This window comes from Variovorax sp. MSC1_012, assembly GCF_023667525.1.
GTDB lineage: Bacteria > Pseudomonadota > Gammaproteobacteria > Burkholderiales > Burkholderiaceae_C > Variovorax > Variovorax beijingensis_B.
The window spans coordinates 5,252,512-5,362,562 of sequence record NZ_CM174443.1 but is presented as its reverse complement, the minus strand read 5'-3'; the positions used below and the strand labels follow the sequence as shown (position 1 = coordinate 5,362,562).

Sequence of the window (110,051 nt, the reverse complement as noted above, 5' to 3'; positions counted from 1 at the left end):
ATCGCCGGCGACATGGTCGAAGTCGACCGTGTGATCGCGCAGCGCCTCGACACGGGCGTGCCCCTGGTCAGCCAGGTGTCGAAATACATCATCTCCGCGGGCGGCAAACGCCTGCGCCCGGCACTGCTGCTGCTCATGTCGGGCGCGCTCGGCTACACGGGCGAGCAGCGCTTCAACCTGGCGGCGGTGGTGGAGTTCATCCACACGGCCACCCTGCTGCACGACGACGTCGTGGACGAATCGACCCTGCGGCGCGGGCGCCCGACCGCCAACGAATCGTTCGGCAACCCGGCCAGCGTGCTGGTCGGCGACTTCCTCTATTCGCGCGCCTTCCAGATGATGTTGGATGCAAACAACATGCGCATCATGCAGATTCTGGCCGAGGCGACCAACGTGATCGCGGAAGGCGAAGTGCTCCAGCTGATGAACATGCACGACGCGACGCTGGACGAATCCGCCTACCTGCGCGTGATCCGCTCCAAGACCGCCAAGCTTTTCGAGGCCAGCACGCGGCTCGCCGCCGTGCTGGCGGGCGCCACGCCCGAAGTCGAGGAAGCCTGCGCCACCTACGGCCAGGCCCTGGGCACGGCCTTCCAGGTGATCGACGACGTGCTCGACTACGCCGGGGATGCGCACGAAACGGGAAAGAACGTGGGCGACGACCTGCGCGAAGGCAAGACCACGCTGCCGCTGATCTTCGCCATGCGGCGCGGCAGCCCTGCGCAGGCGACGCTGGTGCGTGCAGCCATCGAGGCCGGCGACACTGCCCAGTTGGGCAAGATCGTCGAAATCGTCCACGCCACCGGCGCCCTGGAGGCCTCGCGCGCGGCCGCGGCCGACGAGGCAAAACGCGCGATTCACGCATTGCGCGACTTTCCCTCCAATTTGCATGCCGACGGTTTGCTACAATTGGCGGCTCAGTTGCTTGAGCGACGTGCCTGAACACCTCACAAGAGTTGGCAAGGACGAATTCTCTTTTTTTGCAACCAATCGGGGTGTAGCTTAGCCTGGTAGAGCGCTACGTTCGGGACGTAGAGGCCGGAGGTTCGAATCCTCTCACCCCGACCAGCCTTTGGCTGGCACAAATAATGCCCGTGCCTGTTGCTGCGTAGCGATTTACAGGGACGGGTCGTTCAGCGATGATCGTGAAGCACTTTTTCACATCTCTTGCAATTCGCTGAATGGCTGCTGCCGAACTTCCTGTTAAAGAAAACACGCAAATCGCCCTGCCGGGCCTTGCGCGTGCCTTGGTGTCGGCCGGCAAGCTCCCTGCGAAGACCGCGGAAGACATCTACCAAAAGTCGCTGAGCGGCCGCACCAGCTTCATTGCCGAGCTGACCGGCAGCGGCGCCGTCTCGGCCGCCGACCTCGCCCACACGCTTTCCAGCGCCTTCGGTGCGCCGCTGCTGGACCTGGACGCCATCGACCACCAGCGCCTGCCCAAGGACCTGCTCGACCCGAAGCTGTGCCACGCCTACCGGATCGTGGTTCTCAGCAAGCGCAACAACCGTCTCATTGTTGCAACGGCCGATCCGTCAGACCAGCAGGCGGTGGAAAAGATCAAGTTCGCCTCCCAGATGGGCGTGGACTGGGTCATCGCCGAATACGACAAGCTGTCGCGCATGATCGAAGCCGCCGCGGTCACCGCGGCGGAAACCATCAACAGCATCGTCGGCGCCGAGTTCGAGTTCGACGACGTCACCGCGGACACCTCGGGCGATGCCAGCGAACAGGCCATCGCCGAGGTCGAGGACGCGCCGGTCGTGCGCTTCCTGCACAAGATGCTGCTCGACGGCGTCAGCATGCGGGCCTCGGACATCCACTTCGAGCCGTACGAGCACAACTACCGCGTGCGCTTTCGCATCGACGGCGAACTGCGCGAGATCGCGAGCCCGCCCACGCTCATCAAGGACAAGCTGGCCTCGCGCATCAAGGTCATCTCGCGGCTCGACATTTCCGAGAAGCGCGTGCCGCAGGACGGCCGCATGAAGCTCAAGATCGGGCCCGACCGCGTCATCGACTTCCGTGTCAGCACGCTGCCCACGCTGTTCGGCGAGAAGATCGTGATCCGTATCCTGGACCCGAGCAGCGCGCGCCTGGGCATCGACGCCCTGGGCTACGACGCCGACGAAAAGGAGCGGCTGCTGCATGCGATCGGTCGTCCCTACGGCATGGTGCTGGTGACGGGCCCCACCGGTTCGGGCAAGACGGTGTCGCTCTACACCTGCCTGAACCTGCTGAACCAGCCCGGCGTCAACATCGCAACGGCGGAAGACCCTTCCGAAATCAACCTGCCGGGCGTGAACCAGGTGAACGTCAACGAGCGCGCGGGACTCACCTTCGCGGCGGCGCTGCGCGCCTTCCTGCGGCAGGATCCCGACATCATCATGGTCGGCGAAATCCGCGACCTCGAAACCGCCGACATCTCGATCAAGGCCGCGCAAACCGGCCACCTGGTGCTCTCGACGCTGCACACCAACGACGCGCCGACCACGCTCACGCGCATGCGGAACATGGGCATTGCACCGTTCAACATCGCCTCCAGCGTGATCCTCATCACGGCGCAGCGGCTCGCGCGGCGCCTGTGCCACATGTGCCGTGCGCCGGCCGACGTGCCGCGCCAGGCGCTGCTCGATGCGGGCTTCAGGGAAGAAGACCTCGACGGTTCCTGGAAGCCCTATCGGCCGGTCGGCTGCGCGGCGTGCAGCAACGGCTACAAGGGCCGGGTCGGCATCTACCAGGTGATGCCGATCTCGGATGCCATCCAGGCCATCATCCTGCGCGACGGCAGTGCGCAGGACATTGCGCGCCAGTCCGAGGCCGAGGGCGTGCGCTCGCTGCGCCAGTCGGGATTGCGAAAAGTCATGCAAGGGCTCACCTCACTCGAAGAAGTGGTGGCGGTCACCAACGAATAACGAACACACTGCAAGAAATCGGAGATCGAATGGCAACAGTGGCATCCACCCGCACCTCGAACACGCTCAAGGAATCTGTCTACGAGTGGGAGGGCAAGGACCGCAATGGCAAGCTGGTGCGCGGCGAGCTTCGGGCCGCCGGCGAGAACCAGGTGCAGGCCGCCCTGCGGCGCCAGGGGGTTCTGGCGTCCAAGATCAAGAAGCGCCGCATGCGCTCGGGCAAGTCCATCAAGCCCAAGGACATCGCGATCTTCACGCGCCAGCTGGCAACCATGATGAAGGCCGGCGTGCCGCTGCTGCAGTCGTTCGACATCGTGGGCCGCGGCAATGCCAACCCGAGCGTGGCCAAGCTGCTCAACGACATCCGCAGCGACGTGGAGACCGGCACCTCGCTGTCGTCCGCCTTCCGCAAGTTTCCGAAGTATTTCGACAACCTCTACTGCAACCTGGTGGAGGCCGGCGAAGCGGCCGGTATTCTGGAAGACCTGCTGGACCGCCTGGCCACCTACATGGAGAAGACCGAGGCCATCAAGTCGAAGATCAAGTCGGCGCTGATGTATCCCACCTCGGTGGTCGTGGTCGCGTTCGTGGTGGTGGCCATCATCATGATCTTCGTGATCCCGGCCTTCAAGCAGGTGTTCACCTCGTTCGGCGCCGACCTGCCCGCGCCCACGCTGTTCGTGATGGCCATGAGCGAATTCTTCGTCTCCTACTGGTGGCTGATCTTCGGCGTGATCGGCGGCGGCACCTACTTCTTCCTGCAGGCCTGGAAGCGCAACGAGCGCGTGCAGCGGGTCATGGACCGCGCGCTGCTGCGCGTGCCGATCTTCGGTGCCCTGATCGAGAAGTCGTGCGTGGCCCGCTGGACCCGCACCCTTGCCACCATGTTTGCAGCCGGCGTTCCGCTGGTCGAGGCACTCGACTCGGTGGGCGGCGCCTCGGGCAACACCGTCTACGGCGACGCCACGGCCAAGATCCAGCAGGAGGTCTCGACCGGCACCAGCCTCACGACGGCCATGACCAACGTCAACCTGTTCCCCTCGATGGTGATCCAGATGACGGCCATCGGCGAGGAATCCGGCTCCATCGACCACATGCTCGGCAAGGCCGCCGACTTCTACGAGTCCGAGGTGGACGACATGGTGGCCGGCCTCTCGAGCCTGATGGAACCCATCATCATCGTGTTCCTGGGCGTGATCATCGGCGGCATCGTGGTGTCGATGTACCTGCCCATCTTCAAGTTGGGCCAGGTCGTTTGATGCTGGTGTCGCAGGAGTTCGACGCCGCTTTCGCCGGCGTCCTGGGGTTGCTGGTCGGCAGTTTTCTCAACGTGGTGATCTACCGCACCCCGGTCATGATGTACCGGGGCTGGCTGGCCGATGCCGTGGCCAACCTGATGTCGTCCAAGGACGTTCCCTCGCTCTGGACGCTGGTGTTCGGGCCGAAGGCGCAGCCGCCGGCCGGCCTGGAGGCCGCGGCGGACAAGGCGGCCGTGGCCATCGAGGCGCTGCCGCCGTTCGATCTGACCCGGCCTGCCTCGCGCTGCGGCGCCTGCGGCCACAAGATCCGCTGGTACCAGAACATCCCGGTGCTGAGCTACCTGGCGCTGCGGGGCCGCTGCGCCGCCTGCGGCACGCCGATCAGCCCGCGCTATCCGCTGGTCGAGCTGGTGACCGGCGCGCTCTTCGCACTGTGCGCCTACCGCTTCGGACTCACGCCCACCGGCGCGCTCTGGGCGGCGTTCGCGGCCTTCCTGATCTGCCAGTTCCTGATCGACTTCGACACCCAGTTCCTGCCCGACGCGCTCAACTATCCGCTGCTCTGGCTGGGGCTCGTCGGCGCGGCCATGGGGTGGACCGGCGTTGCGCTGAGTTCGGCGGTCTGGGGCGCCGTGTTCGGCTACCTGAGCCTGTGGCTTGTGTACCATGGCTATCGCCTGGTCACGGGCAAGGAAGGCATGGGGCATGGCGACTTCAAACTGCTGGCGGCGCTCGGCGCATGGCTCGGGGCCGACTACCTCATTGCCATCATCCTCGTCTCATCGCTGGTGGGCGCCGTGATCGGCCTCACGCTGCGCCTGGTCGGGAAGCTGGCGCACAAGGACATTCCCATGGCCTTCGGTCCCTTTCTTGCCGGTGCCGGCCTGGTCTGCCTGGTGGCGGGCCCGGAGCTCGTGAGGCAATGGATTCCCTTCGCCTTCCCGCTCGGCGCATTCGCCCGCTGAGGAGCGCGTGATGCGGCGCATCGGCCTCACGGGCGGCATCGGGAGCGGCAAGAGCACCGTTGCCGCCATGCTGGTCGCCGAAGGCGCCGTGCTGGTCGACACCGACGCCATCGCGCGCCGCATTGCGCAGCCCGCGGGCATCGCGATGCCGGCCCTCGAGGCCGCGTTCGGCAGCGGAGTCATCGCGGCGGACGGCGGACTCGACCGTGCGGCGATGCGGCAGCTCGTGTTCGCTGACAGCAGCGCCAAAAAGCGCCTCGAATCGATCCTGCACCCGCTGATCGGTGCCGAGACGGAACGCATGGCCTCGGACGCAGGCCCGGACGCGGTGGTGGTCTTCGACGTGCCGCTGCTGGTCGAATCCGGCCGCTGGCGGGCCCTGGTCGACCGGGTGCTGGTGGTCGATGCCACCGAGGAAACGCAGCTGCGGCGCGTCGTGGCGCGCTCCGGCTGGACGCCCGACGCCGTGCGCGCGGTGATCGCCCAGCAGGCGCCGCGCAGGCTGCGCAGGGCGGCCGCGGACGCGGTCATTTTCAACGAGTCGCTCTCGCTGGAGGAACTCGCTGCAGAGGTCCGGAGTCTCTGGAAGCGGTGGGTTCCGCCCGGCACGCGATAATCCGAGACTGGCCGCCAGAGCGGCCGCACAACGACCAAGACAAAAAAGGCGCTCGCCGGAGTGCCCTCACCTCCTGCGATGCTTTTCAATTCGTATCCCTTCATTTTTGTCTACTTCCCGCTGGTACTGATCGGGTTCTTCCTGATCGGCAAGCGCAACGCCCGGTCCGCCGCGGGCTTTCTCGCCCTGGCCTCGCTGTTCTTCTACGGCTGGTGGAGCGTCAAGGCGCTGCCGCTGCTGGTGGCGTCGATCTGCATCAACTACTGGTTCGGCCTGCGCCTGTCGCCCGCGCCGGGCCGGGACGACCGCAAGCGCAAGTCGCTGCTGGTGCTGGCGCTGGTGGTCAACCTGGGCGTGCTCGCGGTCTTCAAGTACGCCAACTTCTTCGTCTCGAACGTGAACGACGGGCTGGCCGCGGCGGGCCTGTCGCAGATCCCGATGCTGCACATCGTGCTGCCGATCGGCATCTCGTTCTATACCTTCACGCAGATCGCCTTCCTGGTCGACTGCTGGCAGGGCAAGGTGCATGAGCGCAGCTTCATCCACTACGTGCTGTTCGTCACCTACTTTCCGCACCTGATCGCGGGCCCGGTGCTGCACCACGCGCAGATGATGCCGCAGTTCGCCAATGCGGCCACCTACCGGCTCGATCCCAACAAGGTGGCGCTCGGCATTGCGATCTTCACCTTCGGGCTGGCAAAGAAGCTGCTGATCGCGGACCCGATGGGCCAGTACGCCGACATGATGTTCAACGGCGTGCACAAGGGTATCGATCCCACGCTCTACACCTCGTGGTTCGGCGCGCTTGCCTACACGCTGCAGATCTATTTCGACTTCTCGGGCTATTCGGACATGGCGGTCGGCCTGTCGCTGTGCCTGGGCGTGCAGCTTCCGCTCAATTTCCGTTCGCCCTACAAGTCGACCAACATCATCGAGTTCTGGCGGCGCTGGCACATCTCGCTGTCGAACTTCCTGCGCGACTATCTCTACGTGCCGCTGGGCGGCAACCGCAAGGGCCCGGCGCGGCGCTACCTGAACCTGTTCCTCACGATGCTGCTGGGCGGCCTCTGGCATGGTGCCGCCTGGACCTTCGTGATCTGGGGCGCGCTGCACGGCGTGTTCCTGATGATCAACCACCTCTGGAACGCCAAGGTGCGGCGCAACATTCCGGCAGGGCCGGTCGCGCACGTGCTGGGCTGGTTCCTGACCTTCCTGTGCGTGGTGCTGGCCTGGATCGTGTTCCGCGCCGATGGCGTCCACACGGCCATGGCCATCTACAAAGGCATGCTCGGCCTGCACGGCGCACCGCCTTCCGCGTTCAGCGAGCTCGGGCCGGTTCCGTTCCGCAAGCCCGAGTTCTTCCAGACCATGCTCGTGGGCATCGTCATCTGCCTCGCACTGCCGCCGACGATCACGCTCGAGCGCTGGATTCCCCACCCGAAGGCGGTGGCCGGCCAACGCGTCATGGCCTGGTGCTCCTCGGCCGTACTGGCGATCGGCACCTTCGCGCTCTTTGCCTGGTGCGTCTCGAAGCTGGGCAACTACAGCCCGTTCCTCTACTTCCAATTCTGATTCGACATGACGACGCCCGCGAAAGTCTGGCTGCGGTTCTTCCTGATCGGCTACATCGTCCTGATGGCGCTGTGGATCGTTTCGCTCACCAGCCCCGTGCCTTACGGCGACCTCACGCGGATCGGCCGCCTGTCCGAGCGCGAATTCGGCTGGACCGCACCGCCGCCCAAGGTGGACCCCGCCTACCTGAAGGGCACACCCGTCGACCAGGCCGACATCATGGTGATCGGCGACAGCTTCTCCATGACCTTCCGCTGGCAGTCGGTGCTTGCCAAGGCCGGCTACCGCGTCACGACCACCTACTGGGGCCAGTACGAGAACGCGCTGTGCAGCGACTTCGACCAATGGATCGAGCGCACGGGCTTCAAGGGCAAGCTGATCATCATCGAGAGCGTGGAACGCCTGCTCGGCGACCGCACCAAGGACAGCATGAAGTGCCAGAAGATGATCCGGCCCTACGACGCCATGGACCATCCGCTGATCACGCCCGACGAAACCGTGCCGAGCCCCGCGCCCAACTGGAATGTGCAGTTCCTGACCGGCATCACGACCTACTACAACACCTGGAAAGCGAAAAAGTCTGCAACAGACGTCTACTTCGACTGGAACACCTGGGTGCGCCCGGTGCCCGATGGTTGCAAGCTCTTCTCCCACCGCCTGTGCGACAAGATGCCCTTTTTCGCTGAAGATGACGACAATGGGCCGCTGACCCCTGCGCATCTGGAATGGATGAAGAATTTCACAAAGGCGCACAGCAAGCTTCCTATCATGTGGATGGTGATTCCCAACAAGACCACCGTGTACCTGAAGCCCGATTACTCGAAGGATTTCGAAACCGGGTTCCGCACGTCCGGGCTGCCAGGACCGGATCTCTACGCGTTCACGCGCGAGAAGCACACGCAGATCCACGACTTCTATTTTTCGAACGACACCCACATGTCCATGCATGGCCAGCTCGCGCTGGGAGAACGCATGCTCGCGGCCGTGCGCGAGGTGGTGCCGACGCCTCCCTCGAAATCGCCCTGAAGCTATGATGGCTCGACAGGAAAGCTATAGAACCGCGTGATCCTCTACGAGTACCCCTTCAACGAGCGCATCCGCACCTATCTGCGGCTGGAGCACCTGTTTCGCCGCCTCGGCGAACTGGTGCCCTCGGAGTCCGCGCTCTCGCACCACTACGCACTGGTCACGATTTTCGAGATCATGGATGTCGCCGCGCGCGCCGACCTCAAGGCCGACGTGATGCGCGATCTGGACAAGCACAAGAACGTCTTCAACAGCTACCGCGGCAATCCAGCCATTGCCGAGGCCGTGCTCGACCAGGTGGTCGGCCAGCTCGAGCGCAATTTCGCCACGCTCAATGCCGTTGCCGGCAAGGCCGGCCAGTCGCTGACGGAGAACGAATGGCTCATGAGCATTCGCAGCCGCGCGGGCATTCCGGGCGGCACCTGCGAATTCGACCTGCCTGCCTACTACGCATGGCAGCATCGCAGCACGGCCAGCCGCCGCGCCGACCTCGAGCGCTGGTCGGCCACGCTCTCGCCGCTGGCCGAATCCATCTACCTGCTGCTCAAGCTGCTGCGCGATGCCGATGTGCCCTACAAGGTCATCGCCACCGGCGGACAGTTCCAGCAGAACCTGCCGCAAGGGCGCAGCTTCCAGCTGCTGCGCCTGCGCATCGATCCGCAGCTGGGGCTGATTCCCGAAATCAGCGGCAACCGGCTCATGGTGTCGGTGCGGATGATGCGGCATGAAGCCGACGACCGCCTGCACCCGAGCAGCGACGACGTCGCATTCGAACTCACGCTCTGCGCCTGAGCCGCCGGCTCGTCTCCAGGGCGCGCACCGCAGGCAAGCACGAAGGTTATCCATCCCATGAGCGACGTGAACAAGATCGGCGAGCGGATCGTCCGCTGCCCCTCGTGTGGCGGCGACAGTGTCTACGCCGAACGCAATCCTTTTCGCCCGTTCTGCAGCGCCCGCTGCAAGGGCATCGATTTCGGCGCCTGGGCCAGCGAGGAGTTCCGGATGCCGGCGGAAACGCCGGCCGACGACGAGCCCTTCGGCGATCCGAAGAAGGTCCAGTAGGCGCGCTACGGCTGGGGCGCGAGCAGGACGCCGTCCAGGTAGTCCGCGTATTGGCGCACGTAGGCCGGGCGCAGATGCTCCCGGTCCTTGTAGACCGGTGCATCGTCCGGCGTTGCCCTCAGGCACTGCCCACCGGTGCAAAGCCTCGCCATCACATCGATGGGCTCCGCGCCGCTCGCCCGCGCCAGCGCCTTCAGCTGCTCGTTGAGCCGCGCCTGGTCCGGCGGCAGGGGCGCCGTGGGCGTGCTGTGGAGGGCCACCATCCGGCCCATGCGGCTGCCTTCGATGAGGCGCCGCGGCTCGAACTCGGGGCCGCTGGCGTTGTCCAGCAGCAGGTAGACCTTCTTCTTTTGCCGCACCAGCTCGGCCAGCAGCTTCTCGAGCGAGGCCAGCGAACGGCCGAGGCCTTCGCCGCCGTTGTTCACGAGGTAGGCCGCATCGCCTTCGCGAAAGTAGAACGGCAGCGGAAAGTTGCCCGTGAAATAGCAGTTCCAGCAGGCCCCGACCACCACCGTGTCGATCCGCGGATCGAGCGCCAGCGCCAGCATCTCGCTGCGCGCCTGCTCGCAGCCCGGGTTGCCTTCGGCGACCATGCCGGGCACCGGCGGGCAGGCGCCATAGGTCGAGAAATACGTCGTCGCCATGCGCGCGGGCGCGCTGCCCGCGAGCGCCAGGGCGCGGGGCGCGTACTGCAGGATGTGGCTGTCGCCGATCAGCAGGACCGGGCGCGGCCCGCTGCCTACGCGCTTGACCGGATAGGGCCCGATCTTCTGCTGCTCGAAGCCGGCGTAGTAGTTGTCGTCCACGGTGGCATCGGTCACCTTGCGCAGCAGGTCACTGCCGTTGCGCGGCGGCATGCCGCCCAGCGCCAGCAGGCCGGCGACCGCAATCGCCATGCTGCCGGCCACCAGCGAACGCAGCATGCCGACCTGGGTTCGCGCCCGGGTGAAGCGCTCGACGAAGCGATAGGTGAGCCAGGCCAGCGCCACGCTCGCCAGCACCAGGCACGCACGGATCCACGCGGCCGGCTCGCCCTCTTCCACGATGCGCGCATACACCAGCAGGGGCCAGTGCCACAGGTAGAGCGGATAGCTGATGAGCCCGATCCACACCATCGGCCGGCTCGCGAGCACATGCCTGTTGAGCACGCCCGAAGGCCCGGCCGCGATGCAGCTTGCCGCGCCCAGCGTGGGCAGGAGCGCCCACCAGCCCGGAAACGCCTTGTCGCTGCGGGTCATCACGAGCCCGAGCACGATCAGCCCCACGCCCAGGCAGGACTGCAGGTGGCTGCGCCAGGCCGGTGCCGGCGCCTTGCCCGTGGCCTTGAGGCGCATGCAGGCCAGGATGCCGCCGACCATCAGTTCCCAGAAGCGCGAAGCGGGCGAAAAGAAGGCCGCCGTGCGAAACGGATGGATCGTCAGCACGTTGACCAGGAACGACGCCACCGCGAGCACCCACAGCAGCCGAAGGACCGGCCAGCGCCGGCGCCAGGCCAGCGCGAGCAGCATGGGCCAGAAGATGTAGAACTGCTCCTCGATGCCCAGCGACCACAGGTGCAGCAGCGGCTTGGTGTCGGCGGCTGTGTCGAAGTATCCGGCCTCGCTCCAGAAGACGAAGTTGGCAATGAAGGCCGCACCGCCCGCCGCCTGCTTGCCAAGCTCGGTGAACTCCCTGGGCAGCAGCGCATACCAGCCGAAGGCGAGCGTGGCCAACAGCACCAGCGTGAGCGCCGGAAAGATCCGCCGGATGCGCCGCGCGTAGAAATCGCGGTAGCTGAAGTCGCCTGCCGCGTGGCTCTGCAGGATGATGGTCGTGATCAGGAAGCCCGAGATCACGAAGAAGATGTCGACCCCGATGAAGCCACCAGGCAGCGCATCGGGAAACGCATGGAAGGCAAGCACCGAGGCCACCGCCACGGCGCGCAGGCCGTCGATGTCGGGGCGGTACTTGGGGTGCATCATGTGGTGCTTCAGGCCCGCGGCGCCGGCTGCACGCGCCCGCCCGCCCGCGCGGCCCCGTCCATCAGGCCAGCGTCGAGACCGCCAGCGCCGCCGAGGCCGGCAGGCCGCGCTCCTGGGTCAGCCACTCGAGCACCGGCAGGGCGCCCGGCAGCACCGGCGCCACGTCCAGCGGCAGCTGCTGCCAGCGCATGGCCTGGCCTTCGCGCATTTCGAACTCTCCGCTCCAGGCCGTGACCTTGCACCAGTGCAGCCGCACCAGCGCATGCGGATAGTCGTGCTCGGTGATCTTCCAGACCTCGGCCCCCGCGATGGTGATGCCGAGTTCTTCGTGCAGCTCGCGGCGCAGGGCCTGCTCCACCGTTTCGCCGGCCTCGATCTTGCCGCCCGGAAATTCCCAGAAGCCCGCGTAGGCCTTGCCCTCGGGGCGGGTGGACAGCAGCAGCGCGTCGTCGGCCGGCCGGATCAGCACGCCGACGGCCACCTCGGTGTGCTTGCGGCCCTGGCCTTGGCGTTGCGGCTGTCCGCTCATGCCGTCGCCCGCCCGGCGTAGTCCCGCGCGAACTGGTAGGCCACGCGACCGCTGCGCGAACCGCGCTCCAGCGCCCAGACCAGCGCCTCCGGCCGCGCCGCCTCGATGGCGGCCTTGTCGACGCCGAACGACGACAGCCACTGCGCGACGATCGCCAGGTATTCGTTCTGGCTGAACGGATAGAAGCTGACCCACAGGCCGAAGCGCTCGGACAGCGAGATCTTTTCCTCGATCACCTCGCCGGGATGGACTTCTCCGTCCTCGGTGTGGGTGTAGCTGAGGTTGTCCTTCATGTACTCGGGCAGCAGGTGGCGCCGGTTGCTGGTCGCGTAGATCAGCACATTGGGCGTGGCCGCGGCAATCGAGCCGTCGAGGATCGACTTGAGCGCCTTGTAGCCCGGCTCGCCCTCGTCGAAGCTCAGGTCGTCGCTGAACACGATGAACTTCTCGGGCCGCTGCGACACCACCTCGACGATGTCGGGCAGGTCGGTGAGTTCGGCCTTGTCGACCTCGATCAGCCGCAGGCCCTGCGGCGCATAGGCCTGCAGGCAGGCGCGGATGAGCGACGACTTGCCCGTGCCGCGCGCGCCGGTCAGCAGCACGTTGTTGGCCGGCTTGCCTTCGACGAACTGGCGCGTGTTGCGCTCGATCTTTTCCTTTTGGACGTCGATTTCCTTCAGGCTGTCGAGTGCCATGGCGGCCACGTGCTTGACGGGCTCGAGCACGCCGTGGCCCGAGCTGCGGCGGCGGTAGCGCCAGGCGATCGACGCGTTCCAGTCGGCGGGTGCCGCCAGCGGCTGCGGCAGGATCGATTCGATGCGGCCGATCAGCTGTTCGGCGCGCTCGATCAGCTTCTGGAACTGTTCATTCATGACCTGTAGTCGGCGTTGATCGTGACGTATTCGTGGCTGAAGTCGCAGGTCCACACGGTTTCGCTGGCGTTGCCGCGGCCGAGGCCGATGCGCACCGTGATCTCGCTCTGCTTCATCACGCGCTGGCCGTCTTCCTCGCGGTACGACGGGTTGCGCCCGCCCTTGACGGCCACGTGCACGTCGTCGAGGAACAGGTCGATGCCGGTCTGGTCGAGGTCCTCGATGCCCGCGTAGCCCACGGCCGCGAGGATGCGGCCGAGGTTCGGGTCGCTCGCATAGAAGGCCGTCTTGACCAGCGGCGAATGTGCCACCGCGTAGGCCACCTGCCTGCACTCGGCGGCATTGCGGCCGCCTTCGACCTGGATGGTGATGAATTTGGTGGCGCCCTCGCCGTCGCGCACGATCGCCTGCGCGAGCAGGCGCGCGACGTTCTGCATGGCGTCGACCAGGGCCTTGCCTTCGGGCGAATCGAGCGAGGTGATGGCGGCGTGCGTGGCCTTCTGGGTGGCGATGACCACGAAGGAATCGTTGGTCGAGGTGTCGCCGTCGATGGTCACGCGGTTGAACGAGGCGTCGGCCAGCCGCCTGGCCAGCGGCTGGATCAGGGCCGGATCGATCTTCGCGTCGGTCGCCATGAAGCCCAGCATGGTCGCCATGTTCGGGCGGATCATGCCGGCGCCCTTGCTGATGCCGGTAATGGTGACGGCGGCGCCGCCGATCTGGACCCGCTGGCTGAACGCCTTGGGGATCGTGTCGGTGGTCATGATGCCTTCGGCGGCACGCGCCCAGTGGTTCTCCGAAGCGTCGGCCAGCGCGGCGGGGAGGCCGGCCTCGATGCGGTCCACCGGCAGCGGCTCCATGATCACGCCGGTGGAGAACGGCAGGATCTGCTCGGGCGCGATCTCCAGCTGGCGCGCGAGCGCAATGCAGGTGGAGCGGGTGCGCATCAGGCCGTCTTCGCCGGTGCCGGCGTTGGCGTTGCCGGTATTGATGACCATGGCGCGGATGCCGTAGTTGGCTGCCAGGTGGTCGCGGCAGACCTGCACCGGCGCCGCGCAGAAACGGTTCTGGGTGAACACCCCGCCGACCGCGGAGCCTTCGTCGATCAGCACGACGGTCAGGTCCTTGCGGTTGGCCTTGCGCACACCCGCTTCGGCCACGCCGATGCGGACGCCGGGCACCGCGAACAAGGCGGCAGGATCAGGAGCGGACAGGTTCACGGGCATGGCGGTTTCTCTTCTCGGGAGTTTCTGGTCAGCTGAGCTTGCCGTGGCAGTGCTTGAATTTCTTGCCGCTGCCGCAGGGGCAGGGGTCATTGCGGCCGACGCGCGCAAACGCCGCGGCCTCGGCGCCGAGCGTGCCCAGGCCCAGCCCCGCGGCCGCGATGCGGCGCTGGTTTTCCTCGTCCAGGCGCACCTCGACCTCGCCGGTTTCGGTGGGCGCGCTGTAGGTGATGTTCGACACGTTCTCGCCGCGGCTCTCCAGCGCATCGGCAGCCTGCTCGAGCTGCTCGCTCGACTGCACGCGCACCGTCATGAGCTGGCGCGTGACTTCGTTCTTGACCGAGTCGAGCAGCTGGCCGAAGAGCTCGAAGGCCTCGCGCTTGTATTCCTGCTTGGGCTGCTTCTGCGCATAGCCGCGCAGGTGAATGCCCTGGCGCAGGTAGTCGAGCGAGGCGAGGTGCTCGCGCCAGTGCGTGTCGATGCTCTGCAGCAGCACCATGCGTTCGAACTGGGTGAAGTTTTCCTGGCCGATCAATGCCACCTTGGCATCGAAGCTGTCGTTGGCGGCCTTGACCACCTTCTCGACGATGTCCTCGTCGCCCACGGCCTCGGCCGCCTCGATGTCCTTCTTCAGGGGCATGTCGATGCCCCATTCGCTGGAGAGCGTCTTCTCGAGGCCGTCCAGGTCCCACTGCTCCTCGACCGATTCGGCCGGCACGTACTGCCGCACGAGATCGGTGAAGCAGCCCTCGCGCAACGCCTCGATCTGCGCCGTGAGGTCGCCCGCGTCGAGGATGTCGTTGCGCTGCTGGTAGATCACCTTGCGCTGGTCGTTCGACACGTCGTCGTACTCGAGCAGCTGCTTGCGGATGTCGAAGTTGCGCGCCTCGACCTTGCGCTGCGCGCTCTCGATGCTGCGCGTGACGATGCCCGCTTCGATGGCTTCGCCGTCCGGCATCTTGAGGCGGTCCATGATCGCCTTGACGCGGTCGCCCGCGAAGATGCGCATCAGCGGGTCGTCCAGGCTCAGGTAGAAGCGCGAGGAGCCCGGGTCGCCCTGGCGGCCCGAACGCCCGCGCAGCTGGTTGTCGATGCGGCGCGACTCATGGCGCTCGGTCGCGATGATGCGCAGGCCGCCCAGCGACTTGACGAACTCGTGGTCCTTGGTCCATTCGGCGCGCACGTGCGCGATGTCGGCCTCTTTGGTCGCGTCGTCGCGGCCTTCGTCGTTCTCGATGGCCTCGATCATCTTCTCGATGTTGCCGCCCAGCACGATGTCGGTACCGCGGCCGGCCATGTTGGTCGCGATGGTGATCATCTTCGTGCGGCCGGCCTGCGCCACGATGTCGGCTTCGCGCGCATGCTGCTTGGCATTGAGCACCTGGTGCGGCAGGTCCGCCTGGGTGAGCAGGCCGTCGATGATCTCGGAGTTCTCGATCGACGAGGTGCCCACCAGCACGGGCTGGCCGCGCTCGTAGCATTCGCGGATGTCCTGGATGGCCGCCTCGTACTTCTCGCGCGTGGTCTTGTAGACGCGGTCGAGCTGGTCGTCGCGCTTGCTGATGCGGTTCGGCGGAATGATGACCGTCTCGAGGCCGTAGATTTCCTGGAACTCGTAGGCTTCGGTGTCGGCCGTGCCGGTCATGCCGGCCAGCTTGCCGTACAGGCGGAAGTAGTTCTGGAAGGTGATGGAGGCCAGCGTCTGGTTCTCGGCCTGGATCTGCACGCCCTCCTTGGCTTCCACGGCCTGGTGCAGGCCGTCGCTCCAGCGGCGGCCCGTCATCAGGCGGCCGGTGAATTCGTCGACGATGACGACTTCGCCCTGCTGCACCACGTAATGCTGGTCGCGGTGGTACAGGTGCCGTGCACGCAGCGCGGCGTTCAGGTGGTGCATCAGCGTGATGTTGGCCGGGTCGTAGAGCGACGCGCCTTCGGGCAGCAGCTTGAATTCGCCCAGCAGCTGCTCGGCCTTCTCGTGGCCGTCCTCGGTCAGGAACACCTGGTGGGTCTTCTCATCGACCGTGAAGTCGCCCGGCACCGTGACGCCCTCGCCCGTGCGCGGATCGGCCTCGCCTTCCTGCTTGGTCAAGAGGGGCACCACCTTGTTGATGGCCAGGTAGAGGTCGGTGTGGTCTTCGGCCTGGCCGCTGATGATCAGCGGCGTGCGGGCCTCGTCGATCAGGATGGAGTCCACCTCGTCGACGATGGCGTAGTTCAACACGCGCTGCACCCGGTCGCCGGGCTCGTACACCATGTTGTCGCGCAGGTAGTCGAAGCCGTACTCGTTGTTGGTGCCGTAGGTGATGTCGCTGGCGTAGGCCTGCTGCTTTTCCTCGCGCGGCATCTGCGGCAGGTTGATGCCCACCGTGAGGCCCAGGAAGTTGTACAGGCGGCCCATCCACTGGGCGTCGCGGTTGGCGAGGTAGTCGTTCACCGTGACCACGTGCACGCCCTTGCCCGACAGCGCGTTCAGGTACACCGGCAGCGTGGCGGTGAGGGTCTTGCCCTCGCCGGTGCGCATTTCGGCGATCTTGCCGTTGTGAAGGGCCATGCCGCCGAGCAGCTGCACGTCGAAGTGGCGCATCTTCATGACGCGCTTGGAGCCTTCGCGCACGGTGGCGAATGCTTCGGGCAGCAGGGCGTCGAGGGTTTCGCCCTTGGCGATGCGGTCCTTGAACTCCTGGGTCTTGGCGCGCAGCCCATCGTCGCTGAGCTTCTCGAATTCGGGTTCGAGCGCATTGATGCGCTCCACCGTCTTGCGATACTGCTTGAGGAGCCGGTCGTTGCGACTGCCGAAAATCTGGGTCAGGAAGTTGGTTGCCATTGGCGTGGAGATGGGCGTGCACCTGACCAGGCAGGCACTGCGACCGGATTCCCTAAGATATGGTGAAAGCAGTTGGGCGCATCTTCTTCGAATGCAAGCTCCGAAGAAGGCAAGCGGCTCCAGACCGGATCTGCCGGCGCAAGCGTCGGCAAACCGGGCATTTTAGCTGCCCTTGTCCCACCCTCCGGATTACCCATGAATCGCCGCTCCGTCCCCCCCTTCACGCTGCAGCAGGCCGCCGAAGGTTCGCCCACCCTGGCGAGCCTGATCGCCCGTGCGCGCGACGCGAACGAGCGGCTGCGGGCGGTCGAGGGGCTGATCCCGCCGGCCATGCGCCCGGCCGTGCAGGCCGGCCCGGCCGAGGGCGATGTGTGGTGTCTGCTGGTCAACGGCAGCGCGGCCGCCGCCAAGCTGCGCCAGCTGTCGCCGATGCTGGTCAGCCGGCTGCGCAGCAAGGGCTGGGACGTGAACACGATCCGGATCAAGGTGCAGTCCGGGCGCTGAGCGAAAAAGCGGCCGCCTGCGCGAACGGCCGGGCGGCCCCGCCTATTGCGGCTGAAGCCCGATGCCGTGCGCCACCTTCTGCCAGCGCTCGGCCTCCGATCGCATGAAGGCTCGCAGCTCGCCCGTGGTGGACCCCTTCAGCTGCACGCCGAGCACCGCCATGCGCTCCTTCACCGACGGATGGTCCAGCGCCGCGATCGCCTCGCGCCGCAGCCGCTCGATCACCTCCAGCGGCGTGGTGGCAGGTGCCACCAGCGCCCACCACTGGTCGATTTCCATGCCCTTGAGCCCGCTCTCCGCCAGCGCGGGCACTTCCTTGAGCCCCGGAATGTTCACACGCTGCGCGCTCGTCACCAGCAGCGGGCGGATCCGGTTGGCGCCCATCAGGCTGGAGCCGCTGGCCAGCGTCGCGAAGTGCCCGGCCACCGTGCCCGCCGCCACGTCGGTGAGCGCCGGCGCCGAACCGCGATAGGGAACCATGTTGAACCTGATGCCGGTGCGGCTCGCCAGCAGTTCGGCCGCCAGGTGGCTCACCGTGCCGGCGCCGCTGTGCGCGATGGCCGGCGGCATCGGCCGCGCGGCCGCGGTCTTGACGAAGGTCCTGAAATCGCGGCTGTCGCCGTCCATGCCCGCGAAGAACACGAGCGGCGAGGTGCCGATCATCGTCACCGGCGTGAAGTCGCGCAGCAGGTCGTAGGGCAGCCGCGCCGTCACCGCGGGCGCAATGGCGTGCGGCAGCTCGACGATGGCCAGCGTGTAGCCGTCGGGCGCGGCCTTGGCCGCTGCCTCGGTGCCGATCTGGCCGGCGGCGCCCGGCCGGTTGTCCACGATCACCGAGCTGCCGATCGTCTGGCTCATGCGCTGCGCCATGGCGCGCGCAATGGCGTCGGTGCTGCCGCCGGCAGCCCACGGCACGATCAGCTTGATGGGCTTGTCGGGAAAGGCCGCCCAGGCGCGCTGCGCCGTGGCGGCGAAGAGGGCGGCCGAACCGGCAGCCAGGAAGGCGCGGCGTTGCATTGCTTGCATGGTTTCGATTCCTTCTGGGTGATTCGGACGTTCAGGCGGCCTGGTCGGGCCAGCTCGGGTCGCGCGAGGCGTTGGCGGTGAGCATCAGCACCACGTGGGCATCGCCGGCAATGGCGTTGCCCTCGCGCAGTTGGCGCAGCGCGTCCAGCCCGGCCGCCGCGCACAGTTCGGCGCTCACGCCGGCCGCCGTGAGCTTTCGCCGGGCCGCGCGGGCCTGGTCGTCGCTCACCACCACCGCCCCGCCGCCCGTGGCGACGGCGGCCTGCCACTGCAGGAAGGTCACGGTCGCGCCGGCGGTGGAGAACTGCGCGGTGTGGCCGGGATACGCGCCGTCGAGCGCCTCGCCGGCCAGCACGCGCGAGAGGCGCGCAAAAGGCTCCACCAGCCAGAGCCTCGGCAGGCGCGAAATGCGCCCCGCGGCCAGCAGGTCGCGAAAGCCCGCGTAGATGCCCCAGGCCAGGTCGCCGCGCGCCGTGGGAATCACGACGTGATCGGGAAGGCCGCCCTCGTTCAGGCACTCCAGCGCAATGGGCTTGTAGCCCTCGATCGCGAGCGGTGCGCTGCCCAATGCGGGCAAGCGGTAGTTCGTCAGCGCGAAATAGCCCGGATGCTGCGAGCGCTCGCGCACGAAGGCCCAGCGGCCGGCGTTGTCGGCAAAGGTGTAGCGCCGCGCCCCCAGCGCATCGAGCTGCCGCGCGTAGGCGGCGGGCAGGCCCTCGTAAGTGGCCACTTCGCAGCCCAGGCCCGCGGCCCACGTATAGTGCGCCGCCGAAACCGCGGCATTGCCCGACGAGGCCAGCACCAGCGTGTGGGCGCCGAAGTCCAGCGCCTGGGCCACGCCCACCGCAGTCATGCGGTCCTTGTGCGAGCCAGTGGGGTTGCCCGATTCGTCCTTGAGCGCGAGGCGTGCCACGCCGAACTCGCGAGCGAGCTCCGGCATGTCAAGCAGCGGCGTGCCGCCCTCGCCCAGCGTGAAGCCCGGTTCGTAGGGCATCGGCAGGGGGCTGCCGCTCTCAGGCAGATAGCTGGCGCGCAGCCCGACATGGATGCCCACGCCGCGGCAGGCCGGACAGCCGTCGTTCGCCAGCGTGAGCGGATAGGGAGCATCGCAGCGCAGGCACCGCAAGCCCTGCAGCCGGGGGTTTCTCATCGGGCGCGGCGGACGGGCCCGCGCGGTGCCTCGCGGATCGGCGGACGGCTCGGAAGGCGAAGCGAGCTTGAAGTGGAGTAGGGGCGCAGGCATGTTCAGGCGGTCCTGGGTGGGGAAGTCGTGCCGAAATCTTAGGCATCTGCAAATAAAATCATCTAGCTTGAAATACTCAAGCGATAAGAAAACTTATCGATGCGCTTCACCGAGATAGAGACGTTCCGGGCCCTGATGCGCGCCGGCTCCACCCGCAAGGCCGCGGCGCTGCTGCATGTGACGCAGCCCGCCATCAGCCAGTCGCTCAAGCGGCTCGAGACGCAGGCCGGCATGCTGCTGTTCCAGCGCACCGGCGGGCGGCTGGTGCCCACGCCCGAGGCGCACGCGCTGTGGACCGAGGTCGAGCGCGTCTTCATCGGCATGGAGGCGATCGAGCACCGCATGCGCAGCCTGCGCGACTTCGGCACCAACCAGCTCGAGCTCAGCTGCTATCCGGCCTTCGGCCTGGGCTTCATGCCGCGCGCACTGGAACGCCTGAAGGCGCAGCGTGGCGACAGCCCCTGGCCGCAGGTGTCGCTGCAGGTGCTCAGTTCCAAGGACGTGCGCGATCGCGTGGCAAAGGGCGTCTCCGACTTCGGCCTGATGGCCGACGAACTGCCGCTCGAAGGCATCGATCATTCGACCTTCGCGCGCTTTCCCGGCGTGGTCGTGATGCCGCAAGGCCATGCGCTGGCGCGCTTCAGGCGCGTCGAGCCGGAACAGCTCGCGCAGGTGCCCTTCCTGGCGCTGAACCCCGAGGATCCCTCGCACCGCGGACTCGAGACCGCACTGGCCGCGCGCGGCACTGCGCTCCAGGTGATGGTGCAGACGCCCTACGCCGCCAGCGTGTGCGAGATGGCTGTGCGCGGCCTGGGCGTGGGGCTGGTCAACCCGATCACCGCGCTCGACTACGCGGAGCGCGGGCTCGTGGTGCGCCGGCTCTCGGTCGACGTGTTCTTTTCGTGCGTGCTGGCGCTGCCCGCGGGCAAGGTGCTTTCCACCACCGCGCGCGACTTTCTTTCGCTCATGCGCCGGCAACTGGCGGAAGACGAAAAACGCATCCTGCGCTACCTGCGCTGAGGCCGCGCGCGCCTCTCTCTGCTACTTCCAGCCGAACTCGTGGTTCAGCCCCACGACGAAGCCGCACACGCCACGGGGCCCCGTCCTGGAGGCGCTCACATCCACGCTGACCTGCGGCGTGAGGCTGAAGCGCCCGCCGACGCGCGAGGTCCACACACCCGATGCGCGGCTGCGCTCGACGATCAGCGAGACCTTGCCGTCGAGCGCCCACTCCGCCGCCAGCCCGCCGCGCGGCGTGCGCGTGCCGGTTCCGGTGGCCCAGTCGGCGCCGAGGTTGGCGTGGACCTGCAGGCTGTCCGCCGGGCGCCATGTGAACGGGAGCACCAGCTGCCCGCCGGCGCGGCCGCCGCGCCTGAGGTCGAACACGGCGCCGAGCGACAGCGCCGCGCTCAGCGGCGCATCGGCGGCGGATCCGAAGAAATTCCATTTGAGCTGCGGACCCGCAGTGACCGAGTGCACGCCCTGCGCCGACAGCCTGTCGGCGTTGAGTCCGAGCTCGACTGGCCCGACACGGCAGGACGGCCCGATGTGCAGCCCGTTCACCGGTTCTGTGCCGGTGCGGCCCCACCAGGCTTCGTACTGGCATTGGCCCGCGTCGAGGGTGCCGGCATCGTCGACGTCGAAATGGCCTGCCGCGCGCGCACCCGCGCCTGCCAGCAGGCAGGCAGCCACCAGCGGCCAGGCGGCTTGCGGCCGTCGAATCGTTGTTGTTCTGCGTCTGTTCTTTTTCATCGCCAGCATCCCGAGGACCCGGCATTCTAGGGATGGCAAAAGTCACCGCGGCGGCGGCGCCCGCAGGGCCGATTGTCAGATCTCGAACTGCGGCTGCAGCTCGCGGATGCGCTTGATGGCCACGCCGGCGGCGGCCGTTCGGGTCTCGACGCCGAGCTTCACGTACACCCGCTCCAGGTGCTTCTTGGCGGTGGCGGGGCTGCTGCCGAGGATCTCGCCGATGTCCTTGTTGGTCTTGCCCTTCACCACCCAGTAGAGCACTTCGGCCTCGCGCGCCGTGAGCTTCAGGCTCAGGCTCATGGCCTCGATCACCGCGGTGTCGGAAACCTCGCGCATGACGATCATCCACTCGTCGCCGTCGTCGTCCTGCCCGGTCTGCCGATGCAGGCGCAGGCTGAGGCTGCTTGCGCTCGGCGTTCCAGCCCCGCTCGGCACCTGGGGCTGCCCGGCGGCGCCCTGCACGATCGAAAGCGCCGGCGGCTCGATGCCCTGCTGCCTGGCCTCGGGCGCATGGCGACGCAGCCATTCGAGCACCACGGGCGGCGTTTCGGGCGCGCGGGTGTCGCAGTAGCGCTGCAGCAGCTCGCGCGCGAGCGCCGTCTGCCAGATCAGCTTGCCTTCGGGCAGGCGCACCGTGATGCTCGCGTAGCCGAAGGCGTCGAGCGCATTGCGCGCCTGGCCGGCCTGGCGCGCGTCCTGCCGCGCGCGGCGGGCGCCCTGCAGGTGCACATTCATGCGGGCCAGCACTTCCTTGGGCTTGATCGGCTTGGTGACGTAGTCGACGCCGCCGGCCTCGAGCGCGGCCACGAGGTGCTCGGTCTCGGTGAGGCCGGTCATGAAGACGATCGGGATGTGCGCCGTCGCGGCATCGGCCTTGAGCCGGCGCGCCACCTCGAAGCCGTCGATGCCCGGCATCATCGCGTCGAGCAGCACGATGTCGGGGCGCGCCTGCGCGGCGCGCTGCAGCGCCTGTTCGCCGTTGGTGGCAATGAGCACGGTGTAGCCCGACTCGTCGAGCGCATCGTGCAGCACCGCAAGGTTGTCGGGCACGTCGTCGACGATCAGCACGAGGTCGCTGTTGGCGCCCTGTTCCCGCAGCGTTCTTGCAAGTGGTGTGGTTTCCATGGGACTTGTTCTTCTTCAGGCCGCGCTGACTGCGGCTGCCAGCGCCCGGCTCATGGCCTCGAACTGGAACTGGCGCGCTAGCACGCGCTGCGCCTCGGTCCAGGCCAGGCATTCGGGCTGTTCGGCGTCGATTTCGTCGAGCTGGTTCATGATGCCGCGAAAGTAGCCCAGGCTCACCGCTTCGTCGAGCGCGCGCAGTCTCGAAAGCGATGGCGCCTGCATGGTGCGCGCCGCGGCGGCGGGCGCCGGTTTTGCGGCGGTGTCGGTCCATCGCAGGCCGAGCCGGCGCTCGAGCCAGTCGAGCAGTTCCGTGTGGCGCACCGGCTTGACGAAGAAATCTTCGGGCGCAATGCCCACGTCGTTCTCCAGGCCCTTGTCGAAGGCATTGGCCGAGACGATGGCCACGCAGGCATCGGCCAGGCCGAGCCTGCGCGCGCGGCGGATCGTCTCCCATCCGTCGATGCCGGGCATCGCGAGGTCGACGAACATCGCGTCGGGCCGCAAGCCGGCCGCAATGAGGTCGAGCGCATCATGGCCGCTGGCGGCGCTGCGCAGCTCGAAGCCGAGCGGCGCCAGCACATGGCCGAGCAGCTCGCGGTCGGCCTCCTCGTTGTCGACCACCAGCAGCCGCCGGCGCGGGCCTTCGTAGCCGCGCCGCGCAGGCTGCACCGGCGCCGGCCGGCCCGAGGCGCCGGCCGCGTCGTGCACGCGTGGCAGGAAGAGCCGCACGCAGAAGAGCGAGCCTTCGCCGGGTGTGCTGCGCACCTTCATCTCGCCGCCCATCAGGTCGGTCAGCATCTTGGCGATGGTGAGGCCCAGCCCCGCGCCGGGCGTCGCAGCCGCGGCCGCATCGCCGCGCGTGAAGGGCTCGAAGATGCGCTCGATGTCCTCGGCCGTCATGCCGGGGCCGGTGTCCTCGATCTCGACCGAGGCGAATTCGCGCGCATACGACAGCCGCAGCGTCACCTCGCCCGCGGCCGTGAACTTGATGGCATTGCCCAGCAGGTTGATGAGGATCTGGCACACGCGCTTCTCGTCGGCGCGCACCACCTCGGGCAAGCTGCCGGTGGTCTCGAAGCGGAACCGCAGGCCCTTATCGGCCGCCTGCAGCTCGAACATGTCGGCCAGCTCGCGCAGCGTGTCGGCAAAGCGCATGGGCCTGGCATGCAGCGTGAGCTTGCCGGCCTCGATGTGCGCAATGGCCAGCGTGCCCTCGATGAGCGACAGCAGATGCTCGCCGCCGCGCTTGATCACCGCCACCGCCTGCTGGCGGTGCGGCGGCACGGACGGGTCCTCACCCATCAGCTGCGCGTAGCCCAGGATGCTGTTGAGCGGGGTGCGCAGCTCGTGGCTGATGGCGCTGATGTAGCGGCTCTTGGCCTGGTTGGCCTGGTCGGCGGCGCGCCGCGCCTCGTCGGCCGCGAGCTTGGCCTGCTCGGCGACTTCGCGCGCTTCCTCCGCCGTCTGCTTGGCCGACTGCAATGCCCGGTCGGTCGCGCGGTGCAGTTCGATCTCGCGCATCAGCAGATGGGTCTGGCGGTTCGATTCTTCCTGCGCGACTCTCCGGCTCTGGTGCGCCAGCACCAGCCACCAGGCCACCACGCCCGCAATCACCAGCAGCGCCATGTACGCCTTCAGAAAGCCCGAGCGCAACGCCGACTGCTGCACGCCGGCCAGCGCCTCGGCCACCTCGGACTGCGACTGCGAGGCCAGCTGCAGCGCGCTTTCGCCCAATGCACGAAGCTCCTGCTGATAGAGCACGCCGAACACCACCGCCAGCACCGGCACGATGATCAGCATCAGCAGCAGGAAGTGTCCGAGACCGGTGTCGAGATAGCGCCAGCTGAAGCGCGGCAGCAGCCAGCGCAGCACCGAGGACCATTGCGCCGACAGGCTCGCATGCGGCTTGCACAGGTCGCCGCAGCGCGCGTCGAGCGTGCAGCACAGCGAGCAGATCGCGCCCTGGTAGGCCGGGCAGTGAGCCATGTCGGGGCCTTCGTACTCGCGTTCGCAGATCACGCAGTGCTGCACCTTGAGGCGCTGGTAGCTGCCATCGGCGTCGCGCTCATCCACGTCGTTCTCCACACGCGCCCAGCGAACCGCGCGCGGGCCCGAGGCCGGCGCAAAGGCGACCGCACCATGGCCCACCGAACCCCGCGCCAGGTAGTACTTGCCACCAGTCGCCCAGGCGATTAGCGGCGAAACCACCAGCGCCGTGCCCAGCGCGATGAGCGCCGAGAAGGCCTGCGCGAGCGGCCCGAAAACGCCCAGGTGCGCGGTGATCGACAGCACCGAGGCCAGCGCCATCGCGCCGACGCCCACCGGATTGATGTCCCACAGGTGGGCCCGCTTGAACTCGATGCCTGGCGGCGACAGGCCCAGCGGCTTGTTGATGACCAGGTCGGCCACCACCGCCATCATCCAGGCGATGGCGATGTTGGCGAACAGGCCGAGCACGTCGCCCAGCGCCTCGAACACGTTCATCTCCATCAGCATGAAGGCGATGAGCGCGTTGAACACCACCCACACTACGCGCCCCGGATGGCTGTGCGCCACGCGCGAGAAGAAATTGCTCCACGCCAGCGAGCCGGCATAGGCGTTGGTCACGTTGATCTTGAGCTGCGAGATCACCACGAAGAGCGCGGTCGCGGCCACGGCCCAGCCGTAGTTCGGAAACACGTACTCGTAGGCCGCCAGGTACATCTGGTTGGGATCGACCGCGCGCTCGACCGGCACCATGTGCGTGATCGCCAGGTAGGCCAGCAGCGCGCCGCCCAGCATCTTGAACACGCCCAGCACCACCCACCCCGGCCCGCCGGCCAGCACGCCGGCCCACCAGCGCCGGGCGCCCGCGGCGGTGCGCGCGGGCATGAAGCGCAGGTAGTCGGCCTGCTCCCCCATCTGGGTGATCAAGGCAATGCCGACGGTCAGCGCCGCGCCAAACAGGTGCAGGTCGAAGCCCTTGGCGCCCGCCTTCACCCCGTTGTAGTGCACGATGCCCGCGAACGCACCGGGATCGCGCACCAGCACGAAGACAAAAGGCACCACCAGCATCACCAGCCAGAGCGGCTGCGTCCACAGCTGCAGCCGGCTGATGACCGACACGCCGTGGGTCACCAGCGGAATCACCACCAGCGCGCACACCAGGTAGCCCCAGACCGGCGGCACGCCCAGCGCGAGCTCGAGCGCATAGGCCATCACCGCCGCCTCGAGCGCGAAGAAGATGAAGGTGAACGAGGCATAGATCAGCGAGGTGAGCGTGGAGCCGATGTAGCCGAAGCCCGCGCCGCGCGTGAGCAAGTCCATGTCGACGCCGTAGCGCGCGGCATACACGCTGATCGGCAGGCCCGCCAGGAAGATGATGAGCCCCGTCGCCACGATGGCCCAGAACGCGTTGGCAAAGCCGTACTGCACCAGCAGCGTCGCGCCCACCGCCTCCAATATCAGGAAAGACGCGGCCCCGAAGGCCGTGTTCGCCACGCGCCATTCGGACCACTTGCGAAAGCGCTGCGGCGTGTAGCGCAGCGCGTAGTCCTCGAGCGTCTCGCTCGCCACCCAGCTGTTGTAGTCGCGCCGCACCTTGACGATGCGCTGGGGCGCGTCGTCGGGGCTGGGGGTGGCGGCGTCCGGGTTCACACCGTTTCGGTGCATCTTTCGTGCCATCCATACGTCTTTTGGCGAACACCGGCACGACTGTTGCAAAGACGAAGCCTGCCCAATAATGGCCGACCTCCCCGCCACCCGAAGCCGCCTCCCATGGAACTGACCCCGCGCGAAAAAGACAAGCTGCTGATCTTCACCGCAGCGCTGCTGGCCGAACGCCGCAAGGCGCGCGGGCTGAAGCTCAACTATCCCGAAGCCGTCGCGCTGATCTCCGCCGCCGTGATGGAAGGCGCGCGCGACGGCAAGAGCGTGGCGGCGCTGATGAGCGAGGGCCGCACCGTGCTCACCCGCGCCGACGTGATGGACGGCATCGCCGAGATGATCCCGGACATCCAGGTGGAAGCCACCTTTCCCGACGGCACCAAGCTGGTCACCGTCCACCAACCCATCGTCTGATTCGCCCTCCGGAACAAGAAAGCCTGCCATGCGCCACAACGCTTCCAAGACCCTTGCCCTCATTGCCATGCTGCTGCCGCTCGCGGCCGGCGCCCACACCGGCGCCGACGGCGGCGTGCACCACGGCTTCGCCACCGGCTTCCTGCACCCGCTGACCGGTGCCGACCATCTGGCGGCCATGGTCGCGGTCGGCCTCTGGAGCGCGCTGGCCGCGCGCCGCGCCTGGCCCGACCTGCTATGGGCGCCGCTGGCCTTCGCGGGCATGCTGCTCGTGGGCGCGCTGATGGGGCTGGCGGGCGTGCAGCTGCCGGCGGTCGAGCCGATGATCGCGGCTTCGCTGCTGGTGCTGGGCCTGCTGGTGGTCACGCGCATCCATCTGCCGGCCGCAGCGGCCGCGGCGCTGGTGGGCGTGTTCGCCGTCTTCCACGGCGTGGCGCACGGCCACGAACTCGCGGGCGGGCAGGGCGCGGCGTTGACACTGGCAGGCATGGTCGGCGCCACCGTGCTGCTGCACCTGGCAGGCATCGCGCTCGGCTGGTCGCTGCGCCATGCCAATGCCTGGCTGCCGCGCGCGGCGGGCGCGGCCGTGGTGGCGCTGGGCGCCACGCTGCTTTCCCAGGCCCTCGCCTGAAAGGCGCCGCCACCATGATTCCCGGCGAACTCATCACCGACGACGCGGGCGAGCATACGCTCAACCCGGGCCGCCGCACGCTCACGCTGGTGGTGCAGAACACCGCCGACCGGCCGATCCAGGTCGGCTCTCACTACCACTTCGCCGAAACCAACGGCGCGCTCGGCTTCGACCGCGCGGCCGCGCGCGGCATGCGGCTGAACATCGCCTCGGGCGCCGCAGTGCGCTTCGAGCCGGGCCAGCAGCGCACGGTCGAGCTCGTCGATTTTTCGGGCGACCGCATCGTCTACGGCTTTCGCGGCCTCGTTCAAGGGAAGCTCTAAAAAATGGCCACCATCGGGCGACGCGCCTATGCAGAAATTTTCGGTCCCACCGTGGGCGACCGGGTGCGGCTCGCCGACACCGACCTGCTGATCGAGGTCGAGGCCGACTACACGCTGCGCGCCGGCGGCTATGGCGAGGAAGTGAAGTTCGGCGGCGGAAAGACCATCCGCGACGGCATGGCGCAGTCGCAGCGCACCAGGGCCCAAGGTGCGGTCGACACCGTGCTGACCAACGCGTTGATCCTCGACCACTGGGGCATCGTGAAGGCCGACATCGGCCTGAAGGACGGGCGCATCGCCGCCATCGGCAAGGCCGGCAACCCCGACGTGCAGCCGGGCGTGGACATCGTCATCGGCCCCGGCACCGAGATCATCAGCTGCGAGGGCAACATCGTCACGGCCGGCGGCATCGACAGCCACATCCACTTCATCTGCCCGCAGCAGATCGAGGAAGCGCTCGCCTCCGGCATCACCACCATGCTGGGCGGCGGCACCGGCCCCGCCACCGGCACCTTCGCCACCACCGCCACCCCCGGCCCCTGGCACATCGAGCGCATGCTGCAGGCGGCCGACGCGTTCCCGATGAACCTGGGCTTCCTCGGCAAGGGCAATGCGAGCCTTCCCGATGCGTTGCACGAGCAGATCGAAGCCGGCGTCATCGGGCTCAAGCTGCATGAAGACTGGGGCACCACGCCTTCGGCCATCAGCAATTGCCTGGACGTGGCCGACGCCACCGACACGCAGGTGGCGATCCACAGCGACACGCTCAACGAATCGGGCTTTGTCGAGAACACCATTGCCGCTGTGGGCGGCCGCTCGATTTGCGCCTTCCACACCGAAGGCGCGGGCGGCGGCCATGCGCCGGACATCCTGCGCGTGGTGGGCGAGGAGAACTTCCTGCCCTCCTCCACCAACCCCACCATGCCCTACACCGTGAACACGCTCGACGAGCACGTCGACATGCTCATGGTGTGCCACCACCTGGACGCCGGCATTGCCGAGGACCTGGCCTTTGCCGAATCGCGCATCCGCAAGGAAACCATTGCCGCCGAGGACGTGCTGCACGACCTGGGCGCGATCAGCATGTTCAGCTCCGACAGCCAGGCCATGGGCCGCGTCGGCGAAGTGGTGCTGCGCTGCTGGCAGACCGCGCACAAGATGAAGCTGCAGCGCGGCAAGCTTCCCGAAGACAACGAGCGCAACGACAACTTCCGTGCCATGCGCTACGTGGCCAAGTACACGATCAACCCCGCCATCTCGCACGGCATTGCGCACGAGGTGGGCTCGATCGAGGTCGGCAAATGGGCCGACATCGTGATCTGGAAACCCGCCTTCTTCGGCGTGAAGCCCTTCACGCTCATCAAGGGCGGCACCATCGCCATGGCCGCCATGGGCGATCCCAACGCGTCGATCCCCACGCCGCAGCCGGTGCACTACCGCCCGATGTTCGGCAGCTACGGCGGCTCGCTCGCCAGGAGCTCGCTGACCTTCGTCTCGCAGGCCGGGCTGGCCGCGGGCATCAAGGAACGCTACGGCCTGGCAAAGCACCTGAGCGCAGTGAAGAACATCCGCAACGTGCGCAAGAAGGACCTGGTCCACAACGGCTACACGCCCAAGATGGAGATCGATGCGCAGACCTACGCGGTGCGCGCCGACGGGCATCTGCTGACCTGCGATCCGGCGGTGCAGCTACCGCTGACGCAGCGGTATTTCCTGTTCTAGATGCCGCAGGCCTCAGGCCGAACGGGGCGCCATGTGGCCACGGATCCAGCTGGCAAAGCTGCTTTCGTCCATGGCGCTGGCGGCCAGGTCGAGCATCACCAGCGTGGCCTCGGCCTGCGTCGCCACCAGGCGCTGGCCGTTCAGCGCAAGGAACAGACCGACGGACAGGAAGGCCGCGCGCTTGTTGCCGTCGACGAACGGATGGTTCTTGGCCAGTCCCACGCCGTAGGCCGCCGCGAGGTCGGCCACGTCGGGCGATCCATAACTCACGAGGTGGAGCGGGCGTGCCAGTGCGGACTGCAACATCGTTTCGTCGCGCAGGCCCGAGGCCCCGCCGTGCTCGGCGAGGCTTTCATCATGCAACAGTATCAGGGTGCGCCCGTCGATCCAGCGCCAGGCGCTCATTTGGCGAGCTGGTGGAAGGTGTCGCGGAATTCGCGCATGAATTCGCGGCCCAGCTTCAGCTGTTCTTCGACATCGGGGTCGTACGGCGTCAGGGTGACGCCATTGGCGGCCTCGGTCAGGAACAGCGTATCGCCCTTTTCCACCTTGAGCCGCGCCAGCACTTCCTTGGGAAGAATCACCCCCACGGAGTTGCCGATCTGGGTCAATTTGAGTGCCGACATGAAGGGCTCCAAAGTTATAACAGACGTTATATTATCGGCGTCTTCCCGTTGAAAGCAAGTCCCCATGCTCACCGCCAACAAACTCATGCCTCAAGGCCGCGGCCTTGCGCCCGTGCTGCTCAAGCGTGCCGCCACCATCGAACTCGACTGGGACGTGCGCCAGAAGAGCCGCTTCGACGCCACCGATTCGCAGGGCCGGCAGATCGGCGTGTTCCTGCCGCGCGGCACCGCCGTGCGCGGCGGCGACGTGCTGGTGGCCGAGGACGGCTCGCTGGTCCGCGTGATCGCGGCGCCGCAGCCGGTGCTGCGCATCACGCATTGCACGGCCCACGGCACGCCGTTCGACCTGACGCGCGCGGCCTATCACCTGGGCAACCGGCACGTGCCGATCGAGCTCAAGCCCGACCACCTGAAGATCGAGCCCGACCATGTGCTGGCCGACATGCTGCGCTCGATGCACCTGATCGTCGTCGCGGTCGAGGAAGCCTTCGAGCCCGAGGGCGGCGCCTATGGCTCGCAAGAGCATTCGCACGGCGCCGGCCACGACCACGCGCACGACCATGGCCACGCGCACGGCAGCAGCAAAGGCCCGAAGCCGCTCGTGCTCGCACCGGAACTGCTCGATGAGCATGACCATTCGCACGATCACGGCCACGGCCATGACGAGCACTCTCACTGAAATGAGATCGACTCGGTGCGTTGTGCGTCATTCGGGGCGCGATCACGCCGACGGTGTGCGCGGCGAAGCGAATGTCCCCCGGCCTGCGGCCTCCTCCTTGATTTCGCTGCGCAGAGCACACCATCGACGCGATCGTTATCCAGAGCAGTCGTTGATCGTCCGCGAACCGACAGCGTGCCCAGGTGCACAGGGCATCGGGTGCTCCCCGCAGCGAAATAAAGGGGGAGGCCGAAGGCCGGAGGACATTCGCGGAGGGGAGTACCCGGTGGCCTGTGCACACGCCCTGAACAAGAGCGTTCACCACACGCACGCCCGAACACAACGCCCGGCAAAGAGCTGACATGCCCGACCCCCATAGCCTCCTGCAGCTCATCTGGCTCGCCTCCCCCGCCCTGCCCGTCGGCGGCTTTTCCTATTCGGAAGGCGTCGAGGCGGCCGTCGAATGGGCCGGCATCGATTCCGAAGCCAAGGCCATCGAGTGGCTCTCCGACCAGTTGCACCTGAGCTTCGCGCGCGGCGACCTCGCGCTCGTGGCGCAGGCCATCCCGGCCTGGCGCGCGGGGGACGCAGCGCGCATCCGCGAACTCAACACATGGGTGATGACCACCCGCGAATCGGCCGAGTTCTTCCTGCAGACCGAGCAGATGGGCCGCTCCTTCGTCGAATGGCTCAAGCTGCACCACGACGACACAGCTGCCGTTTTTGCCGGCCTGCCCGCAAGCTATCCCGTCGCCTTTGCCTTCGCCGCGAGCCGCACTGGCGCCTCCGCGCACGACGGCTGCCTGGCCTTTGCGTTCGGCTGGGCCGAGAACATGGTGGCCGCGGCGGTCAAGGCCGTGCCGCTGGGCCAGAGCGCGGGCCAGCGCATCCTGGCGCGGATGGCCAACGAGATTCCCGCCGCTGTCGAGCGCGCAATGCAGCTTGGCGACGACGAGCGCCAGGCCTTTGCGCCCCTCCTGGCCGTGCTGTCGGCACGGCATGAAACACAATACTCGCGCCTCTTTCGAAGCTGACCGAACCGGACACCCCTCATGACCTCCGCCCTGCACCACATTCCCCACCGCACCAAGAAACTGCCGCCGCTGCGCGTGGGCATTGGCGGCCCGGTCGGCTCGGGCAAGACCACGCTGCTCGAGATGCTCTGCAAGGCCATGCGCGACAAGTACGACCTCGTCGCCATCACCAACGACATCTACACCAAGGAAGACCAGCGCCTGCTGACCGTGGCCGGCGCCCTGCCCGCCGAACGCATCATGGGCGTGGAGACCGGTGGCTGCCCGCACACCGCCATCCGCGAAGACGCCTCCATCAACCTCGAGGCCATCGACCGCATGCTGGAGGACTTTCCCGATGCCGATGTGGTGTTCGTCGAATCGGGCGGCGACAACCTCGCGGCCACCTTCAGCCCCGAGCTGTCGGACCTGACGATCTACGTGATCGACGTGGCGGCCGGCGAGAAGATTCCGCGCAAGGGCGGCCCCGGCATCACAAAGAGCGACCTGTTCGTCATCAACAAGACCGACCTCGCCCCCTACGTCGGCGCGAACCTCGACGTGATGGAGCAGGACACGCAGCGCATGCGCCGCCAGCGGCCCTACGTGATGACCAACCTCAAGACCCACACCGGCGTGGCCGAGGTGGTGGCGTTCATCGAGAAGCGCGGCATGCTCGACGCGGCCTGAGCGAGCCGTTTACATCAAGAACCTGCGGCGCAAGCTCGGCGCCGTCACGCCGTCGCACGACTGGATCCGCTCCGTCTACGGCGTGGGGGTTGCGTGGGAGGCGCCGGGGCCGGGCTGAGCGTTTCCCGCCAGCGAATCGATCAGCGCGCGCGAAGCGGACGAGAGCCGCCGGTGCGGCGCATAGATCACTGAAAACGGCCGCGTGCGCCCGCGCGCCTGCGCCAGCACCTCGACGGCCCGGCCCTGCGCAACAAGGTCGCGTGCGATGAAGTCGTAGGTCTGGCAGATGCCCATGCCGCTCAGCGCCAGCGAAACCACGCCGAGCACGTCGTCCGACACCTGCAGGGCGCCATGCGGCAGCCAGTCCACGTCGCGCCCCTGCTCGCGCAGCAGCCAGGGCGACACGCGGCCGGTGCTCGGCATCACGAAGGGCAGGCAGCTGTGGCGCGCGAGTTCGGCGACGCTGCCCGGCGCGCCCGCGCGTTCGATGTAGCCCGGTGCCGCGAGCAGGCACATTGGCGCGTCCTCGAGCTTGCGCGCGACAAGGCCGCTGTCGGGCAGCTGGCCCAGCCGGATCGCGAGGTCGTAGCCCTCGGCCACGAGGTCCACGTTGCGGTTGGTGATGCTCAATTCGACGCGCACCTGCGGATGCTGCGCGGAAAACCGCTGCAGCAGCGCCGGCAGCCGGTGGTGGCCGTAGGTGGTGGGCACGCTCAGGCGCACGCTGCCCGCCAGCGCGTCGCCCTGGCCCTGCATCGCCCGCTCGGCATCGTCGATCAGCGCAAAAGCCGCGCGCGACTGCTCCAGGTAGGCGCGCCCCTCTTCGGTGAGGCCCAGGCGCCGCGTCGTGCGGCGCAGCAGCTGCACGCCAAGCCGCGTTTCCAGCCGGGTGATGGCGCGGCTGAGCACCGACGGCGTGGTGGCCAGCGCCACGGCAGCGGCCGTCATGGAGCCCTTCTCGACCACTGTGACGAAGGTTTCCACATCTCCCAGGTGATCGAATCTTCGCCCCATATTGTCTCCTGAAGAACTAATGTTTTCCTTGGGCGCCAGTTTATCGCCTTGGCAACCATCAATACAGTCGACTCATGACTTCCACCACCGCATCCCCCTCCGTTCTACGTCCCCTCGCCGCCGCTGCGCTGCTCGGCCTTTGCGCACTCGGCGCCCAGGCCGCCAACGTGCTGGTCGTCCTGTCGGACTCCGATCACCTCGACCTGAAGGACGGCAAGGTCTTCGCCACCGGCTTCTACCTGAACGAGTTGATGCAGCCGGTGAAGCTGCTGCTGGAGGCCGGCCATCAAGTGACTTTCGCGACGCCGCGCGGCGATGCGCCCACGGTGGATGCGTCATCGGTCGACAAGATGTACTTCGACGGCGACGTGTCCGCCATGGAACTGCACAAGGCGCTGCTCGACAAGCTGAAGCTCACCTCGCGCACGGACTCGCCGGTGATGAGCCTCTCGCGCGTCGCACAGATCGGCTACGCGCATTTCGATGCGGTCTATGTTCCGGGCGGCCACGCGCCCATGCAGGATCTGCTCACCAGCCCCGAACTGGGCCGGCTGCTCGCGGACTTCCATGCACGCAACAAGACCACGGCGCTCGTGTGCCACGGTCCGATCGCCCTGCTCTCGACCTTGTCCGATGCGCAAGGCTTCACGACCCGGTTGGCGGTCCGCGGCACCGTCGAGCAGCGCCCCAAATGGATCTATGCCGGCTATCGCATGACCGTGATCAGCAACCAGGAGGAAGAACTGGCCAAGGGACTGCTCCAAGGTGGCGTGATGAAGTTCTACCCGCAGACCGCGCTGCAGCAGGCCGGCGGCGCCTACAGCAGCAACAAGGTCCCGTTCACTTCGAACGTCGTGATCGACCGTGAGCTCATTACCGGCCAGAACCCCGCCTCGGCGGTTGGCGTGGCCAACGAAATGCTCAAGCGCCTCGCGAAATAACCCGCACCCACAGGAATACCCATCATGGACATGCAGCTCAAGGGCAAGACGGCCATCGTCACAGGCGCCACGGCTGGCATCGGACTGGCCATCGCCCGTACGCTGGCTCGTGAGGGCGTATCGGTCACCCTCACCGGTCGCAGCCGCGGCAAGCTCGACGCAGCAGCGGCCGAAATCCTCGTCGCCGCACCCGGCAGCGAAGTGAGAACGGTGGTCGCCGACCAGAGCACTGCCGAAGGCGTGGCGGCGCTGATCGAAGCGCAGCCGGACACGGACATCCTCGTGAACAACCTCGGCTTCTACGAGGCCAAGCCCTTCGCCGAAATCACCGACGAAGACTGGCGTCGCATGATCGAGGTCAACCTGATGTCGGGCGTGCGCCTGTCGCGCCACTATTTCCCGCGCATGCTGCAGAAGAACTGGGGCCGGGTGATCTTCATGTCGAGCGAGGTCGGCGCATTCACGCCGCCGGACATGGTGCACTACGGCGTCAGCAAGTCGGCGCAGCTCGCGGTGTCGCGCGGCATGGCCGAACTGACCAAGGGCACGGGCGTCACGGTCAACAGCGTGCTGCCCGCGGCCACCCGCTCCGAAGGCATCGTGGACTACCTGCGGCAGACGGCACCGCGCGCCGGCATGACCGATGAGCAGATCGAAGCCCATTTCTTCCAGACCTACCGGCCCAATTCGCTGATCGCCCGCATGATCGAAGCCGACGAAATCGCGGCCATGGTGGCGCTGCTCGCCAGCCCGCTGGGCGCGGCATCCAACGGCGCCGCGGTGCGTGTCGAGGGCGGCTCCTTCCGCTCGATTCTCTGAATCGGGTGCCGGCCGCGCTGCCAGGGCGCCGCGGCGCGGGCTCCTGCCCCTGGCTCGCGATTAGGGGCGGCAGCCCAGCTTCCTTGCTTGTAGCGCCCACACCCGCGAACTAGACTGAAATGCGAAGGCACCCGCAGTGCCGGGGGCCAAGGAGTCGGCCATGTACAAGCGTATTCTCGTCGCCACCGATGGCTCTTCGCTCTCCGAACAGGCGGTCGCCACCGCCATCGACCTGGCCCTGCTGGCGGGTGCCGAGCTGGTCAGCGTCACCGTCACGCACCTCCAGCCCTATGGCTATTTCGAAGGCTCGATGGTGCTGAACCAGCGCGAAATCGAAGCCTCGCAAGAACAGGTGGAGCAGTCCGCCCAGCGTCTGGTCGATGCGGTCAGGAGCGCCGCCATCGCCAAAGGCGTGCGCAGCGCGCAGGCCATCGTCATGAAGTCCAACCAGGTGGCCGAAGCCATCATCGCGACAGCCAAGAACCAGCAGTGCGACCTGATCGTGATGGCCTCGCACGGCCGGCGCAGCCTGGCGCGGCTGCTGATGGGCAGCGAGACGCTGCACGTGCTGACCCACTCGCACATTCCGGTGCTGGTGCTGCGATAGAAGCCTGATCGAAGCGCGCTCGAAGTGAAATTTTTCACGATCGGGCGCCGGCATCGGCCGCCCCTCGTGAACGCGCCGCCCCCGGGGCGACTCACTCCCTGGCTGCCATCCGCAGCTCGCGCAGGGCTGCGGAAGGTACAGTGCCCTGCAATGGCTGCATTGCGCAAGGGCCGTCTCAAGGGAGTGAAAATGAAATCATCGATGTTTCCCCGCGCCGTGGGCTGGGGCTTGCTTCTCCTGTCGGCCCTGGTGGCGCTGTGCATCGCGGTCGCCTTGAGCTTCGACTGGAACCGCGCCAGGCCGTGGATCAACCAGCGCGTGAGCGAAGCGACAGGCCGCCCGTTCGCGATCCGCGGCGACCTGGTCCTGCAGTGGAATCGCCCCGAAGCCGAAACGGGTTGGCGCCGCTGGGTGCCCTGGCCCAGGCTGAGCGCACAGGACATCACCCTGGGCAATGCCGACTGGGGCAAGACCGGCCCGCACCTGGCCGAGATCAGGCAGCTGACTTTCTCGCTGAACCCGCTGCCCCTGCTGAACCGCACGATCCGCATTCCCACGCTCGAACTCGCCGGTCCGGTTCTTTCTCTCGAACGCACCGCGGACGGCAAGAACAACTGGACGCTGGCAGCTGGCAACGCGGAGCCCTCGAGCTGGAAGCTCGACCTGCAGCGGCTGGTGCTGAGCCATGGCACGGTGAAGCTCGCCGATGCGACGGAAAAGCTCAACCTCAAGGTCGACATCGACAGCCTGCCCAAGGAAAGCGCCGAAGGCTATGGCGTCGGATGGAAGCTCAGCGGCACCTTCCGCCAGACGCCCGTGCAGGGAAGCGGCAAGGCCGGCGCCGTGCTCTCGCTACAGCAGGACACGAAGCCCTACCCGCTGCAGGCCGGCGTGCAGATCGGCGCCACGCGCATCGACATCGCCGGCACGCTGACCAAGCCCGATGCGCTGGCGGCGCTGGACCTGCGGCTCAAGCTTTCGGGCGCGAGCATGGCGCACCTGTACCCGATCACCGGCATCACGCTGCCCAACACGCCTCCGTTCAGCACCGAAGGCCATCTGGTCGGCAAGCTCGACAAGGCCGGCGGACGCTGGCTGTACGAGAACTTCAAGGGCCGCGTGGGCGCCAGCGACATTGCGGGCACGCTGGAATACATCTCGCAGCAGCCGCGGCCGCTGCTGCGCGGCCAGGTGCAATCCAACCAGCTGCGGCTGGAAGACCTGGCGCCGCTGATCGGCGCCGATTCGAACGCGAGCAAGGCCAAGCGGGGAGCCGCGGCCGTCCAGCCGGCGGGCAAGGTGCTGCCGGTGGAGAAGTTCGACACCGCAAGCTGGGGCAGCATCGATGCGGACGTCAAGTTTGCCGGTCGCAAGATCTTCCATGCAAAGGACCTGCCCATCGACAGCCTGGTGGCGGATCTTCACCTGAAGGACAGCGTGCTCTCGCTCACGCCATTGAGCTTTGGCGTGGCGGGCGGCACCCTGGCGGCCACGGTCAAGCTCGATGGCAGCCAGAACCCGATCCGCGCCAACCTGCAGCTCTCGGCGCGCCGGCTCCGGATCAAGGAACTCTTTCCGACGCTGGACACCATGCAGGCCAGCCTGGGCGAAGTCGGCGGCGACGCTGCGCTGTCCGCCTCCGGCAACTCCGTCGCGGCCTTGCTGGGCACTTCGAACGGCGAGGTGAAGGCGCTGGTGAGCAAGGGCACGATGAGCAAGTTCCTGCTCGAGGCCATGGGGTTGAACATCGGCAGCGTGGTGGCGACCCAGCTGTTTGGCGACAGGCAGGTCCAGCTGAACTGCCTGGCGAGCGACTTCAAGGTGACGCAGGGCGTCATGCAGACGCGCTCCTTCGTGCTGGACACGGACGAATCGGTCATCAACGTGAGCGGGCTCATCGATCTTTCCAGGGAACAGCTCGCGCTGGAAATCCAGCCGCGGAACAAGGCGCTGCGCGTTCTTTCGCTGCGCTCGCCGCTGTACGTCAAGGGCACCTTCAAGAACCCCGACGTCGGCGTCGACAAGGGCGCCGTGGCGCTCAAGCTGGGTTCGGCGATTGCGCTGGGCGCGGTGGCGCCCGCTGCCGCGCTGCTGCCGCTCTTGAACATGGGCTCGCAGGAGTTCGCGGAGTGCGCGCCGCTGGAGGCTGCCGCGCGCCAGAAGCCGAAGGCTGGCAGGCAGCCCAGGGCACGCTAGCGGCGCCGCGGGCCTGCTGCCCGCAAGGGGCTTTCTATTTTGCGAGGTTGGCCTGGACCGCTCGCTGCGCCAGGCAGGCCTGCGTTGCGCGATGCGTTGCGAGTCCGAAGCACTGCGCCTCGGCCCGGCGGGCAAGCGCCTCGAGCGATCGGCGTTCCTGCGCCGCCGAAACCTGGAATTCGACCAGCCACTTCATGACGATTGCCATCACGATCAGGAAGCCGACCAGGGCGGCAATCAGTGTTGCGCGCCAGTCCTGGATGCGGAAGATCGACGGTTGGGGCTTGTTCATCGTTGTCGTTGCGAATCGGCAGAAGAACACTAGCGCGGAAGCTCCGGAAAGAGCCACAGGCTCAAGCCGAGAATGAGGCCCGCTCCGAGCGACACGATGGCTGCGGTCACGAACAGGGCCGCGGCAACGATGTTCGGCACACGCATGGCCATGGCCAGGAAGGAAATGGTCGCCAGAACGTACAGGAGCACAGGCAGCAAGGCCAGCCAGGCCGGCCGCGCGGGCGGTGGAGCCGGCTCGTCCGGACTCAGGTCTCCGAGGAACGGGCTAAGCATGGAATTCCTTTCCATGAAAGACCGCACGCAATTCGGCATCGCTCGCGGGGGAAAGAATCACCTGCGAACGCCATCCGCTGACAGCCGACCGCGAAAGCGCCTCCCGCGCGTGGGGCAGTTCGGTCGGATGCGCCATGAAGAACACGTGAACGCGCTGGCCGAGCGCACTCCACACGTCGGCAATGAGCGCCACGACCTGCGCTGCATCCGCGTGCAGTCCAAGAAGAATGGCATCGAAGCGCCGTCCTTCGCGGGCGGCGTTGATCAGGCCATGAAGATGCTCGAAGGAGGCGTGGTCGATGCCGATGGCTTTCAGCGAACTGCCGGTGCACATGCGTTGCAGGGCGTCGGAGTCCACGAGCGCGATCCGGTTCTGGCGGAGCGTGTGTGCAGATGTCATTGAGGTGGCGGCTTCGTGTTCCCGGCCGGAATCGGGCTTGCGGTCCGGGAACACCGGGTCAGCAGTTGCCCTTCTTGGCTTGTCCAGGAGGGCAGAAGCCGCCCTTGCCGGGCCCTGGCCCCGGGTCCACCACGACGCAGGCGCTCAGGAGCAAGGTCATTGCAAACGAGAAGATCACGGTGGCGGCGGTTTTTTTCATGCGGACTCCTTGGTTGAAATTGTCAGGCGCTGCTTCGGATGGGCGCCTTGGCCGTCAGCGAGGCCACAAGATATGTGAACTACTAACATTTAGACAGGAAATGCTTCACGATCGACTTTGGTTTACGTGAGAAACAGTAACCAACCCCCCGTTCTGCCTAGTACTTCACGAATGCGGGAAGCGGACATCCGTCACAGGTCCGCAGATTTAGAAGCACATCTGCAGGCCCGGGCGGGAATCTGGCCGCCGCATTCGGTCAAACTCGGGTACGACCATCCGTGGTTTTCACAAATGTTCTATCGAAAGGAATTCCTGTTTTGAACAAGACCGAACTCATCGCCGCCATCGCAGAAGACACCAACCTCAGCAAGGCCGACGCCGGCCGCGCCTTCGACTCGGCGCTCGAACAACTCTCGCGCGCCCTGGTGCGTGGGGAGACGGTGCAACTGATCGGCTTCGGCACCTTCAGCGTGGCCGACCGTGCCGAGCGCACCGGCCGCAATCCGTCGACCGGCGAGCAGATCACGATCAAGGCGAGCAAGAGCGCGAAATTCGCGGCAGGCAAGGCGCTGAAGGACGCCATCAACCAGGGGACCTGACCCCGGGGCGCTCATCAAGCCTGAGCGCCCTGCCACCCTCCGCCCACCGCCTTGTAGAGGTTGACCATGTTCACGGCCTCCTTGAGCTGCAGCTCGATCAGCTGCTGCTGCTCGGCATAGAGCTCGCGCTGGGCGTCCTGGCTCGCGAAGTAGTCTTCCAGGCCGCTGCGAAAGCGCGTGCGCGCAATGTTCGCCACCTTCTCCAGCGCCTGCACGCGGGCCTGCTGCGCCTCCAGTTGCGGGCGCAGGTGGTCATCGGCGATCAGGGCATTGGCGGTCTCGCGGAATGCCATTTGCGCCGCATGCTCGTAGGAGGCCATGGCCGCTGCCAGCCGCTCCTCGTTGGCCGTGATGTTGGCCGAACGGCGGCCCCAGTCGAACAGCGGCAGCGACACCCCCAGCACCCCGGCCCAGCTGCTGTTGCCGCTGCTCAGCAGCGTCGACAGCTCCCGGCTCACGCCGCCCGCGAGCGCGGTGAGCGAGATGGTCGGCAGCATCGCGGCCTTGGCCGCGCCCACGCCCGAATTGGCGGCCTCGACACGCGAATAGGCCGCCAGCAGGTCGGGCCGGCGCTGCAGCAGGCTGGACGGCAGGCCCGCCGCCACCTGTGCCGTGGAGCGCTGCGGCCAGGGCCGGGCGCTGCCCGTTTCGGGCGACACCGGCTGGCCGACGAGCACGTTCAGCCACTGCAGATCCTGCGCGACGCGCATGCGGAATTCTTCCTGCTTCACGCGGGCGTTCTGCAGCAGCGACTGCGCGCGGTAGACGTCCAGCTGCGCCGCGCCGCCCACCGCCTTGGCGCGCCCGATCATGTCGGCATTGGCGGCCAGGCCTGACTCGTTGGCATTGGCCAGCGCGAGCAGGGCGCGGTCGGCGCGCAGCGTGAGGTAGGCATTCGACACCTCTCCCACCAGGTTCATGTGCGCAGCCGCAAAGTCCTTGTTGCCCGCCTCGGCCAGCGAGCCGGTCTGCTGGGTCGCGCTCTGCTGGCGGCCGAAGAAGTCGAGCTCGTACGACGTGACACCGGCCTGGATGTCGAAGCTGCTGGACACCCGGCCATCGGTCGGCACGTTGCCCAGCGGGCTGAGCGAGCCCTGCGGGGTGGTCTGCGCCCGCTGGGCATGGCCCGACAGGCCGATCTGCGGAAACAGCGAGGCGCGGCTGCCGGCATACACGGCCCGGGCTTCGCGGGCACGCGCGGCATAGGCGCGCAGGTCGCGGTTCTGCGCGAGGGCGGTGGTGATGAGCCCGCGCAGTTCGTCGTCCTGCACGAAGCTGCGCCAGTCGACGGGTTCCGCGTTCGGCGCCGTGGTGCCGGCCGGCCATTGCGAAGGCACCGTGAGGTCGGGCTGCTTGAGCGGCGGCGTGAGATTGCATCCGCTCACCACCAGCACCACGCAGGTCGCCAGCACCAGCAGCAGCAGCCGCAGGGCCAGGCGCACGAAACCCGCGCCGGGAGAGCCGAAGCCCGCGCTCGCCAGCAAGGCCGAGGCGGCCTTCCATGGCCGCACCTGGACCGCGACGTGGCTCGGCGGCACGTTGAACACGTGGCTCACCAATTGCTCGCGCTGGGCCTCGGTGCCGGCGAAGCGCAGCTCGGCGCCCGCGGAGCTCCTGGCGGCCAGGCGGGCCGGGAGCCATCCCACCGGTTCGACGTAGACCTCCAGCGGCTGTCCCACGCGCAGGCGTTTCAGCGGGGCCTTGGCTTCCAGCAGCGCGCCGTCGGCCGCGATGTTGACGAAGCGCGATTCGCCCTCGCCCGCCGCGGTGCGCACCCGGGTGCGCGCGCGCCAGGGAAAGCGCTCTTCCTGCTCCGGCCGCGGCAGGTCGACGCAGGCCATGAGCGCAGCCAGGCAGAGCAGCAGTGCGATGCCGGTCCACACCAGGTTGAGCTCGTCGCCCGGCGTGAGCGCCTCGCCGCTCAAGGCGACCGACGCGCCGCCGAGCTGCAGCGCCAGCAGAAGCCCGCCGAACATCGCGACCAGCTTCCAGTGCACGACGGTCTTGGTGCGGTCCAGCCCCTTGTTCGTGACCTTGAAGGGCCGCCCGAAGGGCCGCAGCATGGCGCTGGCCAGCGTGCTGGTGACGGCCATGGCCGCCACCAGCTGGCTCACCTCGCTGAACACGGGCAGGCAGCGCCGCCCGCTGATCCAGTAGCTGTAGGCCCAGAACATCATGAGCGGCGGCAGCCCGTAGGCCGCGAAGGCCTGCGGCGTGGCATGGAACACCGAGACCCCGGCATACCAGTAGAGCGCGGGCGCCAGCATGACCATCGCCATGAACGGCTTGCCGAGCCAGTGCAGCAGCCCGTGCAGGAAGTGCATCCGCGCCGGGAAGCTGAAGCCCCGGCCGCGCAGCGGGCCGTCGGGCAGCAGCGCGAGCTGCACCGTTCCCAGGCACCAGCGGCTGCGCTGGTTGATGTAGTCGATGATGCTCTCGGCCGACAGGCCGTTCGACAGCCGCTCGCCGAGCCAGCGCGTGATGTGGCCGTGCCGCAGCAGCAGGTAGGTGGTGTGGATGTCTTCGCACACGCTGCCCACCGGAAAGCCGCCCGCGGCGGTGATCAGGTCGCGCCGCACGATGAAGGAGGTGCCCACGCAGAAGGCCGAATCGGCGGCATCCTTGGCGGGCTGCAGCACATCGAAGAACACGCGCTGCTCGTCCACCCAGCTGTCGGTGGCGCGCAGGTTGTGCTGGATGGGGTCGGCGTTGTAATAGAACTGCGGCGTCTGCACCAGCCCGACCTTGCGGTCCGCGAACAGGCCCAGCATGCGGTAGACGATCTGGCGCTGCGGCGCGAAGTCGGCATCGAGCACCAGGATGTAGGGCGCATTGGTCACGCCCGCCGACAGCCGCAGGCCGTTGTTGAGGTTGCCGGCCTTGGCATGGCTGTTGTCGGGCCGGCGCGCGTAATGCACGCCCTTGCGTTCGCAATACTCGCGCAGCCAGTCGCGCCGGGTGTCGTCAAGTATCCACACGTTCAGGTTCGGGTAGTCGATGGCCTGCGCGGCGATGATGGTCTTCTCCAGCACGGCCAGCTCTTCGTTGTACGTGCAGATGAAGACGTCCACCGCCGGTACCTGCGCGCCGCGGCCGCGCAGCAGCGCTTCGCCGCGGTCGGCCAGCTGGTGGTTGTCGCGCCGCCGGACCAGCATGTGGATGGACATCAGCGTGTAGACGATGGCCGTCAGCTCGAAGCACAGGAACACCCAGGCGAACAGGGTCTCGAAGCCGAGGTCCGAAGGCGGCATGGTCGCAACCACGCGCCAGACGGCATAGCGCATCAGCAGCAGCGCGGTCAGCGCGCCGAACAGCACGCGGTGGGAGGTGCGGTCGATCCGCCCCCACGTCATCAGGAGGAGGGCCAGGCCCGCAACGAGTGCGTTGAGCTGGAACTCCGGTGTGGCGATCAGGTGGGACATGGTGGCGTAGCTCCTGTTGCGGCGGTCTTGCCGGTGAAGGGGTTGAACCCCGTGGCGGCCAGCGCGATCCAGGCAGTCGCGCCCAAGTGTGGCCAGCGGTAGTAGAAGAAGTCGGCCCCGGTCGAGTCGGGGCCGATGGCCAGCCCGGTCGATATGCGGGCACTGGGAGTGGCGTAGTACAGGCCGTTGCCGGCACGCTGCGACGCCAGCAGCTGCCACAGGGCCTCGGGCGCCGCGCCCTTGCGCGCCACCAGCGTGGCGGCCGCCTGGGCGGTGCCCTCGGTCCAGATGCCATCGGGGCTGCGCGAAAAGCCGTAGCCTTCGCCGAAGCGATGGTGCTTCTCCACCCAGTCGAGCCCCCGCATCCAGGGGCAGGAACCTTCGGGCGCCGCCAGCAGCGGCCACAGCTGGGCATCCAGGCCGGAGCCGTCGGTGGCGATGGTGGCGCCGTCTTCCTTGGTGCCGATGTTGAAGCGCTGCTCCGATGCGTTCCACATGCGGTTGACGAAGTCGAGCGCGGTGCGCGCCTGCTGGCGCTCGGCTTCGGCCTGCCCGCCGGCGCGCCTGGCCGCCCAGGCGGCCGCCATTGCGATGTCGATGTTGTGCTCGGTGGATTTCCAGGTCTGGGCGCGCTGCGCGTTGTCCCAGCCGTACCAGCCGCCGCTGTAGCCGTCGGGCGCGTTGCGCGCGCGGGTGCGCTGCTCGATCCAGCCGAGCAGCCGGCGTGCGCCCGCCAGGTAGGCGGGCGAGGGCTCGGCCTCGTTCAGGTTCAGCAGCAGCAAGGCGGCCCAGGCCACGTTGCCGGTGGCCGTGCTCACCTGGTAGGCATCGGCGATCCACTGGTTCTTGGCCGTATCCCAGCGCCCCGGCAGCGCGGCCTTTTCCTCGGTCATCGGGCCGGCGCGGTAGGCGTTGCGCACGCGCCCGTCGGCTGTGTTCGGGTCGCGCTCCATCGCGCGCACCACCGCATCGCCGATGCGCCGGGCCGAGGCCGCGTCGTTGCAGGCCAAGAGCGCGATGCCGGCCAGCGCGTTGTCATAGGTGAAGGCGGCGCCCGCCAATGCGGGTTCGAGCGGCGTGCCCTGCTTCGGATCTGCGACGCGGTAGCTGGCGAGGAACAGCGGTCCGGAAGCCGCGCCCTTCTGGTCCTCCGCAACCGCCCGCCGCAGCCCCTCGCAGCTTTGCCGCGCGAGCGCTTGCTGGGTGGCGCTGCCGGCTTGCGGGCCGGCCGGCTGGGCCACCGCTGCGCACATCGGCAAGGCCAGTGCCATCGATGCGGCAATGCAGGACGCCAGGGGCCGGGAAAACGCGAAGACCAACATGGTTCTGTTCCGATGCGGATGGGGGTGCATTTGCGCCTGCGCTCAGGACCTGAGGCTGGCCGACACCACCTTGCCGGGCGCGCACATGTTGCTGCCGCCGTCCGGCGGAGCTTCCTGCGGCTCCTTGCCTTCGATGCGGGCCACGGCATAGATGGAGCCCTGCTCGGCATAGGGGAACGGCACGCTGTAGGTGCTCTGCAGCGCGTCCGAGGCCACGGGCAGCAACTGCTCCACGCGCGCCGGCACGGGCCTCGCGGATTCGGCGAGCTTCACGTCGAGCACCGAGCCGATGCCCAGCCGCTTGGCCACCCGCGCCGGAAACACCGCCACCACGCCGAGCCGGCTGCAATCGGTCACCCGCACCAGCGAGGCACCCGCCGTGACGTACGCGCCTTCGGGTGCGAGCACGGAATGAACCTGCCCCGCCTGGGACGCCTTGATTTCGTAGAAGGACAGCTTCTCCACGCGGCGGCGTTCCTCTTCCTCGAGGTCCCTGACCTGCTTGAGCTGCTTGAAGATGGCGGTGGCGTCCTGCTGGGCGCGGCCGACGCTGTTGCGCAGCGCCTCGCGGCGGCTGGCGAGCGTCTGGAACAGGTTGCTGCCCCCGGTGCCCACGAAGGCCCCCTGACCGGCACTCGCCACGGTCTGGGCCTGCCCCGCAAAGGACTGCTCCGCCACCGCGGCATTGGCGCGCGCCGTGTTCAGCTGCGCCATGGACGAGTTCATGACCTGCTCGCTGATCGCTCCCTGCTCCAGCAGGGCCTGATTGGTGCGGACCTTGTTTTCCTGCTCTTCCACCACGCTGTGCGCCACGTCGCGCTGCCGCCGTGCGATCTGCCAGGCTTCCCAGGCCTGCGCCAGCGAGGCCTCGCGGTGCACGCCGGCCTCCTGTCCGACCGACCTCATTTCCTGGTTGTCGGACTTGTACTGGTTGCCCAGCTGGGCCAGCTGGCTTTGCAGCGCGAGGTGCTGCGACCGCAGGGTGGTGAGGATTTCCTGGCTCACGGTCGGGTTGCGCACCGTGGCCACGATGGTGCCGGGCTCCACCTTGTCGCGCGCATGCACCGCCATCTGCGACACCACCCCGGTGATCGGCGAAGTGATCAGCGTCACGGGCGCCTGCAAGACGGCGCGGGTGGCCTGCGAGGACAACAGCGGCTGGACCAGCGTGGCGACCATCAGCCACAGCACGAAAGCCAGCAGCGCATAGGCCGCCAGCTTGGGGACGAAGGCGCCCGACTGCCGTCGGCGCCGAGAACCAGCGCCGGGGACACGGCCGCCCATGGCACCAGCGATGCGCCGCTGGCACTGAGAAAAGAGAACCGAAGCCGGTTTTGACACACGCATAGCCACCTCTCGTGAGAACCAGATCGCGCCGCAAGGAGCGGCGCGACATTAGATTGAAGGACCCGCCCGCAGCACACGGACGCCGAGCCACGAACTCGCGTCCGCATGTTGCGATGCAATATCAAGGTACGTCCAAACCCCCGGTCAGGACTGCTTCGGTGCGAAACAAGATGTGCTGAATTCACATTTCGACAACACCAGAAGTCGGGAAAAAGTCCTACATTGGTGTCGGATTACGCGCAATTGACCACAAAAGGCCGCATTGGGCATGCGGAGGGGTCCAAGAGCCGGGTTTCCCCTGGGAAGGCCAGGGCGCAGGGTGCCGCAACCCGGCGTGGCGGGCACCCCGTCATTTGAACGCGAAGCCGCGGGAATGTGGCTGCGGGGAAGATTCAGTAACGATACCGATCGTGTCTGGTCCGGGTTCAGCCCGCTTCGCCGAGCACCCAGGCGCGGAAAGCAAGCACCCGGGGGTCCTGGCCGCTGCTTTCCGGGTAGACCAGGTGATAGGCGTATTCCCCCGCCACGCTCACGCCGATGTCGAACGGCCTCACCAGCCGGCCCTGGGCCAGGTCGTTGGCGATCATGGCCAGGTCGGCAAGGCCCACGGCACCGCCTTCGATGACCGCCTGCACCACATGGCTCGAATCGGGAAAGGCAAGGCAGCGGCTGTCGTCGAAGTCGCGGATGCCGGCCTCCTCCATCCACATGCGCCAGTTCGGCCAGACCATGCCGTCGGTTTTCCAGTCGAGGTAGCACAGCGTGTGGTGGAACAGGTCCCGGGGGTCCTGCAGCCGGGGGCCGGTTTCGAGCAGCCGGGGGCTGCAGACCGGCACCACGACCATGTCGAAGAGGCGATCCGACAGCGCGTGCTCGTATTTCCCGTTGCCGAACCGGATCGCGATGTCGACGTCATCGGCGTCGAAGTCCCGTATCTGGTCGGTGATGTCGAACATCAGCTCCAGGCCCGGATGGGCGGCCCTGAACCGCGGCAGCCTGGGCATGAGCCAGTTCGCGGCGAACCGAGCGCTCAGCGAGATGCGCAGGTGCGCCGAGCCCCGCGTCATTCGGCGGGCGCGGCCGGCGGCGCGCTGCAGGCTGTCCAGCGCATCGGCTGCGGCCTCGAACAGCACCGCGCCGGCCGGCGTCAGCTGGATGCTGCGGCTGCTGCGCGTGAACAGCACGACGCCCAGCTGATCTTCCATTTCCTTGATCTGGTAGCTGACCGCCGCCGGCGTCAGCCCCACCTCGTCGGCCGCGCGCGTGAAGTTCAGGTGCCGCCCGGCGGCCTCGAAGGTCCGCAGGGCCCGCGTTCCCGGCAGCATGCGCTTCATCATCGATCTTCAAGCCCTGTTTGATGATCCATCGAGAACTACTCGTTTCCCGAAAACCGTTCACCCCGAAATGATCGAGCGCATCGACGACAACAACTTCGGAGTGAATGAATGTCAGCTTGCCCCACCCCGCACTGGCCCGCCCGGCTGTGGATTGCGCTTCTCATCTTCAGCGGCGTGATTCTGCTCGACGGCCTGGACATCTCGATGATTGCCGTCGCAATTCCCGAGATCCAGCGCGAGTTCGGAATCAGCGCGGCCACCGCGCAGTGGTTCGTCGGCGCCTACATCCTGGCCTTCGGCGGCTTCCTGCTGCTGGGCGGGCGCTGCGCCGACCTGTTCGGCCGCAGGCGCGTGCTGGTGGCCGGACTGGCCGTGTTCGCGCTGGTGTCGGTGTTCGGCGCCTTCGCCGACGACGCGTTCCTGCTGATCGTCTCGCGCTTCGTCAAGGGCATGGCCGCGGGCTTCACCGGGCCGGCAGCCATGTCGCTGCTGGCCACGACCTTTGCCGAAGGCCCGCAACGCAACCGGGCGTTCGGCATCTTCAACCTCTTCGAAGCCTCGGGCTACTCCTCGGGATTGCTGATCGGCGGCCTGCTCGCGGCGCTGGACTGGCGCTACATCTTCATCCTGCCGATCCCGATCGCCGTGCTGCTGCTGTTGGCCGCGCTGCGCTTCCTGCCGCCCGATCCGCCGCGCACCAGGCGCATGCGGCTCGACATCGGCGGCGCCGCGGTCCTGGTCGCGGGGATGCTGCTGCTGGTCTTCACGCTGGTTTCAGCGGAAGAGGCCGGCTGGGCGTCGCTGCGGACGATCGGCGGATTTGGGCTGTCGGCGCTGCTGCTGGCCGGCTTCCTCGCCATCGAGCGCAGCGCGAGGCAGCCGCTCGTCCGGCTGGGCATCTTCCGCAACCGGCGCCTGGTGGCCGCCAATGCGAGCGCGGCTTTCCTGTATGGAGGCGCCATGGGCTTTCAGTTCCTGATCGCGCTGTATCTGCAGAACCTGCAAGGCTGGAAGCCGTGGCAGATGGCCCTGGTGCTGCTGCCGGCGGGGCTCATAGTCGTGCTCATCGGGCCCAGGATCGGCGCGCTGATCGAAAGGTTCGGCGTGACCCGGGTGCTGCTGGCCGGGCTCGCGGCCTTCATCCCCTGCTATCTGCTGATGCTGCGCATCGGCCCCGAGCCGGACTTGTGGACCGTGCTGCTTCCCGCTTCGGTGCTGTGGGGCGTCGGCTTTGCGCTCAGCATCTCGGCGCTGATGGTCGCGGGCACCAGCGGCGTGGCCGACCATGAGCAAGGGCTGGCCGCGGGGCTTCTCAACAGTTCGCTGCAGGTGGGCGGGGCCTGCGGCCTCGCGGTGGTGACCGCGGCCATTGCGCCGGGAACGCAGTTGGCCATGCTCTATCCGGGCGTGGGAGTCATCCTGGCATTTGCTGTTCTGACACTGCTGGTGCAGCTGATACGGGATCGCCGCGACGCCTTGCCACGCACATCAGCGACAGCGCGCTCGTAGGCGACGAAGGCCGCCGGCCGGACAGCATGTTGCCCAGCCGGTATTTCCATTGCGCCGGTCCCACCACGCCGCGCAGCGCATCGGCACCGATCTGGTGGTTGTGCGGGTAGACGCGCACCTCAAAACCCAGCGGTTCCAGCGTGGAGTGGAAGAATTCCTTCGTGACCCCGTCGCCCGGCTGGTGATGGACCTCGGTCCGCAGCCCCCACGACTGCTGGCTGCCGGTCTTGTGAAAGCCATGCCCGATCGCCCGGTAGACCCACAGCCGCGCATCCCACATCAGCTTGGCGAGGCCCTTGTAGTCCCAGGCGGTGAGCTGCGGATCGTGGTCGGTGACCAAAAGGCCATGCGGCTTCACCAGCCGCGCCCCTTCGCGCAGCACCGCAGCCATGTCGTCGCAGTGGTGCAGCGACGCATTGATGGCGACGATGTCCGCCACCTGCGAGCGAAAAGGCGTGTAGGCCGCATCGGCCAGCACCGCCGTATAGCCCAGCTTGGCCGCCAGTTCCAGCGAGCCAGGCGCCACGTCCACGCCGATCAGGAGCCGCGGCTTTCCACCGAGGGTGGCAAAGATATTGCCCGGCCCGCAGCCCAGGTCGATGACCACCTTGTCCGTCCAGTCGCCGGCAGCCGCGAGCCACCGGCTCTTGAAATGCGCATCGCGGTGGCAGAAATCCAGGTATTCCTGGGCCCACTGCATGTTTCCAAAATAGGTGGCATTGGCGGTTATGGCGTCGGTTTTGCGTTCGAGGCCCGATTCGAAGTAACTCCCCGAGCGCTTCAAGCTCGCGTGAGGCAATAAGATGTCTCCGATCATTTTGAATCCTTCAAAAATCTGGGCCGGCATTGAGACAAGTTATTCTTAAGAATTACATGACTTTCGGTTCCACAGTTAATATTTTTAATACGCTTACAAGCTGCGTTATTTAAAAACTGACCTATTGGCTACCTCATTTGGGTGATATCAGGCATTGATATTCGCCGTCATCGGCCAATGAATGCAGCCACCCCGTCGCGGAATGCCTGGCTGCCATACACCTCCTCGATCAGGTCATCGTCATCCAGCCGCTGCTCGACGACGATGCGGCGGATGCTCTCCTTCACGGCCTTGTGCGTGACCGGCGACAGCGCCATGAGTCGCTCTGCCAGCGCATGGGCCGCCGCATCCAGTTCGCCCGCCGCACAGGCGGCATGCACATAGCCGCAGGCCAGCGCTTCCTGCGCCGTCAGGTGGTCGGCCAGCAGCAGCATCCGCTTGACGCGCGGCACGCCCAGCGCGGCCTGCAGCCGCGCAATGTTGCGCGACGACAAGGTGTTGGACAGCGTCCTGGCAATCGGCGCGCCGAAGCGCGACGCGTCGCTGCAGACCCGGAAATCGCAGGCCGTGGCCAGCGCCAGGCCGCCGCCGACGGCCCAGCCGTCGACCACCGCCACAGTGGGTACCGCGATGCGCTCGACCGCATCGATGACGCGCTCCACGAAAGCCTCGTAGGCAATGCCGTCGCGGCCTTCGCGGAAGTCCTTGAAATGGGCGATGTCCGTGCCCGAGATGAAGGACTTGCCGCCCGCCCCCTTGAACAGCACGCTGCGCACCGCGCCATTGCGCGCGCATGCGCCGATGTGCTCCAGCAGCGCCTCGTACATCTGCCGCGTCATCGCGTTGTGGCGTTCGGGGCGATGGATCACGATCTCGGCCACGCCCGACGCATGAACGCCGAGCCGCACGCATTCAGCTGAACTCACGAGGCCTCCGCCGCGCCGGCCGGCATGTTGATCTCGGCCAGGATTTCCTCGTTGTGCTCGCCCAGCAATGGCGGGTGTCGGCGCACCTGCTGCGGGGTACCCAGCAGCTTGACGGGAAAGCCGATGTTCTTGACCTTGCCCTCGATCGGGTGATCGATCTCCATGCACATGCGGCGGTGCGTGCCGTGCTCGCCCTCGAAGGCCTCCGGATACGACAAGATGGGCCCGGCGGGGATGCCGGCGGCCAGCATGGCGTCGATCCAGTCGGTGCTGTCCCGCTGGCCGAACTCCCGTTCGAGCGCCTCGATCAGCGCCTCGCGGTTCTTCAGGCGAAGCGAGACGCTGGCGTAGTCCGCGTGCAGGGCCAGGTCCGGCCGCTGCAGCAGTTCGCACAGCCGGGTCCAGAGCTTCTGGTTGGTCGCGCCCATCACGAAATAGCCGTCGCGCGCCTTGACCGCCTGGTAGGGCGCGCTCATCTTGTTGCTGGTGCCCAGCGGTGCCGGCGGCACGCCCGTGCCCCAATACGCGGACATGTCCCAGACCGAGAAGGCCATGGCCGCATCGAACAGCGAAGCGTCGATGTGCTGGCCCACGCCCGACTTCTGCGCCCCGATATAGGCCGCGAGCAGCGCGTAGGTGGCAAACAGCGCGCAGCCGATGTCGGCCACCGGCACGCCGGCCTTGACCGGCTTCTCGCCGGGATAGCCGGTCACGCTCATCACGCCGGACATGGCCTGCGCCATCAGGTCGAAGCCCGGCCGCTCGGCCCACGGGCCGCTCTGGCCGAAGCCGGAGATGCTCACGTACACGATCTTCGGGTGGATCTTCTTGATCGACTCGTAGTCGATGCCAAGGCGCTGCACCGCGCCGGGGCGGTAGTTCTCGACGATCACGTCGGCGGTCCGGGCCAGCTTGTAGAAGGAGGCGCGGTCCTCCGCGTTCTTGAGATCCAGCGTCAGCGAGCGCTTGTTGCGGTTCATGTTCAGGAAGCCCATGCTGTCCGGCCCCTTCATCTTGAAGCCCATGGCGCCGCGGGTCTGGTCGCCGCCCGGCGGCTCGACCTTGATCACGTCGGCGCCCAGGTCGGCCAGCAGCATGCAGGCGAACGGCCCGGCCATGACCTGGCTCACGTCCAGCACCCGGATGCCCTGCAGCGGCAGTTGTCTTGCGTGGTTCATTTTTTCAGCCCTCCTCGGTGACCTTGGCGGTGCGCACCACGTCGCCCCATTTTTTGAACTCGGCAGCCATGAACGCCGCGAACTTGTCGACTGAACCGCCGCCGTCCTCCACGCCATAGCCATCGAAGCGCGCAACCACATCCGGCAGTGCCAGAACCTTGTTGATGTCGGCGTTGATCTGCAGGGCCAGGTCCCTGGACATGTCCCTGGGGCCGACCACGCCATACCAGCTGGAGACGTCGAAGCCCTTGAAGCCCTGCTCGTCCATGGTCGGCAGCTCCGGAAAGCCCTTGGCCCGCTGCAGGCGCGTCTGGACGATGCCCGTCATCCGCCCGGCCTTGACCTGTGCGGTGGCCGCCGTCATGGTGTCGAAGCTGTAGTCGATCTGGCCGCCGATCAGGTCCGTCTGCATCGGCCCCGAGCCCTTGTAGGGCACGTGGATGCTCTTGACGTCGGCGGCCATGTTGAACATCGCGGCCGCCAGGTGCTGCACCGATCCCGTGCCGGAGGAGCCGAAGCTGATCTTTCCCGGGCTCTTCCTGCACTGCTCGACCACCTCCTTGACCGAGCCGGCGGAATTCTTCGCGCTGGTCACCAGGATGTGCGGCGTGGCGCCAACCATGGCAATGGGCGCGAAGTCCTTCAGCGGGTCATAGCTGATGCTCTTGAAGATGTGCGGCGAGATGGCATGCGTGTTGACGTGCGCCATCAGCAGGTTCACGCCCTCGGTGAAGCGGGTGCGCGCAAAGAAGTCCGCGGCCAGCGCGCCGGTGGCGCCGGGCTTGTTCTCGACCACCACCGAGCGGCCCCACAGCTCCGAGAGCTTCTGCCCCACGATGCGGGCGAACACGTCGGTGCCGCCGCCGGGCGCCCAGCCCACGTAGATCTTGACGATGCCCTTGGGCAACTCGGCGGCTCCCAGGGCCCAGGGTGCGGCCAGCGCACCGGCGCTGGCCGCAATGAAGTCTCGGCGTTTCATCATGTCGTGCGTCCTCTGTCTCTGTCGTAGTAGTGCCGCTACTCTCCCGTAGCGCAGAGGACGTCGCAAGAACGTGGAATGCATGCCTGGCTTCGTGATCCGCGAAGCCGCGGCCACGGGAACGCTGCTTTCTTCTAGGTACTGGTGGCGATCAACTGGGCCACCACGTTGCGCAAGGTCTGCTCCTGCGCATGGCCTTCAACACACGACAGCACATAGGCACGCTGGTGCCAGTCGCCCTGGATCTCGGCCGAGCCCAGGTCGTCCTCCGGATGGAAGCTGCGCAGCACTTCGGGCGGCATCAGGCCCACGCCCAGGCCATGGCGCACCAGCGCCAGCATCGTGTCGAAGCCGCTGGTCGAGAAGTTGTTCGGGAACGACCGGCCGCGGCTGCGGTAGGCCCCTTGCAAGGCCGACAGGATCGCCGAGCCCTTGCCCAGGCTCACGACCGGCAGGTCCAGGAAGTCGTCGATGCCCACCGGCCCCTCCGCCGCAAACCGGAAATGCCGGCGGCTGTACACGAGGACCAGCCTGTCCTGCCGGTAGTCGAACTTCGGCAGGTCCAGGAATCCGCTCTTCTTCTCGTAGATGCCGACGTCGATCACCTTGTCGCGCAGCAGCTGCTGCACGATCTTGCTGTTCTCTTCCAGGATCTTCAGTGTGATCTGCGGGTAGGCGTCACGCAGCCGGGCGATGTCCTTCGCAAGGAACTGAATGATGGCCGCCTTCGGCGCGCCGATGAGGATGCGCCCGTCCTGCCCGCGCCCCAGCACCTGGGCATCGCCCTCGAGCCGGCCGATGAGGTTGTCGATCTGCCGGATGTGCGCCATCAACCGGCTGCCGGCCTCGGTGATCAGGACGCCGTGCGGCACCCGCTTGAAAAGCCTGGCGCCCAGCTGCGCCTCCAGGTCCGTCACGCGCTTGGACGCAGCAGCCACAGCCAGGCTCAGCCTGTCGGCGGCCCGGGAGATGCTGCCTTCCTCGGCGATGCACAGGACGAGTTGGACGGTGGTGGAGTCGAGCTTCATGAGGTGAGGGCCAAGGCGCGGCAGATCCGAGGCGACCGGCGATCTTCCAGGCTCTCATCATCCCGTACTCCTTGCTAGTAAATTGTTGCCAAGTCTGTAATATTTAAATAATCAGCCATTTTGCAAGCAAAAAGAGCTTCTCAATTAACAAAGTTATTTGCAAACACAAGTCTGCCACCAAAGACGTAATAGACGCGCGCCAACCCTCCCTCTATGATCTTGAAGTTCAACAGGGAGAACTCATGTCCGCAGAGACAAACTCAATAGCGCGTGCTCAACATTCGGAACCGACCATCACGCTCTATGGTCCTGTCGCGGCAGGATGGCTTGGAAAAATCAGTTTTCCAGACCCCTACGATCTTCATTTTTCTATAGTCATAGATGATGCATACAATGGCATCAAAGTAATTGACGGGCAACCATCAATAATGGAGGCTGGTTATCAAAATTTCTTTTTAATCAAAACAAATCGCTACGAGAACGCGCTCCCTGCTGAGGTAAAGGTCCGCATCCCCTTGGAACCACCGTCAAGCATGTCACGGCGAGAGTTTGCTCAAAAAATAATTGATCGATCACAGAAGTTCTCGAGCTATGTAGCCCCTTACTCGTTCCCGAAAAACCTAAGGGAGTCGAAAATGCGTTCCGGCGAATACAATAGCAGTTCGTATGTCGCAGGATTACTCAGAAGTGTAATGGGGTATGTGCCACCGCATTACTTCAAAGGAGAAGCAATAAGGTGAAGATCAGCTGGCTTCTTCCTGTCAACGTGCTTTTGTGGGGGATATCGATCCCCGCAATGAATTACAGCACAATGGCCTTAAGTGCACATCGAATTGCCAAAGTGCCCGATGCCGCCCTGCCCATATTTATTCTGGTGCTTTCTCTTTGGGCCGGGTTCATTTATTGGCGCCTTGTTCCGGCGATGCAATCCCCATATCAAAGAATTGTCGTTCTGGTGCTCTTTGTCGGCACGATGTGTTTAGTCGGACTAGGAGCACTTTGGGTGGCTTTTGTGGTTGCAGTTGCGACCTTTGGTTTGTGATTCACCCGCGCTGCGCGCCGTCGGAGCTGCCCGGGGCCGGAATCGAACCAGCCCATGCCAACGACGACAAGGTAACGCCAGCAACCGCCGAGCCGTCATTTCACGGAAAGACCAAAGAGGTCATCCACGACGGCATGGGACCGGTTGAAGTCTGCGGCCGTAAAAGACAGCCCGAAAGTCTTTTCTCATGCCCACTTGAACCTCGAATCGCGTCCCCGGCTTGCACGGTTAGTTATGACCGATATGTACTACCAAATGTGTACAACTCTGCGCCATGCCGTCCTCCAAGATACCCATCACAGAGAGCGAGTTCTCCACCAGTGCGGTGGATAAGACGGTGGAAAAGCCTGTGTGCATCGCCGAAAGAGCGTTGCCGCGCCTGCGCCGCGACACTGCGCCTGTAAAAGCGGCACCGCATCCCGGAAGACGAGATGCCGCTGGCATCGAGGACCGCCTTGAGCAAGCCGGGCCGTACCTCGGACACGAGCGACTCAGCAGAACGAAATACCAATCTGCGTAGAGACTATCAGGACAAACGTGAGCACCCGCCCGTGGGCGCACAGCTCCGAAATACGCATCGCTTCTGCGTGATGGCCGCGGGAACTCACTGCTGCAAATTCCCGAAGTTGATCGCCTTGGCGAGTGCGTCGCCATAGTTGTCGTGCAGATATTTTTTGCACGCATGGCTCATTGACCAGCGGCTGCGGTTGGAACCTCAGCCGGCGGAGAGTGTGAGATTCGAACTCACGGACGGTTGCCCGTCGGCAGTTTTCAAGACTGCTGGTTTAAACCACTCACCCAACTCTCCGGAACCGCTGATTTTATGCCGACGCCGGCCCCTCAATCCTCGGGCAGGAAGAGCGATTGCAGGTCGCTCAGAAAATCCAGCCCGCGCTCGGTGGGCCACACGCGATACAGGTCGCGCGCGACAAGGCCCTTGCGCTCGGCCTCCTCCAGCCCTTTTTGAATGCTGGTCATGGCAAGCCCGGTGCGCTCGCTGAACTGGGGCAGCGTGAAGCCTTCCTTCAGGCGCAGCGCATTGAGCATGAACTCGAACGGCAGGTCGGCCAGCGCCACTTCGTCGCTTTGCGCCACCGCGGCGCCGGCGCGGGCGTTGTTCATGTACAGGCGCGGTTCGCGGAAGCGCACCTGGCGCACGATGCGATGCGCGAAGCTCAGCTTGCTGTGCGCCCCGGCGCCAATGCCCAGGTAGTCGCCGAACTGCCAGTAGTTGAGGTTGTGCGCGCACACATGGCCGCTGCGCGCATAGGCCGATACCTCGTAGCGCGACATGCCGCTGGCGGCGGTTCGCTCGGTGATGCGGTCAAGCATGGCGTAGGCCAGGTCGTCTTCAGGCAGGACCGGCGGAAACTTGGCGAACCAGGTGTTGGGCTCGATGGTCAGGTGGTACACCGAGATGTGCGGCGGCGCGAGCGCCAGCGCCTGGGTCAGGTCGGCGTCCAGCCCATCAAGCGTCTGGCCCGGCAGCGCATACATCAGGTCGAGGTTGAAGGTGTCGAATGCGCTCGCGGCTTCTTCCACGGCGGCAATGGCCTGGGCACGATCGTGCACGCGGCCCAGCACCTTCAGATGCTCGTCGTTGAAGCTCTGCACGCCCACCGAAAGCCGCGTGACGCCCGCGCTGCGGTAGGCGCGGAAGCGGTTGCGTTCGAAGGTGCCGGGGTTGGCTTCGAGCGTGATCTCGCACTCGGGCGCCAGCTTGAGGCGGGCACGCACGTCGCCGAGCAGGCGGTCGATGGCCTGCGGCGAAAAGAGGCTCGGCGTTCCGCCGCCGATGAAGATGGTGTGAACGGTGCGCCCCCAGATGAGCGGCAGCGCGGCGTCCAGGTCGGCAATGAGCGCGTCAAGATACGCCGCCTCGGGAATGCCTTCGGCCTCGGCCTCGCTGGTGGCGCGCCACTCGTGCGAGTTGAAGTCGCAGTAAGGGCACTTGCGCAGGCACCAGGGCAGATGGATGTAGAGCGAGAGCGGCGGCAGCGCCGCGAGCTGCAGCGGGCCGGGCCGCATCCAGTGCAGCACGTCGTTGGCCTGCGGTGCGCCGGTGGGCTGCACGGGCTGGATGGGTACGACAGAGGCCATCGCTCAGAACCAGCGTTCGCGCATCAGGGCCAGCATGGCCTTGGCCGCCTGGCCCCTGTGGCTGTGGGCGTTCTTCACCTCGGGCGGCAGCTGGGCAAAAGTCTTGCCGAAGCCGGGCAGGTACATGACGGGATCGAAGCCGAAGCCGTTGTCGCCGATCGGCGCCTTCGTGATTTCTCCCACCACGCGGCCCACCGCGATGAGCGGCTCGGGGTCGTCGTGCCCGCGCAGCGCGACCAGCGTGCTGACGAGCGCGGCGCGCCGGTTGGCGACGCCGTCGAGCTGCTCGAGCAGCGCCTTGACGTTGTTGGCATCGCCCTTGGCATAGCCAAACTGCGTGGCATAGAAGGCGGTGTCCACGCCCGGCAGGCCGTCGAAGGCGTCGACGCAAAGGCCTGCGTCATCGGCGATCGCCGGGAGGCCGGTTGCGGCGCTGGCATGGCGCGCCTTGGCCAGCGCATTTTCGACAAAGGTGCGAAACGGCTCCTCGGCCTCGCCCACGCCCAATGCCGATTGGGGCACGAGCGTCACGGCCAGCTCCGCAAACAGCTGCTGGAGCTCGGCAAGCTTGCCGGCGTTGTTGGAAGCCAGGACCAGTTTCATCGCCATCAACGATTACTTCGAAACGAGGGACTGCTGCTGCAGCACGATCAGTTCGCCAATGCCCTTCTCGGCCAGGCCGAGCAGCAGGTTCATCTCCTCGCGCGAGAAGGCCGCGCCCTCGGCGGTGCCCTGCACTTCGACGAAGTGGCCGGCGCCGGTCATCACGACGTTCATGTCGGTATCGCAGGCGGAGTCTTCGGTGTATTCGAGGTCGAGCAGCGGCGTGCCGGCGACGATGCCGACGGAAATGGCGGCCACGTGGCCCCTGATGGGCGACGCGGGGATCGTGCCGGCGGCCAGCAGCTTGTTGACGGCGTCCTGCGCAGCGACGAATGCGCCGGTGATGGCGGCGGTGCGGGTGCCGCCGTCGGCCTGCAGCACGTCGCAGTCGAGATGGATGGTGCGCTCGCCCAGCGCGGCCAGGTCGAACACGGCGCGCATCGAGCGGCCGATGAGGCGCTGGATTTCCTGCGTGCGGCCGCTCTGCTTGCCGCGGGCGGCTTCGCGGTCGCTGCGCGTGTGGGTGGCGCGCGGCAGCATGCCGTATTCGGCCGTGACCCAGCCTTCACCGCTGCCGCGCTTGTGCGGCGGCACGCGCTCTTCGACCGAGGCGGTGCACAGCACGCGCGTCTGGCCGAATTCGATGAGCACCGACCCCTCGGCGTGGATGGTGAAACCGCGGGTGATGCGCACCGGGCGCAGCTGGTCGGCGGCACGGCCGCCGCTTCGTGTGAAAGCAGTCATTTTTTATGAGAGGTACGTGGAACAAAAAGCGCAGACGGCCCGCAAGCCGAAGCAACCAGGCGATCAGGTTTTCTTGGCGGCAGAGCGACGAATGGCTTCGTTGATTTCGGCAATCGAGCGCTCGATGGCGTCTTCGTCGAGATCGTCGAGGGCATCGAGTTCGCCGTCCGCGGGCATGCCGGCCTGGATGGTGGAGGCAAAGACGCCGTCGTCGATGGTCTCGGTGGACACGCCGCGGTCTTCGCCCGTCGAATCGGGCATTTCCCATTCGAGGGCGATGAGCGTGACGTTGTCGCTGTGCGCACCGCCCTTGCGCAGTGCCATTTCGGCCAGGTCGGGCGCGGCGTCGGACACCGGCTTGTCGGAAGACAGCGTGTGCACGATGACGGCGTCGTCGAGCACGCCCCAGACGCCGTCGGAGCACAGCATGATGCGGTCGCCGCGCTGCAGCTGCAGCGGGGCCGAAATATCGAACAGCGGCGTGGTCGGCGAGCCCAGGCAGGTGAGCAGAAGGTTGCGGTTGACCGGCATGTCCGCGCCGTGCGGACGCGGGCGCTCGGCATGCGAATGGTCGCGCGTGCGGGTCAGCAGGCGGCCGTCGCGCACCACGTAGAGGCGCGAGTCGCCGCAGTGCATCCAGGTGGCCGTGGTGCCCTGGAGCAACGCCGCGACGACGGTGGTGCGCGGCGTATCGAGCATGGCCTTGTGGCTCGCGTAGCGCATGATCTGCTGGTGCGCCGCCATGGCCGATTCGGCCAGGAAGGCCTTGGCGTCCTTGACGGTGGGGCGGGCTTCGCGCTGGTAGAGGGCCGCGATGGTCTGCAGTGCCAGCTGGGCAGCAACCTCGCCTTCGGGGTGGCCGCCCATGCCGTCGGCCAGCACGAAGAGGCCCGACTCCCGCGTGTAGCAGTAGCCCATGCGGTCTTCGTTCTTGAGACGGCCGCCCTTGCGGCTGACCTGGAATACCGAGAATTTCATGCCGGACGCGTGGTAGGTGCCGCCGCCCTGGGCAGGGCCTTCTTGTCGAAGGAGCGGATGTTGTCGAATGAAAGCCGCACCTTTTCGCCGACGGTGAGCTTGGTGTAGCGGCGCTCGCCTTCACGGCTGAGTTCCTTTTGCAGCGCAAAGACCGACTGCGGACGCGAGAGCGGATCGAGCGACATGCACCATTCGACCACCTCGATGAGGTTGTCGGAGTACACGCCGCGCAGGCGCGACAGCGACAGGCTGAGCCGGTCTTTCTCGATGCGGCGCGGAGCGTCGTTGGGCGGATAGCCCTGCATGCAGGCGTAGATGCAGGCGCCGATGGCGTAGATGTCGGTCCAGGGGCCCATCGACGAGTCGCGCCGGTACATCTCGGGTGCGGCAAAGCCGGGGGTGTACATGGGGCGGATGAAGATGCCCTCCTTGCTCAGCACCTCGCGCGCGGCGCCGAAGTCGATCAGCACCGCCCGGTCGTCGTCGGTGACGAAGATGTTGGCGGGCTTGATGTCCAGGTGCAGCATCTTGTACTGGTGCACGATGCGAAGGCCGCGCAGGATCTCGTCGAACAGCGACCGGATGGTCGATTCGCGGAAGACCTTCGGCCTTTTCAGGTCGCGCGCGGTCACCACGAAGTCCTGCAGGGTGGCGCCCTCCAGGTAGTTCATGACCATGTAGACGGTTTCGTTCTCGCGAAAGAAGTTGAGAACGCTGACCACCGAGGCATGCGAAATCTGTGCGAGCGAGCGCCCTTCCTCGAAAAAGCTCTTGAGGCCGAGCCGGTAGAGCGAGAGCTTTTCGGGCGCAACTTCGGGCGTCAGTTCACCCGGCCCGCGCGTTGCGAGCGAAGATGGCAGGTATTCCTTGATGGCAACCTGCTGTCCGCTGGGGTCTATGGCGAGGTAGACAACGCCAAAACCGCCTGCGGAAAGCCGGCGAACGATGCGGTAACCGCCAATGACCGTATCGGGCAGCAGGGGCGAAGGCTTGACCTTTGACATAATCCGGGAGTTTCGCCCGAAGGCGATGGTGCGGCAAGCGAACGCCATGCCGACGCCTCGGTGCTTGCAAGCAAAACCATAGTGAGGCGCAATGCCAGTTTACAGCATGACCGGCTATGCCAGTGGCCAGAACGGCCCCGCCGGCAGCCACTCCGAAGCCGAAGCACGGCCTGCCGCCGCGGGCCGTCTCGGGGTCGAAATCCGCTCGGTCAACAGCCGCTTCCTCGATCTCACCTTCAAGTTGCCGGAGGAACTGCGCCAGCATGAAACCGCGCTGCGCGAGCTGCTCACGGCCAAGCTCAAGCGCGGCAAGGTGGAGGTGCGCGCCGCCATCGAGAACACCGCCCAGGCGGGCGTCGTCGAGCCCTCCGTCAAGCTGCTGCAGCGGCTCAACGGCGTGCAGGATGGCATCAAGGCCTGGCTGCCCGGCGCCCGCGAACTGAGCGTGGCCGACGTGCTGCGCCTGGCCGGCGGCGACAGCGCCGCCCGCGGCGACTGGGGCGGTGACCTGCTCGAGGTGACCGGCAAGGCACTGGATGCGCTGATGTCGGCCCGCCAGCGCGAAGGCGCGCGGCTCGCCAAGATGCTGGAAGCCCACCTGGCCCAGCTGCGCACCCTGGTCGAACAGGCCGGCCCGCTGATTCCGCAGCTGGTCGAGCAGCAGCGCGCACGTTTCCTGGAGCGCTGGCAGGAAGCCATGGGCCTGACCGGCGGCACCCTGCCCGAGGCCGCCCAGGACCGTGCGCTGACCGAGGCCACCGCCTTTGCCATCCGCATCGACGTGGCGGAAGAGCTCACGCGCCTGAATTCGCACCTCGACGAGATCGAGCGGCTGCTCAAGAAGGGCGGCGAAATCGGCAAGCGGCTGGACTTCCTGATCCAGGAGCTGCATCGCGAGGCCAATACACTGGGCTCCAAGTCGGCCGCGCTGGACCTCACCCGCATCGGCGTGGACATGAAGGTGCTGATCGAGCAGATGCGCGAACAGGTACAGAACATCGAATGAGCGAGCGAATGGACTATCCAGGCAACATCTTTGTCGTTGCGGCACCCAGCGGTGCCGGCAAATCGAGCCTGGTCAAGGCGCTCATGGAGCTGGACACGGCCGTCCAGCCCTCTGTTTCCCACACCACCCGGCCACCGCGCGGGCAGGAAAAGCACGGCCGGGAGTACTTCTTTACCTCGCCCTCCGAATTCGACGCCATGATCGCGGCGGACGGCTTCGTGGAGTGGGCCCATGTGCACGGGCACCGCTACGGCACCTCCAAGAAAGCCATCGAGGAGCGCATCGCCCAGGGGGCCGACGTCATCCTGGAAATCGACTTCCAGGGCGCCATCCAGATCCGCAAGACCTTCGCCAACGCCGTGATGATCTTCATCCTGCCGCCCAGCTGGGAAGAGCTGCGCTCCCGGCTGGAGCGGCGCGGCGAAGACAGCGCGGCCGTCATCGAGCTGCGCCTCAAGAATGCCGCCGAAGAGATGGCCCGGGCGGGGGAATTCGACTTCGTTATAATCAACGAGTTATTTGAGCGCGCGCTTTTCGATCTCAAGGCGATCGTCCACGCTCAGCGGCTTCGGTATTCTGCACAGCGCCGCGCACGTGCCGACACATTCGCCGCCCTGAACATCCCCTGATTTCCTGCTCACCGACCGAAAGAATCCATCATGGCCCGCATCACCGTCGAAGATTGCCTGCTTCAGATCCCCAACCGCTTCCAGCTGGTTCTTGCCGCCACCTACCGTGCGCGCATGCTGAGCCAGGGCCATGCACCCAAGATCGAAAGCAAGAACAAGCCCGCCGTCACGGCCCTGCGTGAAATCGCCGAAGGCAAGATCGGCCTTGAAATGCTCAAGAAGGTGCCGGGCTGATCGTTGTTTCTGACGCAGCCCTGCAACGAAAAGGCACCGCAAAGCGGTGCTTTTTTTACGTCTGGACGCGTCCATAGAGCGGTCACGCTAAAGTGGTAGCCATGAGCGCGGTTGCCAAACATCAGTCCCATGCCCCCACGGGGGGCACGCACAAGCCGAGTCCGGCGGCGCTGAATGCGGCTGCCGCGAGCTTTGCCGCGCTGACCGCCAGGCTCGACTACCTGAGCCCCGAAGACACCGAGCTGGTCCGCCGCGCCTACCGCTTCGCCGACGAAGCCCACCTGGGCCAGTTGCGCAACAGCGGCGAGCCCTACATCACCCATCCCATTGCCGTGGCGGCGCAATGCGCCGAATGGAAGCTCGACGCACAGGCGTTGATGGCCGCCCTGCTGCACGATGCCATCGAAGACTGCGGGGTCACCAAGCCCGAGCTGATCGAGCGCTTCGGCGCGCCGGTGGCCGAGCTGGTCGACGGGCTCACCAAGCTGGACAAGCTGCAGTTCAATACCCGCGAGGAAAACCAGGCCGAGTCATTCCGCAAGATGCTGCTGGCCATGGCACGCGACGTGCGCGTCATTCTGGTCAAGCTGGCCGACCGCACGCACAACATGCGCACGCTCGACGATGCGCCGCGCGAGAAATGGGCCCGGATCTCGCGCGAAACGCTCGAGATCTACGCGCCCATCGCACACCGGCTGGGGCTGAACCAGACCTACCGCGAACTGCAGGAACTGTCGTTCCGCCATCTGAAACCGTGGCGCTATGCCACGCTGTCCAAGGCCGTGGCCAAGGCGCGCGGCCGCCGCCGCGACCTGATCCAGAAGGTGCAGCGCGAGGTCGAGACCGCCTTTGCCAACGCCAACATGACGCTGCGCATCGCGGGACGCGAGAAAACGCTCTATTCGATCTACCGCAAGATGGAAGAAAAGCACCTGAGCTTCGCCCAGGTGACCGACATCTACGGCTTTCGCCTGATCGTGCCGAACGTGATCGCCTGCTACACGGGCCTCGGCATCCTGCACCAGATGTACAAGCCGCTGCCGGGCAAGTTCAAGGACCACATCGCGATCGCCAAGCTCAACGGCTACCAGTCGCTGCACACCACGCTGGTGGGGCCGGCCGGCGTGAACGTGGAGTTCCAGCTGCGCACCGAGGCCATGCACGTGGTGGCCGAATCGGGCGTGGCGGCGCACTGGCTCTACAAGGCGGCCGAGCCGAACGCGGCCAGCAACGACCGGCTCGGCACCAAGTGGCTGCAATCGCTGCTCGACATCCAGGACGAAACGCGCGACGCCGCCGAGTTCTGGGACCACGTCAAGGTCGACCTGTTCCCCGATGCGGTCTACGTCTTCACGCCGAAGAGCCAGATCCTCGCGCTGCCGCGCGGCGCCACGGTGGTCGACTTTGCCTACGCCATCCACAGCAACATCGGCGACCACACCTCCGCGGCACGCATCAACGGCGACCAAGTGCCACTGCGCACGGAGCTCAAGAACGGGGACGTGGTCGAGGTCATTACCGCGCCCGTGTCCACGCCCAATCCCGCATGGCTCGGCTTTGTGCGAACCGGCCGGGCGCGCTCCAAGATCCGCCACTACCTGAAGACCCTGGCCCATGCCGAATCCGAAGGCCTGGGCGAGAAACTGCTGGCCCAGGCGCTGCGCGCCGAAGGCCTCAGCAAGCTGCCAGCCGAGGACGCCGAGCACCAGGCGCTGTGGGAAAAGCTGCTGCGCTTCACCGGCAACCGAACCCGCGCCGAACTGCTGACCGACATCGGCCTGGGCAAGCGGATTGCCAGCATCGTGGCAAAGCGGCTGGTGGCCATGCTGTCCGAACTCGGCGAGCGGCCCGATGCGCTGCTGCTGAGCCGCGAGCGCTTCATCTCGCACGAGACCATTTCCCAGGGCGCCGTCACGCTGGATGGCAGCGAGAACTCGTCGGTACGCTTTGCGCTGTGCTGCCGGCCGATTCCGGGCGACGAGATCGTCGGCTACCTCGGCCATGGCGAAGGGCTGGTCGTGCACACCGAGTCCTGCGGCGTGGGCCAGCGCCTGCGCCACAAGGACAGCGAGCGCTTCTTCGCGGTCGAGTGGGCGGACGAGCCAACCCGCACCTTCGAAACCGGCGTGGTCATCACGGTGCGCAACGACAAGGGCGTGCTCGCGCGCGTGGCCGCGACCCTGGCGGACGCCGAAGCCGACATCACGCACGTCGAAATGGCCGACGAGACGCCGCAGGATTCGACCGACCTGCGCTTCGTGATTGCGGTGCGCGACCGAACCCACCTCGACAGCGTGCTGCGCGCCGCGCGGCGCACGGCCTCGGTGCTGACCGCCGCGAGGACGGTTCCCGCGCCCTGACCGGCGGGGAGGAAAGCTAGCGCGCCGTGCCCGCGCCTGATGGCGCCGGATAGCTGACCGACAGCAGCTCGACCTCATGGGCGCCGCCCGGCGTCACGAGTTTCACCACGTCGCCTTCGCGCGACTTGAGCAGCGCGCGGGCAATCGGGGAGATCCAGCTGACCTGCGACTGGGCGCTGTCCGCCTCGTCGATGCCCAGGATCGTCACGCTGCGCTCGTCGCCCGTTTCGTCCACATAGCGCACCGTCGCGCCAAAGAAGACCTGGTCGCTGCCGTGATGCACCGAGGGATCGGTCACTTCGGCAATTTCGAGCCGCTTGGTGAGAAAGCGGATGCGTCGATCGATTTCCCGCAGCCGCTTCTTGCCGTAGAGATAGTCGCCATTCTCGGAGCGGTCGCCGTTCTTGGCGGCCCAGTGCACCGCCTCGACGACCTTCGGCCGCTCTTCGTCCATCAGCTGAAGCAATTCATCGCGCAGCCGGGCATAGCCGGCCGGCGTCATGTAGTTCTTGCTGCCGCTCGGCAGTGCGGGGGCGGTGCTTTCGCCGCCGTCGTCGTCACCGTCGGTATCGGTTTCCTTGGTGAATGCTTTGCTCAACTTGGTAGAACCTCTGGTCTCAAGGAAGGGATGGGCTTTTCACCGTATTTTCAACATTCGCGACAGGGTGCGCAGCGGGGCCGTCACGCGCCACGAGTTTGAGGCCCGCAACGCCGTGCATTGCGCTTCCAGATCCGAGGCGCGCAATCTCGCCCGCTCCAGGTCCTGCGCGAGAACAGCCTGGCTGCGCCGGGATTCGGCCAGTTCATGTTGGCGCGCATCGCGATCGGCGATCGCCGCGCTCAATTGATACTGACAGGCCGAGCGGCCGGCGATGGCCTCGTCGAGCTCGCGCTGCTGCTCGGCGCGGCCAGCCATCGCCTCGTCGAGTTTCCGCTGGAGAGCCGCACGCTCGGACACGGCCTTGTCCAGCTCACGCTTGATCGCCACGCGATCCAGGGTGGCCTGGGAAGGAAATTCGACGATGCCCGGCGCCTGCGCGGTGTGGGCAGCAATCTCCCTGCCCACGCGGACCTTCGCCGGCACCGCCGTCTCCCGGTGGGCCGACAGCGCCCGCTCCCTGTCGAGCTTCGCGCCGAGGACCGGATGCAGCTTGTCATAAAGGTACGCGGGGTCTTCGACGAGACGCGGGAAGTCGAGCATCACCAGCGGCACGTCGTGTTTGACCAGCGTGTGCATCAATTCATGAAAGCCCAGCGCAAGAAGGCGTGCTTCGTCAATCGGGTTGAGCGAATAGACGATGCCGCCCGGCGTGGTCCCCCACGACTCCCAAAGCCGGCAATCGTCCGGCAGGCCCTCCATGGCATACCGCGCGCGCAACTCGTTGACCACGCGGCTGGTGGAGGCTTCCACGATGCTGCGCATCGGAAAGATCACCGCATCGAGCGCGATGGACGGGTCCGCGAGCAGGCGCGTGGCATAGGCATGCAGCCAGGGCGACTTGATGACGTAGGGCAGATCGGGGTTGTCGAACGGCAGGTCCTCGAGGCCCGCGTTGGCGTCCTCGTTGTAGGTGTTCGCTGCCGGATGCCTTGCAAGATGCGTGTCCAGCCCGCAAGCGGCCAGGTACTGAACGAGGAATGTCGTGCCGGCGCGCCCCGTGCCGGCAATCATCAGGTGGTTTTTTCTTGCAGGCGTCATTGATGCAGCGTCCGGGTTGGCGCCGCTCCTTCCAGCGAAGCCATGATCTGCTCCACCGCGGCCGCGACATCGCAGCTGGAAGTGTCGACTGTGAGAGCAGGGTTTGCCGGGGCTTCGAAGATGTCGGACACGCCGGTGAAGCGCGCGATCTCGGCCCGCCGCGCTCGCGCATACATCCCCTTGGGGTCACGCTGCTCGCAGACGGCCAAGGGCGCGTGCACGAAGACTTCGTGGTACGAAGGGCCGACGATCGAGCGCGCGAGATCCCTGAGCGCCTGCAGCGGTGAAACGACGGCAACGATTGCCACGATGCCCTGCTCGTTCAACAGCCGCGCAACGTGGGCAATGCGGCGGATGTTCTCGTGGCGGTCTTCCGCGCTGAAGCCGAGCCCGCGGTTCAGCCCCTTGCGGACCTCGTCTCCATCCAGCCGCACGGCACCCACGCCCTTGGCCCGCAGCATGGGCTGCAAGGCGGCAGCGATGGTGGACTTTCCCGCGCCGGACAGCCCCGTGAGCCAAATGACGGGGGGCGGCCGCAGTGTTGTCGAAGCAGGACGAGCGTCTGGATTCTGCAACTGTTCTGGCATCGAAAAACAGATCTGGCCGAGCGCGGTGCCCCAGGACAGGGGCTCACCCGGCGTGAAGGAAGACGAAGGTTCTCAAGCGGCCCGTTTTCTTCCGGCTCCTCCGGTGAACAGCAAGAATGCCTCAACAGCACCCGAAGGTCGAGAGCGTCTGGCGCAGAACCGATCGCATCGCACGGAGCCCCGGAACGGGAACATTGCCCGTGATCTCGTCGAACGGAAAAAGATTCCGCAGAGAGCCGCGCAAAAAGAAAAAGGGTTAGGACACGTAATGTCCTAACCCTTCAAAGAGTGGTGCGGCTGGCAGGAATTGAACCCACGACCCCTTGGTTCGTAGCCAAGTACTCTATCCAACTGAGCTACAGCCGCACAGCTATCGATTATAGCATCCATTTTTGGCCCCTGGCGGACCAAGCTCAGAAATGAATGCAGGTGGTAGGCCGTGATGGGCTTGAACCATCGACCAACGGATTATGAGTCCGCTGCTCTAACCAACTGAGCTAACGGCCCACGAGAGGCCACGATTCTATTCGCGGCGTCGCTTACTTGCGGTGGCTCAGCGCATTGCTGACCAGCCGCGAGGTGATGTCGACGATCTGGATCATGCGCTCGTAAGGCATGCGGGTCGGGCCGATCACGCCCAGCGTACCCACCACCTGCCCGTCGACTTCATAGTTGGCGCTGACGATGGAAAGCTCCTCGATCGGCACCACCTGGCTTTCGCCGCCGATGAAGATTCGCACGCCCTCGGCCTTGCTCGACACGTCGAGCAGCCGCATCAACTGCGCCTTCTGCTCGAACAGCTCGAAGGCACGGCGCAGCTGCCCCATGTCGCTGGAAAAATCGGTGACGGAAAGCAGGTTGCGCTCGCCGGAAATCACGACGTCGTCTTCCTGCGCCTCGGTGAGGACTTCGGAACTGACGTTGACCGCCGCCTGCATCAGCGCGGCAATTTCGCCGCGCAGTTTTTCGACTTCGGACTGCAGGCGGTCGCGCACCTGCTCGATGGTGAGGCCGGCATAGTGGGCATTGATGTAGTTCGATGCTTCCACCAGTTGGGACTGCGTGTAATCGGCCTCCGGAAAGATCACGCGGTTCTGCACGTCGCCGTCGGGCGAGACGATGATCACCAGCAGCCGCCGGTCCGAGAGCCGCAGGAACTCGATCTGCTTGAAGACCGAGGCGCGCCGCGGTGCCATGACCACGCCGACGAACTGCGAAAGGTTGGACAGCAGGTTGGCCGCGTTGGCAATCACCTTCTGCGGCTGGTCGGGAGGCAGGTGGCTCGGCGCATTCATGTGCTCGCGCTGGGCGGTGAGCATGGTGTCGACGAACAGCCGGTAGCCGCGCGCGGTGGGAATGCGTCCGGCCGAGGTGTGCGGGCTGGTGATCAGCCCCAATCCCTCGAGGTCGGACATGACGTTGCGGATGGTCGCGGGAGACAGGTCAAGGCCCGGGGCGCGCGACAAAGTCCGCGACCCGACCGGCTGGCCTTCGGCGATATAACGCTCGACCAGCGTCTTGAGGAGCAACTTGGCACGGTCGTCCAGCATTGCAAGATTTTAGTGTTGTAATTTGTAGATGACTTCCCGCTTTCGTCACGTCGCGCTGATCGGCAAATACCAGGCTTCAGGCGCCCGGGCGCAGGCCGATGCCCGCGACGGCGTGATGGAAGATATCGGCGCCTTCCTGGAATCGCAAGGGTGCGAGGTGTTCGTGGAAAAATCGGCGGCCGAGGAGGCCGATACGGACGCCAGCGTCGGCGGCCGCTACCAGCCGCTGAGCGTCGAGGAAATCGGCCAGCGATGCGATCTGGGACTGGTGGTGGGAGGCGACGGAACCATGCTGGGCATCGGCCGGCAACTCGCGTGCTACGGGATTCCGCTGATCGGCATCAACCGCGGCCGGCTCGGGTTCATCACCGACATCCCGCTGGACAACTACCAGGCCACGCTGATTCCCATGCTGGCCGGCGAATACGAGGAAGACCACCGCAGCCTCATGCATGCGCAGGTCATGCGCGACGGCGCCTCGGTCTTCGATGCGCTGGCAATGAACGACGTGGTGGTCAACCGCGGCGCCACCTCGGGCATGGTCGAGCTGCGCGTTTCGGTCGGCCGGCATTTCGTGGCCAACCAGCGCGCCGACGGCTTGATCATCGCTTCGCCCACGGGTTCGACGGCCTATGCGCTCTCGGCCGGCGGCCCGCTGCTGCATCCGGCGGTGCCGGGCTGGGTGCTGGTGCCCATTGCACCGCACACGCTGTCGAACCGCCCCGTGCTGCTGCCCGACGCCGACGAGATCGTGATCGAACTGGTGGCGGGGCGCGACGCCAGCGCCAATTTCGACATGCAGTCGCTGGCATCGCTCGCGATCGGCGATCGCGTGGTGGTGCGCCGCTCCGACTTCCGCGTGCGCTTCCTGCACCCGCGCGGCTGGAGCTATTTCGACACGCTGCGCAAGAAACTTCACTGGAACGAAGGGGGCTCCTGAAATGGCGCTGCGACGCATCGCATTGCGCGACTTCGTGATCGTGCGATCACTCGAACTCGACCTGTCGGCAGGCTTCACTGTATTGACCGGGGAGACCGGCGCGGGCAAATCGATATTGATCGATGCGCTCCAACTGGCGCTCGGCAACCGGGCCGACGCGGGCGCGGTGCGCGAAGGCGCCGAGCGGCTCGACGTCAGCGCCGAATTCGACGCCGACCCGGCGCTCGGGGCTTGGCTCGACGAGGGCGGGTTCGAAAACGGCGACGCCCTGCTGCTGCGCCGCACCGTCGACCTGCAGGGCCGCAGCCGCGGCTGGATCAACGGCAGCCCGGCCACCGCCACCCAATTGCGCGAGCTCGGCGACCGCCTGCTCGACATCCACGGCCAGCATGCATGGCAGAGCCTGACGCGGCCCGAGGCCGTGCGCGGTCTGCTCGACGCCTATGCCGGCGTGCGCACCGATGCGCTGGACGCAGCCTGGCAGATCTGGCGCCAGGCGCTTTCCGCGCTCGACCATGCGCGCTCGGCCCAAGACTCGCTGCTGCGCGAACGCGAGCGGCTGCAATGGCAGATCGCCGAGGTCATGAAGCTGGCGCCGGCCGAAGGCGAATGGGAAGAGCTTTCGACCCAGCACGCGCGCGTCTCCAATGCGCAGGCGCTGATCGACGCGGCGCAGGGCGCGAGCCAGGCGCTCGAAGACGACGACAGCGGCGCGCTCGCCGCGCTGTCGCGCGCCGTCACCCTGCTGCAGCACTGCGAGCACATCGAGCCCGAATTCCGCGCCCTCGGCGAAGTGCTGGCCTCCAGCGTCGCCCAGGCTTCCGACGCCGCCCACACGCTGCACAGCTACCTGCGCGACGCCGAGGCCGATCCGAAGCAGCTGGCCGAACTCGACGAGCGCATGGGGCTGTGGATGTCGCTCGCGCGCCGCTACAAGCGCACGCCGGACGACCTGCCGGCGCTCCTGGCCGGCTGGCAGGCCGAGTTGCAGGCGCTCGATGCGCAGAGCGATCTCGCAGGCCTGGAGCGCGCCGAACAAGGCGCGCAGCAGGCCTACATGAAGGAAGCCAAGGCGCTCGCCAAGGCGCGCAAGCTGTCCGCCCCGCGCCTGGCCGAGGCGGTCACGCAGGCGATGCAGGGGCTTGGCATGCAGGGCGGGCGTTTCGAGGTCGAGCTGCTGCCGCTGGCGCAGCCGGGCCGCGCCGGTCTCGAAGACGTCGCCTTTCTCGTGAGCGGCCATCCCGGAAGCACGCCGCGCCCCATCGGCAAGGTGGCTTCGGGCGGCGAGCTCTCGCGCATCGCGCTGGCCATTGCGGTGACCACCAGCCAGCTCGGCGCCGCGCAGACGCTGATCTTCGACGAGGTCGATGCCGGCGTCGGCGGGGCCGTTGCCGAGACCGTGGGCCGGCTCATGAAGCAGCTCGGGCGCGATCGCCAGGTGCTGGCGGTCACCCACCTGCCGCAGGTTGCTGCCTGCGCCGACCACCACCTGGTGGTGGCCAAGCGCCAGACGACGGCAGCCGGCCAGGACGGCCCGCGCACCGAAAGCGGCGTCTCGCGGCTCGACGACGACACCCGCGCCCGCGAAATCGCCCGCATGCTCGGCGGCGAGAAGCTTTCGCAGACCTCGCTGGCGCATGCCCGCGAAATGCTGGGCCACAAGACTTCGGCGGCGCTGTGATGGACCTCGACCTGGTGCTCATCACCGGCATGTCGGGCTCGGGCAAGTCGGTGGCGCTGCATGCGCTGGAAGACGCCGGCTACTACTGCGTCGACAACCTGCCGCCCGAACTGCTGACGGCCTTCATCGCGCTGCAGCACGAGCAGCAGGCCACGCGCGTGGCCATTGCCATGGACGTGCGCAGCGGCGTGTCGCTGCCGATCGTTCCGCAGCAGCTCGAGGCCTTGCGGCAGGACGGCGTGTCGCTGCGCTCGCTTTTCCTCGACGCGACCACCGACGCACTGCTGCGGCGCTATTCGGAAACCCGCCGGCGCCATCCGCTGTCGCGCCAGGAGGGCCGCAACGACGTGCCCGAACAGGAGCGCGTGCTGGTGCAGGCCATCGAACTCGAGCGCGAACTGCTGGCCGACCTGCGCGACGGCGCCGACGTGATCGACACCAGCCTCATCCGGCCGGCCCAGCTGCAGAGCTACATCAAGGCACTGATCTCGGCGCCGCAGAGCAGCGCGTTGACGCTGGTGTTCGAATCCTTCGCCTTCAAGCGCGGCGTGCCGCTGGACGCCGACTACGTGTTCGACGTGCGCATGCTGCCCAATCCGCACTACGTGCCCGCGCTGCGGCCACTCACCGGCCGCGATGCGCCGGTGGTCGAATGGCTGCGCGAGCACGACGACGTCGCGCGCATGTACGACGACATCGAGCAGTTCCTCTCGCGCTGGCTCGACGCGCTGGCGCGGGACCATCGCAGCTACGTGACCGTGGCCATCGGCTGCACGGGGGGCCAGCACCGCTCGGTGTTCCTGGTCGAGCAGCTCGCACGCGCGTTCGGAACCCGCTGGGTCGCCCTCAAGCGGCACCGCGAACTCGACGCGAGCTGAGCTCGCGTCCGCCGGCTAGTCCGCGCTGCTGCTCTCGAGCAGCTTGCGCATCGGTGCCGGCAATCCCAGCCGGCCCCACTCCTGCGCATCCACCCAGCGCGCGGCATCGCCCTGCGGCTGGCTGCCTTGCAGCAGCACCGGGTGAAGGTGCAGGTCCTTGTGGGTCAGCACATGCACAAAGGGCGGCAGGTCCCGTGCGCCTGCCAGCGCCGCCGGCGGCAGCGCGGCCAGCAGCTCTTCGCGGCTCTCGAACACGGGCGGGCAGTAGAGCCCGGCCCAGATGCCCTTGGCCGGCCGCTTCTCGAGCCAGACGCGGCCTTGCGCATCGCGCGCGAGCAGCGCCCAGAGCGACTGGGCACTGCGCTTGAGCTTGCGCGTCTTGACCGGGTAGCGCTCCGGCTGGCCTTCGCGCAGCCCCACGCATGTCTTGTTCAACGGACAGATCATGCAGCTCGGCTTGCGCGGCAGGCAGACCGTGGCGCCCAGGTCCATCACGCCTTGCGTGTAGCTCGCGATCGCTTCCTTCTGCTCGGCCGGCGGCAGCAGCTGCGTGGCCCGGTCCCACAGTGCGCGTTCCTGCGCCGACGAGGACATGTCGCCGCCAAAGCCGAGCACGCGCGTCAGCACGCGCTTGACGTTGCCGTCGAGAATCGCGACCCGCTCGCCGAAGCAGAAGGCCGCGATCGCCGCGGAGGTGGAGCGGCCGATGCCGGGCAGGGTCTCGAGCTCGGCGGCCGTGCGCGGAAACTCGCCGCCGAAACGCGCCACCACCTCCTGCGCGCAGCGGTGCATGTTGCGGGCGCGGCTGTAGTAGCCCAGGCCGCTCCAGAGCCCGAAGACCTCGTCCTCGGTGCCGTCGGCCAGCGCCCGCACGGTCGGAAAGCATTCGAGAAAGCGCGCGAAGTACCCGAGCACGGTCGAGACCTGTGTCTGCTGGAGCATGACTTCGGAGAGCCACACGCGGTAGGGATCCCGCGTGTTCTGCCACGGCAGCGCGCTGCGCCCGTGGCTGCGCTGCCAGGCCACGACGCGCTCGGCAAAATCGGCCGGCGCCTGCGGCTGCACGGCCGCAGCCGGCACCGGACGATCAGGCCGCCGCACGCAGTTCGCCGACGGCGGCAGCGGCTGCCGGCCTTCCCTGTTGGGCAATGGCCGAGGTGAATTCATGGAGCCGAAGATGCAGCTCGGCCAGGCTGCTTTCTTGCTGGGCCAGTTCGAGCAGGCGTTCGTCGAGGTTGCCTGCCGCATTCTGGATGCGCTCGATCGCCTCGATGCGCTTGCTGAAATTGCGGCGGCGCTCTTTCAGCTGCGCATCGATCTGGGCGCTGGCGCCCTTGCTCCAGCGTTCGACCTCGGTCATGGCCGCTTCGTTGACCAGCCGCAGGCGGCTTGCGAGCGCGCGCACCAGCTTGTCGCAGAAGTCCGCCTGCGCGAGCTTCAGCAGATTGCCCACGCCCAGGTAGTGGATGTGGCTGCGCTCGATCTGGCTGAGCTCCTGCTCGAAGCTCGTCAGGTCGGGCTCGGCGGGCGCCTGCAGCGTGAAGCCCTGCTCCGCATTGAGCTGGCGGAAGGTGGCGTGCAGCATCGACTGGATCTCGGCCGTCGTGGCCTGCACTTCGCGCAGGTTGTTGCGCAGCGAGTCGAAGGTTTCGCCGTACACCTTGCGCACGTTGAACTTGACGCCCGGTCGCTTGAGCGCGGCCGAAAGCCGCACCATGTCTTCCTTGAGCGCGGTGCGGCCGAGCACGGCGTAAACCTCGCGCAGCAGCTTGCCCTGCACCGAACGCAGCGCGAGGATGCGCGTGTTGCTGCCCTCGAACTCGGTCTGTTCCTGGTCGATGCGCGCGCGCATGTGCCGAATGACCGACACGTTCTTGCCGCGCAATCCCTGCAGTTCGAGCGCCTGCTCCGACAGGTCGCGCTGGCGCACTTTCAGGATGCGCTCGGCCTCGGTCCGCAGTGCCACCATGCCGGCATCCACCGCGAGCCGCAGCATGGTTTCGCGCTTGCCGAGCACGCCTTCCGCGAGCAGTGCCTCGAAAGCCGGCAGCCGGCTGGCGTCGAGCAGCCGCGCATCGCGCTGGATCTTCGCCTGCAGGCCCTTCTGCGCCGACACCGGCAGCACCTGCACCAGCGGCACCTCGAGGAACTTGGCCGCGACCTCGCGCTGGCGTTCGATCTGGAGCTCGATCTGGGCGGGCGTGCTCAGCGAGTCCCACATCGTGTCGATCTTGTTGAGCACCACGAAGCGCGTGTCGCTGCCTTCGCTTTCGGTGACCAGGTGCTCGCGCCAGATCGACAGGTCGGAGCGCGTCACGCCGGTTTCTGCGCCCAGGATGAAGACCACGGCATGCGCCTGCGGGATCAGGCTCACCGTGAGCTCGGGCTCGGCGCCGATGGCGTTCAAGCCCGGGGTATCGAGGATCACCAGCCCCTGCTCCAGCAGCGGATGCGGCATGTTCAGGATGGCGTGGCGCCAGCGCGGAATCTCGACGCGGCCTTCAGCGTCCTGCACGGGGTTGTCGTCGGGCGTCTCCTCGTTCCAGAAGCCCAGCGCATGCGCCTCGTCCTTGCTGACCCAGCGCACTTCGGCCACCTTGCTCATGGCCTGGGCCAGCTGATCGGCATCGGCCACGTCGATCGCGATTTCGGTCCAGCGCCCGGCCTTTTCGCGCCAGTGCGTGAGCGAATGGGGTTCGAGGCGGGTCTCGATCGGCAGCAGCCGCAGCTTGGGCGACAGTGCGGCGTCGTAGCCCAGTTCGGTCGGGCACATCGTGGTGCGCCCGGCGCTGGCCGGCATGATGCGGCGACCGTAAGCGGCGAAGAAGATCGCGTTGATGAGCTCCGACTTGCCGCGCGAGAACTCCGCTACGAAGGCCACCATGACCTTGCTGGTGCGGATCTGCAGCTCGAGGCCGCGCAGGCGCTCGGCCACCGCCTGGTCGAGCAGCTCGTTCTCGGTCAGCCAGCGGGACAGCCACTGCAGGCGGTGCGCGAAATTGCTTCGCCAGGCACCGTGCTGATCGAGTTGTTGATTGAAAGAGCGGCTCAAGGGGAATATGTAAGAAATAACTTACAAATATAGCATTGCAAACTGGGAGGCAACCGATTGCAGGATATGCCAACCCGGCGCCTAGGACACTATTTTTGACAATTCGGGCAATAGTAAGTGGAACGCTGCCCTTGGCGCAGCAGCCGGATCGGCGTTGCGCAGACCCGACAGGGCTCGCCGGCCCGGCCGTAGACCGTGGCCTCGAGCTGGAAATAGCCGTTCTGCCCGTCCACATTGGAAAAGTCGCGCAGCGTGCTGCCGCCCTTTTCAACCGCCCTGGCCAGGATTTCGCGCACGGCCGCATGGAGCCGGGCCGCCCTCGGCCGGCTGATGCGCGCGGCCGAAAGCGTGGGCCGGATGCCCGCCTGGAACAGGGCCTCCGACGCATAGATGTTTCCAACGCCCACCACCACGTCGCCCGCGAGCAGCACCTGCTTCACCGCCGCCTTGCGCTTGCGAAGACCGGCGTGGAACGCGTCCAGGTCGAAAGCATCACCCAGCGGCTCCATGCCGAGGCCGCCGAGCAGCTTGATGGCCCACGGCGCGGCCTCGTCCTCCACATAGACCACGGCACCGAAGCGGCGCGGATCGTTCAGCCGCAGCGTGCCGAGTTCGGTCACCAGATCGAAGTGATCGTGAACGCCTGGCAAAGGAAGCGCCGCATCGAAGCGCAAGCTGCCCGACATGCCCAGGTGCAGCAGCAGCAGGCCGCGGTCCAGGTCGATCAGCAGGTACTTTCCGCGCCGGCGTACCTGCAGCACGCGGCGACCGACCAGCGCCTCGGGCACGACCATCAACGCCCAGCGCAAAGGTTTGCCGATGCGAACCGCATCGATGCGTGCACCGGCAATGCGCTCGGCAAAACCGCGCCGCGTCACTTCGACTTCGGGAAGCTCAGGCATGAATAAAAACTCCGGGCTGCGACGAAGCCCCACGCAGTGCTCGCTCAAAAGCTTGGATTATTATGGTTCGATGATTCCATCGCTCCGCCGACACCGCCTTGCGGCGGCCGCGTCTTTCGTCGTGTTGCTGGCTTGTGCCGCCCAGGCGCAAACCTCCGATCCCGCCGCGCCCAAGAGCCCGGCCCCAATCATCGAACGGCCAGCACCATCCCGGCCGGGCACGAGGCCGGCAACGGTGCCGGCGGCTGTCGCCGCAAAGCCGGCCGGAGAACCGAATGCGCAGCCCTCGGCGCTGACCGCCGAGCTGTTCTACGAAATCCTGATGGGCGAGATGACCGCGCGCTCCGGCGATCCCGGATCGGGCTATGCGCTGGTGCTCGACGCAGCCCGGCGGCTGCGCGACGGCAAGCTGTTCCAGCGCGCGGTCGAGATCGCACTGCAGTCGCGCTCCGGCGACGCGGCGCTCGCGGCCTCGCGCGCATGGCAGGAAACGCTGCCCAACTCGCGCGATGCACGGCGCATCGAACTGCAGATATTGATCGCACTCAATCGCATCGGCGAAACGGTGGAGCCGCTGCGGGCCGAAATCGCGGCCACGCCGCAGATCGAAAAGCCGATTCTGATGGCGGTGATCACGCGCAACTACTCGCGCGCCTCCGACAAGAAGCAGGCCGCCTCGGTGGTCGAGCAGGCACTGGTCGACGAGCTCAAGAGCCCGGCCACCGGCGCGCTGGCCTGGGCCACCATCGGCCGCATGCGGCTGAACGCCGGCGACACCTCGGGTGCCCTGGACGCCGCGTTCAAGGGCCAGCAGATGGACCCCGCCTCCGACGCTCCGGCCGCCCTCGCGCTCGAAATGATCGACCCCGGCCAGCCGCTCGCGGAACCGATCGTCACGCGCTACCTAGCCAACAACCCCAAGGCGCCGCCCGACCTGCGCATCGCCTACGCGCGCGTGCTGGTCGAGAACCGCCGCTATGCGGATTCCACCGCGCAACTGCAGGCGCTCACCGCGTCGCGCCCCGAACTGGCCGAGCCCTGGCTGCTGCTCGGCAGCCTGCAGGCGCAGGCCCGGCAGGACGCGGCGGCCGAAACCTCGCTCAAGCGCTACATCGAGCTGGCAGCCAACCAGAAAGACCCGGACGACCGCCAGCGCGGCACCACCCAGGCGTACCTCGTTCTCTCGCAGCTGGCGGAGCGCCGCAAGGACTTCACGGCTGCGGAACGCTGGCTCGCACGCGTCGACAGCGCCGACGAGCTCGTGGTTGCGCAGACGCGCCGCGCGGGCCTGCTGGCGCGCCAGGGCAAGCTGCCCCAGGCGCGCGAACTCGTGCGCGGCCTGCCCGAGCGCACGCCCGAGGACAAGAAGCAGAAATTCCTCGCCGAAGTGCAACTGCTGCGCGATGCCAAGCAATACCAGGCGGCCTACGACATGCTGGCGCAGGCCTCCGCCGCCGCCCCGAACGACAGCGACCTCGTCTACGACCAGGCCATGGTGGCCGAGAAGCTCAATCGCCTCGACGAAATGGAGCGGCTGCTGCGCAGGCTGATCGAGCTCAAGCCCGAAAACCAGAACGCCTACAACGCGCTCGGCTACTCCTTTGCCGATCGCAAGATCCGCCTCGACGAGGCCCGCACGCTGATCCAGAAGGCCGTGCAGCTGGCGCCGGAAGACCCCTTCATCGCGGACAGCCTGGGCTGGGTGGAATTCCGGTTGGGCAACACAACCGAGGCCATCCGCATCCTCGAAGCGGCCTACAAGACCCGGCCCGATCCGGAAATCGGCGCGCATTTCGGCGAAGTGCTCTGGTCGGCGGGCCAGAAGGACCGCGCCGTCACGATCTGGAAGGAAGCCCTGCTGAGCGACGCCGAGAACGAGACCCTGCAGGAAACGCTCAAGCGCCTGCGGGTCAAGCCGTGAGCGTGCCCGCCCCCCGGCTGGCCGACGGCGGCCGCCGCGCCCTCCTGCTTGCGGGCGGAGCCTCGCTGCTCTCGATCGCCGGCTGCGCCCAACTGGCGGGCGGCTCCTCCGCGCCCAGGAGCACGGACAGCTGGAGCGGCCGCATGTCGCTGCGCATCGACAGCCAGCCGGTGCAGACCTTCTCCGCATTGTTCGAATTGCGCGGCTCTCCCGAAGCGGGCGAGCTCTCGCTCACCAGCCCGATCGGCAGCACCCTGGCCCAGCTGCACTGGTCGCCCGGCGAGGCCCTGCTCAAGAACGGCAGCGAGGTACGGCGCTTCGACTCGGTCGATGCATTGATCGAGGCCGCCACGGGCGCTGCCATACCGGTCGGCGCGCTGTTCGGCTGGCTCGCGGGCCGCGAGGAGCGCGTGCCGGGCTGGCGGCCCGACCTCGCGCAGGTCGCGAACGGCCGCCTGCAGGCCACCCGTGAGTCTCCCGGCCCCACGGCGGACCTGCGCATCGTCTTCGAGCGGTCATGAAGGCGATCTACGACCTTCCCGCACCGGCCAAGCTCAACCTCTTTTTGCACATCACCGGCCGGCGCGAAGACGGCTACCACCTGCTGCAATCGGTCTTCATGCTGATCGACTGGTGCGACACGCTCCATGTCGAGCTGCGCAGCGACGGCCAGCTAAGCCGCGAAGACCTCACGACCGAACTTCCGCCCGACGACCTCGTGCTGCGCGCGGCGCGCGCGCTCCAGGCGCATGCGGCGCCCGGCCAGGGCGCCCACATCGGCATCGCCAAGCAGGTGCCGGCGCAGGCCGGCATGGGCGGTGGCTCCTCGGACGCCGCCACCTGCCTCCTGGCGCTGAACCGCCTGTGGGGGCTGAACCTGCCGCTCGCGCGCCTGGCCGAGATCGGCGTGAAACTCGGCGCCGACGTGCCGTTCTTCCTGGGCGGGCGCAATGCCTGGGTCGAGGGAATCGGCGAGAAAATCAGGCCCGTGAAGATCCCTCCCGCACGATTCGTGGTGGCCAAGCCACCCCAGGGACTCGACACCAAGCTAATTTTTTCTGCGTCCGACCTTCAACGCGCCACTCCTGTTGCTATAATCTCGGGCTTTGCTGCAGATAGCGAACAGCTTGAAGCCCCAAACCCCGAAAGCAGCGCTTTCAAGGTTTTCGACTTCGGCCACAACGACCTGCAGCCGGTTGCCCAGCGGCTTTGCCCCGCGGTCACCGACGCCATCGAATGGCTCGGCGCCCAAGGATTGAAAGCCCGGATGACTGGCTCCGGAAGTTCGGTTTTCGCGAAAATGCCGCAAGAGCCGCAAGAAGCGGAACTGCCAAAAGCCCCACCAGGCTGGCAGGTTCGCCAATGCAGCAACCTGGCCGTTCATCCACTTTGGGGATGGGCGACCTGAAGATAATCGGGTCGTTATGGATCCGATGCGACATATCGGTTTGTGGCGAAAGCCATCGACCCGTGTAGGGGAGTCGCCAAGCTGGTTAAGGCACTGGATTTTGATTCCAGCATGCAAAGGTTCGAATCCTTTCTCCCCTGCCAAATTCTTCAAACTGCGGCCCACCGGCCGCAGTGCTTCTTTTGCAGCATGCCCGCTGCAATAATCGGTGGCTCACGGGCCGCCACGACTCAAACTCTTTGGCGGCTTCCTAAAAGCCAATTCGCACTGCCGGGACGCGCTCATGCAGGCTAATCACCCTGATTTCATGGTTTTCACCGGCAATGCCAATCCTGGCCTCGCCGCAGAAATCGCGCAGAACCTCGGTACCTCGCTGGGTGCCGCGCGCGTTGGACGCTTCTCCGATGGCGAAGTCACCGTCGAGATCAACCAGAACGTCCGGGCGCGCGATGTGTTCGTGGTGCAGTCGACCTGCGCACCGACCAACGAAAACCTGATGGAACTGCTGATCATGGTCGACGCGCTCAAGCGCGCCTCGGCCGAGCGGATCAGCGCGGTGATTCCCTACTACGGCTATGCCCGCCAGGACCGCCGCCCGCGTTCGAGCCGCGTGCCGATCTCGGCCAAGGTGGTGGCCAACCTGCTCGAAACGGTGGGCGTCGAGCGCGTGCTCACGATGGACCTGCACGCCGACCAGATCCAGGGCTTCTTCGACATTCCGGTCGACAACATCTATGCGTCGCCGGTGCTGCTGGGCGACCTGCGCCAGAAGAATTACGAAGACCTGATCGTGGTCTCGCCCGACGTCGGCGGCGTGGTGCGCGCCCGCGCGCTGGCCAAGCAGCTGAACTGCGACCTCGCCATCATCGACAAGCGCCGTCCCAAGGCCAACGTGAGCGAGGTCATGAACGTGATCGGCGAAATCGACGGCCGCAACTGCGTGATCATGGACGACATGATCGACACCGCCGGCACGCTGGTGAAGGCGGCCGAAGTGCTCAAGGAGCGCGGTGCGAAAAGCGTCTACGCCTACTGCACGCACCCGATCTTCTCGGGCCCGGCCATCGAGCGCATCACCCACTCCGCGCTCGACGAAGTGGTCGTGACCAACACCATTCCCCTTTCCGACGGCGCCCTGGCGTGCGGAAAGGTCCGCCAGCTCTCCGTGGCACCGCTGATCGCCGAGACGATCCAGCGCATTGCCAAGGGCGAGTCGGTGATGAGTTTGTTCTCGGACCAGGACAACCTGTTCTGATCTGGGCAAAAAGCGGGCGCCACCTTCCTTTTTTCGGAATGGCGCCCTTGTTGAACCGGAGTCGCACTGGTCGCGGTGGACTCTCACAGGAGTTGTTATGAAATTCGTCGCTTTTGAGCGCGCCAAGCAGGGCACGGGTGCGAGCCGCCGTCTCCGCATCTCGGGCAAGACGCCCGGTATCGTCTACGGTGGTGAAGGCCAGCCCCAGCTGATCGAGCTCGATCACAACGCGCTGTGGCACGCCCTCAAGAAGGAAGCCTTCCACTCGTCGATCCTCGAAATGGAACTCGGCGGCGCCACCAGCAAGGTGCTGCTGCGCGACGTGCAGTACCACCCGTTCCGCCAGCTGGTGCAGCACATCGACTTCCAGCGCGTCGACGCCAAGACCCGCATGCACATGAAGGTGCCGCTTCACTACAAGGGTGAAGAAGAGTCCGACGCCGTCAAGCTCGACCACAACCTCGTGACCCACGTCATGACCGAACTCGAAGTCAGCTGCCTGCCGGCCGACCTCCCCGAGTTCATCGAAGTGGACCTCTCGGGCCTCAAGAAGAACGCCACGCTGCACGTGAGCGACATCAAGCTGCCCAAGGGCGTGAAGTTCGTGAGCCACGGCAAGCTGAACCCGGTCATCGTGTCGGCCGTGCCGCCGCTGGTCGCCGAAGAGGTGGCACCCGCCGCTGAAGGCGCGGCACCTGCCGAAGGCGCCGCACCGGCTGCCAATGGCAAGCCTGCCGCCAAGACGGCAAAGCCCGCCGCGAAGAAATAATTTCTCTCGCGTCCCTGCAGAAGGCCCGCCTCGTGCGGGCCTTCTGCTTTTTGGGCGGCGAGATAATTCCCCTCATGATCAAGCTGTTTGTCGGCCTCGGGAATCCGGGGCCTGAATACGAAGCCACCCGGCACAACGCCGGCTTCTGGTGGATCGACGCCCTGGCGCGCGACTGGAAGCTCAACCTCGTGCCCGAGCGCAGCTACCACGGCCTTGCGGCGCGCGCGAACATCGACGGGCAGAGCGTCTGGCTGCTGGAGCCGCAGACCTTCATGAACCTGTCGGGCAAGTCGGTGGGCGCATTGGCCCGCTTCTTCAAGATCGCGCCCGAGGAAATCCTCGTGGTGCACGACGAGCTCGACGTGGTGCCCGGCCAGGCCAAGCTCAAGTTCGGCGGCAGCCACGCGGGCCACAACGGCCTGCGCGACATCCATGCGCAACTGGGCACCGGCGACTACTGGCGCCTGCGCCTGGGCATCGGACACCCCGGAGTGAAGTCGGAGGTCATCAACTGGGTGCTCAAGAAGCCGCTCAAGGAGCAGCGCGAAGCCATCGAGGACGCGATCGTGCGCACGCTGCACGCGGGGCCCGCGCTGGTGGCCGGCGAAATGGAAAAGGCCACCTTGATCATCCACACGAGCAAACCGCCCCGGCCCAAACCGCCGCGGCGGGAGCCCGGCGACGGAGGCACGCCCGCTACCGCCTAGTCAGCCGGCCACGAGAGCGCGGGAGAGAAAAGAAAAGGGAGAGAAAAGAAATGAAAAATAAAACCAGGGCCAGGAAAGCGGGTGCCGCTTTGCTCTTGGTGGCTTGCGGCACTTTCTGGATGCCCGCAGCGGCGCAGGGAAGGTCCGAGACCTACCGCTGCGGCAACACCTACACCGACCGCCCCTGCGAAGGCGGAAAGCAGCTGGCGGTGGACGATGCGCGCACCGAGGCGGACCGCCGCGCGGCGGACGCCGCCACGCGCAGGGCCGAGCAGCGCGCCGACCAGCTCGAGCGCATCCGCCTGTCGCAGGAAAAGGAGGCCTATGAGCGCAGCCGCCGCTCGGCGCACGACGCCCGGCAGGCTGCCATGGCCGAACGCCGGCTCGCGTCTTCCGAACAGCAGGCGCGGGCACGCGCCCAGAGACTCGGCGCCGAACCCCGCAAATCGAGCCCGCGCTTCAGCGGTGCGGCCAACGACAGGCCCGCCGCCGCGCAAGGCAGCAGCCGCAGGAAAAAGCGCAACGATTCAAGCGCCGGCTGAGGGCGCCTGCGGCTGGGCAGCTGCGGCCCTTGCCTTGGCCGCGGCGAGCCGCTCGAACTTCTGCCAGAGCGTTTCGCGGCTTTCCACGTGGGCCGGGTTGATCGGGATGCACGCCACCGGGCACACCTGCACGCACTGCGGCTCATCGAAGTGGCCGACGCATTCGGTGCACTTGTGCGGGTCGATCTCGTAAAACTCCGCGCCCATGTAGATCGCATCGTTCGGGCACTCGGGCTCGCAGACATCGCAGTTGATGCATTCGTCGGTGATCATGAGGGCCATACCCGATTATCGCGAACAAGGCACGGTTGTTGCACGAGTCGGGTTATGCTGCGCCCCGCCCCATGAGCCTGTTCATTCTCAAGCGCCTCGCCACGCTGATCGGTACGCTGATCGGCGCCTCGGTTATCGTCTTCCTCGTCCTCGAGATCCTGCCCGGCAATGCCGCGCAGATGCTCATGGGGCCCGACGCCGCGCCCGAGGCGGTGGCCGCCCTGGCCGCCAAGCTCGGCCTCGACCAGCCGGCCTGGACGCGCTACTGGCACTGGATCGCGGGCCTCCTGACCGGCAACCTGGGCGACAGCTACGCCTACAGCTCGCCGGTGCTCGACCTCATCCTCGAACGGCTGGCGCTGACCGTGCCGCTGGCGCTGCTCGCCATGGCCTTCACCACGGTGCTCGCGCTGCTGGTGGGCGTGACCGCGGCCGCGCGCCACAACAAGCTCGGCGACGTCGGCCTGATGGGCCTCACGCAGGTGGGTATCGCCATTCCCAATTTCTGGTTCGCGATCCTGCTGATCCTCGTGTTCTCGGTTCAGCTGCAGTGGTTCTCGGCCGGCGGCTTCGAGGGCTGGGGCGAGGGCATCTTCGCAGGCCTCAAGTCGCTGCTGCTGCCGGCCCTGTCGCTGGCGGTGGTGCAGGCCGCGATCCTCGCGCGCATCACGCGCTCCGCCGTGCTCGAGGTGATGCGCGAAGACTTCGTGCGCACCGCGCGTGCCAAGGGCGTTTCGCAGCGCGCGGTGCTCTGGACCCATGTGCTGCGCAACGCGATGATCCCGGTGGTCACCGTCATGGGCATGCAGTTTTCCGAACTGCTGGCCGGCACCATCGTGGTGGAGAACGTGTTCTACCTGCCGGGCCTGGGCCGGCTGATCTTCCAGGCCATCAGCAACCGCGACCTGATCGTGGTGCGCAACTGCGTGATGCTGCTCGCGGCCCTGGTGGTCATCGTGAATTTCGTGGTCGATGTGCTCTATGCCGTGATCGATCCGCGCATCAAGGCGAGCGACATATGAGCGCCGTGCCCATTCCGAGCGCGGCGGCGCTCAAGGTGCCGGGGTTCTGGCGCCGCGCGCTCCGGCACCGCAGCTTCGTGCTCGGCGGCGTGCTGACGCTGCTCCTGCTGCTGGCCGCCGCCCTCTCGCTGGTGTGGACGCCCTGGTCGCCCTACGAGATGGACATGGCCAGCAAGCTCAAACCGCCCTCGGGGGCGCACTGGCTGGGCACCGACATCTTCGGACGCGACGTGGCCTCGCTGCTGCTGGTGGGCGCGCGCGCGTCCATCCTGGTGGGCGTGATCGCGGTGGGCATCGGGCTTGTCGTGGGCACCGCGCTGGGCCTGCTCGCCGCGGCGCGGCGCGGCTGGGTCGAGGAAGCGATCATGCGGCTCACCGACTTCTCGCTCGCGTTTCCGGCCATCCTGTCGGCCATCATGATGACGGCGGTGTTCGGCGCCGGCATCGTCAACGCGATCATCGCGATCGGCATCTACAACATCCCGACGTTTGCACGCATCACGCGCGCCTCGGCCAACGCCATCTGGTCGCGCGAATATGTGGCGGCCGCGCGGGCCTGCGGCAAGGGGTCGTTTGCCATCACGATGCAGCATGTGCTGCCCAACATCTCGGCCGTGCTGATCGTGCAGATCACGATCCGCTTCGCAATCGCCATCCTGGCCGAGGCCGCCCTTTCCTACCTTGGCCTGGGCACGCAGCCGCCGCAGCCCTCGTGGGGCCGCATGCTGAGCGAGGCGCAGACCATGATGTTCCAGTCACCGCTGCTCGCGGTGTTCCCCGGCATGGCCATTGCCATGGCGGTGCTCGGCCTGAACCTGCTCGGCGACGGGCTGCGCGACCTGCTCGACCCCCGCCTTGCGCGCGCCCGCTAAGCGATATGCCCCTGCTCGAAGTCAAAGACCTGCACGTCGAACTGCAAACGCAGCGCGGCCCCGCCGAGGCCGTGCGCGGCATCGGCTTCACGCTGGAGCGCGGCGAAACGCTGGGCATCGTGGGCGAATCGGGCTGCGGCAAGTCGATCACGGTGATGTCGCTGATGGGGCTGTTGCCGTCGACCGCCAAGGTCAGGGGCAGCATCCGCTTCGACGGCACCGAGCTCGTGGGCCTGGGCGAGAAAGCCATGTGCCAGATCCGCGGCAACCGCATCGGCATGATCTTCCAGGAGCCGATGACGGCGCTGAACCCGGTACACACCATTGCGCGCCAGGTCGGCGAGCCGCTGCGGCTGCACCGCGGGCTCACGGCCGCCGAAGCGCGCAAGGAAGTGCTGGCGCTGCTCGAGCGCGTGGGCATTCCCGATGCGGCTTCGCGGCTCGATGCCTATCCGCACCAGTTCTCGGGCGGGCAGCGCCAGCGCATCGGCATTGCCATGGCGCTGGCCTGCGGCCCCGACCTGCTGATTGCCGACGAGCCCACCACCGCGCTGGACGTCACCATCCAGAAGCAGATCCTCGAACTGATCCAGGGCCTGGTCGCGGAGCGCGGCATGGCGCTGATCCTGATCTCGCACGACCTGGGCGTGATTGCGCAGAGCGTCTCGAAGATGCTGGTGATGTACGGCGGCAGCGTGGTCGAGAGCGGCCCGACCGAAACCGTGTTTGCCGAGCGCGCGCATCCCTACACACAGGGCCTGTTCGCGGCGCGGCCGGCGCTCGGCGCGCCGCGCGGCATTCGCCTGGCCACCATCCGGGGCAGCGTGCCCGAACTGGTCGACCTGCCGCCAGGCTGCCCTTTTGCAGGCCGCTGCAAGTACACGGTCGATGCCTGCCACACGATGCGGCCGCCGCCCACCGTGCTGCGGCACGAGCACGCGGTGCGCTGCATCCGGCTCGAGGAAATTGCCGCGGAAGGCGCGCTCGAATCATGAACCAACCCGCCAGCACGCAGCCCCTGCTCGAGGTGACGGATCTCGTGCGCCACTACGCGCTGCCGCGCGAAAAGCTCTTCGGACCGCCGCCGCTCGTGAAGGCGCTCAACGGCGTGAGCTTCAGCGTCGCGGCCGGCCGCAGCCTGGGCATCGTGGGCGAATCGGGCTCGGGCAAGTCGACCATCGCGCGCCTGGTGATGGCGCTCGACACGCCCACCTCGGGCAGCGTGCGCATGCTGGGCCGTGACCTGCACCGGCTGCCCAAGGGCGAGCTGCGCACGGCGCGGCGCGATTTCCAGATGGTGTTCCAGGACCCGTATGGCTCGCTCGATCCGCGCCAGACCGTGGCACGCATCGTGGCCGAGCCGCTCGAAGCGCTGGCCGAAACCAGCCGCGCCGAACAGCGCGAGCGCGCCTCCGAGGCGCTGGCCGCCGTCGGCCTGCGCACCAGCGACATGGACAAGTACCCGCACGAATTCTCGGGCGGGCAGCGCCAGCGGATTGCGATCGCGCGCGCGCTCATCACGCGGCCCAAGCTCATCGTGGCCGACGAGCCCGTGAGCGCGCTCGACGTGTCGGTGCAGGCGCAGGTGCTCAATCTCATGCAGGACCTGCAGCAGCAGTTCGGCGTGAGCTATCTGCTCATCAGCCACGACCTCGCGGTGGTGAACCACCTGTGCGACGAGGTCTGCGTGGTGTGGAAAGGCAAGATCGTCGAGCAGGGGCCGCCCGGCGAACTCTTTCGCAATGCGCAGCATTCCTACACGCGCACGCTGCTCGACGCGGTGCCGCGCACGCCCGCCGGCGGCACGCTGCTGGCAGCCTGAGCCGCCGGAAAGACAGGCCCTCGGTCTCCCTCGGCGACATTGCCGCCCCTCTTCGCCCTCTTCTCACGCCGCCCCGGACATCCGGGAACGTCCCGAGGAAAAAGCACCCGCGCGGCCCAGCGCCAAAGCCTGCGCTGCGAGAGAATGGCTCGCTGCCGCGCGTGGCATCTTTCGTGCTGCGTGTACTTCCTTCGTGCCGCCGCGCCTCCATTCGGGGCGCGCCGCGCATGGGAGGCAGCCATTCGCATCCATCGTTTTTCCGGAGATCACAACGTATGTTGAACCGTCGCACCCTCCTTGCCACCGCCGGCGCCACCGTGGCGCTGGCCTCTCCCATCGCCGGCATGGCACAGGGGCGGAAGGACGCCATCGTGATCGGCATGGCGCTCGAGCCGCCAGGCCTCGACCCGACCGCCGGCGCCGCGGCCGCCATCGCGGAGGTGGTGCACTACAACATCCTGGAGACGCTCACCAAGATCAACGCCGACGGCAGCGTCACGCCGCTGCTGGCCGAAAGCTGGGAAGTCTCGCCCGACCTGAAGACCTACACCTTCAAGCTGCGGCGCGGCGTCAAGTACCAGAACGGCGAGCCCTTCAACGCCAGCACCGTGAAGTTCGCCTTCGACCGCGCCGGCAGCGAGAAGAGCACCAACAAGGACAAGCGCACCTTCGCGAACCTGGCCACCCAGGTGGTCGACGACCACACCGTGGTGGTCATCAACAAGGAAATCGACCCCGACCTGCCCTTCGTGCTGGGCCAGGCCACGGCCGTGATCGTCGAGCCCAAGAGCGCCGACGGCAACGCCACCAAGCCGGTCGGCACCGGCCCCTACAAGCTCGACAACTGGGCCAAGGGCTCGTCGATCACGCTGAGCAAGTGGGAGGGCTTCCGCAGCCCGGCCACGGCCAGGATCAACAAGGTGACCTTCCGCTTCATTTCCGACACGGCCGCGCAGGCCGCCGCGCTGATGGCCGGCGACGTCGACGTGTTCACGCGCATCGGCACGCGCGCGGTGCCGCAGTTCAAGATGAATCCGCAGTTCCAGGTGATCCTGGCAGGCTCGCGCGCCAAGACCATCCTGTCGATCAACAACAGGAAGAAGCCGCTGGACGACGTGCGCGTGCGCCGCGCCATCCTCGCAGCCATCGACCGCAAGGCCGTGATCGAAGGCGCGGCCGACGGCTTCGGCGTGCCGATCGGCAGCCACTACGTGCCGGGCGCTGCGGGCTATGTCGACACCACGGGCGTCAATCCCTTCGACATCGAGAAGGCCAAGAAGCTGATGGCCGAGGCCGGCGTGAAGACCCCGCTCGAACTCACCATGACGCTGCCGCCGCCGCCCTACGCGCGCCAGGGCGGCGAGGTGATCGTGGCGCAGCTGGCCAAGATCGGCATCACGGTCAAGGTGCAGAACGTGGAGTGGGCGCAGTGGCTCAGCGGCACCTACGGCAACAAGGACTACGACCTGTCGATCGTCTCGCACGTCGAGCCCTTCGACCTTGGCAACTACGCCAAGCCCGACTACTACTGGGGCTACCAGTCGAAGGCCTTCAATGCGCTGTTCGACAAGATCAAGGCCACGGCCAACCCTGCCGAGCGCAACAAGCTGCTCGGCGAAGCGCAGAAGATGCTGGCGGTCGACGCGGCCAATGGCTTCCTCTACCAGCCGCAGTTCCCAACCATCGCGAAAAAGAACGTGAAGGGCCTCTGGAAGGAAAACCCGATCTTCGTGAACGACCTTTCGGCGCTGTCGTGGGGATGAGTGCCGACGTGTCATCATCTTCTTCACTGAACGAGCTTTCCGCCCAGGAACTCTCCGCCGCCTACCGCGACAGGCGCCTGTCGCCGGTGGAGGTCACGCAGGCCGTCATCGCGCAGATCGAGCGCTGCGAGCCCAAGCTGCAGGCCACCTGGCTCTTCAGGCCCGAAGCCGCGCTCGAGCAAGCGCGCGCCTCGGAAGCACGCTGGCAGCGCGGCGACGCGCTCGGCCCGCTGGACGGCGTGCCGGCCACCATCAAGGAAAACATCGCGACCCGCGGCGATCCGATGCCGGCCGGCACGGCCGCCGTCGACCTGAAGCCCGCGGCCGCCGATGCACCGCCCGCCGCGCGCCTGAAGGAAGCCGGCGCGGTGATCGTGAGCAAGACCACCATGCCGGACTACGGCATGCTGTCTTCGGGGCTCTCGAGTTTTCACACGCTGGCGCGCAACCCCTGGGACCTGAGCCGGACCCCCGGCGGCTCGAGCGCCGGCGCGGGTGCGGCGGCCGCCGCGGGCTATGGTCCGCTGCACATCGGCACCGACATCGGCGGGTCGCTCCGGCTACCCGCGAGCTGGTGCGGCATCTTCACGCTCAAGCCGAGCCTGGGCCGCATTCCGATCGATCCCCCGTACATGGGCCGCGCGGCCGGCCCCATGACGCGCAGCGTCGGCGATGCCGCGCTGATGATGCAGGTGCTCACCAAGTCCGATGCCCGCGACAGCATGAGCCTGCCGGCGCAGGACATAGCCTGGGAGAGCTTCGACGTATCGCCCGACCATCTTCGCGGCTTGCGCATCGGTCTGCTGCTGGACGCGGGCTGCGGCCTCGCAGTCGAGCCAGAGATCCAGGCAGCGGTCGAGCATGCGGCGCGCCTGTTCGAAAAGGCCGGTGCCATCGTCGAACCCATGCAGCCGTTCATGTCGCAAGCCATGCTCGATGGCATGGACCACCTGTGGCGCATGCGCTCGCTGGTGGACATGAAGGCGCTGCGCCCCGACCAGCGCGCCAAGGTGCTGCCCTACATCCGCGAGTGGGCCGAGAGCGCGGCCGAGTTCAGCGGCGAGCACGTGTTCCGCGGCTTCAGCCAGTTCCATGCGACGCGCGTGGCAACGGTGCAGGCCTGCGCGCGCTTCGACTACGTGATCTCGCCGGTGTCGCCGAACATGCCCGCGGCCGCGGAGGCGCCTTCGCCCACCAACGATCCGCTGCGGCCGCTGGAGCACATCGGGTTCACGGTGCCGTTCAACATGTCGGAGCAGCCGGCTTCCTCGGTGAACTGCGGATACTCGGCGAGCGGGCTGCCGATCGGGCTGCAGATTGCCGGGCAGCGCTTCGACGACCTCGGCGTGCTGCGCGTGTCGCGTGCGTTCGAGCAGATCCGGGAGCCGCAGCGGCCCTGGCCTGTGGCGCCTTGAACAACAGCGCCTGAACAAAACAGCAGCGCCAAGAATTCAAGTCGCCGCGTAGCGCCCCGGCTTGTGGTTGACCCATAGAAAAAGCCCCATCACCACCGCAGCCAGCACCGACCACCCCACGCGCTGCGGCGGGATCACCAACAACGCGAGCAGCACCACCGTGCAGTCGATGCCGATCTGCATCTTGCCGGCGGGCCAGCCGCGCTTTTCCTGCAGGTACAGCGTCAGCACCGTCGCACCGCCCAGGCTCGCGCGGTGGCGCGCGAGGAACAGGCAGCCGGTGCCCAGCAACAGGCCGCCGAGCACCACTGCGAAGGCCGGGTGCAGCGAATCGATCGATATGTAGCGCGGCGCCCAGTCGGTCATCACCGACAGCAGCGCGATCGCCGAGAAAGTCTTGACCGTGAAGGCTCGCCCCATGTGGCGCCATGCCAACCAGTAGAACGGCAGGTTCACCAGGAAGAACAGCTTTCCGAAGCTCACGCCCGTGGCGTAGTGCAAGAGAAATGCGACACCGGCCGTGCCGCCCGTGAGCAGCCCCGCCTGGCCGAACAGCATCATGGCAATGGCAACGAACAGCGTGCCCGAAAAGATGGCCTGCGCGTCGTCGAAACGCGAGTGGCGCAGCAGTTCGGGCCGCGTGGCGGGTTGTTGTGGCGCATCCATGGCGGACCTGACGCAAATCCCGCGCCACCCGGCGGCCTCAGACCAGGTGGGTTGCCAGCATCTCCCGCGCCCGCGTCACGAACTCGGTCTCTCCGCGGCGCGCGGGCAGGAACTGGAACACGACCCGGGGCAGGGCCGGCAGGCCGTGCGGCGGCGCGAGCCGGGCGACCCCTTCGCACACCGCCGATTCGTTGAGGCAGGCCACCCCCAGCCCCGCGGCCAGTGCCGACTGCAACCCCGCCACGCCCGACGCCACGTGCGCCAGCACATACGGCACGCGCCGCCGCCGCAACAGCGCCACCGTGTACTGGTGCAGCGAGCAGGTGTCTGGCAAGGCCAGCAGCCGAACTGGCTCGCCGCGCGCGAGCCGCATGCCGGCCGCGCCGAGCCACGCGAGCGATTCGCGCCGGATCACCGGAGCCTTCGCACCCGGTTCGGGCGATGGCGATGCCCCGGCGATGCTCATCGCCAGCCCCACGTCGAAATCGCCGTGCGCATAGGCGGCCCGCAGCGCGTCGCTCTTCATGATGCTCACGTGCAGCCGCACCTGCGGATAGCTCTCGCCAAGGCGCCCCAGCAGCCGCGTGAGATCGCCGGGACGAAAGTAGTCGGTCACGCCGAGCCGCAGTTCGCCTTGCAGGGTCTCGCCATGCAGGTCGCGGAACGCCTCGTCGCTGAGCGCGAGGATGCGGCGCGCATAGGCCAGGAGGCGCGTGCCGGCCTCGGTCGGCGCCACGCCGGCCTTGCTGCGCGTGAGCAGCGACTGCCCTGCCCGCTCCTCGAGCTTGCGGATCTGCTCGCTGACCGACGACTGCGACAGGAAGACGCGCGGCGCCGCGGCCGTGAGGCTGCCGGCATCTATGACCGCGGCCAGGGTGCGAAGCTGTTCCAGATCGAAGGTCTGCATGGCTCATCCATCCGTATTTCCGATGGATTCCATCATATCTTCCTGCTTTTCCGATTTCATAGGAATCCCCACAATAGCTCCATCGTTCACTTATTCCTTCACGGAGTTCCCTATGCCGCACATCGTTGTCCACCTCTCGGGCGCGCCCGACGCCCAGCTCACGCGCAAGACGGTCGACGTGGTCGCCGAACTGACCCAGAGCGTGCTCGGCAAGCAACTGCCGGTGATCGCCGTCACGGTGCAGTACATCGCCGCCGACACATGGTTCATCGGCGGGCAGTCGCTGGCCTCGCTCGGCAAGTCGGCCTTCCACCTCGACATCAGCATCACCGACGAAACCAACACCAAGGCGGAAAAGGCACGCTACCTGCGCGAGGTGCATGCCGCCATGGCGCGGCTGCGGCCCGACCTGCACGAGGTTTCGTACATCCACGTGATCGACGCCCGCGGCGCGGCCTACGGCTACGGCGGAAAGACGCAGGAGTACCGCCACCAGCAAGCGGGCGTTTGAAGCCCGCGTCAGGGCATGGCACCATCCGGCCATGCCTCCCGCCACCCTGCACGCCGACAGCTTCGGCAATCCGCTCACGCTCGACGATGCCGCCAGCCTGCCGCTGGTCGAAGACTTCGTCATGGGCTTCGTGTCGACCGAGGCGCGCGCGGTCAACCTGCTGGCCCTGGCCGACAGCGACGCGAGCCCCCTGGTGCAGGCCTATTGCGCAACGCTGCACCTCTTCGCGGAATCTCGCGACGCCGCGGCCAATGCGCGGCCCTTTCTTGCCAAGGCCCGCGCCGCATCCGAACGCGCCACGCCGCGCGAACGGCGCTACATCGCGGCCATCGAGGCTTGGGGCCAGGGCGACATCGCTCGGGCCATCGCCCTGCACACGGAGCAGGCGCGGGAGCATCCGCGCGACCTCGTGTCGGTGAAGCTGGGGCAATACCACTGCTTCAACACCGGCGACTGCCCGGGCATGCTGCGGCTCGCACTCGCTGCGCTGCCGGCCGCGTCCGACGTGCCCTACGTTCACGGCATGGCCGCCTTCGGCTACGAGCAGTGCCACCTGATGCGCGAGGCCGAGGCCAGCGCGCGCCGCGCCGTCGGCATGTGCCGCAAAGAGCCGTGGGCGCACCATGCGCTGGCGCATGTCATGCTCACCGAAGGCCGGCTCTGCGAGGGGCTGGCCTTCATGCAGGGCGTGAGCGACACCTGGAGCGGGCTCAACTCGTTCATGGTCACGCACAACTGGTGGCACGTGGCGCTGTTCCTGATCGAGCTCGGCCGCGACGACGAAGCGCTCGCGCTCTACGACCGCGAGGTGTGGGGCGTGGTGAAGGACTACTCGCAAGACCAGATCGGCGCCGTCTCGCTGCTGGCGCGCTTCGAGCTCGCGGGCATCGACGTGGGCGAGCGGTGGGACGACGTGGGCAGCCATCTGCTGCAGCGCACGGCCGACCATGTGCTGCCCTTCCTCGACCTGCAGTACCTGTATGGCCTGGCGCGCGCCGGACGGCCCGAAGCCGATGCGCTGCTGCACAACATCGAATCCCACGCGCCGCGCGCGCCGCTCTCCACGCGCTCCGCCTGGCAGAGCGTGTGCGTGCCGGCCGCGCGCGGGCTCGTTGCCCATGCACGCGGCGATTTCGCTTCCGCCATCGAAGGACTCGGCAGCGCCGTGCCGCGCCTGGTCGAGATCGGCGGCAGCCATGCGCAGCGCGACCTGTTCGGGCAGGTGTACCTCGATGCGCTCGTGCGCATCGGCAGCCAGGCCGCGCTCGCGGGCGCCCAGGGCATCCTGCAGCAGCAACTCAACGGCCAGCCCGAATCGCTGCGCCTTCGGCGCCAGGCCGGCGAGGTCTATGCGCGGCTCGGCCTCGAGCCGCTGGCTTCGTGCATCCAGGAAACCGGCCGCTGAACAGAGCTGCCTTGCCTTGTCCGCTCGGCCGGCTCAGCTCTTCTTCAGATGCCGCCGCTGGTCGTAGGTCGGCTGCGGCGGCAGGTCGGCCAGATGCCGCGTGTCGGCCCAGTCGACGATCTCGATCACGTCGGGCATGGCCGGGTCGGCAATGCGGATGCGGTTGAAGCCCGCGTTGGGAATGTCGCTCTGGCGCGGCCCGCTCAGGCTGAGCCCGCGCGCGGTGCGCCACACCATGTCGAGCACGCCGCCGTGCGTGACGACCACCAGCCGCTGCCCCCGGTGCGCGGCTGCCAGGGCGCCGATGGCCGCGACGATGCGCGTGTGGAATTCGCGCGCCGTTTCGCCTTCGGGCATGGCGTGGTCCTCGCGGAACTCCAGCCATTGCTCCCAGGCGCGCGGATGCAGCGCCTGGATCTCGTCGGCTCGCATGCCTTCGACAATGCCGAAATACTGCTCGCGCAAGCCCGCCGACGTGACCACCGGCAACGACAGCTGCTGCGCGGCCGGCGCGGCGGTCTGCTGCGCGCGCATGAGGTCGCTGCTGATAATGTGCTGCGCGGGTTCGCTCGCCAGGCGCAGGCCGAGGCGGCGCGCCTGCTCGTGGCCGATGTCGTTGAGCGGCACATCGGCGTGCCCCTGGAAACGCAGCTCGCGGTTCCAGGCGGTTTCGCCGTGGCGGATCAGGATGAGTTCGGTTGCGGAGTCGGGTGGAGGCGTGGGCATGGAACGCCCATTCTCCACTGCGTGCGTGACGCTCAGGAACTCGATGGCTGCATCTGTTGCAGGGCCGCCACCTGCAGCTCGAACGGGGCCGGACTCGCCGTGCCGGCGATGGCGCAAAATCCGGCCATGCCCCACCTTGTCCTGCTGCCCGGCCTTGCCTGTGACGAGCGCATCTGGGAGGCCCAGCTTCCCGCGCTTGCGCCGCTGTTCGAAACGCGCGTGAGCGATGCCCACATGCGGCACGACACCATCGAAGCCATGGCCGCTGCCGTGCTGCGCGAGAACCCCGGCCCGCTCCTGCTCTGCGGCGCGTCGATGGGCGGCATGGTTGCGATGGAAGCCGCGCGGCAGGCGCCGGATCGCATCGCGGGTCTCGCACTGCTGGGCACCAACGCACGGCCCGAGGCGCCCGAGATGTACGAGCTGCGCGAAAGCGCGATCGAACTGTTCGAGCGCGGCGAACTGCGGGACGTGATCGAGCCGAACGTGGTGTTCGCCTTCCATCCGGCGCAGGCCGCCGACGAGGCGCTGGTGCAGCGCTATGTCGAGATCGTGCTGGACGCCGGCACGCAACAGCTCATCACCCAGAACCGCGCGGTGATGCGGCGCCCCGACGCGCGCACCCACCTGCCCTCGCTGCGTGCGCCGGTGCTGCTGGTGTGCGGCGATACGGACCGGCTGACCCCGCCCGACTGCACGCGCGAGATCGCGGCGCTGGTGCCGCATGCCGAAGTGGTGTGGGTGCCGCAATGCGGCCACATGCTCACGATGGAGAAGCCCGCGTCCGTGAATGCGGCGCTGCTCGGCTGGCTGGCTCAGTGGAGCTGACCGCCGGTTTCGGCCACGTCCTTTTCAACGGCCAGGGCGGTCGCCACCGAGATGCGCAGCGCCTCCACCATGGTGGCCAGCGACATGCTCGGCACGCCGGGAAAACGCGCCGCCTGCTCGGGCAGGTAGGGAATGTGAATGAAGCCGCCGCGCAGCCCTGCTGCCGGATGCGTGGCGATGCGGTGCATCAGGCCGTAGAAGATGTGGTTGCAGACGAAGGTGCCGGCCGTGTTCGAGACCGCCGCCGGAATGCCGGCCGCGCGCAGGTCGCGCACCATGGCCTTGATCGGCAGGGTCGAGAAATACGCGGCGGGCGCGCCGGGCACCACGGGCAGGTCGATCGGCTGGCGGCCGGCGTTGTCGGCGATGCGGCCGTCGTCGATGTTGATGGCCACGCGCTCGGGCGTGATCTCGGCGCGGCCGCCGGCCTGGCCGATGCACAGCACCAGCCGGGGCTGCAATTCGTCCATCGCACCCGCAAGCGCCTCGATGGCCTGGCCGAACACGCAGGGCATCTGGCGCGCATGCACGGTGGCGCGGCCGCAGGTCCAGCCGTCGAGTGCGCGCACGGCCTCCCATGAGGGGTTGAGCGCTTCGCGGTCGAACGGATCGAACCCGGTCAGCAGGACATCGGTTCGCTGCGCCACGGCTTGAATCAGGCCGTCGCGCGAACCGCGATGCCCTCTTGCTGCAGGCGCTCGCGAATGCGGCGCGCAAAGGCCAGCGCGTGGGCGCCGTCGCCATGCAGGCACACGGTCTGGGCATTGACCGGCACGATGCTGCCGTCGATCGCCTTGACCTTGCGGTCGCGCACCAGCGAGAGCGTCTGGGCGAGGGATTGCTCCTCGTCCTCGATCAGCGCACCGGGCTGGCTGCGCGGCACCAGGCTGCCGTCGGGCATGTAGCCGCGGTCGGCGAAAACCTCTTCGACCGGCGTGAGGCCGGCGCGGCGCGCGGCGTCGATCATGCCGCTGCCCGCAAGGCCGAAGAACCGGAGCGAGGGATCGAAGCGCCGCACCGCTTCGCAGAGTGCGTCGGCGAGTTCGGGCTCTTTCACCGCCTGGTTGTAGAGCTGGCCGTGCGCCTTCACGTGCGAGAGCTTGCCGCCCTCGGCCTTGGCGATCGCGGCCAGCGCGCCGACCTGGTAGAGCACATTGGCCACGATCTCGTCGGGCGGCAGGTGCATGGTGCTGCGGCCGAAGTTCTCGCGGTCCGGGAAGCTCGGATGGGCGCCGATGGCCACGCCGTGCTCGATGGCCCAGCGCACGCATTGCCGCATGGTCTTGGCGTCGCCCGCATGCCAGCCGCAGGCGATGTTGGCCGAGCTCACGAGGCCGAGCAGTGCTTCGTCGCTGCCGGCGCCTTCGCCGAGGTCGGCATTCAGGTCGATTTGCATGGGGTTGATTCCTTCTTCAAGACGGGCCGGCACGTCGGGGCGAGCCGGCGCGCCTGCACTGCTCGCACAGTCTATGCCGGTCTCGTCCAGCCCGCTGCCGCCAGCCCTTGCGCGACCTGCGCAAGATAGCGCTGCTGCTCGGCCCAGGCTTCGAGCGCGGCGGCCATGTCGACCTGCACCAGCCGCAGCCGGCCGTCCAGCGGTGCCTGCGCGAGCTTCCACAGGTCGGCGCGGATCACCACGCCGATGCGCGGATAGCCGCCGGTGGTCTGCGCGTCGCCCATCAGGATGATCGGCTGGCCCGAGGGCGGCACCTGGATCGTGCCGGGAATGACGCCCGACGAGAGCATGTCGGCGGTGCGCCGGCGCTTGAGCTCGGCGCCCGCGAGCCGGCTTCCCATGCGGTTGCTCTGCGCGGTGATGCGCCAGCGCTCGCTCCAGAGCAGCGCGTGCGAGGCCACGGTGAACTGGTCGAATTCGGGACCGGGCAACACGCGCAAGGCGATGGCCGAATCGCTTTCCTCGGGGCCCCAGTCCGGACCGCGCAGGCCGAACGGGCGCCGGGCGAGTTGGGCGGCATCCAGCGGCATCGCGCCCAGCGGGAGCCGGTCGCCCTTGCGCAATGCGCGTCCCTGGTGGCCGCCGAAGCCGGCCTTCAGGTCGGTGCTGCGCGAGCCGAGCACCGGCGGCACTTCGATGCCGCCCGCCACCGCGAGCCAGCTGCGCAAGCCAGCCTTCTTCACGCCGGCTGCGTTGGCGCCCGCGAGCTTGAGCGTTTGCCCCGCAGCGACAGGCACGCTCCAGCACGGCCAGAGCGGCGCGCCATCGAGCCGGGCGCCGAAGCCGTCGCCCACCAGCGCGACGCGCGTGGCGCTCTCGAAGCGGATCTCGCAGCCGCCCATGGTGAGCTCGAGGCCGGCCGCGCCGTCGGCATTGCCGACCAGCCGGTTCGCCAATGTGAGCGCCAGCACGTCGAGTGCACCGCCGGGGCAGATGCCGAGCTGGCGGTGCCCATGCCGTCCCAGGTCCTGCACCGAGGCCAGCATGCCGGGCTTCTGCACCAGCATCATGTCTGCACGCTTTCGACGACGAAGCGCACGTGGTCCCCCGGACGCAGCAGTGTGGGCGGCTCGGCCGACGGATCGAAGAGTTCGAGCGAGGTGCGGCCGATCAGCTGCCAACCGCCCGGCGACACCAGCGGATAGATGCCGGTCTGCTCGCCGCCGATGCCGACCGAGCGCGCGGGCACCGCCGTGCGCGGCTCGGCGCGGCGCGGCGTGGCAAGCTCGGGCGGCAACCCGCCCATGAAGGCGAAGCCGGGCAGAAAGCCCAGCAGGTAGACCACGTAGTCGGCCGCGCTGTGGCGCCGCACCACCTCGGCCGGGGTGAGCCCGGTGTGCGCCGCGACATCGGCCAGGTCAGGCCCGTGCTCGCCGCCATAGGCCACCGGAATCTCCACCCTGCGGCCCTCGACGGCCGTGGCCGCGAGCCGCGGCCAAGCCTCGTTCACGCGCGCCATCAGCGCCTCGACATCGATCGCGGTCGGATCGAAGGTCAGCGTGAGGTTGTTCATGCCCGGCAGCACCTCGCCCACGCCGGCCCATTGCTGCACCTCGGCACCCAGCGCCCAGATCTGCTGCTGCTGCGCCAGCGTGGCGGGCGGCGCCAGTTCGCAAAGCAGCGCCGCATCGCCCAGCGGATGCAGGCGCGGCAAGGGAAGTCGGCTACTCACGACCGAGGCTGCGCACCTTGGCTGCGAGCTGCTTCTCCACGTCGGGCGAAACGAACTTGTGGACCTCGCCGCCGAGCATGGCGATCTCGCGCACGAAGGTGCTCGAGATGAACTGGTACTTGTCGCTGGGTGTGAGGAACACGGTTTCGACGTCGGGCATCAGCGAGCGGTTCATGCCCGCGAGCTGGAATTCGTAGTCGAAGTCGGTCACGGCGCGCAGGCCGCGCACCATCGCCTTGCCGCCGCGCGCCACCACGAAGTCGCGCAGCAGGCCCGAGAAGCTCTCGACCGTGACCTGGTCGCTGTAGGGCTTCACGGCCTCGCGCGCCATCTCCATGCGCTCCTGCAGGCTGAACAGCGCCTTCTTGTGGTGGCCGGCCGCCACCGCGACGATGACCTTGGAGAAAAGCTGGGTTGCACGCCGCACCACGTCCTCGTGGCCGAGGGTGATGGGATCGAAAGTGCCGGGATAAACCGCGATCACGTTGCTGGCCATGGTTGCTTCTTCCTCATGCAGCCGGTGCGGCTTGTTCGGCGGATTATGCAGTCCCGTTTGCAGCCTGCCGCAGCAAGTGAGCGTGCACCGCCCCTGCCTTGAGGTAACGAAAACCAACAAGGCCGAGCGCGGCCAGCTCCTCGTCGCTCCAGCGGCGCGGCGCCTCCAGGTAGACGGCGCCGCCGGTTTTCATGGCGCGCGCGGCGGCCCGCAGTGCGGGTTCGTAGAGGGCGATGCTCTCGAAAGGCGGATCGAGAAAGACCGCATCCAGGCTGCCCGCGGGCGCACGCTCGAGCGCGGTGAGCCCGCTGCCGCGCTCGATGCGCACGGCCTCGGCCGAGAGCTTGGCCTTGGCGGCCTGCAGCTGAGCCACCAGCGCGGCGTCCTGTTCGCAGAGCAGCACGCTCGCGGCACCGCGCGACGCGGCCTCCAGGCCGAGTGCCCCGGTACCTGCGAAGGCATCGATGCAATGCCAGCCCGGCAGCTCGCCGCCGCCGGCGCCCGCGATGCTCGCGAGCCAGTTGAACAGCGTCTCGCGCACGCGGTCGGGCGTGGGGCGCAGGCCCGGCTTGTCGGCCACCGAAAGGCGGCTGCGCTTCCACAGGCCGCCGATGATGCGCACCTCGCGCGGCAGCGATTTCAATCTTGGTGATGGCGACGGAGACGGCGTCGAGGGGGAGCGCCTGGCGGCTGCGGCTTTCTTCTGGGGCATGCGGCAAGCTTAACGCCGCACGCCGGCTCAGACCCCGAGCAAGGCCCGCCGCGCCACCAGCGCGGCAAGCAGCAGCATCGTGCCGCCGATCAGCGCATCGAGCATCTGCCAGGCGCGCGGGCGCGCAAACACCGGCGCCAGCCAGCGCGCACCGAAGCCCAGTGCCGAGAACCACAGTGCGCTCGCAATCGCCGACCCGGCGACGAACCAGGCCTTGAGCGCGCCACCGTACTGGGCGCCGGTGCTGCCCACGAGCAGCACGGTGTCGAGATAGACATGCGGGTTCAGCAAGGTGAAGCCCGCCGCCTGCGCCAGCACGGCGGTGCGCGAGAGCGACACCCCCTGGGCCTTTGCCTGCAGCGCGCCGGGCTGCCGGGCATGCCACAGCGCGCGCAGCCCATAGGCACCCAGGAACAGCGCACCCAGGCCGGCGAGCGCGGTGGCGAATGCGGGCCGTCCTTTCAGTGCCTGCGCCATGCCAGCCACGCCTGCCGTGATCAGGATGGCATCGCTGGCCGCACAGAACAGCACCACGGCGCTCACATGCTCGCGCCGCAGCCCCTGGCGCAGCACATAGGCGTTCTGCGCGCCGATGGCGACGATGAGCACCAGGCTCATGAGAAACCCGTTGACGAATGCGGTGGAGATTTGTTCGATGGCCATGGCGCCAGCTTGCCGCTTCGGCTGCATTAATTCAAACTAAACTTCCTAAGCCATATTCAGTTTTTCTAACCCCAGCGAACCATGCTCGACTACGCCGCCCTGAATGCATTGGCCGCCGTGGTGCGCGAAGGCAGCTTCGAGCGCGCGGCCCGCGCACTGAACGTCACGCCTTCGGCCGTCTCGCAGCGCGTGAAGCTGCTCGAGGAGCGCACGGGCGGCGCGCTGCTGATGCGCGGCCAGCCCTGCATCGCGACGGAAGCCGGGCAGCAGCTGTGCCGGCACATCGAACGCGTGGGCATGCTGGAACACGAGCTGCGCGAGGCGCTGCCCGCGCTCGGCATGGGTGGCCGAAGCGGCGAGGGGGCCGAGCGGGTCACGGTGCGGGTGGCGGTGAACGCCGACAGCCTGGCCAGCTGGTTCATGGCTGCCGCCGCAGCCTTTGCAAGGCAGGAAGAATCCGCCCTGCTCGACCTGACCGTGGACGACCAGGACCACACCGCCGAGCGCCTGCGCAGCGGCGCGGTGCTGGCGGCCGTCACCGCGCTGGCGCAACCGGTGGCCGGATGCAACAGCGAGGCGCTGGGTGCCATGCACTACGTGGCCGCCGCAAGCCCGGAATTCGTCGAGCGGTACTTCGCCAAGGGCGTGGGTGCGCGCACCCTGGCCCATGCGCCGAGCCTGGTGTTCGACCGCAAGGACCGCCTGCAGGCACGCTGGGTGCGGCGCATCTGCCACCGCAGCATCGAGACGCCGCGGCACTGGCTGCCCTCGGCCCAGGGTTTCGTCGAAGCGGCGCGCGCCGGCATGGGCTGGGGAATGCTGCCGGCCAGCATGGCGGCCGAGGCGATGCGCGCGGGCGCACTGGTGGAGCTGGTGCCGGGCTCGACGCTGCAGGTGCCGCTCTACTGGCAGCAGGCGCGCGCCGCGCCGCAACTGCTCGAGCGCCTCAAGGCGGCGGTACGCACGGCCGCCGGAAGCGGCGCGCACGCCCTGCGCTGAAAAAGCGCGGCCTTATTTGCCGCCCACCACCACCGTCACCATGCGCTCGGGCTGCAGCTTGCGCGCGAACGCGGCCCGGACCTCGTCCGCCGTGACCGCGTTCATGCGCGCGGTCCAGGTGTCGAGATAGTCGAGCGGCAGGTCGTGCCAGGCGATGTTGGCCACATTGCCGATGAGCTTGCGGTTGCTGTCCAGCAGGAGCGGAAAGCCGCCGATCAGGTTGTCCTTGGCGGCCTTGAGTTCGGCGGCGGTCGGGCCTTCGGCCACGAACCTGGCGAGCACGTCGCGCGAGACCTTCACGGCTTCTTCAGCCTGGTCGGGGCGCGTCTGGAAGCCGATGCGGAAGGCACCGGCGTCCAGCCCCGGCGCAAAGCCGCTGTAGACGCTGTAGGCCAGGCCGCGCTTCTCGCGCACTTCGTTGGTCAGCCGCGAGACGAAGCCGCCGCCGCCCAGCACATAGTTGCCGAGCGTGAGCGCGAAATGGTCCGGGTCCTTGCGCGGATAGCCGGGCTGGCCGATCAGCACGTGGGCCTGGGCCGAAGCGAAAGGAATGCGCTCGTCCTTGGGCGCGCCGAGCGCGGCCACCGGTGCGATCGCCGGCAGCGGCGTGCACGCCTCGGGCCCGGGCAGCCGGGAGAGCAGCGCGGTGGCCATGGCCTCGGCCTCGGCGCGGGTCACGGCGCCCACGATGCTGAGCTTGGCACGGCACGGCACGATCAGCTGCTGGTAGCGCTGCCGCATGGCGGCGGTGTCGATGCGCGCGAGCGTGGCTTCGGTGACTTCCTGGCCGTAGGGATGGCTGCTGTAGACGCTGTGCGCAAAGGCACGGCCCGCGATGGTCGCCGGCTTGGTGTTGGCTTCCTTCAACGAGGCATTGATGCGCTCTCGCTCGCGCTGCCAGACGTCGTCGGGAAAGGCCGGCTCGCCGATCTCGCGCGAGGCCAGCGCCACCACCTTGGCAAGCAGGGCCGGGTCGGACAGCGTGCGCAGCGAGTAGCTGGCGCGGTCGGTGCCGGCGCTGGTGTCGAACTCGGCGCCCAGGTCGGCCCAGGCTTCGCCGAGCGCGTTCTCGTCGAGCGCCGGTTCGCCGTTCTTTCCGGCGCGAACGCCCTTCTCGACCATGGTCGCGGTCGCGCTGGCCAAGCCGGCCTGGCCCGCCGGATCGCGCCGGCTGCCGGCGTCGAAATCGATCTGCACGTCGACGATGGGCAGCGCCTGGGTCGACACCAGGTAGATCTTGGCGCCGCTCGCGAGCGTCCAGTGCTCGATCGGCAGCGCGGCCTGTGCGGCGTTCAGGCCAGCGAAGACCGTGGCGGCCGCGAACAGCGCGGAGCGCAGGATTTTTTTCATGGGGGTCATTGAAGAATCCAGGCCTTTCAGCGCAGTTCGCCCTGGGGGGCGGCAAAACCGCGGCCGCGCGGCCTGGCTTCGAGCGGCAAGGGGCGCAGTGTGGCCACGGTGAGCTGGTCGTCGCCGAAGTATTTGGCGGCCACGGCCTGCACCTGGGCCGGCGTCACGGCCTGCAGCTTCGCGACGATGCGCGCGCTGGTGTCCAGCGGCAGTCCCTGCACCCAGTTGCTGCCGAGCTCGCGGGCCTGCGCCATCACGGAGTCGCGCTTGTAGGTCTGGCTCGCCACCCACTGCGTCTTGACGCGCGCCAGTTCGGCTTCGCTCACGCCTTCCTTCGCGACACGCGCCACCTGCGCGCGCAACGCGGCCTCCACCGCTTCGGCGCTCTTGCCGTGGGCCGGCACGCCCACCAGCATGAACAGCTGCGGCCCGCGGCCGGCCAGGCCTGAATAGGCACCGGCCGAATCGGCCACGCGGTCGGGGCCCTGGGTCAGGGCACGGTCGAGCCGTGCGCCCGTGTAGCCGTCGAGCACGGCCGACAGCACTTCGAGCGCCCACACGTCGCTGTCCGCGGCATCGATGCTTTCCAGCTGCGGAATGCGGAACGCGAGCGACACGTAGGCCTGCTCGGCCGGCGCCTTGAACTCGATGCGGCGGATGCCGCGCTGCGCAGGCTCGGTACGCGGCTTGCGCGCGGGCACGGCGCGCGCGGGAATGCGGCCGTAGTACTTCTCGGCCAGCGCGCGCACCTGGGCCGTGTCGACATCGCCGGCCACCACCACGGCGGCATTGGCCGGCACGTACCAGCGGCGGAAGAAGGCGCGCGCGTCGTCGGGCGTCATTGAGTCGAGGTCGCTCATCCAGCCGACGACGGGGCGGTGGTAAGGCGAGGCCGTGAAGACGGCCGCGTTCTGCTGCTCGCCGAGCAGTGCGCGCGGCTGGTCTTCGGTGCGCAGCCGCCGTTCTTCCTTGACCACCTCGATTTCGCGCTTGAACTCGTCGTCGGACCACTGGTTGTTGGCGAAGCGGTCCGATTCGAGCTTCATGACCTGCTCCAGGCTGGCCACGGGAATCTGCTGGTAGTAGCCCGTGTAGTCGCGCGTGGTGAAGGCATTCTCCTGGCCGCCCAGCGCCGCCACGCGGCGTGAGAACTCGCCGGGCTTGATGTCCTTGGTGCCCTTGAACATCATGTGTTCGAGCACGTGGGCCACGCCCGAAGTGCCGTCGACCTCGTCGACCGAACCCACGCGAACCCAGAGCATCTGCACCGCGGTGGGTGCGCGCCTGTCGGGCTGCACCAGCAGCGTCATGCCGTTGGCGAGGGTGAATTGCTGGGGAGCGGATGCCGCCGCGGCGGCGTCGGATGGAGCGGCGGTGGATGGAGCGGCGGAAACCGGTGTGGACTGGGCCTGCGCAGGCATGGCCCACGGCGCGCAAAGCGCCATTGCCAGCACCGCACCGGACGCAGCACGGCGTGGCGAGGGGTGTTTCATAGAATGGGTCGGATTGTAAAAAGCTCCCGATGTTCAGTTTCTTCAAGAAAAAACCACCTGCCGAATCCCCGGCCGCGCCGACGCCCTCACCGGCCGCCGAGCCGGCACCTGCGCCCGAGCCCGCGCCTGCGCCCGCTGCCGCCCCTGCGCGCTCGGTGTTCTCCCCGTCGAGCTGGTTCGGCTCCAAGCCTGCCGCGGAGGAAGCGGCGCCTCCGCCTCCAGCCCCAGACACGGCGCCCCCGTTTGTGCCCCCTCCGCCGCCACCCGCGGCCGCGACACCAGCCGCCCCCGCGGCGCCGAACCTCGCGCCTGTGCCTGCTGCACCCGCGCCTGCCGTTCCGGCCGTGCCCCCGCCCGCCCTCGTCACCGAGGCTGCCATGCCGGCCGAGCGCAAGGGCTGGTTCGACAAGCTCAAGACCGGCCTGCGCAAGACCGGCACCGGCATCCAGGCGGTGTTCGTCAATGCGCAGATCGACGAAGCGCTGTACGAGGAGCTCGAATCGGCGCTGCTGATGGCCGATGCCGGCGTCAAGGCCACCGAATACCTGCTCGACGACCTGCGCGGCCGCGTCAAACGCCAGATGGCGACCGATGCGGCGCAAGTGAAGCGGCTGCTGGCCGATGCCATCACCGACCTGCTCCAGCCGCTCGAAAAGCCGCTGGTGATCGGCCAGTTCACGCCGACGGTGATCATGGTGGCGGGAGTCAACGGCGCCGGCAAGACCACCTCGATCGGCAAGCTCACCAAACACCTGGCCAGCGAAGGCGCCTCGGTGCTGCTGGCCGCGGCAGACACCTTTCGCGCGGCGGCACGCGAGCAGCTGCTGGTCTGGGCCGACCGCAACACGGTCGAGATCGTGAGCCAGGAAGGCGGCGACCCGTCGGCCGTGAGCTTCGACGCGGTGACCGCGGGCAAGGCGCGCGGCAAGGACGTGGTGCTGGTCGACACCGCCGGTCGGCTGCCGACGCAACTGCACCTGATGGACGAACTCAAGAAGATCAAGCGCGTCGTCACCAAGGCCGACGCTACCGCGCCGCACGAGGTGCTGCTGGTGATCGATGGCAACACCGGGCAGAACGCCCTGGCGCAGGTCAGGGCCTTCGACGAGACGCTGGGCCTCACCGGCCTGGTGGTGACCAAGCTCGACGGCACCGCCAAGGGCGGCGTGCTCTGCGCCATTGCACGGGAGCGGCCGATCCCGGTCTACTTCATCGGCGTGGGCGAGAAGCTGGAAGACCTCGAAACCTTCAACGCGCGCGAGTTCGCCCTGGCGCTGCTGGGTTAAAAAAAGCGGCCCCCGCTTGCGCCGAGGCCGCTTTCGCTTTTTTCTTTCTTTTTCTCTCCCTTACCCCTGCTATTTGCTCCGTGCGCAGAGCACGCGCCGCACCATGTCGTCGGCACGGTCAGGGGCCGAAAGGCCCCGTGGGAACACAAACTACCGCCCCCGTGCAATTGGTGGGCTTGTAATAGAAGATCTTGCTGGTACTTCCGACGCTGAGCGGTCCCAGAAACCCGAAGTTCCTTGCGCCCTGAGCGTTGGCCTGCGTGATCAGCGCCGCCATGGTGGGCTGCGTGTCCAGTGCCTCATAGCTGAACGTCGCCGATTGCGACAGGTCCTTGACATAGGTCTGCGCGCCTCCGTCCGTGAAGCTGGCCAGCCCGCGGAAACGGAAACCGCGCGAGCCCTTTTCGTTGAACTGCGCCATCCCTTCGGCTTCGCCGCTGGTGAGCTCCCCCAGTTCGTACCCGTAGGTGGCGTTGCCGGTCGTGTCCTTTTCGAACACGGACCTGGCTTCGCCTCCGAACCGGAAGAAAGCCGCTGTGTTGTAGTAGCCCTGGCTGCCCAGCGCGTTCGCTTGCGCCAGATAGTCTGCTTTGCTTCCCGGCATGGGATCGGCACGATAGCTGTACGCGGCATTGGAATCACTTTCCTTGCGATACAGAAAGAAGGCCGCGCCATTCACACTCAGAGGGCCAACCCAGCGGAATCCTCTGGCACCGGCCTCGTTGGCCTGGGCCAGGAACGCCGCGCTGTCTGCCGTTTCTGCCTTGACCTCGTAGGTGTAGTTCGCATCGGCGTACTTCACGAAGACAGAGGCGCTTTCAGTAACCGTGCCGTCGGTCGCCCCCAGCGGGCTCAGAAAGCGAAAGCCGCGGGCGCCCTGCGATTGGAGCGTTGCGACGAAAGCATCAATGTCGGCGGAAGGCGGCAACGCCTCGTACATAAAAGTGTGAGTGGCAGGAACTGGAGCCGGGGCAGGCGCCGGAGGGGGCGCGGGCGGAGGCGGGGGCGGTGGCGGAGGGGGCGGCGGAGGCGGTGCGCCCCAGCCAGGCGGCAGCGTGCCACCGCCGCCTCCTCCACCCCCGCCGCAGGCCGCAAGGGCCAGCATGGTGGTCGTTGCGATTGCTACCGCTGCAAGCTTAAATCTCATTCGGATTCCTCCCTGATCGATGTGTGTTTGCGACCCATGGAAGGTACGTCCGGGGGCTTGGCAGCCACCAGTGCCAAAAGTCATGACATCGCCGGCAACGCCTCGGCAACTCACGGCAACAGATCCGAAAGTATTAGATTCCGCCCCGCTCCGGGCTTGCCGCCCGGGCCATCATCCGGAACAGCGAATCGGTGGCCACCGGCTTGAACAGCACGGGAACCCCGGATTCCCGCACGCGCAGCAGCCTGTCGGGCGAGGTCTCGCCGGTGATCAGCAGCAAGGGGATGGTGGGTCCGCCCTGCCGTCGGCCGCTCAGGCGCAGGCCCACATCCAGCCCATCGACGCCATCGGCCAGCCGGTAGTCGCACATCAGCAGCTCGAAAGGCCGCCTCTCGCTGCTCGCCTGCTGCAAGGCGGCGGCGGCGGCGGCTTCATCCGCGACGGCGAGCGCGTCGATCGAATGCGAGCGCAGCAGGCCCGTCATGGCTTCCCGGATTTCCGATTCGTCGTCCAGCAGCAGCACCCGCGCGGGCAGTGCCGGCGCCGCTCGCCTGGGCGGCCGGTGTTCCTGCTGAGGCGCCGCAGCGTCGGGCGGGAAAAGTCCGGCCAGTGCGCCGGCCTGCGGCGCGACGGCCGGCAGCACGACGCGGAAATGGGTGCCGCGCCCCAGCCTCGAATGCATTTGCACCGGATGGCCCAGCAGGTGCGAGAGCCGCTGCACGATCGACAGGCCGATGCCCAGCCCCCGCGAGCGGTCGCGCCCCGGGTTGTCGATCTGGTAGAACTCCTCGAAGATCCGGTTCGACTGCTCGGGCGCAATGCCGATGCCGGTGTCCCGCACCTCGATCCACACGAACTCCCCGCGCTCGCGGGCCGTCACGGTCACTCCGCCGCGCGCGGTGTATTTGAGGGCGTTGTCCAGCAGGTTGGACAGCATCCGATGCAGCAGCTGGGGGTCGCTGCGCACCCACAACCCGCTGGCGCGCACGCGCAGTTGCAACTGCTTTTGCTCGGCCTGGGCCGAGAAGGTGTGGTTGAGCGGCAGGAACAGAGCATCGAGCTGGACCGCCTGGAGCACAGGCGTGACCACGCCGGCGTCCAGCCGGGAGATGTCGAGCATGATGTCGAGCGAAGCGCCCAGGGCATTGACGGCGCGCATCAGGCGCTGCGCGTTCACTTCCTCCGGACGGCCGCGCAGCTCGTTCTCGAGCGCAGCGCCGAAGAGCGCAATGGCGTGCAGCGGCTGGCGCAGGTCATGGCTGGCACTGGCCAGGAAGCGGGTCTTTTCCTGGCTGGCGCGCTCGGTGGCGGCAATCTGCTCTTCCAGCCGCACGGCCAGGGCTTCCTTCTCGAAGCGCAGGACCAGCGAATCCGCCAACAGCCTGTGCTCCTGCACGCCGACGCGCAGCATGAGAAACAGGTAGATCGAGGCGAAAGCCGCGAGAAAGAGGTGGATGGAGTCGCGCTGCCACGCCAGCGCAATGATCAGCCCGCCCATCATCGGCAGCGTGTGGCCGAACAGCGCCGCCTTCAGCGGCCGCAGGGACTGCACGGCCCGGGCGCAATTGCCCATCATCACCACCATCAGCGCGGCGGTGACCGGCAGGTTGCCCGCGGGCACGAAGATCCATGGCGCCAGCGCATCGGCAAACCCGAGCAGGGTCACGATGCGGGTGATCCTGCGCGCCCACCAGGCGCTGTCCGCCGCCGGAACCGACGGATTCCAGCGCGGCGTGAAGTACATGCCCATATACAGCGTCAGGTGCAGCACGACGAAGGGCAGCACCATCGGGTCGCCCAGCTGCAGGTACATGAACGTGCCGAGTACCAGCACGAAGACGACACGGGCCAGGAAGGTGGCGTTGTAGTTGAAATAGACCGACGCCACGTGCTCGCGCAGCACGCGCTGGTTCAGCGGCGTGTCGGCCATGCGCGGCGGGCTCAACGCAGGCTGCTGATCAGCTGCGCACGCGAACGCACGCCGAACAGCAGCAGGATGGTCGATACATGGTTCTTCACCGTGCCTTCGCTCAGGTTCGCGAGCTGTGCGATTTCCTTGTTCGCCTTGCCTTCGAGCACCCATTGCAGCACCTGCATCTGGCGCGGCGTGAGTTCCTGCCAGGCGCTGGCCTGCGCCGATTCGCCGTAGCCGCCGGGCACCTTGGGCATCGTGGCGGGAGGGAGAACTTCAGACGCGTCGGGCTCGAGCAGGCCGCAGGCGCGGATGAATCCCACCACCTCCTTCAGGTCCGCCGACTTGGGAAGAAAGGCGCTCGCGCCCAACGCCACCGCCCCCTGTGCCAAGGAGGTGTTGCCGGTGCCTGACAGCACCACGATGCGCGCGGACGGGTGGCGCAGGCGAAATTCCGCGAGACCGCTCAGCCCATGGGTATCGGGCAGCGCCAGATCCAGCAGCACCAGGCGGATCGACTCGCGGTGCTTCTCGTAGAGTGCCAGCGCCTCGGCCGCGCTGGCGGCCTCGAAGACCTCGATGCCCGCCCCCGAAGAAGCGGTCTGCGCCTGGATCAGCGCGCGCACGCCGAGCCGCAGCAAGTCGTGGTCGTCCACCACCAGAATGGCACCTGGCGCCTGCGCGGGCGTGCCGTTCGCCAGAAGCGACGGCGGCGGGTTGGAGGAAGATTCGAGCGAGGCCACGCGGTCGATCTTAGCGAGGCCCCATCCGCGCAACAGTGCACTAAGTCATGGCGCGGCCGCCACATTCAGGTGGTGTTCGCTCCTGTTTTCATAGCACTTGCCATCCACCGTAGGCGGGAGCACCATGCGCTACCCGCCGCATCGAACGGCGTTTTGGAGACAACCATGATGCACACCGCCGATGCCCCGCTGGCAGCGGGCGAGCGCAAGGTCGACCGGCTGCTGGCCCACTATGGCGAAAGCCACCGCCATCCGACCAACGAGCTGATTCACTTCGCCGCGATCCCGGCCATCATGCTGAGCCTCGTCGGCCTGCTGTTTGCGCTGCACCCGTGGGTCGCCTACCTCTTCGTGGCGGCCAGCCTGGTCTACTACGCGCTGCTCCGCGCCCCGGCGTTCCTGCTCGCCATGCTGGCTGGCACGGCCCTGGTGCTGGCGCTGGTCCATGCAATGGGAAGCCTTGTACTGCCGGTTTCCGCCGCCATCTTCGTGGTGGCCTGGATCTTCCAGTTCATCGGCCACAAGATCGAGGGCAGGAAACCTTCTTTCTTCGAAGACATCCAATATCTTTGGGTGGGGCCGCTGTTCGTACTCTCGAAGCTGTTTTTGCGCCTCGGTATCCGCTGGTGATCCCCAGGTCGGACGCCGCCGCAGGCCGGATCACCGTCCGGCTGACAGCTTTGGCTATCGGTGCGATAGAAACTTAGGGGGAACCCTTGGTTTAGCACTCCCTCTAATCGAGTGCTAATATGCCCAATACAAAGGAGTTTCCCCTGATGACCACGCTGTCTGGAGCCTCTGCCAACCAGCTCGCCGTCGCCAATCCATGGTCGATGGTGCCGCCGCTGGGCAACCTGGATGCTTATATTTCGGCCGCCAACCGCTTGCCGATGCTCACGCTCGAAGAAGAGCAGGGCTTCGCACGCCGCCTGCGCGACCACAACGACCTCGAAGCGGCCGGTGCGCTGATCCTCTCGCACCTGCGTCTCGTGGTTTCCATTTCGCGCCAATACCTGGGCTACGGGCTGCCGCACGGCGACCTGATCCAGGAAGGCAACGTCGGCCTCATGAAGGCCGTGAAGCGCTTCGACCCCGACCAGGGCGTGCGGCTCGTGAGCTACGCCATGCACTGGATCAAGGCCGAGATCCACGAGTACATCCTGAAGAACTGGCGCATGGTCAAGGTCGCGACGACCAAGGCCCAGCGCAAGCTGTTCTTCAACCTGCGCTCGATGAAGCAGGGCTTCAAGGCCGACTCGGCCGCGGCCGACAACGGCACGCACCGCGATACGCTGAGCCCCGACGAGGTGTCGCAGATGGCGACCCGGCTCAACGTCAAGCCCGAAGAGGTGCTGGAAATGGAAACCCGCCTGTCGGGCGGCGACGTGCTGCTCGATCCGGGTCCGTCGGACGACGGCGACGAGGCCTTCGGCCCGATCGCCTACCTGGCCGACGCCACGCAGGAGCCGACTGCCCTTCTCGAGTCGCAGCAGCGCGACCGGCTCTCGAGCGACGGCATCGCCACCGCGCTCGAAGCGCTGGACGAGCGCAGCCGCCGCATCGTCGAAGAGCGCTGGCTCAAGGTCAACGACGACGGTTCGGGCGGCATGACGCTACACGACCTGGCAGCGGTGTACGGCGTGAGCGCCGAGCGCATTCGCCAGATCGAAGTCGCGGCCATGAAGAAGATGAAGAAGGCGCTGGCCGACTACGCCTGACCGCCGCGCTTCGCCAGAACAAGCCCGGCCGCGCGCCGGGCTTTTTCATGCCTGCCTGACCAGCGTCCGCAAGGCCCGCTTGGCGATGTAGCGGGTGGCCGGCGTGTCCGATTCGGCCAGCCAGCGCGCGCAGAGCCGGTCGACCCATTCGGGCTGGGTCTTGCTCGCGTCGTTGAGCCAGTTGGCCACCGAGTTCTGCA

Annotated in this window: 108 protein-coding genes, 5 tRNA genes and 1 pseudogene (2 of these 114 only partly in view); 56 read left to right on the top strand and 58 right to left on the bottom strand. The window is 67.2% G+C overall.

Annotated elements, in window-relative coordinates; translation table 11 throughout:
- The 10 genes from L1081_RS25280 to L1081_RS25235 form a co-directional block, all read left to right on the top strand.
- A protein-coding gene (locus L1081_RS25280) for a polyprenyl synthetase family protein (protein WP_021008896.1) crosses the window boundary here: on the top strand, positions 1 to 942 show its 3' portion. The gene continues 51 nt to the left of window position 1, outside the view; only the last 942 of its 993 coding nucleotides appear in the window; its start codon lies beyond the left edge, outside the window; the stop codon is at positions 940 to 942.
- A 49-nt stretch (positions 943 to 991) separates the two neighbouring features.
- A tRNA-Pro gene (locus L1081_RS25275) sits at positions 992 to 1,068 on the top strand.
- A gap of 113 nt (positions 1,069 to 1,181) precedes the next feature.
- Positions 1,182 to 2,915 carry a type IV-A pilus assembly ATPase PilB gene (pilB, locus tag L1081_RS25270; protein WP_489414587.1) on the top strand — a complete coding sequence of 578 codons (1,734 nt, stop codon included), beginning with the start codon at positions 1,182 to 1,184 and terminating at the stop codon, positions 2,913 to 2,915.
- Positions 2,916 to 2,944: 29 nt separating this feature from the next.
- The gene (locus L1081_RS25265) at positions 2,945 to 4,174 is read left to right on the top strand and encodes a type II secretion system F family protein (RefSeq protein ID WP_489414586.1); all 1,230 of its coding nucleotides are present in this window, start codon (positions 2,945 to 2,947) and stop codon (positions 4,172 to 4,174) included.
- On the top strand, positions 4,174 to 5,139 hold the full coding sequence (locus L1081_RS25260; protein ID WP_489414585.1) for a prepilin peptidase: 966 nt from the start codon (positions 4,174 to 4,176) through the stop codon (positions 5,137 to 5,139). Before L1081_RS25265 ends, L1081_RS25260 begins: the two co-directional genes overlap by 1 nt.
- Positions 5,140 to 5,149: 10 nt before the next feature.
- Positions 5,150 to 5,755: a dephospho-CoA kinase gene (gene coaE, locus L1081_RS25255; RefSeq protein ID WP_489414584.1), complete on the top strand. Its 606-nt coding sequence runs from the start codon at positions 5,150 to 5,152 to the stop codon at positions 5,753 to 5,755.
- 78 nt (positions 5,756 to 5,833) lie between these two features.
- Positions 5,834 to 7,327 (top strand): MBOAT family O-acyltransferase, encoded by a 1,494-nt coding sequence (locus tag L1081_RS25250; protein WP_489414583.1) that lies wholly within the window; start codon positions 5,834 to 5,836, stop codon positions 7,325 to 7,327.
- Between the two features lie 6 nt (positions 7,328 to 7,333).
- Positions 7,334 to 8,353: a hypothetical protein gene (locus L1081_RS25245; protein ID WP_489414582.1), complete on the top strand. Its 1,020-nt coding sequence runs from the start codon at positions 7,334 to 7,336 to the stop codon at positions 8,351 to 8,353.
- Positions 8,354 to 8,389: 36 nt separating this feature from the next.
- Positions 8,390 to 9,145, top strand: coding sequence for a cell division protein ZapD (gene zapD / locus L1081_RS25240; RefSeq protein ID WP_489414581.1), 756 nt, complete (start codon positions 8,390 to 8,392; stop codon positions 9,143 to 9,145).
- A gap of 57 nt (positions 9,146 to 9,202) precedes the next feature.
- Complete coding sequence (locus L1081_RS25235) at positions 9,203 to 9,415, top strand: DNA gyrase inhibitor YacG (protein ID WP_124960744.1); 213 nt, start codon at positions 9,203 to 9,205, stop codon at positions 9,413 to 9,415.
- 5 nt (positions 9,416 to 9,420) lie between these two features.
- Here L1081_RS25235 and L1081_RS25230 read toward each other — a convergent pair whose 3' ends face one another.
- The 5 genes from L1081_RS25230 to secA all read right to left on the bottom strand — a co-directional run bounded on the left by L1081_RS25230 (position 9,421) and on the right by secA (position 16,824).
- Complete coding sequence (locus L1081_RS25230) at positions 9,421 to 11,376, bottom strand: SGNH hydrolase domain-containing protein (protein WP_489414580.1); 1,956 nt, start codon at positions 11,374 to 11,376, stop codon at positions 9,421 to 9,423.
- A gap of 61 nt (positions 11,377 to 11,437) precedes the next feature.
- The gene (locus L1081_RS25225) at positions 11,438 to 11,905 is read right to left on the bottom strand and encodes an NUDIX domain-containing protein (protein ID WP_489414579.1); all 468 of its coding nucleotides are present in this window, start codon (positions 11,903 to 11,905) and stop codon (positions 11,438 to 11,440) included.
- On the bottom strand, positions 11,902 to 12,777 hold the full coding sequence (locus L1081_RS25220) for an ATP-binding protein (RefSeq protein WP_489414578.1): 876 nt from the start codon (positions 12,775 to 12,777) through the stop codon (positions 11,902 to 11,904). Before L1081_RS25220 ends, L1081_RS25225 begins: the two co-directional genes overlap by 4 nt.
- Positions 12,774 to 14,003 carry a bifunctional glutamate N-acetyltransferase/amino-acid acetyltransferase ArgJ gene (argJ, locus tag L1081_RS25215; protein WP_489414577.1) on the bottom strand — a complete coding sequence of 410 codons (1,230 nt, stop codon included), beginning with the start codon at positions 14,001 to 14,003 and terminating at the stop codon, positions 12,774 to 12,776. The genes L1081_RS25220 and argJ overlap by 4 nt, the downstream gene beginning before the upstream one ends.
- 28 nt (positions 14,004 to 14,031) lie before the next feature.
- A complete protein-coding gene (gene secA, locus L1081_RS25210) occupies positions 14,032 to 16,824 on the bottom strand; it encodes a preprotein translocase subunit SecA (protein ID WP_489414576.1) in 2,793 nt (930 codons plus the stop codon).
- 195 nt (positions 16,825 to 17,019) lie between these two features.
- Here secA and L1081_RS25205 point away from each other — a divergent pair, with 195 nt between their 5' ends.
- Positions 17,020 to 17,328, top strand: coding sequence for a hypothetical protein (locus L1081_RS25205; protein WP_319427501.1), 309 nt, complete (start codon positions 17,020 to 17,022; stop codon positions 17,326 to 17,328).
- Between the two features lie 42 nt (positions 17,329 to 17,370).
- On the opposite strand, the gene L1081_RS25200 is transcribed toward L1081_RS25205, so the two are convergent.
- Positions 17,371 to 18,354 carry a tripartite tricarboxylate transporter substrate-binding protein gene (locus L1081_RS25200; RefSeq protein ID WP_489414575.1) on the bottom strand — a complete coding sequence of 328 codons (984 nt, stop codon included), beginning with the start codon at positions 18,352 to 18,354 and terminating at the stop codon, positions 17,371 to 17,373.
- A 31-nt stretch (positions 18,355 to 18,385) separates the two neighbouring features.
- Positions 18,386 to 19,597, bottom strand: coding sequence for a pyridoxal-phosphate dependent enzyme (locus L1081_RS25195; protein WP_489414574.1), 1,212 nt, complete (start codon positions 19,595 to 19,597; stop codon positions 18,386 to 18,388).
- 99 nt (positions 19,598 to 19,696) lie between these two features.
- Here L1081_RS25195 and L1081_RS25190 point away from each other — a divergent pair, with 99 nt between their 5' ends.
- Complete coding sequence (locus L1081_RS25190; RefSeq protein WP_489414573.1) at positions 19,697 to 20,617, top strand: LysR substrate-binding domain-containing protein; 921 nt, start codon at positions 19,697 to 19,699, stop codon at positions 20,615 to 20,617.
- A 21-nt stretch (positions 20,618 to 20,638) separates the two neighbouring features.
- Here L1081_RS25190 and L1081_RS25185 read toward each other — a convergent pair whose 3' ends face one another.
- The 3 genes from L1081_RS25185 to L1081_RS25175 form a co-directional block, all read right to left on the bottom strand.
- The gene (locus tag L1081_RS25185) at positions 20,639 to 21,349 is read right to left on the bottom strand and encodes a PA4824 family protein (protein WP_489414572.1); all 711 of its coding nucleotides are present in this window, start codon (positions 21,347 to 21,349) and stop codon (positions 20,639 to 20,641) included.
- A gap of 75 nt (positions 21,350 to 21,424) precedes the next feature.
- Entirely contained in the window at positions 21,425 to 22,474 is a 1,050-nt protein-coding gene (locus tag L1081_RS25180) for a response regulator (RefSeq protein ID WP_489414571.1), read from the bottom strand.
- Between the two features lie 15 nt (positions 22,475 to 22,489).
- Complete coding sequence (locus L1081_RS25175) at positions 22,490 to 26,125, bottom strand: ATP-binding protein (protein WP_489414570.1); 3,636 nt, start codon at positions 26,123 to 26,125, stop codon at positions 22,490 to 22,492.
- Between the two features lie 105 nt (positions 26,126 to 26,230).
- Between L1081_RS25175 and L1081_RS25170 the strand changes: the two genes are divergently transcribed.
- The 4 genes from L1081_RS25170 to ureC are packed head-to-tail and all read left to right on the top strand — an operon-like array spanning position 26,231 to position 29,209.
- Positions 26,231 to 26,533, top strand: a complete 303-nt coding sequence (locus tag L1081_RS25170) for an urease subunit gamma (RefSeq protein WP_015867014.1) — start codon at positions 26,231 to 26,233, stop codon at positions 26,531 to 26,533.
- Positions 26,534 to 26,561: 28 nt separating this feature from the next.
- Positions 26,562 to 27,164: a HupE/UreJ family protein gene (locus L1081_RS25165; RefSeq protein WP_489414569.1), complete on the top strand. Its 603-nt coding sequence runs from the start codon at positions 26,562 to 26,564 to the stop codon at positions 27,162 to 27,164.
- 14 nt (positions 27,165 to 27,178) lie between these two features.
- Positions 27,179 to 27,487, top strand: coding sequence for an urease subunit beta (locus tag L1081_RS25160; protein ID WP_489414568.1), 309 nt, complete (start codon positions 27,179 to 27,181; stop codon positions 27,485 to 27,487).
- A gap of 3 nt (positions 27,488 to 27,490) precedes the next feature.
- Positions 27,491 to 29,209, top strand: a complete 1,719-nt coding sequence (gene ureC, locus L1081_RS25155; protein ID WP_489414567.1) for an urease subunit alpha — start codon at positions 27,491 to 27,493, stop codon at positions 29,207 to 29,209.
- A gap of 12 nt (positions 29,210 to 29,221) precedes the next feature.
- Here the strand turns inward: ureC and L1081_RS25150 are convergent, their stop codons facing one another.
- A complete protein-coding gene (locus L1081_RS25150; protein WP_489414566.1) occupies positions 29,222 to 29,614 on the bottom strand; it encodes a type II toxin-antitoxin system death-on-curing family toxin in 393 nt (130 codons plus the stop codon).
- A complete protein-coding gene (locus tag L1081_RS25145; protein WP_093023691.1) occupies positions 29,611 to 29,835 on the bottom strand; it encodes an AbrB/MazE/SpoVT family DNA-binding domain-containing protein in 225 nt (74 codons plus the stop codon). The genes L1081_RS25150 and L1081_RS25145 overlap by 4 nt, the downstream gene beginning before the upstream one ends.
- A gap of 64 nt (positions 29,836 to 29,899) precedes the next feature.
- On the opposite strand from L1081_RS25145, the gene ureE reads away from it, so the two are divergent.
- From ureE to L1081_RS25125, 4 genes and pseudogenes are all read left to right on the top strand, one after another.
- Complete coding sequence (gene ureE / locus L1081_RS25140; RefSeq protein ID WP_489414565.1) at positions 29,900 to 30,514, top strand: urease accessory protein UreE; 615 nt, start codon at positions 29,900 to 29,902, stop codon at positions 30,512 to 30,514.
- Positions 30,515 to 30,855: 341 nt separating this feature from the next.
- Positions 30,856 to 31,527, top strand: coding sequence for an urease accessory UreF family protein (locus L1081_RS25135; protein WP_489414564.1), 672 nt, complete (start codon positions 30,856 to 30,858; stop codon positions 31,525 to 31,527).
- Between the two features lie 18 nt (positions 31,528 to 31,545).
- Positions 31,546 to 32,196, top strand: a complete 651-nt coding sequence (gene ureG, locus L1081_RS25130; RefSeq protein WP_021008924.1) for an urease accessory protein UreG — start codon at positions 31,546 to 31,548, stop codon at positions 32,194 to 32,196.
- A 13-nt stretch (positions 32,197 to 32,209) separates the two neighbouring features.
- A pseudogene (locus L1081_RS25125) lies at positions 32,210 to 32,314 on the top strand (response regulator); the annotation flags it as partial.
- On the opposite strand, the gene L1081_RS25120 reads toward L1081_RS25125, so the two are convergent.
- Positions 32,272 to 33,210 carry a LysR substrate-binding domain-containing protein gene (locus tag L1081_RS25120; protein ID WP_489414563.1) on the bottom strand — a complete coding sequence of 313 codons (939 nt, stop codon included), beginning with the start codon at positions 33,208 to 33,210 and terminating at the stop codon, positions 32,272 to 32,274. The pseudogene L1081_RS25125 and the gene L1081_RS25120 sit on opposite strands and share 43 nt — an antisense overlap.
- 74 nt (positions 33,211 to 33,284) lie before the next feature.
- On the opposite strand from L1081_RS25120, the gene L1081_RS25115 reads away from it, so the two are divergent.
- The 4 genes from L1081_RS25115 to L1081_RS25100 all read left to right on the top strand — a co-directional run bounded on the left by L1081_RS25115 (position 33,285) and on the right by L1081_RS25100 (position 37,773).
- Positions 33,285 to 34,151 (top strand): DJ-1/PfpI family protein, encoded by an 867-nt coding sequence (locus tag L1081_RS25115; protein WP_489414562.1) that lies wholly within the window; start codon positions 33,285 to 33,287, stop codon positions 34,149 to 34,151.
- Positions 34,152 to 34,175: 24 nt separating this feature from the next.
- On the top strand, positions 34,176 to 34,970 hold the full coding sequence (locus L1081_RS25110) for an SDR family NAD(P)-dependent oxidoreductase (protein WP_489414561.1): 795 nt from the start codon (positions 34,176 to 34,178) through the stop codon (positions 34,968 to 34,970).
- A 160-nt stretch (positions 34,971 to 35,130) separates the two neighbouring features.
- Positions 35,131 to 35,577 (top strand): universal stress protein, encoded by a 447-nt coding sequence (locus L1081_RS25105; protein WP_489414560.1) that lies wholly within the window; start codon positions 35,131 to 35,133, stop codon positions 35,575 to 35,577.
- 189 nt (positions 35,578 to 35,766) lie between these two features.
- The gene (locus L1081_RS25100) at positions 35,767 to 37,773 is read left to right on the top strand and encodes an AsmA family protein (protein WP_489414559.1); all 2,007 of its coding nucleotides are present in this window, start codon (positions 35,767 to 35,769) and stop codon (positions 37,771 to 37,773) included.
- Between the two features lie 34 nt (positions 37,774 to 37,807).
- On the opposite strand, the gene L1081_RS25095 is transcribed toward L1081_RS25100, so the two are convergent.
- The 4 genes from L1081_RS25095 to L1081_RS25080 are packed head-to-tail and all read right to left on the bottom strand — an operon-like array spanning position 37,808 to position 38,939.
- On the bottom strand, positions 37,808 to 38,065 hold the full coding sequence (locus L1081_RS25095) for a hypothetical protein (protein WP_489414558.1): 258 nt from the start codon (positions 38,063 to 38,065) through the stop codon (positions 37,808 to 37,810).
- A 29-nt stretch (positions 38,066 to 38,094) separates the two neighbouring features.
- Positions 38,095 to 38,340 carry a hypothetical protein gene (locus L1081_RS25090; RefSeq protein ID WP_489414557.1) on the bottom strand — a complete coding sequence of 82 codons (246 nt, stop codon included), beginning with the start codon at positions 38,338 to 38,340 and terminating at the stop codon, positions 38,095 to 38,097.
- Positions 38,333 to 38,794 (bottom strand): hypothetical protein, encoded by a 462-nt coding sequence (locus tag L1081_RS25085; protein ID WP_489414556.1) that lies wholly within the window; start codon positions 38,792 to 38,794, stop codon positions 38,333 to 38,335. Before L1081_RS25085 ends, L1081_RS25090 begins: the two co-directional genes overlap by 8 nt.
- A gap of 4 nt (positions 38,795 to 38,798) precedes the next feature.
- Positions 38,799 to 38,939, bottom strand: coding sequence for a hypothetical protein (locus tag L1081_RS25080; protein WP_319427529.1), 141 nt, complete (start codon positions 38,937 to 38,939; stop codon positions 38,799 to 38,801).
- Between the two features lie 317 nt (positions 38,940 to 39,256).
- Between L1081_RS25080 and L1081_RS25075 the strand changes: the two genes are divergently transcribed.
- Complete coding sequence (locus L1081_RS25075; RefSeq protein WP_489414555.1) at positions 39,257 to 39,538, top strand: HU family DNA-binding protein; 282 nt, start codon at positions 39,257 to 39,259, stop codon at positions 39,536 to 39,538.
- 14 nt (positions 39,539 to 39,552) lie between these two features.
- On the opposite strand, the gene L1081_RS25070 is transcribed toward L1081_RS25075, so the two are convergent.
- From L1081_RS25070 to L1081_RS25055, 4 genes are all read right to left on the bottom strand, one after another.
- Positions 39,553 to 42,960 carry an efflux transporter outer membrane subunit gene (locus L1081_RS25070; RefSeq protein ID WP_489414554.1) on the bottom strand — a complete coding sequence of 1,136 codons (3,408 nt, stop codon included), beginning with the start codon at positions 42,958 to 42,960 and terminating at the stop codon, positions 39,553 to 39,555.
- The gene (locus tag L1081_RS25065) at positions 42,948 to 44,282 is read right to left on the bottom strand and encodes a hypothetical protein (protein ID WP_489414553.1); all 1,335 of its coding nucleotides are present in this window, start codon (positions 44,280 to 44,282) and stop codon (positions 42,948 to 42,950) included. The genes L1081_RS25070 and L1081_RS25065 overlap by 13 nt, the downstream gene beginning before the upstream one ends.
- 42 nt (positions 44,283 to 44,324) lie before the next feature.
- Positions 44,325 to 45,566 (bottom strand): HlyD family secretion protein, encoded by a 1,242-nt coding sequence (locus L1081_RS25060; RefSeq protein ID WP_489414552.1) that lies wholly within the window; start codon positions 45,564 to 45,566, stop codon positions 44,325 to 44,327.
- Between the two features lie 488 nt (positions 45,567 to 46,054).
- The gene (locus tag L1081_RS25055) at positions 46,055 to 46,963 is read right to left on the bottom strand and encodes a LysR substrate-binding domain-containing protein (RefSeq protein ID WP_489414551.1); all 909 of its coding nucleotides are present in this window, start codon (positions 46,961 to 46,963) and stop codon (positions 46,055 to 46,057) included.
- Between the two features lie 111 nt (positions 46,964 to 47,074).
- On the opposite strand from L1081_RS25055, the gene L1081_RS25050 reads away from it, so the two are divergent.
- Entirely contained in the window at positions 47,075 to 48,475 is a 1,401-nt protein-coding gene (locus tag L1081_RS25050) for an MFS transporter (protein ID WP_489414550.1), read from the top strand.
- Here the strand turns inward: L1081_RS25050 and L1081_RS25045 are convergent.
- The 5 genes from L1081_RS25045 to L1081_RS25025 form a co-directional block, all read right to left on the bottom strand.
- Positions 48,381 to 49,322 carry a methyltransferase domain-containing protein gene (locus L1081_RS25045; protein ID WP_489414549.1) on the bottom strand — a complete coding sequence of 314 codons (942 nt, stop codon included), beginning with the start codon at positions 49,320 to 49,322 and terminating at the stop codon, positions 48,381 to 48,383. The two genes, L1081_RS25050 and L1081_RS25045, sit on opposite strands and share 95 nt — an antisense overlap.
- Positions 49,323 to 49,459: 137 nt before the next feature.
- Positions 49,460 to 50,218: an enoyl-CoA hydratase gene (locus L1081_RS25040; protein ID WP_489414548.1), complete on the bottom strand. Its 759-nt coding sequence runs from the start codon at positions 50,216 to 50,218 to the stop codon at positions 49,460 to 49,462.
- The gene (locus L1081_RS25035; RefSeq protein WP_489414547.1) at positions 50,215 to 51,396 is read right to left on the bottom strand and encodes a CoA transferase; all 1,182 of its coding nucleotides are present in this window, start codon (positions 51,394 to 51,396) and stop codon (positions 50,215 to 50,217) included. The genes L1081_RS25040 and L1081_RS25035 overlap by 4 nt, the downstream gene beginning before the upstream one ends.
- A gap of 4 nt (positions 51,397 to 51,400) precedes the next feature.
- A complete protein-coding gene (locus tag L1081_RS25030; RefSeq protein WP_489416837.1) occupies positions 51,401 to 52,375 on the bottom strand; it encodes a tripartite tricarboxylate transporter substrate-binding protein in 975 nt (324 codons plus the stop codon).
- Between the two features lie 134 nt (positions 52,376 to 52,509).
- Complete coding sequence (locus L1081_RS25025) at positions 52,510 to 53,403, bottom strand: LysR substrate-binding domain-containing protein (protein ID WP_489414546.1); 894 nt, start codon at positions 53,401 to 53,403, stop codon at positions 52,510 to 52,512.
- Between the two features lie 242 nt (positions 53,404 to 53,645).
- Here L1081_RS25025 and L1081_RS25020 point away from each other — a divergent pair, with 242 nt between their 5' ends.
- The gene (locus L1081_RS25020) at positions 53,646 to 54,143 is read left to right on the top strand and encodes a hypothetical protein (RefSeq protein ID WP_489414545.1); all 498 of its coding nucleotides are present in this window, start codon (positions 53,646 to 53,648) and stop codon (positions 54,141 to 54,143) included.
- Positions 54,140 to 54,445: a hypothetical protein gene (locus L1081_RS25015; protein WP_489414544.1), complete on the top strand. Its 306-nt coding sequence runs from the start codon at positions 54,140 to 54,142 to the stop codon at positions 54,443 to 54,445. Before L1081_RS25020 ends, L1081_RS25015 begins: the two co-directional genes overlap by 4 nt.
- Positions 54,446 to 55,168: 723 nt before the next feature.
- Here the strand turns inward: L1081_RS25015 and L1081_RS25010 are convergent.
- The 6 genes from L1081_RS25010 to L1081_RS24985 all read right to left on the bottom strand — a co-directional run bounded on the left by L1081_RS25010 (position 55,169) and on the right by L1081_RS24985 (position 59,874).
- Positions 55,169 to 55,253, bottom strand: a tRNA-Ser gene (locus L1081_RS25010).
- Between the two features lie 32 nt (positions 55,254 to 55,285).
- Positions 55,286 to 56,545, bottom strand: a complete 1,260-nt coding sequence (gene hemW / locus L1081_RS25005) for a radical SAM family heme chaperone HemW (protein ID WP_489414543.1) — start codon at positions 56,543 to 56,545, stop codon at positions 55,286 to 55,288.
- Positions 56,546 to 56,548: 3 nt separating this feature from the next.
- A complete protein-coding gene (gene rdgB, locus L1081_RS25000; RefSeq protein ID WP_489416836.1) occupies positions 56,549 to 57,148 on the bottom strand; it encodes an RdgB/HAM1 family non-canonical purine NTP pyrophosphatase in 600 nt (199 codons plus the stop codon).
- A gap of 12 nt (positions 57,149 to 57,160) precedes the next feature.
- Positions 57,161 to 57,892: a ribonuclease PH gene (gene rph / locus L1081_RS24995; RefSeq protein ID WP_015867095.1), complete on the bottom strand. Its 732-nt coding sequence runs from the start codon at positions 57,890 to 57,892 to the stop codon at positions 57,161 to 57,163.
- Positions 57,893 to 57,955: 63 nt separating this feature from the next.
- The gene (locus tag L1081_RS24990) at positions 57,956 to 58,870 is read right to left on the bottom strand and encodes a protein phosphatase 2C domain-containing protein (RefSeq protein ID WP_489414542.1); all 915 of its coding nucleotides are present in this window, start codon (positions 58,868 to 58,870) and stop codon (positions 57,956 to 57,958) included.
- On the bottom strand, positions 58,867 to 59,874 hold the full coding sequence (locus L1081_RS24985) for a serine/threonine protein kinase (protein WP_015867097.1): 1,008 nt from the start codon (positions 59,872 to 59,874) through the stop codon (positions 58,867 to 58,869). Before L1081_RS24985 ends, L1081_RS24990 begins: the two co-directional genes overlap by 4 nt.
- 91 nt (positions 59,875 to 59,965) lie before the next feature.
- On the opposite strand from L1081_RS24985, the gene L1081_RS24980 reads away from it, so the two are divergent.
- The 4 genes from L1081_RS24980 (at position 59,966) to L1081_RS24965 (ending at position 64,103) form a co-directional block, all read left to right on the top strand.
- Entirely contained in the window at positions 59,966 to 60,880 is a 915-nt protein-coding gene (locus L1081_RS24980) for a YicC/YloC family endoribonuclease (protein WP_489414541.1), read from the top strand.
- A gap of 8 nt (positions 60,881 to 60,888) precedes the next feature.
- Positions 60,889 to 61,509 carry a guanylate kinase gene (gene gmk / locus L1081_RS24975; RefSeq protein WP_015867099.1) on the top strand — a complete coding sequence of 207 codons (621 nt, stop codon included), beginning with the start codon at positions 60,889 to 60,891 and terminating at the stop codon, positions 61,507 to 61,509.
- Between the two features lie 30 nt (positions 61,510 to 61,539).
- Positions 61,540 to 61,743: a DNA-directed RNA polymerase subunit omega gene (gene rpoZ, locus L1081_RS24970; protein WP_015867100.1), complete on the top strand. Its 204-nt coding sequence runs from the start codon at positions 61,540 to 61,542 to the stop codon at positions 61,741 to 61,743.
- Positions 61,744 to 61,844: 101 nt separating this feature from the next.
- Positions 61,845 to 64,103, top strand: a complete 2,259-nt coding sequence (locus L1081_RS24965; RefSeq protein WP_125966383.1) for a RelA/SpoT family protein — start codon at positions 61,845 to 61,847, stop codon at positions 64,101 to 64,103.
- Positions 64,104 to 64,119: 16 nt separating this feature from the next.
- Here L1081_RS24965 and greB read toward each other — a convergent pair whose 3' ends face one another.
- The 6 genes from greB to hrcA all read right to left on the bottom strand — a co-directional run bounded on the left by greB (position 64,120) and on the right by hrcA (position 67,939).
- Positions 64,120 to 64,701: a transcription elongation factor GreB gene (gene greB, locus L1081_RS24960; RefSeq protein ID WP_489414540.1), complete on the bottom strand. Its 582-nt coding sequence runs from the start codon at positions 64,699 to 64,701 to the stop codon at positions 64,120 to 64,122.
- A gap of 39 nt (positions 64,702 to 64,740) precedes the next feature.
- The gene (locus L1081_RS24955) at positions 64,741 to 65,802 is read right to left on the bottom strand and encodes a hypothetical protein (RefSeq protein ID WP_489414539.1); all 1,062 of its coding nucleotides are present in this window, start codon (positions 65,800 to 65,802) and stop codon (positions 64,741 to 64,743) included.
- Positions 65,799 to 66,389: an adenylyl-sulfate kinase gene (gene cysC, locus L1081_RS24950; protein ID WP_489414538.1), complete on the bottom strand. Its 591-nt coding sequence runs from the start codon at positions 66,387 to 66,389 to the stop codon at positions 65,799 to 65,801. Before cysC ends, L1081_RS24955 begins: the two co-directional genes overlap by 4 nt.
- Before the next feature lie 289 nt (positions 66,390 to 66,678).
- Positions 66,679 to 66,755 (bottom strand) — tRNA-Arg (locus L1081_RS24945).
- Between the two features lie 64 nt (positions 66,756 to 66,819).
- Positions 66,820 to 66,896, bottom strand: a tRNA-Ile gene (locus L1081_RS24940).
- A 32-nt stretch (positions 66,897 to 66,928) separates the two neighbouring features.
- Positions 66,929 to 67,939, bottom strand: coding sequence for a heat-inducible transcriptional repressor HrcA (gene hrcA, locus L1081_RS24935; protein ID WP_489414537.1), 1,011 nt, complete (start codon positions 67,937 to 67,939; stop codon positions 66,929 to 66,931).
- A gap of 28 nt (positions 67,940 to 67,967) precedes the next feature.
- Here hrcA and L1081_RS24930 point away from each other — a divergent pair, with 28 nt between their 5' ends.
- From L1081_RS24930 to rapZ, 3 genes are read left to right on the top strand one after another with little or no spacing between them, the layout of a single operon-like run.
- The gene (locus L1081_RS24930) at positions 67,968 to 68,879 is read left to right on the top strand and encodes an NAD kinase (RefSeq protein WP_489414536.1); all 912 of its coding nucleotides are present in this window, start codon (positions 67,968 to 67,970) and stop codon (positions 68,877 to 68,879) included.
- Between the two features lies 1 nt (position 68,880).
- Positions 68,881 to 70,560: a DNA repair protein RecN gene (recN, locus tag L1081_RS24925; RefSeq protein ID WP_489414535.1), complete on the top strand. Its 1,680-nt coding sequence runs from the start codon at positions 68,881 to 68,883 to the stop codon at positions 70,558 to 70,560.
- Complete coding sequence (gene rapZ, locus L1081_RS24920) at positions 70,560 to 71,438, top strand: RNase adapter RapZ (protein WP_489414534.1); 879 nt, start codon at positions 70,560 to 70,562, stop codon at positions 71,436 to 71,438. Before recN ends, rapZ begins: the two co-directional genes overlap by 1 nt.
- A gap of 15 nt (positions 71,439 to 71,453) precedes the next feature.
- Here the strand turns inward: rapZ and mutY are convergent, their stop codons facing one another.
- From mutY to mutM, 3 genes are all read right to left on the bottom strand, one after another.
- Complete coding sequence (gene mutY / locus L1081_RS24915) at positions 71,454 to 72,518, bottom strand: A/G-specific adenine glycosylase (protein WP_489414533.1); 1,065 nt, start codon at positions 72,516 to 72,518, stop codon at positions 71,454 to 71,456.
- Between the two features lie 7 nt (positions 72,519 to 72,525).
- Positions 72,526 to 74,490 carry a dynamin family protein gene (locus L1081_RS24910; protein WP_028256296.1) on the bottom strand — a complete coding sequence of 655 codons (1,965 nt, stop codon included), beginning with the start codon at positions 74,488 to 74,490 and terminating at the stop codon, positions 72,526 to 72,528.
- A gap of 89 nt (positions 74,491 to 74,579) precedes the next feature.
- Positions 74,580 to 75,392: a bifunctional DNA-formamidopyrimidine glycosylase/DNA-(apurinic or apyrimidinic site) lyase gene (mutM, locus tag L1081_RS24905; RefSeq protein WP_489414532.1), complete on the bottom strand. Its 813-nt coding sequence runs from the start codon at positions 75,390 to 75,392 to the stop codon at positions 74,580 to 74,582.
- A 70-nt stretch (positions 75,393 to 75,462) separates the two neighbouring features.
- On the opposite strand from mutM, the gene L1081_RS24900 reads away from it, so the two are divergent.
- The 8 genes from L1081_RS24900 to L1081_RS24865 all read left to right on the top strand — a co-directional run bounded on the left by L1081_RS24900 (position 75,463) and on the right by L1081_RS24865 (position 81,994).
- Entirely contained in the window at positions 75,463 to 77,313 is a 1,851-nt protein-coding gene (locus tag L1081_RS24900) for a tetratricopeptide repeat protein (RefSeq protein WP_489414531.1), read from the top strand.
- On the top strand, positions 77,310 to 77,834 hold the full coding sequence (locus tag L1081_RS24895) for a lipoprotein insertase outer membrane protein LolB (protein ID WP_489414530.1): 525 nt from the start codon (positions 77,310 to 77,312) through the stop codon (positions 77,832 to 77,834). The genes L1081_RS24900 and L1081_RS24895 overlap by 4 nt, the downstream gene beginning before the upstream one ends.
- The gene (gene ispE / locus L1081_RS24890) at positions 77,831 to 78,721 is read left to right on the top strand and encodes a 4-(cytidine 5'-diphospho)-2-C-methyl-D-erythritol kinase (RefSeq protein WP_489414529.1); all 891 of its coding nucleotides are present in this window, start codon (positions 77,831 to 77,833) and stop codon (positions 78,719 to 78,721) included. The genes L1081_RS24895 and ispE overlap by 4 nt, the downstream gene beginning before the upstream one ends.
- A gap of 66 nt (positions 78,722 to 78,787) precedes the next feature.
- Positions 78,788 to 78,864, top strand: a tRNA-Gln gene (locus L1081_RS24885).
- Between the two features lie 140 nt (positions 78,865 to 79,004).
- Positions 79,005 to 79,976: a ribose-phosphate pyrophosphokinase gene (locus tag L1081_RS24880; protein WP_015867115.1), complete on the top strand. Its 972-nt coding sequence runs from the start codon at positions 79,005 to 79,007 to the stop codon at positions 79,974 to 79,976.
- Between the two features lie 97 nt (positions 79,977 to 80,073).
- Positions 80,074 to 80,745, top strand: a complete 672-nt coding sequence (locus L1081_RS24875) for a 50S ribosomal protein L25/general stress protein Ctc (RefSeq protein WP_489414528.1) — start codon at positions 80,074 to 80,076, stop codon at positions 80,743 to 80,745.
- Positions 80,746 to 80,819: 74 nt separating this feature from the next.
- The gene (pth, locus tag L1081_RS24870; RefSeq protein WP_489414527.1) at positions 80,820 to 81,452 is read left to right on the top strand and encodes an aminoacyl-tRNA hydrolase; all 633 of its coding nucleotides are present in this window, start codon (positions 80,820 to 80,822) and stop codon (positions 81,450 to 81,452) included.
- Between the two features lie 50 nt (positions 81,453 to 81,502).
- Positions 81,503 to 81,994: a hypothetical protein gene (locus L1081_RS24865; protein WP_489414526.1), complete on the top strand. Its 492-nt coding sequence runs from the start codon at positions 81,503 to 81,505 to the stop codon at positions 81,992 to 81,994.
- On the opposite strand, the gene L1081_RS24860 is transcribed toward L1081_RS24865, so the two are convergent.
- On the bottom strand, positions 81,980 to 82,276 hold the full coding sequence (locus tag L1081_RS24860) for a YfhL family 4Fe-4S dicluster ferredoxin (RefSeq protein WP_489414525.1): 297 nt from the start codon (positions 82,274 to 82,276) through the stop codon (positions 81,980 to 81,982). The two genes, L1081_RS24865 and L1081_RS24860, sit on opposite strands and share 15 nt — an antisense overlap.
- 62 nt (positions 82,277 to 82,338) lie before the next feature.
- Between L1081_RS24860 and L1081_RS24855 the strand changes: the two genes are divergently transcribed.
- The 6 genes from L1081_RS24855 to L1081_RS24830 all read left to right on the top strand — a co-directional run bounded on the left by L1081_RS24855 (position 82,339) and on the right by L1081_RS24830 (position 89,161).
- Entirely contained in the window at positions 82,339 to 83,289 is a 951-nt protein-coding gene (locus tag L1081_RS24855; RefSeq protein WP_489414524.1) for an ABC transporter permease subunit, read from the top strand.
- The gene (locus L1081_RS24850) at positions 83,286 to 84,161 is read left to right on the top strand and encodes an ABC transporter permease subunit (protein ID WP_489414523.1); all 876 of its coding nucleotides are present in this window, start codon (positions 83,286 to 83,288) and stop codon (positions 84,159 to 84,161) included. The genes L1081_RS24855 and L1081_RS24850 overlap by 4 nt, the downstream gene beginning before the upstream one ends.
- A gap of 5 nt (positions 84,162 to 84,166) precedes the next feature.
- Positions 84,167 to 85,156: an oligopeptide/dipeptide ABC transporter ATP-binding protein gene (locus L1081_RS24845; protein WP_489414522.1), complete on the top strand. Its 990-nt coding sequence runs from the start codon at positions 84,167 to 84,169 to the stop codon at positions 85,154 to 85,156.
- Positions 85,153 to 85,983, top strand: coding sequence for an ATP-binding cassette domain-containing protein (locus L1081_RS24840; RefSeq protein WP_489414521.1), 831 nt, complete (start codon positions 85,153 to 85,155; stop codon positions 85,981 to 85,983). Before L1081_RS24845 ends, L1081_RS24840 begins: the two co-directional genes overlap by 4 nt.
- A gap of 275 nt (positions 85,984 to 86,258) precedes the next feature.
- On the top strand, positions 86,259 to 87,746 hold the full coding sequence (locus L1081_RS24835) for an ABC transporter substrate-binding protein (protein ID WP_489414520.1): 1,488 nt from the start codon (positions 86,259 to 86,261) through the stop codon (positions 87,744 to 87,746).
- Positions 87,743 to 89,161 carry an amidase gene (locus L1081_RS24830; RefSeq protein WP_489414519.1) on the top strand — a complete coding sequence of 473 codons (1,419 nt, stop codon included), beginning with the start codon at positions 87,743 to 87,745 and terminating at the stop codon, positions 89,159 to 89,161. The genes L1081_RS24835 and L1081_RS24830 overlap by 4 nt, the downstream gene beginning before the upstream one ends.
- Before the next feature lie 36 nt (positions 89,162 to 89,197).
- Here L1081_RS24830 and L1081_RS24825 read toward each other — a convergent pair whose 3' ends face one another.
- Both L1081_RS24825 and L1081_RS24820 read right to left on the bottom strand, forming a co-directional pair.
- On the bottom strand, positions 89,198 to 89,827 hold the full coding sequence (locus L1081_RS24825) for a DUF6198 family protein (RefSeq protein ID WP_489414518.1): 630 nt from the start codon (positions 89,825 to 89,827) through the stop codon (positions 89,198 to 89,200).
- 37 nt (positions 89,828 to 89,864) lie between these two features.
- Positions 89,865 to 90,734, bottom strand: a complete 870-nt coding sequence (locus L1081_RS24820) for a LysR substrate-binding domain-containing protein (RefSeq protein WP_489414517.1) — start codon at positions 90,732 to 90,734, stop codon at positions 89,865 to 89,867.
- Positions 90,735 to 90,846: 112 nt separating this feature from the next.
- Here L1081_RS24820 and L1081_RS24815 point away from each other — a divergent pair, with 112 nt between their 5' ends.
- The gene (locus L1081_RS24815) at positions 90,847 to 91,245 is read left to right on the top strand and encodes a tautomerase family protein (protein WP_319439411.1); all 399 of its coding nucleotides are present in this window, start codon (positions 90,847 to 90,849) and stop codon (positions 91,243 to 91,245) included.
- Positions 91,246 to 91,276: 31 nt separating this feature from the next.
- A complete protein-coding gene (locus L1081_RS24810; RefSeq protein ID WP_489414516.1) occupies positions 91,277 to 92,650 on the top strand; it encodes a tetratricopeptide repeat protein in 1,374 nt (457 codons plus the stop codon).
- 33 nt (positions 92,651 to 92,683) lie between these two features.
- On the opposite strand, the gene L1081_RS24805 is transcribed toward L1081_RS24810, so the two are convergent.
- The gene (locus tag L1081_RS24805) at positions 92,684 to 93,376 is read right to left on the bottom strand and encodes a histidine phosphatase family protein (protein ID WP_489414515.1); all 693 of its coding nucleotides are present in this window, start codon (positions 93,374 to 93,376) and stop codon (positions 92,684 to 92,686) included.
- A gap of 126 nt (positions 93,377 to 93,502) precedes the next feature.
- On the opposite strand from L1081_RS24805, the gene L1081_RS24800 reads away from it, so the two are divergent.
- Positions 93,503 to 94,204 carry an alpha/beta fold hydrolase gene (locus L1081_RS24800; protein ID WP_489414514.1) on the top strand — a complete coding sequence of 234 codons (702 nt, stop codon included), beginning with the start codon at positions 93,503 to 93,505 and terminating at the stop codon, positions 94,202 to 94,204.
- Here L1081_RS24800 and pcp read toward each other — a convergent pair.
- The 7 genes from pcp to L1081_RS24765 form a co-directional block, all read right to left on the bottom strand.
- Positions 94,192 to 94,851, bottom strand: coding sequence for a pyroglutamyl-peptidase I (pcp, locus tag L1081_RS24795; protein WP_489414513.1), 660 nt, complete (start codon positions 94,849 to 94,851; stop codon positions 94,192 to 94,194). The two genes, L1081_RS24800 and pcp, sit on opposite strands and share 13 nt — an antisense overlap.
- Positions 94,852 to 94,859: 8 nt before the next feature.
- Complete coding sequence (gene pxpA, locus L1081_RS24790) at positions 94,860 to 95,600, bottom strand: 5-oxoprolinase subunit PxpA (RefSeq protein ID WP_489414512.1); 741 nt, start codon at positions 95,598 to 95,600, stop codon at positions 94,860 to 94,862.
- Between the two features lie 71 nt (positions 95,601 to 95,671).
- Complete coding sequence (locus L1081_RS24785; RefSeq protein ID WP_489414511.1) at positions 95,672 to 96,670, bottom strand: 5-oxoprolinase/urea amidolyase family protein; 999 nt, start codon at positions 96,668 to 96,670, stop codon at positions 95,672 to 95,674.
- The gene (gene pxpB / locus L1081_RS24780; RefSeq protein ID WP_489416835.1) at positions 96,667 to 97,314 is read right to left on the bottom strand and encodes a 5-oxoprolinase subunit PxpB; all 648 of its coding nucleotides are present in this window, start codon (positions 97,312 to 97,314) and stop codon (positions 96,667 to 96,669) included. The genes L1081_RS24785 and pxpB overlap by 4 nt, the downstream gene beginning before the upstream one ends.
- Before the next feature lie 10 nt (positions 97,315 to 97,324).
- On the bottom strand, positions 97,325 to 97,828 hold the full coding sequence (gene coaD, locus L1081_RS24775) for a pantetheine-phosphate adenylyltransferase (protein WP_021009049.1): 504 nt from the start codon (positions 97,826 to 97,828) through the stop codon (positions 97,325 to 97,327).
- A 43-nt stretch (positions 97,829 to 97,871) separates the two neighbouring features.
- Positions 97,872 to 98,540, bottom strand: coding sequence for an RsmD family RNA methyltransferase (locus L1081_RS24770; RefSeq protein ID WP_489414510.1), 669 nt, complete (start codon positions 98,538 to 98,540; stop codon positions 97,872 to 97,874).
- A 27-nt stretch (positions 98,541 to 98,567) separates the two neighbouring features.
- Positions 98,568 to 99,203, bottom strand: a complete 636-nt coding sequence (locus L1081_RS24765; protein ID WP_489414509.1) for a LysE family transporter — start codon at positions 99,201 to 99,203, stop codon at positions 98,568 to 98,570.
- An 81-nt stretch (positions 99,204 to 99,284) separates the two neighbouring features.
- Here L1081_RS24765 and L1081_RS24760 point away from each other — a divergent pair, with 81 nt between their 5' ends.
- Positions 99,285 to 100,202: an ArgP/LysG family DNA-binding transcriptional regulator gene (locus L1081_RS24760; RefSeq protein WP_489414508.1), complete on the top strand. Its 918-nt coding sequence runs from the start codon at positions 99,285 to 99,287 to the stop codon at positions 100,200 to 100,202.
- 12 nt (positions 100,203 to 100,214) lie between these two features.
- On the opposite strand, the gene L1081_RS24755 is transcribed toward L1081_RS24760, so the two are convergent.
- Positions 100,215 to 101,561: an insulinase family protein gene (locus tag L1081_RS24755; RefSeq protein WP_489414507.1), complete on the bottom strand. Its 1,347-nt coding sequence runs from the start codon at positions 101,559 to 101,561 to the stop codon at positions 100,215 to 100,217.
- A 17-nt stretch (positions 101,562 to 101,578) separates the two neighbouring features.
- Positions 101,579 to 103,045, bottom strand: a complete 1,467-nt coding sequence (locus tag L1081_RS24750) for an insulinase family protein (protein WP_489414506.1) — start codon at positions 103,043 to 103,045, stop codon at positions 101,579 to 101,581.
- A gap of 29 nt (positions 103,046 to 103,074) precedes the next feature.
- Here L1081_RS24750 and ftsY point away from each other — a divergent pair, with 29 nt between their 5' ends.
- Entirely contained in the window at positions 103,075 to 104,331 is a 1,257-nt protein-coding gene (gene ftsY / locus L1081_RS24745) for a signal recognition particle-docking protein FtsY (protein WP_489414505.1), read from the top strand.
- A 118-nt stretch (positions 104,332 to 104,449) separates the two neighbouring features.
- On the opposite strand, the gene L1081_RS24740 is transcribed toward ftsY, so the two are convergent.
- From L1081_RS24740 to L1081_RS24730, 3 genes are all read right to left on the bottom strand, one after another.
- Positions 104,450 to 105,271 carry a hypothetical protein gene (locus L1081_RS24740; protein WP_489414504.1) on the bottom strand — a complete coding sequence of 274 codons (822 nt, stop codon included), beginning with the start codon at positions 105,269 to 105,271 and terminating at the stop codon, positions 104,450 to 104,452.
- A 340-nt stretch (positions 105,272 to 105,611) separates the two neighbouring features.
- Positions 105,612 to 107,408, bottom strand: coding sequence for an ATP-binding protein (locus tag L1081_RS24735; RefSeq protein ID WP_489414503.1), 1,797 nt, complete (start codon positions 107,406 to 107,408; stop codon positions 105,612 to 105,614).
- An 11-nt stretch (positions 107,409 to 107,419) separates the two neighbouring features.
- A complete protein-coding gene (locus tag L1081_RS24730) occupies positions 107,420 to 108,133 on the bottom strand; it encodes a response regulator (protein ID WP_489414502.1) in 714 nt (237 codons plus the stop codon).
- A gap of 165 nt (positions 108,134 to 108,298) precedes the next feature.
- Here L1081_RS24730 and L1081_RS24725 point away from each other — a divergent pair, with 165 nt between their 5' ends.
- Together L1081_RS24725 and rpoH are read left to right on the top strand one after the other, a co-directional pair.
- Positions 108,299 to 108,763, top strand: a complete 465-nt coding sequence (locus L1081_RS24725) for an Mpo1-like protein (RefSeq protein WP_489414501.1) — start codon at positions 108,299 to 108,301, stop codon at positions 108,761 to 108,763.
- 146 nt (positions 108,764 to 108,909) lie between these two features.
- A complete protein-coding gene (gene rpoH / locus L1081_RS24720; protein ID WP_018906715.1) occupies positions 108,910 to 109,851 on the top strand; it encodes an RNA polymerase sigma factor RpoH in 942 nt (313 codons plus the stop codon).
- A 45-nt stretch (positions 109,852 to 109,896) separates the two neighbouring features.
- On the opposite strand, the gene L1081_RS24715 is transcribed toward rpoH, so the two are convergent.
- Positions 109,897 to 110,051 carry the 3' portion of a DNA alkylation repair protein gene (locus L1081_RS24715; RefSeq protein WP_489414500.1) on the bottom strand. It continues 685 nt past the right edge of the window, so the window shows 155 of its 840 coding nt (coding positions 686-840); the start codon falls outside the window, past its right edge; the stop codon is at positions 109,897 to 109,899.

Excerpts from the sequence above, each read along its gene's own strand:
- pth (WP_489414527.1), top strand. The coding sequence starts at position 80,820 with ATGATCAAGCTGTTTGTCGGCCTCGGGAATCCGGGGCCTGAATACGAA.
- L1081_RS24760 (WP_489414508.1), top strand. The coding sequence starts at position 99,285 with ATGCTCGACTACGCCGCCCTGAATGCATTGGCCGCCGTGGTGCGCGAA.
- L1081_RS24765 (WP_489414509.1), bottom strand. The coding sequence starts at position 99,203 with ATGGCCATCGAACAAATCTCCACCGCATTCGTCAACGGGTTTCTCATG.
- L1081_RS25175 (WP_489414570.1), bottom strand. The coding sequence starts at position 26,125 with ATGCACCGAAACGGTGTGAACCCGGACGCCGCCACCCCCAGCCCCGAC.
- L1081_RS24785 (WP_489414511.1), bottom strand. The coding sequence starts at position 96,670 with ATGATGCTGGTGCAGAAGCCCGGCATGCTGGCCTCGGTGCAGGACCTG.
- L1081_RS25035 (WP_489414547.1), bottom strand. The coding sequence starts at position 51,396 with ATGAACCACGCAAGACAACTGCCGCTGCAGGGCATCCGGGTGCTGGAC.
- L1081_RS25045 (WP_489414549.1), bottom strand. The coding sequence starts at position 49,322 with ATGCCGGCCCAGATTTTTGAAGGATTCAAAATGATCGGAGACATCTTA.
- L1081_RS25025 (WP_489414546.1), bottom strand. The coding sequence starts at position 53,403 with ATGAAGCTCGACTCCACCACCGTCCAACTCGTCCTGTGCATCGCCGAG.
- L1081_RS24955 (WP_489414539.1), bottom strand. The coding sequence starts at position 65,802 with ATGACGCCTGCAAGAAAAAACCACCTGATGATTGCCGGCACGGGGCGC.
- L1081_RS25195 (WP_489414574.1), bottom strand. The coding sequence starts at position 19,597 with ATGCCTGCGCCCCTACTCCACTTCAAGCTCGCTTCGCCTTCCGAGCCG.
- L1081_RS24830 (WP_489414519.1), top strand. The coding sequence starts at position 87,743 with ATGAGTGCCGACGTGTCATCATCTTCTTCACTGAACGAGCTTTCCGCC.
- L1081_RS24825 (WP_489414518.1), bottom strand. The coding sequence starts at position 89,827 with ATGGATGCGCCACAACAACCCGCCACGCGGCCCGAACTGCTGCGCCAC.
- L1081_RS24755 (WP_489414507.1), bottom strand. The coding sequence starts at position 101,561 with ATGACCCCCATGAAAAAAATCCTGCGCTCCGCGCTGTTCGCGGCCGCC.
- L1081_RS24900 (WP_489414531.1), top strand. The coding sequence starts at position 75,463 with ATGATTCCATCGCTCCGCCGACACCGCCTTGCGGCGGCCGCGTCTTTC.
- L1081_RS25080 (WP_319427529.1), bottom strand. The coding sequence starts at position 38,939 with ATGAAAAAAACCGCCGCCACCGTGATCTTCTCGTTTGCAATGACCTTG.
- L1081_RS25020 (WP_489414545.1), top strand. The coding sequence starts at position 53,646 with ATGTCCGCAGAGACAAACTCAATAGCGCGTGCTCAACATTCGGAACCG.
- L1081_RS24990 (WP_489414542.1), bottom strand. The coding sequence starts at position 58,870 with ATGAAATTCTCGGTATTCCAGGTCAGCCGCAAGGGCGGCCGTCTCAAG.
- L1081_RS24875 (WP_489414528.1), top strand. The coding sequence starts at position 80,074 with ATGAAATTCGTCGCTTTTGAGCGCGCCAAGCAGGGCACGGGTGCGAGC.
- L1081_RS25065 (WP_489414553.1), bottom strand. The coding sequence starts at position 44,282 with ATGTTGGTCTTCGCGTTTTCCCGGCCCCTGGCGTCCTGCATTGCCGCA.
- L1081_RS25185 (WP_489414572.1), bottom strand. The coding sequence starts at position 21,349 with ATGAAAAAGAACAGACGCAGAACAACAACGATTCGACGGCCGCAAGCC.
- L1081_RS24810 (WP_489414516.1), top strand. The coding sequence starts at position 91,277 with ATGCCTCCCGCCACCCTGCACGCCGACAGCTTCGGCAATCCGCTCACG.
- L1081_RS24815 (WP_319439411.1), top strand. The coding sequence starts at position 90,847 with ATGCCGCACATCGTTGTCCACCTCTCGGGCGCGCCCGACGCCCAGCTC.
- L1081_RS24735 (WP_489414503.1), bottom strand. The coding sequence starts at position 107,408 with ATGGCCGACACGCCGCTGAACCAGCGCGTGCTGCGCGAGCACGTGGCG.
- L1081_RS25135 (WP_489414564.1), top strand. The coding sequence starts at position 30,856 with ATGCCCGACCCCCATAGCCTCCTGCAGCTCATCTGGCTCGCCTCCCCC.
- L1081_RS25055 (WP_489414551.1), bottom strand. The coding sequence starts at position 46,963 with ATGAAGCGCATGCTGCCGGGAACGCGGGCCCTGCGGACCTTCGAGGCC.
- L1081_RS25030 (WP_489416837.1), bottom strand. The coding sequence starts at position 52,375 with ATGAAACGCCGAGACTTCATTGCGGCCAGCGCCGGTGCGCTGGCCGCA.
- L1081_RS25165 (WP_489414569.1), top strand. The coding sequence starts at position 26,562 with ATGCGCCACAACGCTTCCAAGACCCTTGCCCTCATTGCCATGCTGCTG.
- rapZ (WP_489414534.1), top strand. The coding sequence starts at position 70,560 with ATGGACCTCGACCTGGTGCTCATCACCGGCATGTCGGGCTCGGGCAAG.
- L1081_RS24850 (WP_489414523.1), top strand. The coding sequence starts at position 83,286 with ATGAGCGCCGTGCCCATTCCGAGCGCGGCGGCGCTCAAGGTGCCGGGG.
- L1081_RS24840 (WP_489414521.1), top strand. The coding sequence starts at position 85,153 with ATGAACCAACCCGCCAGCACGCAGCCCCTGCTCGAGGTGACGGATCTC.
- hemW (WP_489414543.1), bottom strand. The coding sequence starts at position 56,545 with ATGGCCTCTGTCGTACCCATCCAGCCCGTGCAGCCCACCGGCGCACCG.
- L1081_RS24965 (WP_125966383.1), top strand. The coding sequence starts at position 61,845 with ATGAGCGCGGTTGCCAAACATCAGTCCCATGCCCCCACGGGGGGCACG.
- L1081_RS25205 (WP_319427501.1), top strand. The coding sequence starts at position 17,020 with ATGAATCGCCGCTCCGTCCCCCCCTTCACGCTGCAGCAGGCCGCCGAA.
- L1081_RS24750 (WP_489414506.1), bottom strand. The coding sequence starts at position 103,045 with ATGAAACACCCCTCGCCACGCCGTGCTGCGTCCGGTGCGGTGCTGGCA.
- L1081_RS24880 (WP_015867115.1), top strand. The coding sequence starts at position 79,005 with ATGCAGGCTAATCACCCTGATTTCATGGTTTTCACCGGCAATGCCAAT.
- pilB (WP_489414587.1), top strand. The coding sequence starts at position 1,182 with ATGGCTGCTGCCGAACTTCCTGTTAAAGAAAACACGCAAATCGCCCTG.
- L1081_RS25220 (WP_489414578.1), bottom strand. The coding sequence starts at position 12,777 with ATGAATGAACAGTTCCAGAAGCTGATCGAGCGCGCCGAACAGCTGATC.
- L1081_RS24845 (WP_489414522.1), top strand. The coding sequence starts at position 84,167 with ATGCCCCTGCTCGAAGTCAAAGACCTGCACGTCGAACTGCAAACGCAG.
- rpoH (WP_018906715.1), top strand. The coding sequence starts at position 108,910 with ATGACCACGCTGTCTGGAGCCTCTGCCAACCAGCTCGCCGTCGCCAAT.
- L1081_RS25115 (WP_489414562.1), top strand. The coding sequence starts at position 33,285 with ATGACTTCCACCACCGCATCCCCCTCCGTTCTACGTCCCCTCGCCGCC.
- L1081_RS25060 (WP_489414552.1), bottom strand. The coding sequence starts at position 45,566 with ATGGGCGGCCGTGTCCCCGGCGCTGGTTCTCGGCGCCGACGGCAGTCG.
- ureE (WP_489414565.1), top strand. The coding sequence starts at position 29,900 with ATGCTCACCGCCAACAAACTCATGCCTCAAGGCCGCGGCCTTGCGCCC.
- L1081_RS25230 (WP_489414580.1), bottom strand. The coding sequence starts at position 11,376 with ATGATGCACCCCAAGTACCGCCCCGACATCGACGGCCTGCGCGCCGTG.
- recN (WP_489414535.1), top strand. The coding sequence starts at position 68,881 with ATGGCGCTGCGACGCATCGCATTGCGCGACTTCGTGATCGTGCGATCA.
- L1081_RS24860 (WP_489414525.1), bottom strand. The coding sequence starts at position 82,276 with ATGGCCCTCATGATCACCGACGAATGCATCAACTGCGATGTCTGCGAG.
- L1081_RS25265 (WP_489414586.1), top strand. The coding sequence starts at position 2,945 with ATGGCAACAGTGGCATCCACCCGCACCTCGAACACGCTCAAGGAATCT.
- L1081_RS25070 (WP_489414554.1), bottom strand. The coding sequence starts at position 42,960 with ATGTCCCACCTGATCGCCACACCGGAGTTCCAGCTCAACGCACTCGTT.
- gmk (WP_015867099.1), top strand. The coding sequence starts at position 60,889 with ATGGACTATCCAGGCAACATCTTTGTCGTTGCGGCACCCAGCGGTGCC.
- L1081_RS24725 (WP_489414501.1), top strand. The coding sequence starts at position 108,299 with ATGATGCACACCGCCGATGCCCCGCTGGCAGCGGGCGAGCGCAAGGTC.
- L1081_RS25225 (WP_489414579.1), bottom strand. The coding sequence starts at position 11,905 with ATGAGCGGACAGCCGCAACGCCAAGGCCAGGGCCGCAAGCACACCGAG.
- L1081_RS25160 (WP_489414568.1), top strand. The coding sequence starts at position 27,179 with ATGATTCCCGGCGAACTCATCACCGACGACGCGGGCGAGCATACGCTC.
- L1081_RS25200 (WP_489414575.1), bottom strand. The coding sequence starts at position 18,354 with ATGCAAGCAATGCAACGCCGCGCCTTCCTGGCTGCCGGTTCGGCCGCC.
- secA (WP_489414576.1), bottom strand. The coding sequence starts at position 16,824 with ATGGCAACCAACTTCCTGACCCAGATTTTCGGCAGTCGCAACGACCGG.
- coaE (WP_489414584.1), top strand. The coding sequence starts at position 5,150 with ATGCGGCGCATCGGCCTCACGGGCGGCATCGGGAGCGGCAAGAGCACC.
- L1081_RS24820 (WP_489414517.1), bottom strand. The coding sequence starts at position 90,734 with ATGCAGACCTTCGATCTGGAACAGCTTCGCACCCTGGCCGCGGTCATA.
- L1081_RS25120 (WP_489414563.1), bottom strand. The coding sequence starts at position 33,210 with ATGGGGCGAAGATTCGATCACCTGGGAGATGTGGAAACCTTCGTCACA.
- cysC (WP_489414538.1), bottom strand. The coding sequence starts at position 66,389 with ATGCCAGAACAGTTGCAGAATCCAGACGCTCGTCCTGCTTCGACAACA.
- L1081_RS25245 (WP_489414582.1), top strand. The coding sequence starts at position 7,334 with ATGACGACGCCCGCGAAAGTCTGGCTGCGGTTCTTCCTGATCGGCTAC.
- L1081_RS24805 (WP_489414515.1), bottom strand. The coding sequence starts at position 93,376 with ATGCCCACGCCTCCACCCGACTCCGCAACCGAACTCATCCTGATCCGC.
- L1081_RS25250 (WP_489414583.1), top strand. The coding sequence starts at position 5,834 with ATGCTTTTCAATTCGTATCCCTTCATTTTTGTCTACTTCCCGCTGGTA.
- mutM (WP_489414532.1), bottom strand. The coding sequence starts at position 75,392 with ATGCCTGAGCTTCCCGAAGTCGAAGTGACGCGGCGCGGTTTTGCCGAG.
- L1081_RS25260 (WP_489414585.1), top strand. The coding sequence starts at position 4,174 with ATGCTGGTGTCGCAGGAGTTCGACGCCGCTTTCGCCGGCGTCCTGGGG.
- L1081_RS24980 (WP_489414541.1), top strand. The coding sequence starts at position 59,966 with ATGCCAGTTTACAGCATGACCGGCTATGCCAGTGGCCAGAACGGCCCC.
- rpoZ (WP_015867100.1), top strand. The coding sequence starts at position 61,540 with ATGGCCCGCATCACCGTCGAAGATTGCCTGCTTCAGATCCCCAACCGC.
- L1081_RS25145 (WP_093023691.1), bottom strand. The coding sequence starts at position 29,835 with ATGTCGGCACTCAAATTGACCCAGATCGGCAACTCCGTGGGGGTGATT.
- L1081_RS25050 (WP_489414550.1), top strand. The coding sequence starts at position 47,075 with ATGTCAGCTTGCCCCACCCCGCACTGGCCCGCCCGGCTGTGGATTGCG.
- hrcA (WP_489414537.1), bottom strand. The coding sequence starts at position 67,939 with ATGCTGGACGACCGTGCCAAGTTGCTCCTCAAGACGCTGGTCGAGCGT.
- L1081_RS25235 (WP_124960744.1), top strand. The coding sequence starts at position 9,203 with ATGAGCGACGTGAACAAGATCGGCGAGCGGATCGTCCGCTGCCCCTCG.
- L1081_RS24985 (WP_015867097.1), bottom strand. The coding sequence starts at position 59,874 with ATGTCAAAGGTCAAGCCTTCGCCCCTGCTGCCCGATACGGTCATTGGC.
- L1081_RS25110 (WP_489414561.1), top strand. The coding sequence starts at position 34,176 with ATGGACATGCAGCTCAAGGGCAAGACGGCCATCGTCACAGGCGCCACG.
- argJ (WP_489414577.1), bottom strand. The coding sequence starts at position 14,003 with ATGCCCGTGAACCTGTCCGCTCCTGATCCTGCCGCCTTGTTCGCGGTG.
- L1081_RS25180 (WP_489414571.1), bottom strand. The coding sequence starts at position 22,474 with ATGGAAACCACACCACTTGCAAGAACGCTGCGGGAACAGGGCGCCAAC.
- L1081_RS25095 (WP_489414558.1), bottom strand. The coding sequence starts at position 38,065 with ATGAACAAGCCCCAACCGTCGATCTTCCGCATCCAGGACTGGCGCGCA.
- pxpA (WP_489414512.1), bottom strand. The coding sequence starts at position 95,600 with ATGCAAATCGACCTGAATGCCGACCTCGGCGAAGGCGCCGGCAGCGAC.
- ftsY (WP_489414505.1), top strand. The coding sequence starts at position 103,075 with ATGTTCAGTTTCTTCAAGAAAAAACCACCTGCCGAATCCCCGGCCGCG.
- L1081_RS25170 (WP_015867014.1), top strand. The coding sequence starts at position 26,231 with ATGGAACTGACCCCGCGCGAAAAAGACAAGCTGCTGATCTTCACCGCA.
- L1081_RS24930 (WP_489414536.1), top strand. The coding sequence starts at position 67,968 with ATGACTTCCCGCTTTCGTCACGTCGCGCTGATCGGCAAATACCAGGCT.
- L1081_RS24835 (WP_489414520.1), top strand. The coding sequence starts at position 86,259 with ATGTTGAACCGTCGCACCCTCCTTGCCACCGCCGGCGCCACCGTGGCG.
- coaD (WP_021009049.1), bottom strand. The coding sequence starts at position 97,828 with ATGGCCAGCAACGTGATCGCGGTTTATCCCGGCACTTTCGATCCCATC.
- L1081_RS24740 (WP_489414504.1), bottom strand. The coding sequence starts at position 105,271 with ATGTACGAGGCGTTGCCGCCTTCCGCCGACATTGATGCTTTCGTCGCA.
- rph (WP_015867095.1), bottom strand. The coding sequence starts at position 57,892 with ATGACTGCTTTCACACGAAGCGGCGGCCGTGCCGCCGACCAGCTGCGC.
- L1081_RS24770 (WP_489414510.1), bottom strand. The coding sequence starts at position 98,540 with ATGCCCCAGAAGAAAGCCGCAGCCGCCAGGCGCTCCCCCTCGACGCCG.
- L1081_RS24800 (WP_489414514.1), top strand. The coding sequence starts at position 93,503 with ATGCCCCACCTTGTCCTGCTGCCCGGCCTTGCCTGTGACGAGCGCATC.
- L1081_RS25105 (WP_489414560.1), top strand. The coding sequence starts at position 35,131 with ATGTACAAGCGTATTCTCGTCGCCACCGATGGCTCTTCGCTCTCCGAA.
- ureC (WP_489414567.1), top strand. The coding sequence starts at position 27,491 with ATGGCCACCATCGGGCGACGCGCCTATGCAGAAATTTTCGGTCCCACC.
- L1081_RS25150 (WP_489414566.1), bottom strand. The coding sequence starts at position 29,614 with ATGAGCGCCTGGCGCTGGATCGACGGGCGCACCCTGATACTGTTGCAT.
- ispE (WP_489414529.1), top strand. The coding sequence starts at position 77,831 with ATGAAGGCGATCTACGACCTTCCCGCACCGGCCAAGCTCAACCTCTTT.
- ureG (WP_021008924.1), top strand. The coding sequence starts at position 31,546 with ATGACCTCCGCCCTGCACCACATTCCCCACCGCACCAAGAAACTGCCG.
- L1081_RS24865 (WP_489414526.1), top strand. The coding sequence starts at position 81,503 with ATGAAAAATAAAACCAGGGCCAGGAAAGCGGGTGCCGCTTTGCTCTTG.
- L1081_RS24855 (WP_489414524.1), top strand. The coding sequence starts at position 82,339 with ATGAGCCTGTTCATTCTCAAGCGCCTCGCCACGCTGATCGGTACGCTG.
- L1081_RS25090 (WP_489414557.1), bottom strand. The coding sequence starts at position 38,340 with ATGCTTAGCCCGTTCCTCGGAGACCTGAGTCCGGACGAGCCGGCTCCA.
- L1081_RS25100 (WP_489414559.1), top strand. The coding sequence starts at position 35,767 with ATGAAATCATCGATGTTTCCCCGCGCCGTGGGCTGGGGCTTGCTTCTC.
- L1081_RS25190 (WP_489414573.1), top strand. The coding sequence starts at position 19,697 with ATGCGCTTCACCGAGATAGAGACGTTCCGGGCCCTGATGCGCGCCGGC.
- rdgB (WP_489416836.1), bottom strand. The coding sequence starts at position 57,148 with ATGAAACTGGTCCTGGCTTCCAACAACGCCGGCAAGCTTGCCGAGCTC.